This window comes from Paraburkholderia polaris (genome assembly GCF_012927345.1).
Taxonomy (GTDB): Bacteria; Pseudomonadota; Gammaproteobacteria; order Burkholderiales; family Burkholderiaceae; genus Paraburkholderia; species Paraburkholderia polaris.
Genome location: NZ_JABBGJ010000013.1, coordinates 57,672 through 173,014, shown reverse-complemented (window position 1 = coordinate 173,014; position 115,343 = coordinate 57,672). Strand labels below are relative to the sequence as shown.

Below are 115,343 nucleotides of genomic sequence, written 5' to 3'. Positions count from 1 at the left end.
GTCGAATCCGGCGGCCTCGCGCAGCGCTTGCAGCATCGCCCGCGCACCCGGTGAGAGCCTGTCGCCGCGCCGTGTGACGATGCCTGCCGGTCCGAGCTTCAGATCGAGTTCGAACGGTAGCGGTTCGAGCGCGCCGGCAATGCAATACGGCCGCACCGGCTCGCGCGCAAGCGGCGCGATCATATCGCTCATCTGCAGCAGACTCGTGATGACAGGCAGCGATGAGCTCTCGACCACATCCGTCGGCAACGCGAGCTGCCGTTCGAGAAAAAGTTGTGTGAACTGATTGCGCATCACGTTGCCTTTCGGCGGCAAGATCCACGTTTGCGGCGCCAGTTCGTTCCAGCTCAGCGTGGTGCGCTTGATGAGCGGGTGGCCAACGCGTGCGAACAGCGCGTGCTGTGCTTCTGCGAGCGGGGCGTAGTGCAGTTCCGCCAGATCGTCCGGATTGCGGATTCGCGCGACGATCATATCCAGCTTGCCTTCCTGCAGACGCTGCACCAGCACCTCGCTGAACTCCATCTCGATGTTGACGCGAATCTGCGGAAAGCGCTTCTTGAGCAGCGCCACGGCTTGCGGCACGAGGTTGGTGGCCGCCGTGACCTCGGTGCCGATCATCGCCTGCCCGGTCAGGCCGGCTTTGAGCGCGGACACTTCGTCGTACGCATGCCGCAATTCTGCCAGCACGCTGCGTGCATGGCGGATCAGCACCTCGCCGTACCAGGTGGGCTCGACACCGCGCGGATGCCGTTCGAACAATTGCACACCCATTGTCTCTTCCAGTTCCCGCAGCAACTTGGTCGCTCCGGGCTGCGTCATGTGCGCGGCGTCCGCCGCGCGCAATACCGAGCGATGGATGTCGAGCTGAACGATCAGGGCCAATTGGCGCGTCTTCAGACGCGTGGGGTCGAAGTGGCCCGTCGCGATGGCCCCCGCGCTGTTGTCAGGATGAATGGCCGAGGTCACGATGTCGTCTCCATGTATTCCGTATCGATATAGATTTTGAGTTATTTTTCATTATAAAAGCATATCGATCGATTCTACTATGCAGAAGACGTCCTGCATTCCACGGCGGGGCGGATTCTCATCATGGGCATCGAGACCGGCTGCATCCGCCATCCGCGCATGCAGCCGCACAGGAGACGAAGAAGCAATGAACACCCGTACCGCAGACATCCCGCCGGAAGGCATCACTACCGACGAGTTCCTCGGCCGCGTCGCCAAGGTCCGCAGCGCACTCGATAACGCGGGCCTGGTCGGCCTGCTTGCCTTCGGCGATTGCTGGCGTGGCGCGAACATCGGCTACTTTACCGACTTCCGTCCGCTCGACGGCGTATCGGACATCGCCAACGCGATCCTGCTGCTGCCCGTGGACGGCGACCCCGTGCTGTTCGTGTCGGATCAATGCTTCGATTACGCGACGAGCGTGACCGCCTTCGAGGTGCGCAGCCTGCGAGAAGTCACGCAACAGGTGCAGGCGTTTTCGGCGCGGCATCGCAGCGGCACGGTCGGTCTTGCCGGCGCCGCCTATATCCCCGCGGACCTGTTGCAGCGCCTGAACGCCGGTCTCGGCGAACTGAAGCTCGAACCCACGATGGTGTTGGCCGAAATCAAGGCGATCAAGAGCGACGCCGAAGTGGCGCTGATGCGCAAAGCGGCCGCCTTGACCGATTCGGCGATGGCCGCGATTCGCGACGCGCTCGCCGACCGCCGTCCCTACACCGAGCGTGAACTCGCTCTAATCGCTGACCGCGCGATGCTCGCGGGAGGAGCGGACCGGACCGCGTTCGATTCGATGGTGCAATCCGGTCCGCGCTCGGCGTATAACCTGGCGCGCCCCACCGACCGCATCCTGCAACCAGGCGACCTGATCATGACCGACATCGGTGCGCGTTATCGTGGGTACGTAGCCGATGGCGGACGCGGTTTCACCTACGGTCCGGCGAATCCCGAGAAGATGGCGATCGTCGCGGCAGCGGCGCGCGCGGTCGAAGCGGGGCTTGCCGCCGCGCGTCCTGGCATGGCGGCCCTGGAACTGAACGCGGTGATCCAGCAGGCGCTGGTGAAATCGAACTACGAGCAATACTCGAGCGAAGCGCGCGGCCATGGCACCGGTCACGGCACCGGTATGGACCCGGAAGAAGAAGCGCCGTGGATCGGGCCGGGCAACAAGACCGTGCTGCAGGAAAACATGGTCTTTACCTTGAAGGCGACGATCACAGTGCCGAACGTCGGCGGTTTGCGCACGGAACGTATCGTGCGGTTGACCTCGGGCGGCGTCGAAACGCTCGATCAGTTCCCGATGGAACTGCACTGGTGAGTGCAGCGAATTTATCGTAACGTGCCGGCGAATCCGCGCCGCCGACACGCAGCAGTTCAAAACATAGATTCCCAGAGAAGGGAGGAGACATGAATACATCGCCCGTTTCATCCGGCAACGCGCCGGTTATCAGCCGTTCGGCCGTCAACCGTGTGCTGGTCGCCTCGGTGGTCGGGACCGCCATCGAGTGGTACGACTTTTTTCTCTATGCCACCGCTTCGGCGCTGGTCTTCGCCAAGCTGTTCTTCCCCTCGTTCGATCCGGTGGTCGGCACCATTGCGGCGTTCGGCAGTTTTGCGGTCGGCTATCTCGCACGGCCTTTCGGCGCCGTGTTTTTCGGGCACTTCGGCGATCGCATCGGACGTAAGGCGACGCTCGTCGCGACGCTGACGATCATGGGCGTCGGCACCTTCGTGATCGGCCTGTTGCCGACTTACGCCTCGATCGGCGTCTGGGCGCCGATCCTGCTGGTCGCGATGCGCTTCCTGCAAGGGCTCGGCGTCGGCGGCGAATGGGGCGGCGCGGTGCTGATGGTGGTCGAAACGGCGCCGGCCAGGAAGCGTGGCTTCTTCGGCGCGTTCCCGCAATTGGGCGTGCCGCTCGGACTGATGCTCTCGACCGCGGTGTTCAAAGCCGTGTCGAGTATGCCGTCAGACGCGTTCTATTCATGGGGATGGCGCCTGCCGTTCCTGCTGAGCGTCGCGCTGATCGCGATCGGCCTGTTCATCCGCCTGCGCGTCATGGAGTCGCCGGTATTCGAACAGATCAAGGCGAGCAAGCAGGTCGTGAAGGCGCCGCTGATCGAATTGCTGCGCCGGCATCCGAAAGACCTCGTGCTGACGATCGGCACGCGCTTCGCGGTCGACATCACCTTCAACGTGATCAACGTGTTCGTGCTGGTTTACGGAACGACGCGGCTCGGCTTGTCGCGTGGGCTACTGCTGAACGCCATCATTGTAGGCTGCGCGTTTGCGCTGATCACGTTGCCGCTGTTCGGCAAACTGTCGGACGTGATCGGACGCCGGACCGTCTTCATGCTCGGCGCGGTGTTCGTGGCGATCTATGGATTCGCGTTCTTTCCGTTGCTTGAGACACGCAATCCGACCTTGATTTTCGTGGCGTACGTCTGCGGTATCGCGTTGAGCCAGGCGTCGGTGTACGGCGTGCAATCGACGTGGTTTGCGGAACTGTTCGGTACGCGGGTGCGCTATACGGGTGCTTCGCTGCCGTATCAGATCGCCGGCATCATCACGTCAGGACCGACGCCATTGATCGCCACCTATCTGTTCGCGACGTATGGCCAGACGCTGCCCATTTCGATCTATATCGCGGCGACAGGGTTGCTGAGCCTGGTGTGCGCGTTTTTCCTCGCTGAGACTTTCAAGCGGGATCTGTCCGCAGAGCCGGAAGATGAAGCGGCCACAGCGCAGGGCGCGCGTGCGTCCGCTCGCTCGCCGCATCCTCTGCCGCGCTGAGCGAAAATCGATCCGGCTGCTATGCCGTCTATGCGGTCTTTCGCAAATGCGCGACGGCCTCGTAAGCGCCGTCACAACGGTGCGTCACGCAAGCGATACCATCGCTACGGCGGCCCAGCAGATCGCCTCAGGCAACCTGAATCTGTCCGCACGTTTGGCGCTCTCACCGGCGCAGCATGAATTCCGCAAAGGCCTCCGAGCCAAGCGGGCGGCTGACTAGATAACCCTGAATGGAATCGCATCCGGCGTCGTTCAGTGCTTCGGCCTGGCTTTGGCACTCGACGCTTTCCGCGATAGTCTTCATGCCGGGCGAACGAGCGAGACCGACAATGCCCCGGATGACCGCCGACGCCTTCTCTGAATCGACCAGCTCTCGAACAAACGACTTATTGATCTTCAGTGTGTCGATGGGCAGTCGGACAAGATAAGGGACTCCGGTCATGCGCGGCCAGAAGCAACCACCGCAATTGCACCGACGCACGTTTCCGGCGGCACGGCTCGCGCTGCATTGGCTACCGTCCCACCGTTTCCATCTGCTCCGGCACGCCCGCATTCAAGCAGATGTGTTTCAGTTCGGTGAAGTCCGCCAGTGCATCGTACCCGTGCAGACGGCCGAGACCACTCTGCCGATACCCACCGGTTTCCGCTTCGGCGAATAGCCGGTTGTGGTCGTTGATCCACACGGTCCCGTTGCGCAGTGCCCGGGCGATCCGATAGGCGCGCGCGACGTCGTGGGTCCACACGCTCGCGGAGAGACCGAACACCGTATCGTTGGCCTTGCTGAGCGCCTCGGCCTCGTCCTCGAAGGTCTCTAGCGTGACGAACGGCCCGAAGATCTCCTCCTGACAGAAAAACGCTTTCGGATCGCCATGCTCGACCAGCGTTGGCGCCAGGAACGCGTTGCCGTGGCTCGCACCGCGTAGCAGCACACGGTCCGCGCTTTCACACGCCCGCTCGATCGTCGCATTGACCGCATCGCGCGTGCGGTGGTCAATCAGCGCGCCGATATCGGTCGCCGCGTCGCTTCCCGGACCGACTTTAAGCGCGGCGAGCGCGGCTGTCAGTTGCTCGCGCATCTGCTGCGCTTTCGAGGCATGCACGAGCACGCGGCGCGCGGCCGTGCATTGCTGGCCGGAGATGATCGTGGCGGCGCGCGCGAGACGCGGTGCGATCGCGGCGACATCGGCATCATTGAACACCACGCAGCATGATTTGCCGCCCAGTTCGAGCGAAAGCTTTTTCATGCTGTCGGCGGCCGCGGCCATGATCCGCTTACCGGTGGCCGTCGACCCCGTGAAGCTCACTACGTCGACATCATGCGATTCGACGAGCCGCTCGCCAGCCGCATGCCCGGTCTCGTTCACCACATTGACCGCGCCCTTCGGCAGCGCGGTGCCGTCGAAGCAGTGCATCATCGCCGCGTTCAGCAGGCTGGTCTGCGCCGCCGGTTTGACGACGCTCGTGCAGCCGGCCGCCAGGGCCGGTGCGAGCGAGCGCACCAGCAGCACAGCGGGCGCATTCCACGGCACGATGATCGCGGCGACGCCGGCAGCTTCGCGCAGCATCGTGGAGATCGTGCCCGGTTCCGGCTCCAGTACGTGGCCGGGCAAATGGCGCGCAAGTCCGGCGTAATAGCGGACCTCCGAGATCGCCGCGGCGACTTCGCCGCGCGCCTGCGCGATCGCTTTGCCGTTCTCGCGCGCCATCAGCGTCGCCAGTTCTTCCCGCTTTGCATCCAGCGCCGTGGCCCAGTCGAGCAGCACGTTCTGCCGCAGCCGCGCGTCCTGTGCCCACGTGGTGCGATCGAACACAGCGCGCGCGGCGGCAATCGCCGCGTCCGCCTCTGCCGCGCCGCCGTCGGCATACAGTCCGATCGGCTCGCCGGTGGCCGGGTCGATCGCGGGCTGCGTCGGCGTGCCGGTCCAGGTGCCGGCGATCCAGTGTTGTGCGTTCATCAAATTTTCCTGATCGGGGTAGGGGTGTCCTTCGTCGCATCCAACGGCGCGGCGTTCAGCACCTTGCGCAGTTCGTCGGCGATGATCGAGATCAGCGCCTCCGCGGCGGCGCTTAGCGGCCGGCGCGGATGCGTGATGCAGATGATGTGGCGCACGATGCGTGGCGCCAGAATCGGATACGCGCGCAACGTGCCCGCTCGGACTGCGCGCTCGACCACGATACGCGGCAGGATGGTCGCGAAGCGCGTATTGCCGACCAGTTGCACGATGGTGCTGAGCACATCGATTTCGAAGCGCGGCGTCAGGAGCACGTCCTCGTGCTGCGCGGCGGTATCGAGCACGCCGCGCAGGCCGTGCCGCTTGGTCGGCAGCACCAGTTCGAGTTCGGGCAGCTTGGCCAGCTCGATCGCGTGCGGCAGCTCTGGGCCGTGTGCCGCACTGGTGGCGAGCACCATTTCTTCGTCAAGGATCGCTTGCGAATCGAGCGAGAGCTTGCCGCGCGGTTTGTTGATGAGCGCCGCATCGAGCTGGCCGCCGGCGACCCAGTCGATGAAGGTCGCGCTGTAGCCGTCGGAGACGGTGACTTCGACGTACGGATATTTCTCGTGATAGCGCGACAGTGAATCGGCCAGCACGCTTTCGCTGATCGACGCGATCAACCCGATCGACACACGCCCGGTGATGATCTCGTCGCGCTGGATCAGCTGCTGCCGCGCGTGCGCGAGGTCGCGCATGATCGGCAGGAAGAGCCGGTACATGAGCCGCCCGGCGGCGGTCGGCGTCATCCCGTGCGAGCCCCGCTCGAACAGTTGCTGATGCAGCTCTTCCTCGAGCTTCGCGATCTGCATGCTGAGCGCCGGTTGCACGATATTCAGACGCTTGGCCGCGCGAGTGACCGAGCCGTCTTCGAACAGCGCGATGAAATATTGAATCTGCTTCAGGTCCATGGGTGTTGATCAGGCTTCCGTATTTTCATTATTTTTGATGGTGACTGTCGCCGTTATCAATTCCCGTGCAGTGATAGTGCACTATTTCGTATGCACCAGCCTTGTCGATCGGTCACCAAAAGGCCCGTCGCAGCAGGGATAAAGGCGGTCGCTGTTATTAATACTCAGGACGCTGCTCCACGTCATCAGGGGTAACACTGATATCAGAATAAGTGATGTTGTAGATCAAAAAACACTATTAGAAGTTATACGCCATTCTCGCTACGCTCCATCCAAATCCACTGTGCGCTCGCTACACAAAACAACGGGCGGACATTGACACGACACATGGAGACCCAGATGAGCTCTCGCTGCACCGCTTCCCTCGATACGACGGTTTCTCCGAGTGCCGGAGGGCGTCCCGCCCGCTCGCTGCGAAGCTGGCTCGAGCACCTGTCGGCGAGCGGGCGGGTGGCCACCATCGAAAAGCCCGTCGCGCTCGAGCACGAACTCGCAGCGATCGCGAAGAAGCTCGACGGTTCGCGCGCCGTAGTTTTCGTGCAGCCTGGCGGCCATGCGATTCCGGTGGTCAGCGGTTTCATGTCGAGGCGCGCGTGGATTGCCGAAGCGATGGGCGTGAGCGAGGACCAGCTGCTGCAACGCTTTCGCGAAGCCGCCGAGCATCCGCTCGCGTGGCAGGAGGTCCCGGCGGATACCGCGCTGTGCCAGCAGGTCGTCCATGCGCAAGGGATCGATCTACACAAGCTGCTGCCCATTCCGACACATAGCGAACACGATAGTGGCCCGTACATCACCGCCGGTCTCGTGATCGCGCGCAATCCACGCACCGGCATTCAGAACGTATCGATCAACCGGATCCAGGTGCATGGACCGGACCGCATGGCGATCCTCCTGCTGCCGCGCCATCTGTACGCATTTCACCGAACCGCGGAAGCCGCGGGAGAGCCGCTCGAGCTCGCTGTGGTGATTGGCGTGGACCCGCTGACGATGCTCGCTTCACAGGCGATTACGCCGATCGATCACGACGAGCTGGAGATCGCAGGCGCGCTGCATGGCGAGCCGCTGCCGGTCGTGAAGTGCGTGAGCAATGGTGTGAAGGTGCCGGCCTTCGCGGAGATCGTGATCGAAGGGCGCATCCTGCCGAACGTGCGCGAGCAGGAAGGCCCGTTCGGCGAGTTTCCAAAGTATTACAGCGCGCGAGAGGCGCGGGAGGTGATCGAGGTCACGGCGCTCACGCATCGCGCGAAGCCGATTTATCACACGATTGTGCCGGCCGAAATGGAACATCTGCTGCTCGGCGCGATTCCGCGCGAGGCGACGTTGCTCGCGCATCTACAACGCAGCCATCCGGGTGTGAAGGACGTGCATCTTTCGGTGGGCGGCGTTTGCCGTTATCACCTGTGGATCCAGTTCGAGAAGAAGCGCGAAGGCGAAGCAAAAAACGTGATCCTGTGTGCGTTCGGCGCCCACTACGACATCAAACAGGTGGTGGTGGTGGATACCGATGTGGACGTGCACGACCCCGCCGAAATCGAATGGGCCATCGCCACGCGCTTCCAGGCCGATCGTGATCTGGTCGTGATCGAAGGCGCGCAGGGCTCACCGCTCGATCCGTCGACCACCGTGGGCCAGCCGGATGACGCCCCGCCGCATCTGCAGGGCATCAGCGCGAAGATGGGGCTCGACGCCACGCGGCCGGTGGTTTATGCGGCGCATGTGTTCACGCGCGTGCGCATTCCGGGGCAGGACTCGGTGGATCTGGAAGCGCTTGTCGCCGGCGACAACGCCGCGTTCGATACCTACCTGGGTGACGTTCATGCCTGACAACAAGCGTGAGCGGATTGTCGTGGGCATTTCGGGCGCGAGCGGCGCATTGATCGGTGTGCGCCTGCTTGCCGCGCTGCGCCGCCTCGGCACGCATGAGACGCATCTGATCGTGTCGGCCTCCGGCGCGGTGACGGCGGCTCAGGAACTGGGCATGGCGCGCGGCGATCTGGAGAGCCTCGCCGATGTGGTCTACAACGTGCGCGATATCGGCGCGGCAGTAGCGAGCGGTTCGTTCATCACCGCGGGCATGGTTATCGCGCCGTGCTCGATGAAAACGCTCGCGGGCGTGGCCAATGGCTTCGCCGACAACCTGCTCACGCGGGCCGCCGACGTCATGCTCAAGGAGCGTCGCCGACTGGTGCTGGTCGCACGGGAAACACCGCTCAATCTCGCGCACTTGCGCAACATGACGCTCGCCACCGAGATGGGCGCGATCGTGATGCCGCCGGTGCCCGCGTTCTACGCCCATCCGAAGACCATCGAGGACGTGGTCGATCACACGGTCGGCCGGATTCTGGATCTGTTCGGCATCGAGCACCGCGAGATCGCCCAGCGCTGGAGCGGACTCGCCGATGAATTCGCGGGCCGCCGCGAGGGAACTGACGAATGAACCAGCGCGACATGACCCATTCAGCCAATGCTGCGACGCTAGACGTTGAACCAACCCATGACGAAGGCGTAAAGCGTCCACAGCCCTATCTTGGCCGGCCGATGGAGCGTCTCGAAGATCCCGCGATCCTGACCGGCCGTGGCCGTTATGGCGACGATCTCGGTACCAAACCCGGCACCCTGCATGCAGCGATTCTGCGCTCACCGCATGCACATGCAGAACTCGTTGCCATTCATACCGACGCCGCGTCGAAACTGCCCGGCGTGCGCGCGATCCTGACGCGCGACGACCTGCGTGCGTGGTCGCGGCCCTTCGTGGTGGGTGTGAAATCGCCGATGGAGCAGTGGGCGCTCGCGATGGACCGCGTGCGCTATGTCGGCGAACCTGTCGCGGTGGTGCTGGCGGAATCGCGGGCCATCGCCGAAGACGGGCTCGATCTTCTCAAGGTCGAATATTCCACGCTCGATCCGGTCACGACGATCGAACAGGCGGCCAGCGAGGCGTCAACGGTGCTGCATGAAAAGGTCGGCACCAATGTGATCAGCGACCGCCGCTTCCGCTATGGCGATCCCGAAGCCGCGTTCGAGAAAGCGCCACATCGCGTGAAACTGGTCGCGCATTATCCGCGCAATACCTGTGCGCCGATCGAATGCGGCGTGGTGATCGCCGAATATCTGGCGGGCGACGAAGGCTACGACGTTACGTCGAATTTCATGGGGCCGTTCTCGCTGCACGCGGTGATGGCGATGGCGCTGAACGTGCCGGCCAATCGTCTGCGTCACAAGGCGCCGCGCGATTCAGGCGGCAGCTTCGGCGTGAAGCAGGCGGTGTTTCCCTATGTCGTGCTGATGTGCCTCGCCTCCCGCAAGGCCGGCGCCCCGGTGAAGTGGGTCGAGGACCGGCTCGAACATCTGAGCGCGGCGACCTCCGCGACGGCACGCCTGTCGACGCTCGAGGCGGCTGTCGAAAGCGACGGCCGTATTACCGCGCTCTCATACGATCAACTTGAAGATTGCGGGGGCTATCTGCGCGCGCCGGAACCGGCGACGTTCTACCGGATGCATGGCTGCCTGACAGGCGCGTATGCCATCGACAATCTGCTGGTGCGCAATCGCGTCGTGCTGACCAACAAGACGCCCACGGGTCTCGTGCGCGGCTTCGGCGGCCCGCAGGTTTACTTCGCACTCGAACGGTTGATGCAACGCATCGCGCTTGAGTTGAAGCTGGATGTGCTCGACGTGTATCGCCGCAATTTCGTCGCCGCCGATGCCTTCCCGTATCGCGCCGCAGCGGGCGCCTTGCTCGACTCGGGCAACTATCAGGAGGCGCTGCGCCGTGCGCTGGCCGAAGGCGGCTATGACGAATTGCGTGCGCGCCGCGAGGCGGCGCGCAAGGATGGGCGGCTGTACGGCATCGGCTTCGCGGCGATCGTCGAGCCGTCGGTGTCGAACATGGGCTATATCACGACGGTGATGCCTGCCGAAGCGCGCAGGAAGGCCGGCCCGAAGAGCGGAGCGATCGCGAGCGCCACGGTCAGCGTCGATCTGCTAGGCGGCGTGGTGGTGACGATCGCGTCGACGCCCGCGGGCCAGGGGCATATGACGGTGTGCGCGCAGGTGGTCGCGGATGTGCTCGGCGTCTCGCCTCAAGACATCGTCGTCAATGTCGAGTTCGATACGCATAAGGACGCGTGGTCGGTGGCGGCGGGCAATTACTCGAGCCGCTTTGCCGGCGCGGTGGCGGGCACGGTGCATCTGGCGGCCGTGCGCGTACGCGACAAGGTCGCGCGCATCGTGTCGAAGCAGTTGGGTTGCGCGCCGGAAGATGTGCGTTTCGAAGGCGGCCGCATTTATGCCAGGGGAGCAGAGGATCGCGCGCAGCCGTTCGGCCGCGTCGCCGCCAATGCGCCGCATTGGGCGCCCGCGCTCTTGCCCGAAGGCGAGGAGCCCGGCCTGCGTGAGACCGTGTTCTGGAATCCGCCGAACATGGCGGCGCCGGACGAGAACGATCGCATCAACACGTCGGCGGCTTACGGGTTTGCCTTCGACATGTGCGGAGTGGAAGTGGACCGCGCCACGGGTCGCGTGCGGATCGACCGATATGTCACCGCGCACGACGCCGGCACGCTGCTGAACCCCGCGCTCGCCGATGGCCAGATTCGCGGCGCGTTCGCGCAAGGTCTCGGCGCAGCGTTGATGGAGGAATTCCGCTACGGCGCGGATGGCAGCTTCCAGTCGGGCACGCTCGCCGATTATCTGATGCCGACCACCTGCGAAGTGCCCGATCCGGTGATCGTGCATCTGGAAACGCCGAGTCCGTTCACGCCGTTGGGCGCGAAAGGACTCGGCGAGGGCAACAACATGAGCACACCGCCGTGCATCGCGAATGCGGTGGCGGACGCACTCGGCGTCGACGATATCCGTTTGCCGTTGACGCCTTCGAAGGTCATGGCGCTCATCGGTATCGACGACCCCGCGCCGTCGCGTCCCGAGTTGTGTGACAGGCCACCGGCGAAACCGGCGATGCCCGGCGGCGGAAAGGCGCTGACCGCGCAAGGCAGCGTCGATTTGCCGGCGTCGCCGGAAGCCATTTTCGCCGTGCTGCTCGATCCGGACGCGCTCGCCAGAGTGATACCGGGTTGCCACGCGCTCGAAGCCGAAGGCACGAACCAGTATCGCGCCGACGTGACGGTCGGCGTGGGCATGATCAAGGCGCGCTTCGAAGCGAAGATCGGCTTGTCGGAAATCGACGCGCCACATCGGCTGCGTTTGGCCGGCGCGGGCATGTCGTCGCTCGGCAGCGCGCGCGGCAGCGGCCTCGTCGAGTTGACGCCGATCGAAAGCGGCACGCGTCTTTCCTATGACTACGAAGCCCAGGTGTCGGGCAAGGTCGCGGCCGTCGGCGGACGCATGCTCGAAGGGGCGGCCAAGGTCGTGTTGCGGCAACTGTTCGAATCGCTTGGACGCCAGGCCGCAGGCAAACCGGTGAAAACCGGAGGCGGGTGGCTATCGCGCTTGCTCGCACGTTTCAGGAGACAGGTATGAAACCCGCGCCGTTCGATTATCTGCGCGCGATGACCACGCAGGACGCGCTCGACGCACTCGCGCAAAACGGCGAAGACGCCCGCGTGCTGGCCGGGGGGCAGTCGCTGATGGCGGTACTGAACATGCGGCTCGCGCAGCCTCGCATGCTGGTCGACATCTCGCGCACGGACGAACTGAACGCGGTGCGCATCGATAACGAAGCAGGCCGGCTGATTGTGGGCGCGGCTGCCACGCAGGGCAGCGTCGAATGGCGCGCGTCACTGCGCGACGAAGTACCCCTGCTGGCGATGGCGTTCCCGCACATTTCGCACTTTCAGATTCGCAATCGCGGCACCGTGTGCGGCTCGATTGCACACGCCGATCCGAGCGCGGAATTGCCCCTTGTGCTGGCGGCGCTCGGTGGCGACGTGACACTGCGTTCGAAAAAGAAGAAGCGTGTCTTGAAGGCCGAGGAATTTTTCCAGGGGATGTTGATGACCGCGCGTGAACCGGACGAATTGGTCGAAGCGGTGCGCTTCCCGCTGAAGAAGCCCGGCGAACGCTACGGTTTCACCGAATTCTCCGCGCGTCACGGCGATTTCGCGATGGTCGCGTGCGCGGCGGTGGTGACGAGCGACTCGATCCGCCTGGCGGTGGGCGGCGTTGCGGATCGGCCGGTGGTCGAGACATGGCCGCGTTTGCACGGCGAAGAACTACGCAGTGCATTGAACGATTTGAGCTGGAAGCTGGGCGCGCAGGACGACGCGCATATTAGCGCGACCTATCGCCGGCATCTGGTCCGGCAACTCGGATGGCGCGTGATCGAGGAGGCAAAGTAAAGTGAGCAACACGTCTGAAGACAACATCATGCGGCAGGGTGACCGGCAGTGCATCACGCTGACGCTCAATGGCCGCGAACGCAGCGGCTATTGCGAGCCACGCGAACTGCTGTCGGATTTTATCCGTCACGAACTGGGCGCGACCGGCACGCATGTCGGTTGCGAACATGGCGTCTGCGGCGCGTGCACGGTACACATCGACGGCGTGGCAGGGCGTTCTTGCCTGATGCTGGCGGTGCAGGCGCAAGGGCGTCGCATCGATACGGTCGAGGGCCTCGCGCCCGATATGGTGCTCGGCGATCTGCAGCAGGCGTTTCAACGCCACCACGCGTTGCAGTGCGGCTTCTGTACGGCCGGCATTCTGATGTCGTGCGCGGACTATCTGAAGCGCGTGCCCGATCCCACCGAGGCGCAGGTGCGCGACATGCTCTCGGGCCATCTGTGTCGCTGTACGGGTTATACGCCGATCGTCGCAGCGGTGTTGGACGTGGCGGCAGGACGTCAGGCAGGCAAGCAGGCCGGTGAGACTTTGGAGACCGCTCATGCTTGATCTCGGCCGAACCTATCTGCAAAGCGTAGAGCGCAGCCCGAACGCGCTCGCTCTGGTCGATGGCGCCCTGACACTGACCTATGCGCAGTGGCATCGCATCATTGTGAACGTCGCCGAAGGCCTGCGCGAACTGGGTCTCGCGCACGGGGACCGGCTGCTCGTCGTGCTGCAAAACCGCTGGGAAATGGCAACCTTGCACTGGGCCTGCCAGTTCGCCGGCATTGTGATCGTGCCGTTGAACTGGCGCGCCAAGCCTGACGAACTCGACTACTGCGTGACCGACGCCGGCGTGAAGGCGATCGTCTATGAACCGGTCAGTGCCGAAGCGGTCACGCAAAGCACGGCTGCGCAAAATCTGCCGCGCATCGGGCTCGACGACGCGCAAGGCCACACCGCCAGATTCTCAACACTCCTTGTCGAGTGCTCGCATGATGCAAGCATCCAGACCATTCGTGCGAATGCGGACGACTACTCGCTGATTCTCTACACGTCGGGCACGACAGGTAAGGCCAAAGGCGTGCCGCGCCGTCACCGTCATGAGCGGGCTGCCGCGCTCGCCCATGTCGCGCAGAACCTGTACCGGCATGGCGAGCGCACGCTCGGGGTGATGCCGCTGTATCACACGATGGGCGTGCGCTCGCTGCTCTCGATGGCAATGGTTGACGGCGTGTTCGTTTGCGCGCGCCGCTGGAACGCGCGCTTCGCGCTCGATTCAATCGCGCAGTATCAGATCAGCTGCCTCTATCTGGTGCCGACGCTTTATCACGATCTGCTGGCCGATCCGGCTTTCGCCGATATCGACACGACCTCGGTCAAAAAGCTCGGCTTTGCCGGCGCACCGATGAACGACGGTTTGCTCAAGCGGCTCTCGGCTGCTTTCAAACCCGAACTGTTCGTCAATCACTACGGCTCGTCGGAGGTCTACACCTTCAGCATCGACCAGGATGCAACGCAGAAACCGGGCAGCGCAGGGCGTGCTGGCATCAATACGCGCCTGCGTGTCGTGAAGCTCGATGCGCAAACGCCGGAGGACCTGGCGCAGGTTGGCGAAGAAGGCCAGATCATCGCCGACCTGCTCGGCGACGAAGCTTTCGAAGGCTACTGGAACCGCCCCGACGCCAACGCCAGGTCATTGCGCGACGGCTGGTATTTCACCGGCGACACCGGCTTCTTCGACGTCGAAGGCGACCTGTACGTGTCGGGACGCGTCGACGACATGATCATTAGCGGCGGCGAGAACATTTCGCCGGTCGATATCGAATCGGTGCTGTCTCTGCATCCCGCCGTCGACGACGTGGCGGTGGCCGGCGTGAAGGACGAGCGGTGGGGCCAACGGGTCGTCGCCTTCGTCAAACGCCGCGAATACGTCGATGCTGAAACGCTCGATGCGCATTGCCGCACGTCCGATCTCGTCAACTTCAAGCGGCCGCGCGAATACGTCTTCGTTGACGACATTCCGAAATCGCCGGTTGGCAAGATCTTGCGCCGCAAGCTGTCCGCGGGCGAGTACGAACGCGACGAACGTGGTCAGCCTCACGACGGTAACGACGGCAACCACAGCCGCGCCAGCGGCGAATTCATTGCCACACACACGGAAACTACCAAGGAGTAACCCCATGACCGACTTGATCCACCGCGGCCAGAGCCTGCTGCAAGAACTCGACGGCTTTTCGATCGAGATCGACGCCGAGCGCGAGCGGGCCGACATTATCCTGCATCGCCCGCCGTTTAACGTGATTTCGATGCATGCACGCGACCAGTTGCGTGCGGCCTTCGAAGCACTCGACGAAGACGAGCGCGTGCGCGTGATCGTCGTGCGCGCCAAGGGTGAACACTTCTCGAGCGGCGGCGACATCAAGGGCTTTCTCGAGGCGTCGCCGGAACACGTGTCCAAACTCGCCTGGAATATCGCGGCACCCGCGCGCTGCTCGAAGCCGGTGATCGCCGCCAATCGCGGTTTCTGCTTCGGCGTGGGTTTCGAACTGTCGCTCGCGTGCGATTTCCGCATCGCTACCGACACGACCTTCTACGCACTGCCGGAACAGAAGCTCGGCCAGATCCCGGGCTCGGGCGGCTCGGCGCGTTTGCAGCAGATGGTGGGCGTCGGCCGAACCAAGGACGTCGTCATGCGCTCGCGCCGCATTCCGGGCAAGCAGGCCTACGACTGGGGCATCGCGGTGGAGTGCGTGGCCGATGCGCAACTCGAAGCCACGACTGATGCGTTGGTGGATGAACTGCGGGCCTTCTCGCCGCTCGCGCAACGCACCGCCAAGAAGCTGCTGAACGATAGCGAAGATGCGCCGCTCTCGATCGCGATCGAACTGGAAGGGCATTGCTATAGCCGTCTGCGCACGTCCGACGATTTCCGCGAGGGGGTCGAAGCGTTTCATGGCAAACGCAAGCCGGTGTTTCGCGGCAGTTGAACCGAACGCCGCACAACATAGCGGCAACACCCCGTAGCGAATAAAAAACCGCAGGAGACCAGGCATATGGAGCGTTTCGATTACGTGATTGTGGGCGGTGGATCAGCCGGATGCGTGCTTGCGCATCGGTTGTCGGCGGTACCCTCGTTGCGCGTCGCGTTGATCGAGGCGGGCAAGGATACGCCGCCGGGCGCCGTGCCCGCAGAGATTCTCGACAGCTATCCTATGCCGGTTTTCTGTGGCGACACGTACATCTGGCCGGAGCTCAAAGCGAGCGCCACCCGAACGGCCGCACCGCGTGTCTATGAGCAAGGGCGCGTGATGGGTGGCGGATCGAGTATCAACGTGCAATCGGCCAATCGCGGCCTGCCGCGCGACTACGACGGCTGGGCCGCCAATGGCGCAACCGGCTGGGCGTGGCAGGACGTGCTGCCGTATTTCCGCAAGCTCGAACGCGACGTGAATTTCCCGGAAGGCGAATTGCACGGCGGCGATGGGCCGGTGCCTATTCGCCGTGTCCTTCAGGCCGACTGGCCGCCGTTCTGCCATGCGTTTGCCGACGGGATGCGTAAAAACGGCTTCGCCAGCCTGCAGGACCAGAACGGCGAATTCGGTGACGGCTACTTTCCCGGCGCGTTCTCGAATCTCGACGACAAGCGCGTCTCGACCGCCGTCGCCTATCTGGATGCGCAGACGCGCAGGCGCCGCAATCTGCACATTTATCCGGACCTGCGCGTCGAGCGCATTGTGATGGAGGGCATGGTCGCGCGCGGTGTGGTGGCTGTCGCGAGCAACGGTGCCCACGTGCGTTTCGAGGCGAATGATGTAGTGCTCTGTGCAGGCGCCTTGCAATCGCCGGCGCTGCTGATGCGAGCGGGCGTCGGCGCGAGGGAAGATCTGAGCGCGCTCGGCATCGATTGCATGATCGATCTGCCGGGCGTGGGGCGTAATCTTCAGGATCATCCGTCGCTGACCTTCTGCCATTTTCTCGAGCGACGTTATCGCATGCCTTTGTCGCGGCGCCGCGCGAGTATGACAGCCGCGCGTTTCACCTCCGGCGTGGCAGGGTGCGATGCGTCCGATCTGTATCTGTCGAGTGCGACTCGTGCCGCATGGCATGCGCTCGGCAACCGGCTCGGGCTGTTCTTTCTCTGGTGCAATCGCCCGTATTCACGCGGCCGTGTGCGACTCGTTTCACCCGACGCCGCGGTGCCGCCGCGCGTCGATCTGAATCTGCTCGACGATCCACGCGATGTCGCGCGCCTCGCTTTCGGCGTACGAATGCTGGCGAAAATCGTCGAGGCCTCGGGGCTCGGTCACGATCCACGCGACTTTTTCCCCGCGGCGTTTTCACCACGGGTCAAGGCGCTTAGCCGCGTCGGAACCGGCAACGCCGCGCTGACCTCGATGCTTGGGGTGCTGCTCGACACACCTGCGCCGATCCGGCGGGCGTTGATCGAACGGTTTTTCACGCGAGGCCAGAAAATGTCCGCACTGCTTGCCGATGAGCACGCACTTGAGTCGTTCATCCGCGCCAATGTGTTCGGCGTATGGCACGCGAGCGGCACCTGCAAGATGGGCGATGCGAACGACGTCATGGCTGTGACGGACAACGCGGGCCTCGTGCGTGGCGCGCAGGGCTTGCGGGTCGTCGATGCGTCACTGATGCCGCGGCTGCCTTCGGCGAATACGAATATCCCGACCATCATGATGGCCGAAAAGATCGCCGACGCGATGCTCGCGCGAAGGTACACGGGCGCAGCGTCGAACACGACGCCGCCCCCGGTGGTCGATCAATAAGGTTTCTTAACACAACTAAGAGCACGCAATCCAGAACGTGCCTTACAACGGGGGCGATCGAAAGACGGCCCGCTGAAAATCAAGGAGATGACGATGTCCGTAGCAGCGCAGAATGGCGCCGCCTTGCCCGCGGTAGACCAGCGGCAAGTGATGGGTGCAGTAGTGGCCTCGTGCCTCGGTTGGGCACTGGATTTGTTCGATCTGTTCGTCTTGCTGTTCGTCGCACCGGTAGTTGGACGGCTGTTCTTTCCGTCCGAACACGCCATGCTCTCGCTCGCCGCGGTCTATGCATCGTTTGCCGTGACCCTGCTGATGCGCCCGCTCGGCTCGGCATGGTTCGGCTCCTACGCGGACCGGCACGGCCGCAAGGGCGCGATGATCACTGCGGTGGTCGGCGTGGGTCTCTCGACAGCAGCCTTCGGCTTGCTGCCGACGGTCGCGCAAGTCGGCCTGGTCGCGCCGATCCTGTTCCTGATGCTGCGTTTGATACAAGGCGTATTCGTCGGCGGCGTGGTGGCGTCGACGCACACCATCGGCACCGAATCGGTCGCGCCGAAATATCGCGGCGCCGTGTCGGGGCTGATCGGTGGTGGCGGGGCGGGACTCGGCGCATTGCTCGCATCGCTCGCCTATCTGGCGATGTCGGCGATCTTCCCGGGCGACCTGTTCGACGTGTGGGGCTGGCGCTGCATGTTCTTCACCGGCATTGTGAGTTCGATTCTCGGCTTGTTCGTCTTCAGTAGTCTGGAAGAGTCGCCGCTGTGGAAGAAGCTGGCCGCCGAGAAGGCCGCCATGCAGAACACAGCCGCACCGGTCGAGGTCGTCCGCTCGCCGATCCGCACGCTGTTTTCACGTGACTATCGCTCGATTCTGTTCATCAATCTGCTGCTGACGATCGGCGGCGGTAGCGGCTATTACCTCACGTCCGGCTACCTGCCGACCTTCCTCAAGGTGGTGAGTCACGCACCGAACGGCGCCGCGGCCGCGATTCTGATGATCTCCAGCGTCGCGGTGGTCGTCGCGTCCACCGCGGCGGGACATCTGAGCACCTTCATCGGACGCAAAAGCGCGTTCGTCTGGATCGGCCTGATTCGTCTGTTCGCGCTGCCTGCGCTATTCCTGCTGCTGCCCACAGCGCAAAGCATCACGACAATCGGCGTCTACGCGGTGATTCTGAGCGCGCTCGGCAGCGCCGGCTACGCGCCGATTCTGATCTTCCTGAACGAACGCTTTCCGACCGCGATTCGCGCCACGGGCACGGGGCTGTCATGGAACATCGGCTTCGCGATCGGCGGGATGATGCCGACCGCCGTCTCGCTGGTGGCAAAAGACGCCAGCCAGTTGCCGATGACCCTCGCGATCTTTGCCGGGGCGATCAGCGTAATTTTCCTGGTGGGGGCGTTCATCGTGCCGGAGACCCTCGGCAAGCTCGATAACGGCACCGCCCGCGAGGCCGCCTAATGCATTCCAGCGGGCGCAAAAGCGCGCCCGCATTGCTCAGATACAGGAGACATCAATGAAATACGACGAGGACGTTCGCGCACGCTCATACCAGTTTCGCGACGATTATGTTGCGGCCACGCCGCCCTGGTATCGCGGTGAACTGCACCTTGGCTTCACACTGCTCTTCACGGGTGCAGTGATCGGGTACTGTTTCACGCAGCTTCATGCGCCCACGCTTGCCGAATGGATGGCGGTCATTCCGCTCTTTCTGTTCGGCAACTGGGCAGAGTGGGCCGCGCATCGCTACGTGCTGCATCGCCCGACGAAGTACTTCAGCATGATCTACAAGCGGCACTGCGCGGTCCATCACAGGTTCTTCACGCACGTCACGCTCGAATACAAGGGCCAGCGGCACTGGCGCGCCCTGTTGTTTCCGCCGTTTGCGCCGGTCGCGTTTGTGCTGGCCGCAGTGCCGTTCGCGCTCGTCATGGGTTATGTGTTTTCGCGCAATGCGGGGTATATCGCGCTGTTCACGATGGCGGCGTACTACCTGATGTACGAGGGTCTGCACACACTGTCGCACGTCACCGACTGCCCGTTGCTCGACCGCGTTCCGTTCGTCAATACCGTGCGGCGCTTGCACGTCACGCACCACGATCCCGAACTGATGGCGACGCAAAACTTCAACCTGACGTTTCCCATCTGCGACACGCTGTTCGGCACGCGCAGGGATGCGCCGCGCACCGCACGCGAGCCGCTGGCGCGTCGTCCATAAGGAGCTTCAGTGGCCTTTTCGCAATAAGGGACCTGCTATGCTGAAGCCCCGGGAACGAGCGATCTGATCGATGAAGCAGAACCTGAATCCGGCTGTAGCGAAGGTGTTCAATAAGCCTGCGCGAAATCGAAGAGCTGCTGTTTGAACGTCGGCCTGAAAGCGCGGGCCGACGTCTGCTATTTATTCCGCTCCTTCGCGCCCGGCATGGCGGGCTGTCTCTTGCTGAGCCATTGCTCGCCTCGCCAACATGCCCAAAGTGTGCATCTCCTCTTCAACGTCCGGGGTCCACGGACGGCCATAGTTAAGCCGGATGTGACGGCGAAATTCGCAGCTGCATGAAAAGATTGCACCAGGCGCTATCGCGATTTCGTGCGCTTTCGCCATCTCGAACAACTGCACTGCCTCGACTCCTTCTGGAAGTTCCACCCATAGAAAGAATCCGCCCGGCGGCCGGACCACTGATGTCCCCTGAGGGAAGTACCTGACGACGGCGGCCACCATCCGGGTCTGAAGGGACGCCAGGTCGCGACGCAGTTTGCGTAGAAGCCGGTCGTAGTCCCCGTGCTCAAGGTAGTCGGCAATTGCGCATTGCGCGGGCACAGACGCCGGGGCCATCGTCAGCCAACGCGCGTGCTCAATTCTCGCGGCGTATCGCCCCGCCGCTACCCAGCCGAGGCGTAGGCCAGGCGCAAGGCTTTTCGAAAACGAACCGCAGTGCAGCACGAGGCCTTTAGAATCGAAGCGCTTCGCTGGACACGCCGGCGTCAAACCAAAATGCAGTTCGCGGAATACGTCGTCCTCGATTAGCGGTACGCCATGTTTTGCCAGCAGCCTCACGAGCGCCTCCTTCCGTTCATCGGAGAGCGTCGCGCCGGTAGGCTGGTGCAGCGTCGTCATAAACCAGCAAGCCCGCACCGGATGCTGCCGCAACGTCTGCGCTAACGCGCCGAGGTCGAGTCCACGGTGTGGATCGACAGGGATTTCCACGGCCTTCAGATGCAGGCGCTGAACCGCATCTTGCACAGCATGGAAAGCAGGCCGTTCTATTGCGATGGTGTCGCCAGGCCGCGTCAGAACCTGCAGACACAGAATCAGTGCATCGAGCGCGCCGCTCGTCACAACAACCTCATCGATTGGAACGGTAACACCCGTGACAATGTAGCGCAGGGCGATCTGGCGACGCAGATCTGCTTCCGCCTTTCCCGCCGACAAGGCATTCCGGGAACTGGCCATCCGCCGGGTCGCCGCAGTCAACGAGCGCGAGATCCGGCCAAACGGGAACAACTGGGCACTTGGCTCCGAAGAGCCAAGCCCCGGATACGCGCATCGACGCTGAGCCTGCATGAAGCGGATAACCAGGCTGTCGTCATCGTCCTCGTCAATACTGCGCCTGGAAACGATCGTTAGGGATTTCGTTGGCGCAGGGCGACTTGCGACGAAATAACCCGACCGAGGTCTTGCTACGATCAGGCCTCGTCGTTCGAGCGTGTAGTAAGCCTGGAAAACCGTTGAAGGGCTGACGCGGTACGAACCGCTCGCCTGGCGCACCGACGGGAGCCGCACGCCAGGCTCAAGCGTACCGTTCGCAATCAGGTTTTCGAACTCTGCCGCCAGTTGGAGATAGCGCTTCATTATTATGTCATGCTAATTAATGAAAATTGACCCGGGTTGCTCCGGGTGCGGGCGGAATGCCTCCTTTAGAAATTTCGGACCCGCCAGCCGAGCACGGTTGCGGCTCCCGCCGGCTTTGAGGACGGGGCGTTGGTGGTCTGGAGAAATGCCTTCAGCTGGCTGGCGCCGAGTGCACGACTGTAGAAGAAACCTTGACCGAATTCGGCCCGGCTTGCCCGCGCGATGTTGTGATGCGCCGCGTTCTCAATGCCTTCGACCACGACCACGGCGCCCATCTCATGCCCCATGCTCGTCAACGCATTGATCTGTCTGGAGCGCTCATCGGGATCCATTCCCAGCACGTCCCTGTCAATCTTCACCATCTCAAAGGTCATGTCTGCCGGCAGTTCAAGTCCGACGTCAATGGGACGCACGCCCGACAGCGCAAAACGCATTCCTTTATCACGCGCCCGCGCCATCATCGGGATGAGACGTTTTCTGAACTTCCTCGCGCTGCTTGCCCCGATCCTCAGTATTAGCGGTGGAAGACCGAGGGAGCCAACGTCATCCAGGTCCGCGATGAACGCGGAACTTACCAGGTAAGAAGCGGGAGCGGTAACGCCCAGGTAGAGCGATTTCGGAGCGCCCATTTCCCGCAGATCCTGAGCGGCACGCGACAGGACGAATCGCGTCATTGGCCCAATCAGGCTACTGCTCTCAATGAACTCCATGTAGTGGGCCGGCCCCAGCGCGCCATATTTTTCGTTGTCCCACCGCAGGAATGCTTCGACGCCGACACACTTGGCCCGCCGCACGCCCACGACAGGTTGATACTCAACATGGAACCGGCCACGACGCAGCCCTGCACGCGCTGCGCGCAGCAAGGACTTATCGTAGCGAAACCACCTTTTGAGGGCCCAACCGACAACAACGACCGAGACCACCACCAGGATCGGCCACAATACAAAGCCCAATATGGTCCATACTGAAGTACGCTGCGTAGCAGTGCTCGCCGAAGGCTGCACCGAGGCCAGTGTGTCGGCGTCGATCGAAGGTGAGACCGCTTGAGTTTCACAATCGCTACCCAATGAGCAATCCGGGGTCGACATCACTGCTGGTTCCGGCGACTGCTCCGCCCGGTCGACCCGCGACGCGATACCGGCTACTGCGTCAGAGGCCAGAAGGCCGCCTCGTTCTGCCGCCGCGCGGTCGCTGAGTTGCCACCGCAGTTCCCTAAGCAGCGTCGCAACGTTCGACCCCGAACTGGCCATCGCTGCAGCGGTGCCGGCGGCATCGCCACGCGTATCGTCCAGCGAATCGCAAGTATTCGTCAGTATAGGCATCGGGCCCGCAACCGGTCCGGCAAGGGTGGCGGGAATAGCGGGCAACTGCGCAATGGACGCGCAGGCTGAGCCGAAGCGAATCGGGGGCGCTGGTGGACCAGCAAACCAGTCCGTCAGTCGTTGCCAGACGGTGCGTTCAAACGTATGACTGCGACTGGAACCAGGGTCGGCCGGACCTGCAAGGGCGAGTGCGGTGCCTGCGCAGGTGACCAGCACGACTGCCATACCTCGTTTCCAGGCCCGACGGAGCGCGATGAACGCGCTGCATTTGATGGTTGATACCGGGAACCCAAATGCCATTGATTTTTCGTTAAAAGATTCGGCTTAAAAATCGCTATCGATTGGCCGGCTACGCGTAGGCGAAACATCGAAAGAAATGGACACTGTCTGCGCCGCACTTTGCCAGCGTGTGCGCGTCCGCAATAGACGCAGATTGCAAAAGAAAGGCCGTATCAGATTGATAAGTGGCATTCTTCTAACGTTGAGTGTGTGCGCTACCAGGGCTGGTGCGACGCCCACAACGGTGTTATCTGTGAGGAGTACAAGTTGAAACGGTACGAGCAGCTAGCCGACCAACTCAGTGAGCTCATCAAGCGCGGTGATCTGCCACCCGGCGCGCGTATCCCTTCGGTTCGCGCGGCGTGCAAGGCTTGGGGCGTGAGTCCTGCGACAGTATTTCGTGCCTACTATCTGCTCGAAAATCGGGGTATGATCAAGGCGCGCCCGCGTTCAGGCTATTTCGTGTCGCCGAGTTCCGGAGAATTACCGCGGCAAAGGCCCAAGACCTCGCTGAGTACCGACACGAAGACCGTCAATGTCAGCGACCTTGTCTTTGAGGTCCTCAAGACGATCAGGCAGGCCGAGACCGTCCCACTTGGCTCAGCGTTCTTGAGCCCTGCGCTGTTTCCGATGGCGCGTGTCGGAAAGTCGTGCGCGACGGTCAATCGTTCAACGCGCCTGGCCAGCATGGTTGACGGACTGCCGCCAGGGCACGAAGGATTGCGCCGGCAGATTTCGTTGCGTTACCTGATGGCGGGGATGACGGTGCCTGTCGACGAGATAATCATTACGAGCGGGGCACTCGAAGCCCTGACGCTAAGCGCCCAGTTGCTCGCCGCGCCAGGCGATGTGATCGTGATCGAAAAGCCGACGTTCTATGCAGCGCTGCAGGCTATCGAGCGTCTGAGGCTGAACGTAGTGGAGATTCCTGTTGACCCGGTGGAGGGTCATGATCTGGATGCGCTCGCGCGGGCGCTGCAGCAACATCCGGTTCGCGCCTGCTGGTTCATGACCTCGTTTCACAATCCGACCGGGGTGACGCTGAGCGATTCCAGGAAGCAGGCGCTGGTTGATCTGCTCGCCAGACACGACGTGCCGCTCATCGAGGATGACGTCTACAACGAGCTGCATTTTGGCGCGGACCCGGTGCGTCCGGCCAAATTCTTCGACCGGAACGGTCTTGTCATCCATTGTGGGTCGTTCGCGAAGTGCCTCGCGCCCGGATATCGTATCGGCTGGGCGGCAGCCGGAAGGTTCGCGGGCAGGCTGGAACGTGCGAAATGGATGACCACGCTATCGGCCAGCATGCCGGCGCAGCGCGCAATCGCCGACTATCTGGAGCACGGCGGCTATGAACGTTTCCTGCACAAACTACGTCGCGAGTTGGCCCTTCAGCAATCGCAGATGCTCGACGCGATTAGCCGGTACTTCCCGGCCAATACGATGGCGGCGAGGTCTGGCGGCGGTTATTTCACGTGGGTGGTGCTACCGGATCACGTCGACTCGATACACCTCTTCCAGGCTGCGCTCAACAGTGGCATCAGCATCGCGCCCGGACCTATCTTCTCTGCGGACGGCGCCTTTCGACACTGTGTGCGTCTGAACTATGGATACCCGTGGTCGGCGCAGCTCGATAAAGCGATCGCGACACTAGGCGCCCTGTGCGCTGATGAATCGCGTTGCGGCGCAAAGCTGACCGGTCCGGTTCGGCCGGCATGACACGGGCGTCGATCTCAACCGTACACCCCGGCCGGTGAATCGTGAAGCTCGTGCACGACAATACGCGCCTTGCCTGCGACTTTCGCGCGATACATTGCGGCATCCGCCGCGCGTAACAGGGCTTCGCCACTCAATGACGCTGCCTGGTCGCGCGGTAGCATGCCGATACTCGCCGATAACTGGACGACCTTCGCTCCGAACGTTAGGGGCTGGCTCAGTGTCTGCAGAATCGCCCGTGCAATTTTCTCCAGTGCAGCACGATCGATTGCAGGGCCGGCCAGCAGCACCGTGAACTCATCTCCGGCATGCCGCGCAACCAGATCCCCACCACGTACGCAGCGGCTGATCCGGCGCGCGGCTTCAACCAGTACTTCGTCGCCGCACTGATGCCCGTAGGTATCGTTGACAGCCTTAAAGCCGTCCAGGTCGATAAACATGATGGCAGCCACACCGTCGCCGCCTGCTGCGCATGCCTCATCCAGCCTCTCGAGGAACGAGCGTCTGTTCGGCAGGCCGGTCAGCGCGTCGTGAAACGCCTGATGCCGCAGGCGATCGAGCAACGCCGTTCGCTCGGTCACATCGTGCACTAGCAGGTAGTACCCGTCAGCAGACTGATCGTGCACGCGACGCGGCACCAGCACACCACGCAGGACACGGTGGGTCCCATTTAGCGTCGCTCCGACCTCGTACTCGACCCTTTCGCCGTTAAGCACGCGTTGGACGTACGGCTCGATGGCAGCAAAATAGTCGGCGTCGAGAACCTCATGGGTGAGCTGTCCCACAATCTCCTCCGGGTCCAACCCCATCCACTCGCGATAGGTTGAGTTGGCGAACCGAAAACGTCGCTCACCGTCGACGTAAGCGACCAGCACCGGCAGATTGTCAGCGATGGCGCGCAAATCTACGCGCGTGGCTCCCAATTGTCGCTCGGCGTTCGTCAGTTGCTCATGCGCCCTGCGCAGAACTTCCGACGCCTCATGGGCTCCCCGATGCAACGCAGCCTCGCGCACATCGCGCGCGGTTTTTTCCCGTTGCTCCGCTTGGGTATCGTGAATGACAAACAGCCAGCCTCCGTCGCGGGTCGACGTCGTCTGCTTCAGTGCCACCTGCACTCGCGCGGGCTTACTTTGCTTGTTGCGCAACCGGAACGTCACATCGAGCGTCAACACCTCGACCCCGCGGCCACGATTGAGTGCCTGCACGGCCTGTTCAAGCTTGGTCCGGTCGCTCGCATCCAGCAGATCGAGTATGTTCGTTTTCGTCAACGGAGCGCGCGAGTGCGCGAAGAATTTCACGCAGGCATCATTCATGTGCCGCCACTCCCAGTCCCTGCCGATATGCGCGATAGCGACCGGAGTCCGATGGAACGTCTCGACGTAAAGCGCATGCTGGGCCTGAAGCCGGTCGATCGCCTGAAGCACCTGCAAACGATCAGAGCTGTCCAGCTTGCGCAGGCCAACTTCGTGCTCGATCATTTGACCCAGGTCTACCAGCATCTGACGCTGTTGGCGCGTGAAGCGCCGCGGCATCGAGTGCATCACGCATAGCATACCGATGGGTTTGCCGCACGGTAGACGCAGCGCAATGCCTGCGAAAAAGCGGATCCCCAATTCGCTGGTTGCCAGTGGCCCCTGCGCAAGCTCCGCATCGGACAACGCATCCCTGACGACGAACGGTTCCTCGCATTGGAGCGTCCGGCGATAGTACGTCCCCACATGGAATACGACGTCCCGTTCGCACCCGGTTGCGCCTATGACTTCTGGCTGGCCCGGTCTGTCGAGACATACGACGGATATTGGTAAATTCAGCGCGCGCGCGGCGACCCGGGTCACGCGCTCAAAGTACTGATCGTAGTCGCTTTCTGGGGGCAGGGGGGCGCTGGCTGATTGTCGTTGCTGTTGTTGTTCTTGCTGCGCATCCATGATGCATTCGTCTTTCACGCTTCATGCTCCGTTCCGGTCACATCATGTAATGTATTTATCGACGCCGACGCCGACGCCGACGCGAACGCACGGAGCTGATCGACCGCCATCGGCTTCCCATACCAGTATCCCTGCGCGAGGTCGATTCCCGAGCGCTGTACCACATCGTGTTCCGCAGCGCATTCGACGCCTTCCACGACAACTTTCGCACCAAGTGCATGCACTAACGCGGCTACCGACTTCAGAAACTGGATGCGCGCTTCGCCGCGCAGGGCTAGAAATCGCCGGTCTACCTTCACGTAATCAAACCGGAAGTCCGCGAGTAAGTCCAGATTGCTGAAGCCGGTGCCGAAATCGTCGAGTGACAGGCGTACGCCGCGTTGCTTCATGTGGCTAAGCGCCGTGACAACCCGCGGCGTACGCTCGACGCAGCTGCGCTCGGTGAGTTCCAGAACAAGGCGCTCCAGCATCGGACCGGCGGACTCGCAGATATCCTCGACAAAGCGGTCCTCCAGCAGATGCCGCGCGCAGATATTTATCGATATGTGCCAGTGCTGAGGGAACGGCAGTTGGGTCAGTGCGTTATTCGCCTCGCGCAGCACGAAACAGGTCAACGCGCTGAGCAAACGCGTGCCTTCGAGCTCTCCAATGAACAGCCCCGGGCCCCCGGCTCCGAACTTTGGATGGCCCCACCGGAGCAGGGCTTCGACGCCCACGCAGTGTCGCGTGCGCGTGTCCACAATGGGCTGATAGACGACATGGAACTCCCCGCGGCGAAGACCGATACGCGCCGCGCGCCGCAATTTTACTTTTGGGCGGAGCCGATACCCAACGTACACAAGCGCGCTGCAGGCCGATAGCGCGATAGCCAGCACAACGGCGTCGCGAGATGCGATCAGGCTGGCCGCGAGCAAACCAGCCAGGCTCGACGCAACGGCGACAGTCACCACCGCGTCAAGATGCCCGTCGAATACAGGTCGCAGCCGGCGTATTCGTGCTGTGTAGCGTTGGAAAAACCGCATGAAGTTGCTTTCGCACCGTTATCTGGGTTGCGTACTATGACCTGACTGCGTTTCGAAAACGAGTAGCAGTTAGTGTCAAAACATGCGTATCAGATCCGCCGTCATACGCAGGGTAAGTCGGCGCGGCAATGCGCTGAGGCAGGCTTGAGAAAGCTTTCCAGTTTGCTTGCCCAGAAGCCGTCAATTCAGCATGAGTTGGTGGTTTAGATACCCGGCGGCCAGCGCAGTTCGAGCTCACCGATGCAACTTTTCGCTAGTCTCTACAGCGTTGGCCTGGTAGTACCCGGGGAACCGTTCGAACTGGCGTTCCGCGTCAGCCGGGTCAACCCCTTCTTTCAGCACCGCGCTAGAAAATCCCGTCCTCGCTATCTGTACAAGCTGGTCTATCAGGACGTCGCCAGTAGCGCGTAAATCCCCCTTGAATCCAAGCCTGCGGCGCAGCAGATAGGCTTGGCTGTATGCCCGTCCATCTGTGAAGTGCGGGAAGTGCAGGTCGACGCGTGCGATCTTTCCAATCCGGTCGGCAAGTGTCGTCGGGTCAGCGTCGTTGGCGAGCTGAACCGCGCTCGTGACGTCGTCGGCGAGATGTTCTGACGTCGTCAAGATTCTCAGGTGGATGCCCTTTGTCACAGCGAAACCTCCTTCCATCGGGCGCTCTCGGCGGCAGCTTTGAACGGTTCGAGTCCGACGCGCTTTACGGTTTGAATGAATGTCTCCCGCGTTCCGTCCGTGTTTCGGACATTACGGTATGTGGAGAGAATCGCCTCGACAACGTCGGGTATTTCCAACGCGGAGAAGGACGGCCCGATTACCTTTCCAGGTTGTGCAGCGCCGCTCAAGGTCCTGCCGTCCGCTCCGCCGAGTGTGACCTGATACCACTCCTGACCGTCCTTGTCGACGCCGAGAATGCCGATGTGACCGCTGTGGTGATGCCCGCATGAGTTGATGCAGCCGCTGATGTGCAGATCGATCTCACCAATATCATCGAGTTCGTCCAGGTCCTGATACCGTTCGGCGACCGCCTGCGCAATCGGAATCGAACGTGCGTTGGCGAGCGCGCAAAAGTCTCCGCCCGGGCAAGCAATCATGTCGGTGAGCAGATGCACGTTTGCGCTTGCCAGGTCCGCATCGCAAGCCGCTTTCCATAGCGGGAACAAGTCGTCGGCATGGACCCACGGCAGCACGACGTTTTGCTCGTGTGTCACCCGCGCCTCTCCCGCAGAAAAGCGGTCAGCCAGGTCGGCGACAATATCGAGTTGGTCGGCCGACGCGTCACCCGGTGCCTGAAGCAGGCGCTTGAACGACAGTGTCACAACGCGCATGCCAGGGTCCTTGTGGCGTGCCACGTTGCGCTGCAGCCATCGGCCATAGCGAGGATGGCCCTCCCGCTGCGCGCTCAGGCCCGAACCGGCGCTGTCGTCGCTCGGGCGTATCCGGTTGTTCGGCACAGGTCGCACGAACGACGCGCTGACACGGTCTAGTTCGGACTCAGGGATCGTGTGCGGCCCGCCATCGAGTTCGACTATCTGACGAAATTCCTCGTTCACCTCGTCGATATAGTGCTGCCCCTCAGCCTTGACCAGAATCTTGATGCGCGCCTTGTACTTGTTGTCGCGACGGCCGTAGCGGTTATAAACGCGCACCACCGCCTCGATGTAGTTCATGATCTGTTGCCACGGCAAAAAGTCGCGCAACACCACGCCGATCATGGGCGTGCGGCCCATCCCTCCGCCGACTGTCACCCGAAAGCCAAGTTCGCCTGCGTCATTTTTCAAGAGCCGCAGACCGACATCATGCCAATCCGTCGCGGCCCGGTCTTCGGTCGCGCCGGTGATTGCAATCTTGAACTTGCGCGGAAGAAACGCAAACTCGGGATGCAGCGTCGTCCATTGACGCATGATCTCAGCGAATGGTCGCGGATCGGCGATCTCGTCCGGGGCAACGCCTGCACGTTCGTCGCAGGAAATGTTTCGAATGCAGTTGCCGCTGGTCTGAATACCGTGCATATCGACGCTGGCGAGCAGGTCCATCACGTCCGCCGCTTTCGAGAGTGGAATCCAGTTGAACTGGACATTGGTACGCGTTGTGAAATGCGCGTAGTGCGTAGGCAAGCGGGTGGTGCCGAGCTTTCGCTGTGCCTCGCAGGCAAGTCGATAGACTTCGGCCTCGGGCTCGTCGTACTCGCGAACGATAAAGGCAACGGCGGTCGCTGAAAAGTAGCAGATGCCGCAGAAAACGTGCTAGCAGATGGCAAGCCGGGCCGAAGTTGTGTGGTCCGGCAGTCTCAGGGGCGAAGTCTGCTACGCCAGAATTATTCGCAACTGCTACTTTTTTGCGCGGCTGGTACAGCTCAAACTGTCGCATGAGATGAACAATCCTGCTTTGAGAGGGTGATGCCATGAACCTGTTGAAGATGACGCGAATCGTGCTGTGGAGCTTCCTCGGCGTCCGCCGCGCCGCCTCGCATCAAGCCGATATAGCAGACGTCAAGCTGCCGATATTGCCGCTGGTCGCGGTAGCGCTTGCCGCCGGATTTGGCGCAACGCTGTTCGCCATGGCGAAGCTTGCGATCCATGTGGCGCATTGACGGGTGCTGCGCATTCGCCGGGTAACGCGTGGACAGGTCAATGTTGTGACGTGCTGCTCATTCGCTTGCTCGCGCGAGCAGCGTGGATAGCGTTCTAATAGCGCTCTCCATCCTGTCACTCCACGGATGCCCGAAATTCAACCGGATGTGGTCCCGGAACTCGTGCCGCGCGGAGAAGACAGGTCCCGGCGCGATGCTGATACCGTTCTCTATTGCGAGGCGGTGTAATTTCATCGCATCGACACGGGGTGGAAGTCGGACCCACAGAAAGTAGCCTCCTGAGGGACGCGTCCAGTGCGAATCGTCAGGCATCCAGCGGTGCAGCGCCGCATCCATTTCGGCGAGCTGACCGTGCAGCGAGCCGCGCAGTTTCCGGAGATGTTTGTCGTACCCGCCATGCTGAAGATAGTCCGCTATGCCCGCCTGGGCGGGAATGCTGGCCGACAAAGTGGTCATCAACTTCAGGCGCTGCACTTTGTCGGCGAAACGACCCGCAGCGACCCACCCAATACGGTATCCCGGTGCGAGCGTCTTTGAAAACGAACTGCAGTGCATAACCAGTCCCGTCTTGTCAAAGGCCATCGCAGGCAGAGGGTACGTTGGGCCATAATGCAGCTCACCGTACACATCGTCCTCAATGAGCGGCACGTCATGCTGGGCAAGAAGTTCGACCAGCGCTTTCTTCCTTTCCTGCGACAGCGCGGCGCCAGTCGGATTCTGATAATTGGTCATGAACCAGCATGCTCGAATAGGGTGCTTGTCCAAGGCATCCGAAAGCGCTTGCAAATCGATGCCTGAAACAGGGTCGACTGGAATCTCCACCGCCCGCAGGTCGAGGCGCTCAATGGCCTGCAGGGCGGCATAGAATCCCGGCGACTCAATCGCCACGAGGTCTCCTGGTCGCGTAACCGCCATCAAACAAAGGTTGAGTGCCTCCAGCGCACCATTTGTGACGACGAGTTCCTCCATCGACTGGGCAATGCCCATCCCCATGTACCGCAACGCAATCTGGCGACGCAATTGCTCATTGCCCGGCGGAAGGTCGACGACGGTACTCCAGGGACTGATCAAACGGCTTGAATGCCCGAGCGATTTGGCGAGGCGCTGAAGTGGGAAAAGTTGCGGAGACGGAAACGCTGAGCCGAGGGGAACGATGTCGGGGTGCTTCGCGGCGTCAAGTACCGAAAAAACAAGGTCACTGATTTCAACCTTGGCCGACTCCAGAGTGAGAGGACGGCGCGGCGCCTGCTGGTTTTTAAGCGTGGCACCCGGCGCAACATAGTATCCGGAGCGTTCACGTGCTCGAATCAATCCCCAATCTTCAAGAAGATAGTAAGCGCGAAACACAGTCGACTGGCTGATACCGTGCTGCGTTGTGAGTTGTCGCACAGATGGCATGCGAGATCCGACCGGGCGAGTACCAGAACGGATGTCGTCGGCCATTGTGTTGGCCAGTAATTCGAAGCGTTTCATTGAACGGTCGTGGTTCGTCTGCGTTTACCCAGTGGGTGTCTGCGGCTGGTCTTTATTCGATTGCCGAACCGCCGCACGACGAATGTTCTCATGAACGGACGGCCCCGACGTTCGTTTCGCAAGCGCAAATGGACTGGGGCAAGTTCGAGTGTGACAGTTTTCTACGGCCGAAAAGAGACTTTGATACCTGCCCCATTCAGACTTGAAAACGCCACAGTCGCGTGCCCGCGCCTTGCAGTCCGCATGGTGAGAAGTCGTAGCCATCCTTCTCATATCACCTATGCTTGACCCCCTTTCTTTACCGCGACAGATCCTTACTCTCCCCCGCGTACTGCGGAGCATCATGCGGGAGTGATCAAGGGCGAGAAAACCGTACGCATTAAGCGCGGATCTCCGTTCACAGAAATTTAATAGCAAGAAACGGAGTGTTTGTATCGAGCTACTGCCATAAATTGGTCATTCGATCCCGCAGTAGCCGAGGTTGGCGGACGACGCACGGTGCGCTCGAACCTCGCTTATCTCGCAGACGCCCGCTACGTCAATTCTTTCATCGACATCGCGTTCGCCTGTCTTTCCCTGACTGGAGTTCAACCATGTTGCCATTTCTCTCGCTTCACGCTCTCGCTGCCCAACGCGGTGACGGACTGCACCCTGAACTTCTAGCCTTATTTCAACGCCATGTCGGATCACTGACCGGTCTCGCTGCCATCATCGATCCAGACGAAATAGAGCCCCTTAGCCGCGTGGTGGACGCCGTGCCCAAGGAGCCAGTGAAGTAGTGCGGGGCTGATGTCGGCGCGGTGGGGCTAGCGTTTGCGCTCGTCTGGTGGATGTGTTACCACGAGCCGCATGAGTCGCGCACGATGAACGACGCCGAACGCGACCATGTCGGCGCAGGCGGTGGCCTGTCCACGGCAGCCGACGCGCAGCGGCCGTTCTCGTGGCACGACGTGCGCAGCCTGCTGCGCCGCCGCGAGATCTGGGGCGCAGCGATCGGTCAGTTCGCGGGCAACTCGACCGTCGTGTTTTTTCTCACGTGGTTTCCGACGTACCTGGTGACAGAGCGTCATATGGCGTGGTTGAAGATCGGCTTCTTTGCGATCCTGCCGTTTCTCGGTGCGTCGGTTGGTGTGCTGTTTGGGGGATGGCTGTCGGATTTTCTGCTGCGGCGCACGGGGCGCATCAACCTGGCGCGCAAGCTGCCTATCATCACTGGGTTGCTGCTTTCATCGAGTATCGTCGCGGCGATCTACGTGAAGAGCGATGCCGCCGTGATCGCCGTACTGTCGCTGGCGTTCTTTGGGCAGGGCATGGGCGGTCTGGGCTGGTCGATCATTTCCGACATCGCGCCCAAGCGGCTGATGGGTCTGCCTGGTGGTATCTTCAACTTCACGGCCAACATAGCCGGGATCGTCACGCCGATCGTGATCGGCACGATCGTTGCGATCACGGGTTCGTTTTATTGGGGGCTCATGTTCATCGGCGCGGTGGCTGTGCTGGGCGCGGCGTCGTACATCTTCATTCTCGGCGATATCAAGCGCATCGAATTGTCCGAAGCAGGCGCCGCGGGAAGGATCTCGTGAGGGCCGCGCGAGTGGTGTATGTTTGATCTACCGGGTCAATCCTTCGAGGGCAAACAGATGGGGCTTTCCAACTACGCACGTGAAGACATCGGCAATCTTGTGCTGCTCGAACACGTCAATCTCACGATCCCAGACCAGCGTCTCGCGACCGCGTTCTATGTCAGTGCCCTCGGTCTGACGCGCGATCCGTTTCTCATGACGGGCGTGACCAACATGTGGATCAACGTCGGCCGCTCGCAGATTCACTTGCCGCACGGCGACGCACAGCGTCTTCGCGGGCATGTTGGGTTGATCGTGGGCGGGCGGGCGCCGCTGATCGAGCGGCTGCGCGCCGTCGAGCCCGTGCTGGAGCAGACCCGATTCGGATGGACCGAGCGGCACGACCGCGTGGAAGTGATCTGTCCATGGGGGAATCGTTACGACTGCCTCGATCCCGATGCGTGCACGGCGAGCGACCCGTGGGCGGGCATTGATCTTGGCATCTTGTATGTGCAACTCGATGTGCCCGTCGGCTGCGCGATGTCGATTGCTGGGTTCTATCGGGAGATATTCGATGCGTCTGTCGACGTACGTGAGTGCAACGGCTCGCTACAAGCCGTGATCGCGGTTGGTGGGCATCAACAACTCGTCTACGCGGAAACCCTCTCGGCAAGCCAGGAATACGACGGGCATCACATTCAGCTCTATGTGTCCGATTTTTCCGGACCTTATGAGCGGCTCGCCGAGCGCGGGTTGAGTTATGGGGAGGAGCCGCACCAATATCGCTTCGCCGAACTCGTCGATCCTGTGAGTGGAACGCATTGCTTCACGCTTGAGCACGAAGTACGCAGTTTGCGGCATCCGCTGTACGCGAGACCCTTGGTGAACCGCAACCCGGATCTGACTAACCGTAATTACAGAATGGGCGGCGAGGGTTTTGGCGGGGTGTTCTGATGCTGATCGCCGAATTCACCCGGAACGGAAGTTGTCTGGTTAATTTTCCGGAAAGCCAATCGAGTTCCTCTTCACTTCCGCAGACTTACTGTAGAACGCTGATTTAAAAGCGGTTTATGGGTAACGACGTGCTTGCTGCTTCCACTACGGTCCCGCACAATTTCCCCATGAAGTGTGGGTAGGAGCGTGAGCCTCCGACTGCTCACCTCAACATGAACGACATCGCCGACAGGCAGTTCAACATACGCACACCATGTTCGACGGACGCTGCGCTGAAGCGCAGCGTCACGCCATCCACGCGTGTCAGCGAAGGCCACTGACAAAACAGATCAGCAAGTGCGGTAGTCTGCACACGCAATTCGCATTCAACCGGCGTTGGTAACATAAGCGCGGAATCCCGGATCGTACCCTCCGCCAGATGACGCTCAACCACCGCGCGCGCCGCTCGCTCGATCGCCACGCACGCGCTTTCCGGCGTCTTTGTCACGCCGCTCGCATGACCCGTCGCGCTCTTGGTAACGACGAAGCTCGCATCGGGAAATTGCGCTCGCGTTTCCTCGGCGAAAACATCGTCGCCTGAAAGCAGCGCGACCCTCGCGCCGTATTCCGCTGCCAGCGCACCGTACAACCCGGCTTCACCGGTCTCCACGCCGTTCAACAACACCCGCGCAAACGCGAAGCCGTTGATGGTGTGCGCAAGAATGCCGCGGCTCTGCGACATCGCGTGGTATCCGATCATGAATACGAGGTCGGCTCCGTACTCCAGGCCTGCCATCATGCCAAGCGTCCGGGGCTTACCGAGTACGACCTGTGCGCGGGCGTCGAGCAGATCCGGCAGCAAGTTGCAGAATCCGCCGTGCGAATCGTTGACCCAGACCTGGGTTGCGCCGCCGGCAAATGCTCCTTGTATCGCGGCGTTTGCTTCAAGCGTCATCCAGCGGCGAGCGCGTTCATATTCGCCGTTACCCGCACGCGTCTGCTCGGGATGGAACACACCGGCCATGCCTTCTATATCGACTGAAATCAGGACGTTCATGGGGAAAATTAAAGTCAGGTTAACTCAGCAGCCGCACGAGAGCCGGCGCAGCGTCGAGTAATGAAAGACGTCGACGGCCATCGCGGCCCGACAGCGAGGTAGCGCTCCAAAGCACCGTCTTGGTCTCGACAAATTGATAAAACCGTCGCCACTACTGCCGACCTCATTCACTGAACCGGCCGGCGCGAAATGGGTGCGGGTCCACCAATAGGGATTCGCCGGTAATCATCTCGGCAACCAGACGTCCGGTGACGGCGCCCAGCGTAAATCCGTGATGGGCGTGGCCGAATGCGAACCAGAGATCTTTGTGTCGTCTTGCGGGGCCGATAATCGGCATCATGTCGGGTGTGCAGGGGCGTGCTCCCATCCAGGCTTCGCCGTCGATACGCGCCCCAAGAGGAAACAGCGTGCGCGCAATCGGTTCAACGGCGTTCAGTTGCGTTGGCGTTCGGGGCGCATCACGACGCGCCAGCTCGACGCCTGTGGTCAGCCTGATTCCGCGGCTCATCGGAGCGATCAGGTAGCCATGCTCGATGTCGAGCACCGGGTGGTTCAGGCGCGCTTCCGGTTGCGCCTCATAGTGCATGTGATAGCCACGTTTGACGGCCAGCGGCAAGCGATAACCCAATCGTGAGGTAACCTGTTCCGACCACGGCCCCATCGCCACGACGACGGATGTGGCCTCAATCTTCCCCTCATGGGTATACACCGCCCACTTGTCATTGAGCGTGGTGCCATCGCCAATGAAAAAGCGGCCGCCTAGTTGCTCAAAATACCTTCCATAGGCGCTCACCAGCGCATTCGGATCGCTCACTGAATCGGATGCGACATATCGGAGCCCGGCCAGCAGCGAGGTATCCAGATCCGGTTCAGTCTGGCGCAAGCGCGTGGCGTCGAGTGAATCGAACTCGACGCCGAATTCCCGATGCCACAGCTCGGCGCGCCTCGTCTCCTCGTCCTGTTTGGCTGCCGTTCTAAAAACCTTCATCCAGCCGATCGGACGCAGTAACGAACTCGCGCCGGCTTCTTGCGCAAGCGCCCGGTGCTCGGTCACGCAGTGTTCGATTAGCGTGGCATAGGAGCGCGCGATGGCCGCGTGGCGGCGCGGGTGCGAATTGCGCCAGTACTGCCACAGGAAAGGCGCGAGCTTGAGCATCGCGTCCGGGTGGTATCGGACATCAGTCGACTGGTTGCGTGCGTAGCGCAGGAGCGTCAGCAATCCGCGCGGAAACGCATGCGGATAGACGCCTTCGCGCTGAATCAGTCCAGCATTGCCAAACGACGTCTCGTTGCCTGGCTGCTTGAGATCCACCAGTGCAACCGAACGACCGCGTTTTTGCAGGTGTACGGCCACCGACACACCCACTATGCCGGCGCCGAGCACGATGGTATCGAACTTCATCGGCCGTTCCTCATGATTCGTTCAACATCAGCGCCCATACGATTCAGTATGTTGGTGATCTGCTCGGTGATCGACGCGCCGGCGGCGTCGGGAACCCGATCTGCGAGATGGACCCAACCGCCGTCGAAGACGACCTGGCTCACTCGCGTTCTGGTTTGACGAAGTTTGTTTTCGCGTGACATGGTGTTCTTTGGTGTCGGAGGTACCCGGACTGTCTTCGGCGACGGCCGCGATCCGCGGCGGCGAGCGCTTTGTGCCATTTGCTTCCCGCACTGCCCGGTGTAGCTCAGAAGGTTTCGGCGCAAGAGTCAGCCGGATTGTTGTCTGTCAAACGCGGCTCGCTATAGACCCCGAACATCCAGATGGCGACACAGGCAATGAGCAGGGGGAGCAGCGGCCCCAGGAGGCCGAGCGCGGCAATGCGGTGATGTAGTTCGACAGTGGCCGGCGAGCCCGCCTGATAGCCGATGAGCGACAGGAGGCCACCCGAGACGACGCCACCGAGTGACATGCCGAGCTTTTGCGCGGACATGAACATGCCCAGGTAAAGCCCGAGAGACGGCCCTCCCTTGGCCGATTTTACGGTGTCGAGTACCGCGGCCGTTAAGGCCACACCAGCTACTGAACAAATGATGCCGTAGATCGCGCCGGCCACCATGACCACCGGTATCAACCCACTGGCAAGGCCGGCCCAGTAACCGATAAATGCGGCGACAGTGACGAGAAACCCTATCCGTAGCGTTCCATTGTCACCGAGGCGGCGCAATACTGGAACGGCAAGCGGCAGGCCAAGCAGGCTGCCAATCAGCACCGGTCCCGCCAGCAGGAACAGGTCCTCGGCGCGGCGTCCAAGCAGATACTGATTTTCATAGGCCATCAGGGAGTTCATACAGCCTCCTGCTGTGCCGAGAGCGATGATCACGATGACGAGCACAACGAACGCACGATGGCGCAGGACGGCGGCGATGCCGTCACGCAGCGACATTTCCGCGGAGGATTGTGACAATGCCGCGGCCTGAACTGGGGTGTTGCGAACTGCGCTGTAAAACCAGGAGTACATGAACGCCATCGCCAGCACCACCACAAGGGTCATGCTTAGGTAGCCCCGCTCGCCACCGCCGCCGAGCCGGACCAGGGACGGTACGCAAACCACCAGAGCAATCGCGGTGAGGGCGGCGCCGAGGTTCCCGGTAGTGAGTAATTTGTTGCGCTGGTTGGAATCCGCTGCCAGGTCACCGGCCAGGGCGAGAAAGGTGACACCGGAGACGGTATAGCAAGTCGCTTGCAGAATCTGGACCAGCACGTAATACGCGACAAGCAGCGGCTTTGAGGTGAGCGGGGGATGAAAGAAGGTGAGGGGCAGAAGCACCATAAGCGCGAGCCCACTCCAGATACAGACGCGTAGACGGCCGCCCGCGCGCAGCGCCAACTGGTCCGAATAACGTCCGATCGGCATGTCGACAAGGACGTCCCAGAATTTTGGGGCTGCGAGAATGATCCCGGCAAGCCACGGTTCGAGATGCACGTATTCCGTGAGGAAGTACAGAAGCAACATGGGAACTAGTGTATGGCCGAGCGCGTTGGCTGATCCGGCCGCGCCGTATCCGCCCAGACGCATCAGACCGATACCGCGGCGGGAATTCGAAGTAGATGACATGCCGATTCCTGTTAGGCATCCTGGGATGCAAGTGTCCCGGCCGGCCGTCGTCGGCACGGTGGTTTTTCGAGATAGTGCCAAATAAGAAAAATATTTACAATATGGAAAATACACCTAGACTTTTCTCCGTTGCTGCCAAGCTGGTGATCGATCCGGGCAGCGACTGCATGGGAGCCCGTCGTTGATGAGGTCTTGTGCCTACTGGGGCGGGGCTTGTGGCGCAATGCGATGGCCCTGCGAGGGTCGCAAGCTGTGTTGGGGGCGCCTTGAACGAGACCAAGATTATCTTTTTTGGAAAAAATTGACTTAGTGGAAAATTGGTCAATATACTGCGTGCCATTGCGCCGATGCGGGTGCGATGACCTGGAGGGAGACCGATGGCTGACGTAGATCCAGATTCACGAGTGAGCGCCCTCGACGACATTTTTGCGCGACTCAATCGCAGTGACGCGCCAGGCTTGGTAGTTGGCATTGCACAACATGGCCGGCTGCTCTACCGGCGGGGTTTCGGGCTCGCGAGCGTGGAGCTGGCCGTGGCGAATACGCCGGATACGCGTATGCCCATCGGCTCGACCAGCAAGCACTTCGCCTGTCTCGCAGCGTTGTTGCTCGCCGAAGACGGAAAGCTTGATGTCGATGCGAGCATTCGCGCCTATATCCCCGAGTTGCCGGTACTGGCTGGCGAACCGACGCTGCGCCAGCTCATGACACATACCGGCGGATACCGGTGCTACCTGGATCTGAGCGTGCTGGGTAACGCCGGTGCGATGATGGAAAAGGGCGAAGCGTTCAGGTATCAACTGCTGCAACACGACGTGAACTTTGCGCCTGGCGAGCGCATGGCGTATTGCAACGGCGGCTACCATCTTCTGTCGATCGCTATCGCGCGCGCCAGCGGCATGGCGTTTGAAACATTCCTGAAGCAGCGTATCTTCGAACCGCTCGGCATGGTGAATACCGATTCTGTGCCGAGCGATCTCACCGTGGTGCCGGGCAGGGCCACGCCGCATGTGCCGCAGCCGGACGGCAGCTATCGTCGCGGTGTTCTGCCGCTCGAAGATCTACTGGGCGAAGGCTCGATCGTCTCGACCGCGGCCGACATGCTCATATGGCTCGCGCACTTGCGCGGCACGAAGCGGATCGGCAGCGAGGCCACCTGGGCGCAGATGCTGTCGCCTGCCCGTTATTCAAGCGGTGTGGTGGGCACGTATTGCCTTGGGCTGGAGCGGGAGAAATATCGGGGTGTGGAGGTGATCCACCATGCCGGGGCGGTGGCTGGCGGAGCTTCGCAGATGATTACTGTGCCGGCGCACGCACTCGACATCATCGTGATTACGAACGGCGCCCCGGCCAGTCCGACAGAGCTTGCGTGGCAGGTGATCGACCAGCTGCTTGGCGATGGCGTGCTGGAGGCCGCACCGCCGCGTGTCAAAACGGCGGAGCTGGCCGGGCTCCTCGGGAGCTACTGGTCGCAGGACACGCGAACGCTCGTCGAAATACTCGACGATAAAGGCGATCTTGGCTTCAATCTGCTCAACTCGATAGCGTTGCCGGTGGTCGCCGACCAAAGCCGGTATTGCGTGACGTTTCCCGGGATGGGGCCGCTCTCGTTTCGCCATGTGCCGACGTCGCTGTTGAGCGATGCGCCGGTTATCGAGTTATCCAATTGCGGGCACGTCGATCGACTGGTGCGCCTGCCGGATGTTCCGCCGCCTGTCACGGAATTCGCCAGCGGGCTTATTGGGCATTACGTGTCGAACGATCTTGCCGCGAGCGGAACGATCAGCTTCGACGGCAGCAGGGCGACATTCGCCGTCAAGGGCACGCGCGGCGGCTGGAGCAGCGAACTGGAGGTGATATCGCGCGACGTTGCGGCAACCTCCCTGAAGCCTGGGGAGTTGAGCGTGCCAGCGGTGCTGGTCGTCGAGCGGGAAGACGCGGGGCGGGTCCGCTGCTTCCGGTTGAGTACCACCCGCTCGATGAATCTGCATTTCGTACGGACTGACGACAACGCGACTCAGGAGCGCGAATAATGAAAATTTTTACTGCAACGCTAATCACCGAAACGAATACCTTCGCGCCGAGTCCGACCGGACTCGGCGGCTACGAGGCATTCGGGATTTATCACGGCGATGCCAGCAAGGTGGCGCCGGACGGGCTCGGGATGGGAGTAGCCGAATTGCGCAGCCTTGCGGCCGCGCAGGGTCACGAAATCGTCGAGAGCCTGTCGACGATGGCGCAACCGGCAGGGCGTACCGTGCAGCGAGTGTACGAGAGTTTTCGCGAGGAAATTCTCGCGGATCTGCGAGCGGCGCTTCCCGTTGATGCCGTGCTGCTGATATTGCATGGCGCAATGATCGCGGAACACTATGACGATTGCGAAGGAGACCTGCTCCAGGCTGTTCGCGCACTGGTTGGCGACGAGGTGCCGATCGGCGTGGAGCTCGATTTGCATTGTCACTTTACCGAGCAGATGCAGCGCAACGCAAACATCATCATCTGCTACAAGGAATATCCGCATACGGACATTATCGAACGCCTGCGAGAGGTGTTCGCGCTGACCGTGGCGACTGCCGAAGGGCGCGTGCGTCCCGTGACCGCGGTCCACGATTGCCGCATGGTAGGTAAATGGCATACCACCTGCGAACCGATGATCGGCTTCGTTAAGCGCATGCAGTCACTGGAGGGACGCGACGGCATATTGTCCGTGTCGTTCGGCCATGGGTTTCCATGGGGAGATGTGGCGGAGACGGGCGCCAGGATCTGGGTGGTCACCGACAACGACGAAGCCACGGCTCAGCGCATCGCGGCGCAGCTAGGCCAGGAGTTATGGGACATGCGTGAAGCGGCACGCCCGGCGCACCTGTCGATCGACGACGCGCTGGATCGCGCGCTGGCTGGCGACGGCGGTCCGGTGGTGCTTGCCGATCTCGCTGACAATCCGGGCGGCGGCGCGCCATGCGACAGCACGTTCATTCTGCGGCGGCTCATCGAGCGCGGTATCGCAGACGTAGCGCTTGGCTGCATGTACGACATCGGCGCAGTCCAGGTCTGCAGGGAAGCGGGCGTCGGCACGCGGCTTACGCTTCGGATCGGCGGCAAGTTGGGAGTGAGTTCCGGTGCGCCGCTGGATTTGACGGTCACGGTGCGCGCGCTTAAGGACGAGCATCATCAAAGCATGGGCGCTACGGCACGCCCACTGCGTTCGGCGGCATGGGTGTCTACGGATGACAACATTGACATCGTATTGATGACGGTGCGCGAACAGACGTTTGCGCCCACTGCGTTCACCGAGCTCGGAATTGATCTCGCGAGCAAGCGCATTGTCGTAGTCAAATCCTCGCAGCACTTCCATGCAAAATTTGCGCCGATCGCACGAGAAGTGCTCTACGTATCGACGCCGGGGGCACTAACACCTGACTTCGTCAATATCCCGTACCGGGTTCGCAGTCTCAACTACTGGCCGCGTGTTGAGAACCCATTTGGGGACCCACTTCTCCGTGGACAGACACAAGGTCACGCTTAAGTTTGCGAATGTGCCTGACAAGATACGCGGCTTAGGCCGCGTGAAGGTGGGGAACATCATCACAGGCCGGCCGCGTGCCCGGCTGAGTCAGGTTGTTAATCCGGCGTCGAGAATTGCCGCATCAGGCCGGACCTTTTGCGAGCGCTTTGGAGACCGGTTTATTCCTGTTTCTGAAGTTGCTCGATGATGCGCTCTTCGGGGCTCGTGCACACAGAGAGAAGGCGGCACGGACCGTCGGACGCGGCAAGGAACGCGTGTCCCATGCTGCTATCGAAATAGACCGACTCGCCTTGCTTGAGCCTCACAGGCGCATAGAACTCGGTGTGAAACTCGATTTCGCCTTCCAGTATGTAGGTAAATTCTTCGCCCGAATGCCTGATCAGGCTGCCGAATTCGGCGATGAACTCCTGAATGGTGCGGGAACGCACATCGGCAATCAGCGGTACTAACTGCTTGTTAAGCAACTCCACGGCAAGAAAGGTTTCCGTGTAGGGGCCGGTCCGCACCGCCACGCCCTCACCTTGCCGCTGGATGATACGTCTGCCCGGGACCGACGGGGCACCCTCGCTGGCCGAGCTATCGCCGAGAAGTCCCAGCAACTCCGACATGTTGACGCCCAAACCGGCGCTCACAACCGAAAGCTTTTCATAGGACAGAGAAGCCCGTCCCATCTCGAGCTTCGAGATGGTCGAGATGGCGAGTCCGGTGCGCTGGCTGACTTCCTGCAATGTCAGCCCGAGCCTGTTACGCAGCGCGCGAATGGCCTGGCCGGGCTTGCTCGGACTGGTCGGATCGTGGGTGGCAGCTTTTTTCCGCATAAATTTTTTCCGTATAGACGATCAGTATGCCAAAAATTGCATTACATGTGCATTACGGTCTAAATTATTCATTGTGGAAAAAAATGTTCTATTTGGAAAATTGTTGGTGTAAGGTGTGGTTCACGCCGCCATATGAGACATAACACCCGGGGAGCGTCGAGCGGCGCGGGTGCTTGCAGGAGACACGAATGAAATTTGCTGCTCAGCGCCACTATTCCGCAAGCCGCTTTAGCGGCATTGGATTCGTGGCACTCCTACACGTGGTGCTCATCTACGTTCTGGTGAACGGTCTTGCCTCCAAGGTGTATGAGGTGATCCGCAAGCCTATCGAAACAAGAATCGTCGAAGAGGTGAAGCCGCCTCAGCCCACGCCCGCAATCATATTGCCGCCCCCGCCGAAATTCGCGCCACCGCCGCCGTTCATTCCGCCGCCTGAAGTGGCCGTTCCCGTGCAATCGCCGCAGCCGGTCCTTGCACAGCGCTCAGCGACGCCGCAACCGCAGGCCGCGCCTATGCCCGCGCCGGCCGTTGCCGCCGCGCCCGCGCATACGGTGCGCACGGAAGTGGGTGTGGTGTGTCCGAATTCGCAGCAGGTCAGGCAGTCGATGCAGTATCCGCGCGAAGCTCAGCGCAACAACATTACAGGGGACGTATTGGTGGAGTTCGTGGTGGATGCCCACGGAAACATGCAGGACGTACAGGTGGTGAAGTCCGCGGATCCGGTTCTCGATCGGGCCGCGGTGAATGCAGTCAAACAGTTCAACTGTGTTTCGCAAGGCGAGGACGTCCGTGTCAAGGTGCCGTTCGCGTTCAACCTGAACTGAAGGCGATATCAAGCAATGCTGGCGGGCGCCACCCGCCAGGTCTATGAAGAACGATCCTGGAGTGATGACATGAAGAACCCGAGTTTGGCCGCCATTGCGGCGAGCGGCATGTTTGCCCTGACCTCTGTTGCACTGCTGACCGGAACGGGGACAGCCTATGCGCAGTCCGCCAGCAGCACGGCAACCTCGCTGAGCGCAGCGACGACCGCGACACCGGCTGCGCAAGCGCCCGCAGCGCAGGTCGACCAGCCCACTCCGCCGCCGCCGGTGGCGATGACCGAAGCGGTGTCGAATCCGTATGGGCTTGATGCATTGTGGAAGGGGGGCGACATCGTTTCGCGGGGCACGCTCGTCATCCTGGTGATCATGTCGATGGGTAGCTGGTACATCATGGTGACAAAATTTTTCGAGCAATTCCGCGCGAACCGTCGTGCCCGCTCGGCGGACGAGACGGTATGGGATGCGCCGTCCCTCGAAGCCGGCATGCAACAGTTGGACGAAGGCAGTCCATTTCGCTTCATAGCAGGCAGCGGGATCGAAGCGAGTCGCCATCATGAAGGGGCACTCCTCGAAAAGGTCGATCTCAACACCTGGATCAGCGTGTCGATCGAACGGGCAACCACGGTTGTTTCCAACCGTTTGCAGGATGGTCTCGCGTTTCTCGCCACGGTCGGCTCGACAGCGCCTTTTGTGGGTCTGTTCGGTACGGTCTGGGGTATCTACCATGCGCTGACAGCAATCGGTATTGCTGGACAGGCGTCGATTGACAAGGTGGCGGGCCCAGTGGGCGAAGCGCTCATCATGACGGCGATCGGCCTCGCGGTCGCCGTGCCGGCGGTGCTCGGCTATAACTTCCTCGTACGTCGCAACAAGGCCGTCATGGAGCGGGTGCGCGGCTTCGGCGCACAACTGCATACCGTACTCCTGAGCGGTGCGGGTACGGTCACGAAGAAGGGTTCTTCGTATTCTGTTCCTGACGACGCGTCCTCGCGCCGATCCATGAAGGCAGCAACGTCGTAAGCGGAGCAAATCATGGCCATGAGTACAGGACAAGGCAGCGACGAGCACGATGAGGTGATGTCGTCGATCAACACCACGCCGCTGGTAGACGTGATGCTGGTTTTGCTCATCATCTTCCTGCTCACGATTCCGGTCGCAACGCATAGCGTGAATGTCCAGTTGCCGACGCAGACGATCCAGCCTTTGCAGACCACGCCAAAGAACATCGTGCTTGCGGTCAATCGGGATGGCGACGTGTTCTGGTCGGAACAGCACATCGATATGCCGACGCTGGTGGCGCGCCTGAAGCAGGTCGCCGTACAGCAGCCGCAGCCCGAGGTTCAGATCCGGGGTGACGAGAATGCGCGTTACGAATACGTCGGCAAAGTCGTGGTGGCGTGTGAGCGAGCGGGCATCGCGAAGGTAGATTTCATTACGAATCCGGTTGCGCACGGCGGATGAGGAGGCAGAAATGGGAATGAACATTCCGGCGGGTGGTAATCATGAACCCGAAGTATTGGTCGAAATCAACACGACGCCGTTAATCGACGTCATGCTGGTGCTGCTCATCATGCTGATCATCACGATTCCGATCCAGTCGCACGCGGTGAAGATGAATCTGCCCGTGGGTACGCCGCCTCCCGTCGTGAAGGCTCCGCCGCCGGTAGTGGAGCTCGACGTGGACTTCGACGGCACCATTAGCTGGAACGGCGCACCTCTCGCAGACCTCGCGGATCTCGATCAGCACCTGAAGACGGTGGCGGCGCAGGCGGATCAGCCGGAGCTGCATCTCAGACCCAACCGGTTGGTGCCGTACCGTCGCGTGGCTGCTGTGATGGCGGCGGCGCAACGTCAGGGCGTCACGAAAATCGCGCTCGTCGGCAATGAGCAATTCATGCAGTAGGAACGTCTTGGGTAGGTGGAAAATGAGTCTTGGACTTATATCTGGACGCATGTCGTCCGCTCTGCTGCGCGCGCTGTTTCTAACGATCGGGGTGAGCGCCGTGCTCGTCAGCAAGTCGGCGTTTCCGGCAGAGACCCTCAGGCCGGAGGTAGCCAGGCCATTGCAGACCGCGCGTGCGTTGTACCAGGCGCAACGCTACAAGGATGCGCTGGCGAGCGTGGCGCAGGCGGAGGCCGTGCCGGGCAAATCGCAATACGAGAGCGATGTCGTTGCACAGATGGGCGGTGCGGCCGCCGTTGCCGCCGGCGATCTCGCCGTGGCCGCGCGCGACTACGCGTTTCTGATCCAGAGCGGCCGCCAGCCGGTTGCGGAACAGCAAAAGATGCTGGCGGCTCTCGCGAGTCTCGCCTATCAGCAGGGCAATTATGCGCAGGCCGTGCAATGGGGTCAGCGTTATCAGAGCGCGGGGTCGGGCGATCCGCACATGAGAACGCTGCTCGCGCAGTCTTACTACATGGCGGGCAACCCCGGTGCGGCAGAAAAACTTCTCCGGCCTGCGGTGGATGCGCAGATGCGCGCGGGGCGAGCGCCTGACGCTGACGATCTGAAGCTGCTGGGGAGTTGTTATCAGAAGCAGGACGACAACGCCGGCTACACCGCGGTGCTGGAACAACTCGTCAAATACTATCCGACGCCGGCTTATTGGGGCGAACTACTCGGCCGCCTGCAGGCAGATCCGAAATTCTCGGGACGATTCGAACTCGATGTCTATCGTCTCAAGCGAGTCACAAGCAATCTACGTAGCCCAAGCGACTACATCCAGATGACGCAGCTTGCGATTGTGGCCGGGCATGGTGCGGAGGCATTGAGCGTGGTGACCCAGGGGTTCGAATCCGGCGTACTGGGCAAAGGCGCGGATGCCGGGCGCGGGGAGCGGCTCAAGAATCTTGCAAGCAAAGCTGCAGCTCAGCCGCTGTCCGCCGCCACTGCGGGTAACGGCGCCGCGCTTGTCGAAACAGGTTTCAACGAGGCTCTCTCGGGACGAAATCAGCAAGGCATAGGCTTGATGGAGACAGGCCTCGCAAAAGGCGGTCTTGCGGATCCGAATGAGGCGCGCTTGCATCTGGGCATTGCCTACTACCTCGCCGGCCAAAAGGGAAAGGCGCTGAACACATTTGACGCCGTGGCGGGCAATGGCGAAGCGGCAACACTGGCGCGACTGTGGAAGCTCGCAACGCGTAGCACGTGACAACGCTTGTTCGTTGCCCCGCGGTCCGAGCGAGTGCCAATGCTGAAAAAATGGTAAGCAATGCACGCAATCGTCGTCTGTATTGCGTGCCAGATAAAAAGGTTTTGAGGCGCTAAATCTGAGCCCCTATTACAAAAAGGCCCCTATGCATAATGCAACCGCACCCCTGAGATTTGTCGTCGGCGGAATTTGCCACGAGACCAATACCTATGCGACGGAGTTCACGGGTTACACCCCGTTATCCAACTTCAAGTGCCTGATTGGCGATGAAGTTGAAGCGGAGTACGCAGGAGCCAATCATACGGTAGGCGGATACATCGAAGGCGCCGCCGCGGCGGGGGTTGAACTGGTTTACTCGACCGTGGCTATGGCGTGGCCGTCCGGAACCATTCGCGCGAGTGCCTACGAGCACCTGAAGCAATCCGTGCTCGACGGCATCAGGAACGCACTTCCGGTTGATGGCGTCTTGATGACGCCCCACGGAGCGGGCGTGGTAGAGGGGATCGACGATCTGGAGGGCGACCTGCTTGCGGCGGTGCGCGAGCTGGTTGGCGCTGACGTGCCCATCGCATCGGTCTACGATCTGCATGGGCAGATGACCGAGCAGATGCGCGACCATAGCGATCTGACGCTGCCGTGCCGGCTCTATCCGCATACGGACCTCGGTCAGCGCGGGGTCGAAGCGGTCGAATTGCTCGCCCAGACAGTTCGCGGCGCGATCAGGCCGGTCACTGCAATGCATCAGCTGCCCATGCTGGGCATGGTCATGAGCACGGAACCTGGCTTGCCCACTGCACACGTCAACGATTTGTGCATGCGTATGAGTGAACGCCCGGGGGTGATCGATTGCTCGTGGTTTCATGGCTTTCCGTACGCGGATATTCCCGCACCGTGCCCCGCGGTGGTGTGTACGACCGATGGTGACCTTGACCTCGCGCAGCGCTGCGCCGATGAAGTTGCCGACTGGATCTGGGCGAACCGCGAGGCGTTCCGGCCCAGGATTGTTGCTCCGGACGAGGGCGTCACGCAGGCTCTTGCCGTCGAGTCAGGTCTGGTTGTGATCAACGAGAACTCGGACAACCCGGGCGGCGGCGCGCCAGGAGACGCGACGCATTTGCTGCGGGCCCTTCTGGACGCGCACCTTCCGCCTGAAACCGCGTGCTTTGTGGCGATGCACGACCCAGACGTGGCGCAAAAAGCTCAGCGTGCCGGCGTCGGCGCGACGATAGAAGTCAAACTCGGCGGAAAGCTCGGAAAAATGCAAGGCGCTCCCATCGTTGCGGAGGCGTATGTCAAAGCCGTTACCGACGGCCGCTTCACGAATCTCCCAGGTTCGATGCTGGAGGGCGTTCAATTCGATCTCGGGACATCATGCAGGCTCATCATCGAAGGCGTCGACGTCATTGTTATCTCGCGTCCGACGCAAACCTTCGATCACGCCATGCTGCTGCTTCATGGCATCGACGTGCACACCCGCAAGATCGTTGCGCTCAAAAGCTCAAACCATTTCCGGGCGGGATTCCAGTCCATCGCCTCGGCAATCATTACGGTCGACAGCCCGGGTTTGAGTTCTGCCGATGTCGCCTCGTTTCCTCGTTCGCGCCTCGCGCAGCACATTTGGCCACTCCACGATGATGTTGTGCGAGTCAGATGCGAGCAGGTTGCTCACGCAACCCAGGACGTTTGAGTTTTATTTATCCGGACCGCTCGCGCTGCGTCGGTTGCATCGGTTGCGTCGCTACGCGCCGGCAGTCTGCGCTATCACGAGCGCGTCCGTCCACGGTCGACCACCAGATCCATCCGGATCTACATTGAACTATGAGCAGCATTCACACTATCCAGGTGCCACCGGCGGCCAGTCCGGGGAATCCGATAACAACCATTGATACACCTGCGCTACTGCTGGACGCCGACGCGTTCGAGCGCAATCTGGATGTCATGCAGGCGCGGGCCGATGCGGCTGGCGTGGCGTTGCGTCCGCATGCCAAAGCGCACAAATGCCCGGCGATCGCGCTTGCGCAGATCCAGCGCGGGGCGGTCGGCATTTGCTGCCAGAAGGTCAGTGAGGCGCTCCCCTTCCTTCAGGCCGGCGTCACGGATATTCACATCAGCAACGAAGTCATTGGTTCGGCGAAGCTGGACTTGCTGGCGCGGATGGCGCGGCATGCGCGTTTCAGCGTTTGCGTCGACCACCCCGATCAGGTGGTGGCGTTAGCGGCGGCGACCACCGCACACGGCAGCCGTATCGATGTCTTCGTCGAAATCAACGTCGGCCAGAACCGCTGCGGTGTCGCCGATGCGAGGCAGGTGTTGCAATTGCTGGAGGTGATGTCCGCACATGCTCAACTGACGTTCAAAGGCTTGCAGGCGTATCAGGGCGGTATTCAGCACATCCGTGATCATGCCGGGCGGCGTGACGCCTCAGGGCTTGCCGCGGCCCGTACAGCCGAGGTTGTCGACGCACTCGACCGTGCCGGGGTGGTCTGCGCCGTTGTCACCGGCGGCGGCAGCGGCAGCGTCGAGTTCGATCTCGCCAGTGGGGTCTATACCGAAGTGCAGCCCGGTTCTTACGTCTTCATGGATGGGGACTACGCTCGCAACGTTTATACCAATGCACTGCGCTTCGAACACAGCCTGTTTCTCGCCACGTCGGTGATCAGCGTTGGCAATAGTGACGCTGGACAGGTCGTGGTGGTCGACGCGGGACTCAAGTCGCTGGCCGTCGATTCTGGTTTGCCGACGGTCTGGGGCGATGGCGGCGCAAGCACTACCTTGCACTACACGGTCGTCAACGACGAACACGGAAGTGTGCAGATGCTCAATCACGACGTCGCCAAACCTGCGCTCGGCAGTCAGCTTCTACTGGTGCCCGGCCATTGCGACCCGACGCTCAATCTGCATGACGAGATCATTGTCGTTCGCGGGGGGCGCGTTGAGGTGATATGGCCAGTGAGTGCCCGTGGCCATAGCCGGTAGTCTGGTGCGTGCATGGAAATTTTCGTATTTGTGGTTGGTCCTGTTTGCAAAGGATCCCCTGTTTGAAGGTTGTCCAACGTATTGCTAACTATTGCGCCTCTATGGCGCTATGTCATGTGGAGAAGCGTCATGGTGGTTCAAGAGTTGAATGTGGATGTCAGCAGTGCCCTTGACGGTATGTTTGCCCCTTTCAATCGCAGCGATGTGCCGGGCCTGGTGGTGGGCATTGCGCAGCACGGCAAGCGGTTGTACCGGCGCGGCTTCGGGCTCGCCAGCCTGGAGCATGCAGTGGCCAATACACCGGGCACGCGCATGCGGATCGGCTCGGTCAGCAAGCACTTCACTGCTCTCTTGACCCTGCTGCTGGTCGAGGAAGGCAAATTCGATCTCGACGCGCCGATCCGAAGCTACATTCCCGAACTCACCGGCCCGGGTGGCGACCCCACGGTCAGGCAACTCCTTCTGCATCGCGGCGGCTCGCGCTGCTATCTCGACATTGGCGTCCTGTGCCGCGGTTTGGCGCCGGCGCCGTTGGGCAGCGCGTTGGCCAAGCAGGTTCGCCAGACGGGTCGCAACTTCGCGCCCGGCGACTCGATGATTTACAACAACGGCGGCTATCAGCTGGTGTCGATCGCGATCGAAAGGGTGGGCGGCGCGTCGTTCGAGGCGCAACTCAAGCAGCGCCTGTTCGATCCCCTGGGAATGCTCGATACCGAGTCGATCCCAAGCGATTACAGCATCACGCCGGGCGTTGCGACGATGCATGTGCCGGCGCCGGGCGGCGGCTGGCGGCGCGGCCTGTTTCCTTCGGAGGAGAACCGGGGCGAGGGCGCCATCGTCTCAACGGTCGACGACATGCTGCGCTGGACCGAACATCTTCGTACGCAAGACCGGTTCGGCTCGCCCGCAACCTGGGCTGCGCTGACCGAGCTTGCGCCCTTTCCAGACGGAACCGCCGCAAGCTATGGATTGGGTGTGATGGTCCAGACGTATCGGGGTGTACGGATCGTGCATCACGCTGGCGGTGTGACCGGTGGATCGAGCCAGATGCTCACGGCGCCGGACCATGGACTCGACATCGTGATCATCGCCAATGGCGCGCCCGCGTGCAGCCCGGTGAAGCTGGCCGAGCAGGCGCTCGATCTCATCCTTGCCGACCATCTGGGGGAGCGCGCGCCGACGATCGCAGCGGCTGACTACAAGGATCTGCTCGGCGACTGGTGGTCTGCGGACACCGGCATGATCTATGGCCTGGTCGACGACGCGGGCGTGCTGGGGCTGTCAGTGTGCAGCAGTTCGATTGGATTTCCGTTGGAGAAAGGACCTGACGGCCGGGTGCTTGCGCGGGGCGTTGGCGCGGGCATGGGCGATTTCGAAATCGGGCTGGAGGAGGCCGTGCGCGGCGATGGGCTGATGGTCAGGTTCGGCGGCCAATCCGCGGTTTATCAAAGGGTTTCCAGGGACACCGCCAACGCAGAAGCGTTCGTCGAAGCGGTCACGGGCCAGTACTACAGCGCCGACGCCGACTGCACAGCCGTTATCGCCCGGGACGGTGAACGCATCGTGCTGCGCTGCGGCGATGCGTACGGGCAACGCGAGAGCGAGCTGGTTTGTCTGGGTGAGACGCTTGCATGCATCTCGCCGCCCTTGATGGGTTGGTCCGCCGCGTTGAGTTTTTCGAAGCAGGGCGGGCGAATGAGCGGATTCCAGTTCAACTCGGGGCGGACGCGGAATCTCTCGTTCGAACGGAAACAGACAGGCTGAGCGGCTGTCCCTAATCGGACATCCAGGTGCAATGAATATCTGCATTGGAAAACTTTGCCAATATAAAAATGCAGCAATGTACTGCTTACTATCGCACCGCTATGGCGCGAAATTTGTGGAGAGGCGTAATGGTAGTTCCGGAGTTGAATGTGGATGTCAGCAGTGCCCTTGAAGGTCTTTTTGCCCCCTTCAATCGTATCGATGTACCGGGCCTGGTGGTGGGCATTGCGCAGCACGGCAAGCTGCTATACCGGCGCGGCTTCGGGCTCGCCAGCCTGGAGCACGCAGTGGCCAATACACCGGACACGCGCATGCGGATCGGCTCGATCAGCAAGCACTTCACCGCTCTCCTGGTGCTGCTGCTGGTCGAGGACGGCAAACTCGATCTCGACGCGCCGATCCGAAGCTACATTCCCGAACTCACCGGCCCGGGCGGCGACCCCACGGTCCGGCAACTCCTCATGCATCGCGGCGGCTCGCGCTGCTTTGTAGACATCAGCATCCTATGCCGTGGATTGGCGGTGCCGCCGGCAGGGACCGCGCTGGCCACGCAGGTTCGCCAGACGGGGCGCAACTTCGCGCCCGGCGACACGATGCTTTACAACAACGGCGGCTATCACCTGGTGTCGATCGCGATCGAACGGGTGGGCGGTGCGTCGTTCGAGGCGCAACTCAAGCAGCGCCTGTTCGATCCCCTGGGGATGCGCGATACCGAGTCGATCCCAAGCGATTACAGCATCACGCCGGGCATTGCGACGATGCATGTGCCGGCGCCGGGCGGCGGCTGGCGGCGCGGCCTGTTTCCTTCGGAGGAGAACCGGGGCGAGGGCGGCATCGTCTCGACGGTCGACGACATGCTGCGCTGGACCGACCATCTTCGCACGCGAGACCGGTTCGGCTCGCCCGCCACCTGGACTGCGCTGACCGGGCTTGTGCCTTTTCCGGACGGAACCATCGGAGGCTATGCGTTGGGTCTGGCGGTCGAGTCCTATCGGGGGGTGCGTCTCGTGCATCACTCCGGAGGCGTGATCGGCGGGTCGAGCCAGATGCTCACGGCGCCCGACCATGGGCTCGATATCGTGATTATGGCCAACGGCGCGCCCGCGTGCAGCCCGGTGAAGCTGGCCGAGCAGGCGCTCCAACTCATTCTTGCCGACCATCTGGGGGAGCGCGCGCCGACGATCGCAGCGGCTGACTACAAGGATCTGCTCGGCGACTGGTGGTCTGCGGATACCGGCATGCTCTATGGCCTGCTTGACGAGGAGGGCGAGCTGAAGTTGTCGCTGTGCGGGGCACCGCAAGGCGTGCCGTTGAAAAAAGCACCTGACGGACGGATTCTGCCGGCCATGAACATGGGTGGGGTCGAGTTCGGGCGGGACGATGCGTCCAGTAGCGACGAGTTGACGATCAGGTTCGGCGGACAATCCGCGGTCTATCGAAAGGTCTCCAGGGACACCGCCGATACGGAAGCTTTCGTCGAGGCGGCCACGGGCCAGTACTACAGCGCCGACGCCGACTGCACAGCCGTTATCGCCCGGGAGGGTGAACGCATCATGCTTCGTTGCGGCGATGCGTATGGGCAGGCCGAGTGCGAGCTGGTTTGTCTGGGCGAGAAGATCGCATGCCTCGCGCCCGCCGCGACAGGTTGGGCCGCCGCGTTGAGTTTTTCGACGCAAGGCGGGCGAATGACAGGATTCCAGATCAACCTGCCGCGCACCAGGTATCTCTCGTTCGAGCGGAAACAGACACGTTGAGTGGCTGTCCCGGACCGGACACGCAAATGCAGTGAATATCCACATTGGAAAAATTTGCCAATGTGGAAAAAACGACCCTATACTACTTACTATCGCGCCGCTATGGCGCCAATCTGTGGAGAAAGCGTCATGGTGGTTCCGGAGTTGAATGTGGATGTCAGCAGTGCCCTTGACGGTATATTTGCCCCTTTCAATCGCAGCGATGTGCCGGGCCTCGTGGTGGGCATTGCGCAGCACGGCAAGCTGCTATACCGGCGCGGCTTCGGGCTCGCCAGCCTGGAGCACGGCGTGGCCAATACGCCGGGCACGCGCATGCGGATCGCCTCAATCAGCAAGCACTTCACCGCTCTCCTGGCTCTGCTGCTGGTCGAGGATGGCAAACTCGATCTCGACGCGCCGATCCGAAGCTACATTCCCGAACTCACCGGCCCGGGCGGCGACCCCACGGTCAGGCAACTCCTTCTGCATCGCGGCGGCTCGCGTTGCTTTATAGACATCGGCATCCTGTCTCGTGGATTGGCAGTGCCGCCGGCGGGGACCGGCCTGGCCACGCAGGTTCGCCAGACGGGTCGCAACTTCGCGCCTGGCGACTCGATGCTGTACAACAACGGCGGCTATCACCTGGTGTCGATCGCGATCGAAAGGGTGGGCGGCGCGTCGTTCGAGGCGCAGCTCAAGCAGCGCCTGTTCGATCCGTTGGAGATGCGCGATACCGATTCGATCCCAAGCGATTACAGCATCACGCCGGGCATTGCGACCATGCATACGCCGGTGCCGGGCGGCGGCTGGCGGCGCGGCCTGTTTCCTTCTGAGGAGAATCGCGGCGCGGGCGGCATCGTCTCGACGATCGACGACATGCTGCGCTGGACCGACCATCTTCGAACGCAAGACCGGTTCGGCTCGCCCGCAACCTGGGCTGCGCTGACCGGGCTTGTGCCTTTTCCGGACGGAACCATCGGAGGCTATGCGTTGGGTCTGGCGGTCGAGTCCTATCGGGGAGTGCGTCTCGTGCATCACTCCGGAGGCGTGATCGGCGGGACGAGCCAGATGCTCACGGCGCCCGACCATGGGCTCGACATCGTGATCATGGCCAACGGCGCGCCCGCGTGCAGCCCGGTGAAGCTGGCCGAGCAGGCGCTCGAGCTCATTCTTGCCGACCATCTGGGTGAGCGCACGCCGACGATCGCGGCGGCTGACTACAAGGATCTGCTCGGCGACTGGTGGTCTGCGGATACCGGCATGGTCTATAGCCTGATTGGTGAGGAGGACGTGCTGAAGCTGTCGCTGTGCGGGGCATCGCAAGGGGCGCCGTTGAAAAAAGCACCCGATGGACGGGTCATCCTGTCAGCCGCGAGCATGGGTACGATCGAACTCGGGCTGGACGATGCGGCCAGGAGCCACGAGTTGACGATCAGGTTCGCCGGACAATCCGCGGTCTATCGAAAGGTCTCCAGGGAGACCGCCGATGTTGAAGCTTTCGTCGAGGCGGCCACGGGCCAGTATTACAGCGCCGACGCCGACTGCACAGCCGTTATCGCCCGGGAGGGTGAACGCATCGTGCTTCGTTGCGGCGATGCGTATGGGCAAGCCGAGTGCGAGCTGGTTTGTCTGGGCGAGAAGGTTACATGCCTCGCGCCCGCCGTGACGGGTTGGACCGCCGCGTTGAGTTTTTCGAAGCAGGGCGGGCGAATGACAGGATTCCAGATTAACCTGCCGCGCACCAGGTATCTGTCGTTCGAGCGGAAACAGATACGCTGAGCGCTGGCCCGGGAGTACACACAAAATCCTGAATGCCATTGACGGGACCGGAGCCCGTCACTTCCGTTTTGCAGCACGGTGGAGTCTGCGTTGTGCAGACCCTAACCCCATCATTGAGGTAGATGAAGCGTATGACGCAAGCTCAGCCTGTTTCGATTCCCAACACCCGGACAATCGATTTTGTTTCCGGGGTCAATGACCAACAATACTCGATCAGCGTGGCGTTGCCGTGGCTGCCTGCGCCCGAACGCGGCTATCGGGTGCTCTACGTGCTCGATGGGTATTCCTATTTCGCGAGTGCGACGGAAGCCGTTCGCGCCAACGTGCATGATGTGGTTGTGGTGGGTATCGGGTATCCCACCGATCCTGCTTTTATAAAGAAAGCCATCGAGCCGTTTGGGCCCAAGCCGGGATTGAGCGAACTGGAGTCGATCGCCTACGCGTTCGGGATGAGGCGGTCGTATGACCTCAGCTTGCCGATTAGTGCCGAGGTCCTTGCTGCGCAGAACATACCGGTCTTCAATCGGACAACGGAACAGGTTGGCGGTCTCGATGACTTCCTTGCGACGATCGAAACGGAGGTCAAGCCGCGCGTTGCGGAGCTGGTTTCCATCGACTCATCGAACCAGGCCATCTTTGGGCACTCGCTCGCCGGTCTGGCTGTTCTGCACGCGTTATTCGTCGAACCGAACGCGTTTCGAACCTTCATCGCGGCCAGTCCGGCGATCTGGTGGGGCGAGAAAGTGGTGCTGGCGAATGAGGAAAAATTTTCAGCCGCTGTGGTCGCCGGCGCTGTCAGTCCACGGGTGCTCGTGACCATCGGGAGCGAAGAGGAAACGGCGAAACCTGTCCCGGCCGGATTCGGTATGGATCAGGCCGAACTCGATGCGCGGGTTCGAAGCGCGCGAGCGATCGGGAACGCGCGTGATCTCACCGCGAGATTGCAAGCCTTGCGCGGATCGAATGGCTATCAGGTTGAGGACTTCGCGATCTTCGCCAAACAGGGGCACGGGCTTGCACCGTGGCCGGCGCTCGGTCGCGCGATCGACTTCGCTTTTAATTGAAGCGTCTCCAGGAACACCGCCAACGCTGAAGCCTTCATCGTCGCAGCACGATGGAGCCGGTGTTGTGCAGACCATAACCAATCATTGAGGTAGATGAAGCGTATGACGCAAGCTCAGCCTGTTTCGATCCCCAACACCCGGAAAATCGATTTTGTTTCCGGGATCAATGGCCAGCAATACTCGATCAGCGTGGCGTTGCCGTGGCTGCCCGCGCCGGAACGCGGCTACCGGGTGCTCTACGTGCTCGATGCGCATGCCTATTTCGCGAGCGCCATGGAAGCCGTTCGCGCCAACGTGCGTGATGTGGTTGTCGTGGGTATCGGGTATCCCAGCGACCCTGCCTTTATCCAGAAAGCCATTGAGCCGCTTGGGCCGTTGCCGGGATTGAACGAACTGACGTCGATGGCCTACGCTTTCGGGCTGAAGCGGATGTACGACCTCAGCTTGCCGGTCAGTGCCGACGTCCTTGCCAAGGAAAACATACCGGGCTTCAATCTGACAACGGAACAGGTTGGCGGTCTCGATGACTTCCTTGCGACGATCGAAACGGAGGTCAAGCCGCGCGTCGCGGAGATGGTGTCCATCGACCCAGCGAACCAGGCAATCTTTGGGCATTCGCTCGGCGGTCTGGCTGTTCTCCACGCGTTATTCGTCGAACCGAACGCCTTTCGGACCTTTATCGCGGCAAGTCCGTCGATCTGGTGGAGCGAGAAAGCGGTGCTGGCGAACGAGGAAAAATTTTCGGCCGCTGTGGGCGCTGGCGCTGCCAGTCCACGGGTGCTCGTGACCATGGGGAGCGAAGAGGAGACGGCAAAACCTGTCCCGGCCGGGCTCAAGATGGAGCAGGCCGAATTCGACGCGCGAATTCGAAGCGGGCGAATGGTCGAGAACGCGCGTGAGCTCGCCGCGAGATTGCAAGCCTTGAGCGGATCGAACGGTTATCAGGTTGAGGACTACGCGGTCTTCCCCAAACAGGGGCACGGACTTGCACCCTGGCCGGCGCTAGGTCGTGCGATCGACTTCGCTTTTAATTGAGCGGAACAGGCTCTCGCCCAGTGGGGCGTCGGAGCGCGGACGCTCGCGATTGAACGAGCCCGTGTCCTACCGAACGCGTCACTGGGCATCGCCTGAAGAAGGAGACCGGCGCGAAAGTGGCCCGACCTCTTACCCGAGAGTGGCGCCCGGCGCTTTCGCGCGAGCCTGGAAGCGCCGATGCTCCTCGGGTGGCACCAACGAACCGCCCGTCGCCCAGACCACGTGCGTCGCGGCGCTCAAGTCGAGATTGCGGGCACGCAGGTACTCACGACCGGCGGCCGACTCGCTCAGCCACGCCGGACCGCCGACGCCCGCCACGGCCGATGGTTCAAGCTCGATCTCCATGGTCCGCTTGACCACGTGCAACTGCGTGTAGAGCTCATCGTCGCTGACTGTGAATACGCCGGCGAGCTGCGCGGCCATGAGAGGGCTGACAAGATACGACGCCTGCCCGACCGCGAGCCCGTCGGCGTCCGTGCGATTGTCGAGGCCGATGTCATAGACGGACACCGCTTCATCGCAACCGGCCGCCAGTTGGACCAGCATGCACGGTGAAGCGACGGGCTCCGCGAAGAAACCATGCACATGCGGGCCGAACAAGGCCTTCAGGCCGTAAGTGATGCCGCCCGGCGCGCCGCCGACGCCACACGGGATATACACGAAGAGCGGATGCTCTGCGTCGACGATGCGGCCCGCCTCGGCAAGCTGCGCGGCCAGATGGCGGGCCGCCGCTGCGTAGCCGAGAAACAGCATCAACGAACCTTCATCGTCGACGAAATGACAGCGCGGCATTTCCAGCGCCTGCGCGCGTCCGCCCGCAACGGCTTGGGCATAGTCGCCCTCGTGCTCGACGACACGAACGCCACGCTGCCTCAGGCGCTCTTTCTTCCAGAGTTTCGCGTCGGTGGACATGTGCACGACCGCCTCGAACCCCAGCGCTGCCGCCATGACACCGATACTCAGACCGAGATTGCCGGTGCTGCCTACCGTGACCGTGTGTTGCGCAAACAGCGCCCGCGCCGCCGGCGAGGCGAGGAGGCGGCGATCATCGGTGGCGTCTATGAGGCCATGTTCGATGGCAATCGATTCGGCCAGCGCCAGCACCTCGTGGAAACCGCCGCGAGCCTTGATGGAACCTGCAACCGGCAGCGCATCGTCGCGCTTGATGAACCACGCGCCCTGAGGGTTGCCCGGACCCGTCAAGGCGGCTTGCAGGCGGTCGGCGCGTACCAGCGGGGACTCCACCCTCCCCGCGCTCACGCGGAGTTCGGGAAACAGTTGCGCCATCAACGGCTCGCAGCGCGCCAGCCGCTTCTCGGCTTCTGTGATCAGGTCTGTCGACGGAGCGGCCGCCGGCAAGGGGCGACCGACATGGGGGTTGAGCCACAGCAACGGTTGCAGTGATCTTAGTTCGGATAACAAATCGTTGGATTCAAGCATTGACTATCTCGGTGACGCCGGCTCGAATGAGCAACGCGTGCGGGTGGGAGCGGAGCGTTCCACCCCCACCCTGGTATGACGGCGCGGCCCAGCGATGCAGGCCGCGCCGTAACGGAGACGCCGGCAATCCCCGCGCCCATGGTCCGCTTTAGAACGGGACGTCAACCTGCATGCCGACGGTCAGAGGCTGGATAAACGCCACAGAGGCAGGGCCTCCGCTCGGAACGAAGGAGGTCCCGGCAGTCAACATGCCGCGTCGGTTGAAAAGGTTATGAACAAAGAAGGAGACGTTCGCCTTGCGCAGATCGATACCGGCACGCAGGTCCGTTGTGAAATAGCTCGGCATACTGAAGTTCGGCAAGCTCTTGCTCCCGGGGAAGTTCGAGTTGCGTTGCCCGATAAACGTCTCGGTCGCACCCGCGTAGGCGCGATACGAGGCGACATTGAAGAGATAATCGACATTGAGCGTGGCAGAAAAATCGGGCGTGTTCGGCAGGCGATCGCCCGACGCGGCCCCGATGCCGGACACATCCTGGGTGAGCCGGGAGTCCAGATAGGTGAGGCCCGCTCCCAGGCGCCACTGCGGAGTCGGATTCAGGGTGCCGAAGAACTCCAGTCCCCTCGAACGGGCCTTGCCGCCATTGGTGACCACACCGAGGGTATTGACGATGGTGTTGAGCTGAATGTTCTTCCATTCGATATCGAATGCTGAAACGGATATCGACGCGCGCTTATCCAGGAAATCGGCCTTGTAGCCCACTTCGTAACTGGTCAGCGTGTCAGGGTTGAACGTTCCCGGCGTCATTTGCCCGGTGACGGGATCGTGTAAGCTCGGCTGCGGACCGCCGGGACGGTAGCCGGTTGCGACGCGTCCGTACAGGCTGCTGTTCTGTGTCAGCAAATAGCCGAGCGTGAAGAGATAGGTCTTGCTCGTATCAGCGGACTGGCCGGGGTTATTCCCGTTTCCGGCAAGCGGGCCCGATGAGATGGCACTGAATGTCTGATCGTTGTGGGCAATCCGCAACCCGGCGGTTGCTGACAATCGGGTGGTGAAGTGATAGGTCAGATCGCCGTAGGCTGCATATTCCTTGTAGGTCGACGGAAAATTATTCGTGAGCAGCGTGAGCGATGTCCCCGGCCCCGTGGCGGTGAGAGCCTGATCCTGGTTGCTGCTTTCGTGTGTGTAAAAAAGCCCCGCAATCCACTCGAGCTTGCGATTGGCCGGCGAGGTGAGGCGTAATTCCTGAGTAAACTTGTCCGTTGAGGCCGACAGACTCGCGGCAGCCGTACGGAACAGCGGTGCACCATACAGGGCGTTCAGGAGGCCCGGATAAACGGGCGAATCGTCGCTGATGTTGCTGCTGCGTATGGTCTGATAGGCCGAGATAGCGTTCAGGCGTGCCCACCCAAAATCGTACTCAATGTTCGCGGAATACAGTTCGATTATCTGGTCGAACGGTTCATCGACCAGCCGGCTCTGGGTGAGGTCGCCGTAGAGGGGTTGCCGCGTGTAGAAATTGTAGTCGACGGCCGCGTTGCCATCGCGCTTGATCTGCTGCGTGGTCGCGGTCAGGCGCACCGTCAGGGCATTGGTTGGCGTCACTGTCAGGGATGCCCGGCCGCCGCGCGTACTGGAGCCATTCACCCCTTTCTCCGGATCGCTACCGATACGGTTCACATACCCGCCATCCTGCTCGTTGAACGCGCTGACTCGCAGGGCAGCGACATCCTGCTTGATCGGCACATTCACCACCGCGCTTTCGGTGTGGTTGAGGCCACCATGTTCGGTGCCCGAAAGCATGACGCCCGCATGACCGGTGATGCCGCCTTCGCTGTCCGGCTCGTTTGTCACATATTTCAGCAGGCCGCCCATTGCACCTGCGCCGTACAGGGTGCCTTGCGGACCTCGCAGCAACTCGATGTGGTTGAGGTCGAGCAGGCCCATGTCCAGTGCAAGTTGTGCACCTAGCCCATAGATCGTACTGGAGCCAAACGGCACCTCGTCGACGTAGACACCGACCGTCGGCGAGATGTCAGCGCCGGTCGTGATCCCGCGCATGCTGATCTGAGCGTTACCCGCTCCCGACGAGGTGAGGGCTACGCCCGGCTCCTTCGTCAGGTAATCGCTCATCGACGCGTCGCCCTTGCGTTGAAGTTCTTGCGCACCCAGAGCATTCACCTGCATCGGCACTTCACGCGCCGGTTCCCGGCGCCGGTTCGCCGTAATTTCGACCGTGTTCAGGGTGGTGACATCGCCGGTCGCAGTGGTCTTGGCGGGCGCTTTAGGCGTGGCCGGCGCCGCTGCGTTCGTGGCGCTTGCGGCGACGGGTGCGGAACCCGGCGCTGTATTGGAGGGAGCCGTTTGGGCATGCGCACACAGTACCGTCAGGCCGACAGCGGGCCCGAAAAACAGCGATGCATAGCGGCCGCCCACCGGCCGCCCGCTCGCGCGACCGTTGTTACGCTTGCCCCGCGGGGGCCTGTTCTGATTGATTCTTATACCCACGATGGGTCTCCTCCTTGAATTCCATGATTAGGGTTCAACTGGTTGGAGTGGCCCGGCGGGATCTCTGCCGCTCCTTGTACCGAGGCCACAGACACAAGGTAGCAAAAATTATCCAGAAAAGAAAATATTTTCGCAAATGAGATATTCCGGCCACTTTGAGCAAGTTGGGAAGTTGGGCGGCCCGATTCTGCAAAGGCCGAGGCCGTGAGGCCCGTGGCGGCTGCGCCCAGCGTTGTGGGATGGCCGACCGCAGCATTTTTTGCCGCTTCTGTCATTCAACCGCGCGTTCGACGGCGATGGCTTTGCAGCAGGCCACACGCTCGCAAGGGACCAGGAAGTGTTGAAATTTTCCTAAATGGAAATATTTTTGTCATTCGGTACAATGGCAAACATTGGCAGCGACATCGGGCGGCTCGACACCTGAATCCCGGAGAGCGGCTGTTTGCTGGAAGAAGACTGGGTGGGAATCCATGGAGGTGCCCGCCGGTTTGGCTCGCAATCACACGCAGCCCCACGACGCGCTGCATGTGATTGCGATACGGCAGGCCGCCGCCCGGCCTGATGACAATTCGACATCGAAAGAGAAAAAATGAAATTCTTCATGGCCGGCCTCGACACCGAAACCAATACCTTTTCGCCTATCCCTACAGGGCGGCAAAGCTTCGAGCAGCTATTGATCGCATACGGGGACGCCACGCAGCGTCAACTGAACTGCTGCTCCGCTCAGCTCGCGACCTGGAAGCAAATGGCCGATGCGCGAGGCTGGACGGCGGTCGAAAGTCTCTGCGCGGTGGCGGAGCCGGGGGGCATTACCAGCCGCGCCGTGTACGAGGAGTTTCGGGAAAGGATCATTGCTGATCTGAAGGCGGCAGATACAGTCGACTTCGTTATCCTCGCGCTGCACGGAGCCATGGTGGCTGACGGCTATGACGACGTCGAAGGCGATCTGCTCAGCCATATCCGGCGGGTTGTCGGGCCGGACCTGCCGATTGGAGTGGAACTGGATCTGCACGCCCATCTCACCCCGCTTATGCTCGACAAGGCAACGGCAATCGTGACGTACAAGGAGTACCCGCATGTCGATATCGAAATTTGTGCGGCCCAACTCTTCGAACTCGTTGCCGACACGGTAGCCGGTAAAGTCAGGCCCAAAATGGCGATGTTCGATTGCCGGATGCTAGGCACCTTCAGAACGCAGGATCAGCCTCTGCGCGAGTTCGTCGAAAGAATGAAAGCGATGGAGGGCGCCGATGGCATCCTCTCCGTGTCTTTCGTGCATGGCTTCCCATGGGGCGATGTCGCGGACGTCGGCGCCAAGATGCTCGTGATCGCCGACGGTGACCAACGGAAGGCCGCTACCGTGGCCGCGGCACTGGGCGAGGAGATCTGGAGCAAACGCGCAGCCCTGACGCCGGTTTTCAAATCGATAGACGAAGCGTTGGATCGCGCATGCGCCGCTGCCGAGGGCCCGATTGTTCTAGCCGATGTGTCCGATAACGCCGGCGGCGGTGCGCCAGGCGATTCGACTTTCATTCTGCAGAGAATCCTCGAGCGGGGCATCGACAATGTCATTAGCGCGCTGTACTGGGATCCGGTTGCCGTCCGTTTCTGTCAGGAGGCCGGCGAAGGGGCGAGACTGAAACTTCGTGTTGGGGGAAAAGTCGGTGCCACCTCGGGCCAGCCGCTGGATCTGGACGTTACCGTGCGCCGGATAGCGTCCGGCATCACGCAAAGATTCGGCTTCGTCCCCATCAGTATCGGCGACGCAGTTTGGGTTAGCACCGGTAACGTCAATCTGATTCTTAACACGCATCGAACGCAGGTCTTCCACCCTGAATTCATGGTCGCATTGGGACTCGATCCGAGTCAGTTCAAAATCATTGTCGTGAAGTCCCTCAATCACTTCCACGCGGCCTTTGCCCCGCTCGCCAAAGACATCATTCATGTCGACGCGCCGGGCGCGCTCAAAAGAGACTTTGGCACCCGGCCTTATGCAAAGGCGGCCAGATCATTGTGGCCTGCTGTAGACGATCCATTTGCGGATACGCAGTTGCACGACTGACGGGTTAGGGGCGGCGCGTTCCGCATACGCCGTCGGGATTCGGCATATGCCGGCAGCACTTTCAGACAATGGTTAGGGGTTCAGAAATGGCGGTACAAGATTATTTTTCAGCCACCTACGTCGAAGCGCGGGAAAAATTTCTCAAGGCGGCTCAAGCCTCGGGCATGACCGTTGGGCGCGTCTTTCATCCGCACAAGATTGGACCTGACGGCGCGGCGCTTTCGATCGACTCAGCCCTGTTTTCGCCTGACAACGCCAGGTCATTGCTCGTCATAACGTCGGGAACGCACGGCGTGGAGGGCTTTTGCGGATCGGGATGCCAGGTCGGTTTGCTGAACGACGCCGATTTTCTGGACGAACTGCGGGACAAGGCGGTCGCGCTGCTCCTCATTCACGCTGTCAATCCTTATGGGTTTGCGCATCTGCGCAGAGTGAACGAAGACAACGTCGACCTGAATCGCAACTGTGTTGATTTCAGCAAAGCTGTCGGCGCCAACCCGGATTACAAGGAACTGGATGCATTGCTCCTGCCCGCTACGTGGCCGCCAACGGATGCCGACAATGACGCGTTTGCCAACTACATCCGGCAGCATGGCGAGCGCAAGTTGCGCGAGACCGTGACGAAGGGGCAATACGAGGTGCCTGACGGCATGTACTACGGCGGCAGTTCGCGCTGCTGGAGCACACAGGAGGTCAAGGCGATTCTCGGCGCGCACCTGCCCAACTTCGATCGTTTGGCGTGGGTGGATATCCATACCGGTCTCGGCGCCCAGGGTCACGGCGAGAAGATATTTATGAGCGAGGACATACCCGCACTGCGGCGAGCGCGCAACTGGTGGGGCGCCGATGTCAAACCGATCTTTGACCCGCGCTCGGTTTCAGCCGTTTTCGATGGGCCGTTGATGAGTACCGTCTACGACGGATTCCCGACAGTCGAGAAGACCACGCTCGGCCTCGAATTTGGGACCTACGAGACGTCGCGGGTCTTGCAGGCGTTACGCGCGGACCATTGGCTGCATCGGCATCCTGACGTATCCGCTGAACAGTCGGAGCAGATCGGCCGGAACCTCAAAGACGTCTTCTATTGCGATGACGACGCTTGGAAAGGCATGGTGTTCGCGCAGACGCGCGTCATCGCACTGCAGGCGATTTTTGGTCTTGCCGGGAAGGGCGACTGGGACTAAATCCTGGCTGACTGATCAAGCGTCACTGGAAATATTACTGAGGTTCAAATGTCCCATTCCATGCTGAACGCTGAACTTGAAAGATTCATTGACATCGGGATTCCTGGCAGGTCCGCCGCGATTGCAAATCGAACGGGCGTGATCTGGTCACATACTTCAGCACGAGGATGCGATGGTGAATGCGCCGTTCTTCGCTCGCGCCTGTAATTTGCACCACAGCCGCGCTCGCCAGGTGAGGTCAGTTTGTGCCGCTAATGGGTGAAGATGGGTGGGCAGGTTATTAAGTGGGTGGGTGACTGGTTTCGAGCTGGTCTCTAGAGACGTGGATGGTCGCCGGAATGCGGAGGCCTGACTCAACCGTTGAGCATGTACGTCACCCTGTCGGTCGGCGTCGTCAGGATCGAAAATGAAATTGCGTTCCTGTGCCGCCCAAACACGGTTTTCTCGATGCGGTAGACCGTTTGCGAAACAGGACACGCAAGCAAGGTCGCTTCGTCTTGCGACGGAAAGCCCACGTTGATGCTGCGCTCCGCCTCCGCGGGATGTTCTTTGTAAAGATTTTTGAGCGCGTCGTAGAACGATCCCCCGTTTTTGACGAGCGTGACAGTGTCTCCGTATCGGTCCTCCAGGAAAAAAAGCTGTTCGATCGTAAGAGGATGATCGTCGACGAGAAGTAATCGTCGAATGCTTACGATCTGCGCGTCGACTGCAGCGTCAAGCTTGGACCTGACGGTGTCAAGACCAAGGTTTGGAACCGGATCGAGAATCCGAAAATGCACGCTGTGCCCGAGACTCTGCATCGCCTCGGTGAACCCTGTAAGAGAGACAAGTGTCTGCTTCACCTTCGGAACCGTGGCCATGGTTCCCTTGCCATGCACCTTCTGCAGAAGTCCCTCGTCGCAAAGTTCCGAGACCGCACGCCGCAACGTAATCCGGCTTACCGAATACAGCTCGCAAAGTTTGCTCTCGGATGGCAGATAACGGTCGTCGGCGTAGGAGCGGCTTTTCAGATCGGCCATGATTAGCCGCTTAACCTGCTCGTATAGCGGCGTGGAAGTCGACTTGTCGATCATGTTGGACGGGCCCTTGAAGCAGCTAATTTGCTGGCTCGCAATCCTGCCACGCAGGGCCCGGCTAGGCAAGTTCGATCGGCCGCCACCTTCGGCGCGGTCGATCGGGCAGGAGTTGCGTGAATCAATCTTCGGAAGTAATCAGTAGCTGATTTTTTTCATATAGCGACGGCCCTCGAGCATGACGTGATTGCGCAGGTTCGCCATCTTGTATGCGAACTTCCACAGCGTGTCGAAAAAGATCAAGGGCACGAGGTTGCCCTTGAACTCGTCGTCAATGCCGTCAAGGTCAAGCTTGGCGGCGTCAAGCACCATGATTTTTTCAGGTGAGCCGAACCGTTCGAGAAATACTTTGGCGCGTTCTTGCTGCGGCCTGGTTCTGTCCAGTCCCATTAAAAGGACGAAGGCACGGTCCCGATCGAGCACTTCGAATGGACCATGGAAGAATTCACCCGCGTGAACCGCCTGTGAGTTTATCCACAGCATCTCCATCAGCACGCATATCGAAAACGAGTAGGCCGCGCCATAGCTCGCGCCGCTAGCAAGCGTATAGATCACTGACTCGCCATGCAATTGGCCTGCGTATTGGGTAAATAGCGGCTCGAACGTGGCGTGTGCGCGATCGATCGCCGGTTGAAGATTGTTAAGACTGGCGACCAGGGGTGCCAGCTTGTCGATCCCGTCATGTGCTTTTACCAGTCCCATGACTAGCTGGTAGAGCCGGGCGTAATTGCTGTCGCGTGCATCAATCGGTACCCCGGTTGTGTAGGGTGCCTCGAATCCGATCGGGAAGTCCACCTCCTGCGCCAGTGGCGACAACGTATCCACCGATAGTCCGACCGTTACAGCGCCCTTGGCTTTCGCGTGCTGCGCGGCACGCAAGGTCTCCTTAGTTGTACCTGTCATCGAACATAGGATCACCAGCGACGTGCTTCCCAGGATCACCGGATCACGCTGTACGAACTCGTCAGCGTTAAGGCAATCCGACGCGAGCTTGCGCGAATAACTGTCGAGAAGGAACTTGCCCGGGTACATGACTGATAGCGAGCCCCCGCAAGCCACGAAGAAAACGTGATCGATTTTTTTATCAGTCAGGCCATTCAGAGCTCGTTCCACGTCGGCATGGAGAAGGGATGTTGCGTCGTTCATTGAAGACCTCTTGGTTGTAAGCGTCGGATACCGCGAAAAACGAACGATATCGCTTTGCGGAATAGGATGTCATAGGACGTCATGATAATATTGGTTGCCGATATTCTCGTCAACACCGCCGTGTCGCTCGTTAGGGCGGATTTAGGAGCCGACGGTTTGTATTTGACTGTGAGAAAATCGTGTGAGAACATTCTCATTAACTGATATTTCGGGGGACAAGATGAGCCGTATCGTCGCGGTGGGGGACAACGTGGTGGATTGCTATCCGGCTTTGGAGCAGATGTTCCCTGGCGGAAATTGTCTGAACGTCGCGGTGCTGGCCTGTCGCGCTGGGGCGCAGACCGGCTACGTGGGTGCGATCGGACGAGACGACGCGGGCCGGGCGATCGAAGCGGCGCTAGCAGCAGAGGGCGTGGATGTCACGCACTTGAGGACGCCGGGTGGGCAGACCGCTTATTGTGTTATCGGCCATCAGGGAGCGGATCGAATCTTCCTGCGCGCCGATCTGGGCGTGTCCCGGTTCGAGCCGTCCGAATCGGACTTTGCCTTCGTCGATGATTTTGATGCCGTGCATGTGGGTCAATCGAGCGGCCTCGACGCCCATCTGGAGCGATTCGCGCGTAAGTCGCGCCTCTCCTATGACTTTTCAACACGACGCGATACCGCACATCGCGCCACCGTGGCGCCGCACTGCTTCCTCGCGTCGATTTCGGGAGGGGACCTATCCCGTGAAGAGGGTTTGCAAATGGTCAAGCAGGTCATCGCCGGCGGCGCCTCATGGTGCCTTCTCACCCGGGGCGAAAAGGGGGCGATGCTTGCAAGCAAATCAGCGGTCTTCGAGATACCGGCCGCGCCAACAATCGTGGTGGATACGCTCGGCGCTGGGGACACCTTCATAGCCTGGACTTTGACTGGGCTGCTTCACGGAAATGCGCCGCAGGACATATTGAGTGCCGCGGCACTTGCTGCCGCGAACACGTGCACCCGAATGGGCGCGTTGGGCCATGGAGCACCCATGTCCATCGGTTAATACACCTTCGCTCAAGGCGGCGCACGCTGCGTTGAGCGTGCACGGAAGAGCAGATACGAGCTCAGGTGGCGGACTGAGATAACAGCGAAGTCACGGAATCGCGCATGCGAATGCGCGGAGCCAGCACTAACTGTTCGATGGGTGTGTCGTCGCCTCCAATGCGGGCAAGGATAAGCCGCGCAGCCGCGCGTCCCATTTCATTGAGCGGCTGTGCGATAGCCGTGATGCTGGGGCGAAGAAAGCTCATCCAGTCGAGATCGTCAAAGCAGATTAGCGAAAGTTCGCGAGGTAGCTCGATCCCGAGCGTGCTGATCGCCCCCATGACGCCCGCAGACATTAAGCCGTCCGCCGTGAAAAGGGCTGTGGGGGCATCTCCGCCTCGCAAAAGGTCAAGCGTCTCCTCCCTGGCGGCTGCGCTGGAGTACGCGCCTACGCGACGCACCAGGCGCTCATCAACTGGCACGCCGCTCTCGGCATGCGCTTCCAGATACCCCAGCAGGCGCTGCCAGCTCGGATACAGCGTGCCCGGTTCGACCGAAGAAAACGAATTCATCCCGATAAACGTCCGGAGGTCTCCGAAAGTCGACTGCTCCAGCTCAGCGACGATCCCAATCCGTCTATGCCCGGCACGCAGCAAGATTTGAACGGCTTCTTTGGCCGCGCCGCGGTTGTCCAGGGTGACAGAGTCGGCCTTCAGCCCTTTGACGAAACGGTCGATCTGGACCACGGGGCAATGGGCTGCGAGGGCATCCTGCAAATGCCTGGAGCTTTCCAGATCGCATGGCGCGACGATGATGCCGTCCACCTGCTTCTCCATAAGTAGTTGGACCGCGTCGCGTTCGCGCTGGAATACCTCGTCACTGTCCGTCACGATGACGCCAAATCCTTTGCTGCGGGCAACGTCGGCGATGCCACGCAGAATGCTGGCATAGAAGGGACTTTCGATGTCGCCGGCCACCACGCCGATCGTCTGCGTCTTCCCGGTGATCAAGCCTCGGGCCAGCAAATTTGGCCGGTAGCCCAGCTCCTCTGCGACCGCGCGGACCTTCTCCTTGTTCTCGTCGCTCGCATAGCCATATCCACCCAGCACACGGCCTGCGGTAGCCGTGCTTACGCCCGCGCGACGGGCGACTTCGATGATCGTTATTTTGTCTGAACGCTTCTCTGCCATCGTGTCTTGCCCTGTTGTCGAGGAGTGAATCTCGCTGATCCGACCTAAGCCATTCGCACGGCTCGCGACGGTGATTGTATTCGTGCGTTCAAAGCTTTGGCTGCCCAGATTGCGTCTTGCACGTCCATCTACCGTTGGTCGCTTCCAGCGGGCACAGCGCGAACGTGTTGTGGAAAACAGTCAAAACTACCTCATGGCAAACCCTAAATTCGTTTTGCTCACTTGACGCATCCCCACGTCCATGATCATATATGAGAACGTTCACACAACGCGCAACATGATTGAAAAAGGCGTCTTTCCCGAATCGGGCCAGCAGCCGTGAAAGGTCCGACGCAACGAAAGTCTACAGCGCTCGCCCATTACTCGTACTAAACGGAAGGAGTCTGAAAAGTGATTTCGAAATTTACTGGGTATCGGCATGTATCCACGCTGATCGCCGGCACCCTGATTTCCCTCGGCTCGGGTTTTGCCCACGCGCAGGCCGTCGATGCGCAACTGCGTGCTTTGGTTCCGGCACAGTATCAACAGTCCGGCGTAAAAGTTGCAGCATTCAACGACTGGCCGCCGGACGAATTTGCCCAGGAAGGGGTGCTGAAAGGCTGGAGCATCGATATGGCAACCGCTATGTCGGCCCGGCTCGGGATCAAGTTTGAAATAACCGGCACCAGCTTCGACGCTATTTTGCCCGGACTGGTCAGCAAGCGATTTGACGCAGGCTTCGCGTCGTTCGGCGTAACGCCGGAGCGCCTCAAAGTTTTGGATTTTGTACCGCAGCGCAAAGAGGGCACGGCATACGCGTTCCCGTCCAGCAAGTCCTATTCGATCGTCACCGAGGCCGATTTGTGCGGTCACAGCATCGCCGTTCTCACGGGCGCGTGGGACCTGCAGTACCTTAAGAACGTTAGCGAAAATACCTGCGTAGCAAAGAAGCTCCCGCCGATCGACCTTAAGCAGTTCACAACCGAAAACGCCGCTGAGCTCGCGGCGTCGTCTGGACGCGTCGAGCTGGTCGCGGCGGGCTCCGCCAAACTGCTCTACCTTGCAAAGCAGACCGGTGAATTCTCAGTTTCGAAACTGACAAGCAATCCGGTCTATAACGGCATCGGCATTCGTACAGGTGACAAGTTGGGCGTCGCGCTTGCTGCGACGCTGCAGGCAATGATCGACGACGGTAGCTACGCAAAAATCATGACCAAGTGGGGCGTCAACAAAAACGGGATGATTGACAAGGCGGTGCTGGTCACCGAGGCGGACCCGAATCCCACCCGTGGGCCCCTAACCAAGGGCCAGCCATGAGCAAGAAGGTTTTAACGACGTCCGACGAGAAGGCAAACGTCTTCCCACGGCCCATTCCGCGCTCTCATCCTTCCTGGTGGATTGGCGGGTCGATCTTGCTACTGTTGATCGGGCTGTTTGTACGCGTATTGGTTACCAACAAGAATCTTCACTGGGACGTTGTCGGCGCCTATCTGTTCAGCCATGAGATTCTGGATGGGCTGCGCCGCACGTTGAGCTTGACCGCTCTTGCTATGTTGATTGGTCTCTCTTTGGGCGTGCTGCTTGCGATCATGCGGTTATCGCGCAATCCCATTTTCCAGGCTTTTAGCTGGGCCTGGATATGGTTCTTCCGCGGCGTGCCGCCTCTGGTCCAACTGGTTTTCTGGTACAACATGGCGCTGCTTTTTCCGACCGTGAGTGTTGGGATTCCTTTCGGCCCCCAGTATTTCTCCTGGGACACCAACGAGCTGATCACCCCGCTGAGCGCCGCGATCTTGGGACTGGCTTTGACGGAAAGCGCGTATGCAGCCGAGATGATTCGAGCAGGCATCCAGGCGGTCAGCGCAGGACAGTCCGAAGCGGCAGCTTCCCTAGGTATGACGCGGAGCCAGTGCTTGAGGCGAATCGTCTTGCCTCAGGCACTGCGCATCCTGATTCCGCCCATCGGCAATGACACTATTTCCATGCTCAAGTTCACATCGTTGGTCAGTGTGCTCGCGCTACCGGACCTCTTATATTCGGCGCAGATGATCTATTCGAGAACGTATCAGACGATCCCGCTGCTTATCGTCGCGACGATCTGGTATCTCGTGCTTGCGACGGTTCTTACGGCGATCGAGCACTATATCGAGCACCATCTCGCCAGTGATTTCAAGGCGGGTCCGGCAAAAACGCAATTCGGGTGGCTGAAGACAACTTTGCTGCAGTCGGTAGGCGTGAGGAGGTCTGTATGAGCCACGACGAGCCTCTTCTGCACGTTGATCGCATCAGCAAGAGCTACGGTGACGTGAAGGTGCTGAAAGGTATCAGCTTGACGGTTAACGCGGGCGACGTCACGTGCATCGTCGGGCCCTCCGGTTCTGGCAAGAGCACGCTTTTGCGATGCCTGAATCGCCTGGAGATCCCGAACGATGGGGTGGTGTACCTGGAAGGGCAACCAGTCGGATTGAGATGGAAAGAAGAGAAGCTCTATGAGATGAAACCAGGCGAGCTGGCGGCTCAGCGCCAAAGCATGGGTATGGTGTTCCAGGGGTTTCACCTTTTTCCGCACAAGACAGCGCTGGAGAACATCATTGAAGCGCCGATGATCGTGAAGAAAACCAATAAGCGAGACGCGGTTCAAAGTGCGCTTGCACTACTCGATAAAGTGGGTTTGCGGGACCGCGCGAACTATTACCCACGCCAGCTTTCGGGTGGACAACAGCAGCGCGTCGCGATAGCCCGGTCGCTCGCGATGGAGCCGAAGCTCATGTTGTTCGACGAGCCCACCTCGGCTCTGGATCCTGAGTTGGTCGGCGAGGTGTTGGCCGTCATGCGGCGACTAGCAGAAGAAGGTATGACGATGGTTGTCGTTACGCATGAAATGGCATTCGCGCGTGACGTCGCGGATCACCTCGTATTCATGGACGGTGGCGTAATCGTTGAGCAAGGCCCCCCCGCGGAGTTGATGACCAACCCGCAGCACGCGCGGACGAAGACATTTCTGGCGCGCGTGTTGTAACCGCGGACCTCGTGACGTACCTCTAGGCAGAGACAACAAAGCAATGAATTACCTGGATGAAAACTCAGTCGATCGCTTGCTCGATTATCCCGGGCTCGTGGATGCACTACAAACCGCACATGCCGGACAGGGTATGCCGGAGACTGGCGCATTGGTGATGGACTCGCCGGCAAGCGGGGATGACAAGTTCGTCTCGCTGATGGCATGGGCCGCCGACGACATGATTGCAGCGAAGCTGGTTGGAGTATTTCCGGACAATATGCAACTTTGTCCGCCGCAGCCAACGGTGCAGGGGATCGTAGCGCTTTTTGACGGCAAGACCGGCGCACCGCTGCTGATTTGCGACGGCGGTTCGCTGACTCGTCGCAAGACCGCCGCGGACTCTGCGCTTGGCGCGAGGTTGCTGTCGCGAGCCGATTCGCAGGTGCTGCTGGTTGTCGGAGCAGGCGCGCTTGCTCCGCACATTGTCGAGGCGTATGTTGCTGTGCGCCCATCGCTCAAGCGAATCATCATCTGGAACCGCACGCACTCACGCGCAGTGAGGCTGGCATCGACATTAGAGCATGTCGGCGTGAGCGTTCAGGCGGAGCCAGACCTGAAGCTGGCCCTCGCTGCGGCGGATATCGTATCGTGCGTCACGATGTCCTCGGCGCCATTGGTTCGTGGCGCGCTCCTTCGGCCAGGCACTCACGTCGACCTGATCGGGGCTTACGCGCCCGACATGCGCGAAGCGGATGACGAGGTAGTAAAGCGAGCGCACATATTTGTTGATACAAGAACCGGTTGCGAGCGCTCCGGTGAAATCGCACAACCCATAGCGGCTGGACTGATAACGAGTTCGTCCATTCTCGCCGATCTGTTTGACCTGTGCTCCGGCAGACACCCTGGACGTACGCATCCCGATGAAATCACGATGTTCAAGAACGTTGGTGGCGCGCATCTGGATATGTACACGGCTCGCCATTTGATGAAGCGGGCAAAAGACGCGCTTGAGTGTTGACCTGTCCGGGTGGCGACGGTCCTCGAATGCGCAAGCATGAAAAAACATGTGGAATTCGAGGGCTAGCCGCTTGAGAGGACCGGAGCGCCGCAGGGTTCCCTGTGCCACGTGATTAATTATTCGCCATAAAAAATATATATCCCGGTTTACGATCAGTAATCCTAATAGTAAAAAGAAGTATTCCATAACCTCCTACTACGGATTTCCGCCATGAAACGCGTTTCCTTCATTGCTGCCTCTCTGGCCGCCGCTTTCTCCAGCATGTCTGCTCAAGCTCAAAATTCCGTCACCTTATACGGAATCATCGACACGGGTATGACCTACCTTCATAACTCAGGGGGCGATAGCACGCAGATCAAGATGTCCAACGGGAACGAATCAGGCACGCGTTGGGGCTTGACGGGAAAAGAAGACCTGGGAGGCGGACTTAAGACAATCTTCACGCTGGAGGCCGGCTTTAGTCCGACGACAGGAGAGATACAACAAGGCGGGCGATTTTTCGGCCGGCAAGTTTTTGTGGGGTTGACAGCGGACCGGTGGGGCACGTTGACCGTTGGTCGCCAATACGATGCGACGACGGACCTGGTGCTACCCGTACAGGGCGACAACTTTCTTGGTGGCGTCTTCACGTCTCCCGGAGACGTTGACAATGCCGATGCGAGTGCACGATTCAATAACTCGATTAAATATGCCAGTCCTGTCTGGGCGGGCCTGCAGGCTGAGGCAATGTATGCAGTCGGGGGCGTCGCCGGGGCGAGCGGGTCGGGGCAGTCGTACATTGGCGCGCTGGCGTACACGATCCATCATTTGAGCCTCGCGCTCGGCTATACGCATATAGATAACGGTAACGCGATACTTTCGACCCGCGGTACAACAACCTCAGACACGTTGTTTAATAGTGCGGTCAACAGCGCCTATGCGTCAGCTAGCGCGATAGATATTGCTCGCGCAGGCGCGGCGTACACCGCAGGGCCGGTCACATTCGGCGGCTATTACAGTTTTTCGAAGTATCAGTCAGATGCCAGCTCCACTTTCGTTACCCCCGAGAAATATAACAATGGATCCATTTACGCTAATTGGCAGATTTCGGCATTTCTAAATGCCGAAATAGGCTATACGTATATGAAGTCTAGTGGAGATTCATCTGCGAAATATAATCAATTCGCAGTAGCTGCGGACTATTTTATCAGTAAACGCACTGATTTCTACGCATGGGCTGCCTACACCCACGCGACCGGTCAAAACGGAATGGGCAGCGCGCAAGCGGTGATTGGATCGACCGACATCAATGCGGGGGCGAGTTCGCAGGCGAACCTGACCGTTGGCATTCGACATCGTTTCTGACGGTGGGCCTGACGTTCTGTCGCCGTGGATGGTTTGTCGCCGAACGCGGCGTTTTTCAGTCGGCAAGCAACAATCAGAATAGTTCATGAAATACCTTAATTTCAGGCTTTTGCAGTGAATGATGGGAAAATTTGGCGTTCATTTTTATCAATGAGGAGTGCGACGTGGCTTCAAAAGTTGTTATTGTGGGCGGTGGCGTGATCGGTAGTTCCGTAGCGTATTTCTTACGCGCAGCGGATCCTACCGTTGAGGTCACCGTGATCGAACGCGATCCGAGTTACGCCCGATCGTCGTCAGCGCTGTCCGCTGCTTCGATCCGACAACAATTCTCGACGCCGCTCTCTATCCAGATGTCGCTATATGGCATCGAATTTCTCCGCTCGATTGGAGCGCGGCTTGAGATCTCTGGTGAGCAACCTTCGATCGATCTCCACGAAGGTGGGTATCTTTTCCTCGCCACTCCGGCGGGCGAACATACTCTTCGGGAAAACCATGCGCTGCAAACGAGCCTTGGTGCAGACATCAGCCTCCTGGACAAAGAAGGTCTGCAACAACAGTTTCCGTGGCTCAATGTTGAAGACCTTGCCGCGGGCGCGTATGGCGTATCCGGGGAGGGGTGGTTTGACGGGTACGGACTGGTCCAGGCGCTGCGCAGGAAGGCTCAAGCGCTCGGAGTTTGGTACGTTCCTGCAGACGTAGTGGGCGTGAAGCGGGATCGGAAAAAAATTACGCACGTTCTCGCGTCAAACGGCCAGGAATATCCTTGCGATACGGTGGTCAACGCTGCGGGTGCCTGGGCGCGGAGGGTCGCCGAAATGGTCGGTATCGACATCCCTGTTTTTGCAAGACGTCGCAGCATTTTCAACGTATCGTCGCCTGCGAAACTGATGGGGTGTCCGCTACTGATTGACCCGACAGGCGTTTATTTCCGGCCGGAAGGCAAGACGTATATCTGCGGAACATCTCCTGCCGCCGATAACGATCCGGACGACCTTCCGCTAGATCAGGTAGATCACAATCTGTTCGACGAGGTGATCTGGCCGACACTGGCTAATCGCATACCCCAGTTCGAGGCGCTGCGCGTCGAGAATTGCTGGTCCGGTTATTACGAATACAACGTGTTTGATCATAATGCCATTATCGGACATCACCCCGACGTGGAAAATTGCATCTTTGCCAACGGCTTCAGCGGCCATGGTCTGCAACAAGGGCCGGCAACGGGGCGCGGTATCAGTGAATTGATTTTGAACGGCAAGTATTCAACCTTGGACCTGTCGTCGCTAAGCTGGACACGAGTACTGGAAAATCGGGCGATTGTCGAAAGGAACGTCGTTTAGTCTTGCGTAAGGAACAGACACAGCCAGCGGCGATCGGTTGTGCCCGCTCAAACCATTTGCGCAAAGTCATGGAGCGGACACGGAGAGATTTCGTTGCAAGGCTCGGGCGACGGCACCGTCACGTTGCTCGGGCCGTCGCTTATGATGATGCGATGAAGAAAGATTTTGCGCGGGTCGTATGGGGCGGTTGGAGGGGGTGCCGTTTTGATGCCACTGGCCGGCGTTTTACGTCCACGCTAGTTTTCAGCGGCTCGTGGCCAACCCCTGGCCGCGCATCGAGTTCGGTTTGAAGCGCGAGCCGAGCCGATACCGGTTGCCGGGGTGAACGAAGCGGGCGAATGTCACCGGCGTGCCGTTGGTCCAGGTGCGGCGCGTCAGCATCAGGCAAGGTTCGTCGGTTCGCATTCCGAGCAGCGCTGCCTGTTCAGGCGTCGGCAGGCAGGCGTCCACGATATGCTCGATTTCAAGTTCGTAGTGCGACACATTGTTGTAGAGATACTGCGATGGCGGCTCGGCCGTGAAGTCCTGCGTGAGAAAATCCGGTGCAGCAGCGGGGTTCACATATCGGTCTTCGAACTGAATGGGCCGTCCGTTTTCCATGTGTACGCACGTCAGATGAAACACGGACGTATTCCTGGGCAGCCCGAACGCCGCAGCGACCTCGGCCGATGCGGCTTCGCGCGCCAGCGTATTGACCTTGCAGGCGTAGTCGTGCCCTCGCGAGCGAATCTCATCGCGAATATGGGCGATCATCAGCAGGTTCGACTGCGGTTTGCTTTCGGCGACAAACGTGCCGACCCCGGCGACGCGTTCGAGTTCGCCCTCGGCAGTCAGTTCGCGTAATGCGCGATTGACCGTCATGCGCGCTACCCCGAACGCCGTCGCCAGATCGATCTCCGACGGGATGCGCTCACCAACACCCCATTCGCCTGCACGAACCTTGTCGCGCACAACGGCCTTGATCTGCTGAAACGGCGCACCCGGTTTTTGAGCCATATGTACTACCTTTCGATTCCGATTGAGCGACACCGATTCTATTACGCTTTTAGTCGTGCTCAAGCGACGCGAGCAAGGTGCGCAGAAACATGTCATTTTCTTCTTCTGTACCGACGGTCACGCGGACAAAATCGTCCAGTTCGTATGCGCCGAGCGGCCGGACCACGATGCCGGCCCGCAGCAGCCGTTGTGCCACCGTCTTTGCGTCGTTCAAGCCAATCGTAATGAAATTCGCATGCGTCGGGATGAATGGAATGCCCCGATGCGCCAGCGCTTGCGTGATTTGCGTAATGCCCGCACGGTTCAGGCTCTGTGTGCGTTGCAGGAATGCGCGATCGGCGAGCGCCGTCAAGGCCGCGCGCTGCGCGAGTGCATTGACGCTGAACGTCGGGCGGATTCGGGCAACGGCGTCGACAAGATCGGGATGCATGATGCCGTAACCGACTCGCAGCGAGGCCAACCCGTACGCCTTCGAAAACGTTCGCGCGACGACCAGTTGCGGATAACGCGCAACCAGTGAAATCGAATCGGGTCGCAGCGCGGGATCGACGTAATCGATATACGCTTCATCGAGCACCACGAGTGTATCCGGACCCACTGAATCCAGAATGACTTCGATCTCCGCCGGAGACAACAGCGTACCCGTTGGATTGTTGGGGTTGCAGATGTAGACGAGGCGCGTCGTGTCGGTCAACGCCGCGCGCATCGCGGCAGGATCGTGACGGTAATTGGACGCCGGCACTTCGATTGCGCTAGCGCCGCGCGCCTTGATGCTGATCGGATAGGCCTGAAATGCGTACTGTGAATAGAGGCCCGCGGTACCGGCGCGCAAACTCAACGCGGCGCACAGATCGATCAGTTCGTGGGAGCCGTTCGTCACCGCGATATGATTGGCCGGTACACCATGATAGCGGCTAAGCGCGTTGCGCAGATCGAATGCATCGCTGTCCGGATAGCGCGCGAGCGCGGTATCCGCGCCGCTGAACTGCTCAACCAAGGCTTGCGCGACATGTGGGCTGCAGCCGAGCGGGTTTTCATTCGATGCGAGCTTGATGATGCGCGCCAGACCATATTCGCGCGCAACTGATTGCTCGGAGCGGCCCGGGACATAGAGCGGCAACGCACGGATATGCGCGGGCACCGGTGCGTCTTTCACGGCATCGTCCAGCTCGCTTTTCGCTTCGCTCATGCGCCCACCTGTCCTTGATCCGCGCGCCACACTATCGGAAATAGCGGGTGCGCCATCGGCGCGCCCTCGGCGAGCGTCTCGCGCAGGCCTGGAAACTCAGGCGATGTGCGCCACGGGCGTGGCTTGTGACGGATATCGTCGCCGATAAACCGCAGCGAAAACGCGCGGCGCCGACGGTTGCCGCCAACGCCCCCCGACGCATGCAACGTCAGCATATGAAAGCACACCATATCGCCTGGTTCGAGTTCCCAGCCGATGATCGGATACGCGTCACGATTGCTTTCGATATCGGGCAAATCAGTCAGACTGCCTTCGGGAAACCACTTCGCCTCGTTGGCAATGAACGTGCGAGGCATGAGCCACGGCCCGCGATGCGAACCCGCGACAAATTCGAGTGTCGACGCTCGCGTGACCGGATCGACGGGAATCCACATGCTGACGTTCTGGTCGCCGGTGATGTTGTAGTACGGCTGGTCCTGGTGCCATGGCGTGCGTTGGCGCGTGTTTGGCTCTTTCACCAGTAGATGATCGTGATAGAAGCGGACCGCTTCGCCGCCCATCAACGCACCCGCTACGCTCGGCGCAGGCGATTCCATGACGAATCGACGGTAACCGTCGTTATCCTGCCAGTTACAGAAGTCCTCGAAAAACCAGCCTGGATCGTCCGGCCGGCTCGCCACTTTTGCACGCGGACTCGGCTGGGCGATGTTGCGGTCGATAGCCTCGCGCAACATCGCCAGTTCATCCGTGGAGAAAATATTGCGAATACGCACCGCGCCATCGACGCGAAACGCCCGCACCAGATCGTCGGTCACCGCGCGCGCGACGCGCTGTTGAATGGTTTCAGACATCTCCGTTTCCTTTGTGTGGGGTTGACATGTCACGCGGCTCAGCTCATCGCTCGACGGCTCGAATGAAATCGGCGATGCGGCTATTTCCTGTCGCACCGAGAATCGAGTCAGGGGTGCCCGACTCCAGAATGACGCCGTCCGCGACAAAATGAATCGTGTCGGCCAGCTTCCGCGCGAACGCCATCTCATGCGTCACGATGGCAAGCGTCAAACCTGCATCGGCAAGGGTGCGAATCGTGTCGAGCACGCCCGCGACCAGCTCCGGATCGAGTGCCGAGGTCGGCTCGTCGAACAGGACGACTTTGGGTTTCATCGCCAGTGCCCGCGCAATCGCAACGCGCTGGCGCTGGCCGCCCGACAACTGGTCGGGGTAATAGCCAAGCCGATTGCCCAGGCCGACCTGCTGCAGGATCGCCGAGGCCTCGCTAATGACTTCGTCGCGTTGCCGGCGCTGCACGTGGATCGGCCCTTCGATCACGTTTTCGAGCACGGTGCGATGAGCGAAAAGATTGAATTGCTGAAACACCATTGGCATCTTGCGCCGTGCGATGCGTAGCTGCGCTTCCGGCTTCGTGCGAAACGTGGCGCCTTCCTGATGACAAAGCCGTTCGCCGTCGAAATGAATTTCACCGCCGGTCGGCATGTCCAGAAAATTGATGCAACGGAGCAAGGTGGACTTGCCCCCACCACTCGGACCGATGAAGAAACTGACCTCGCCGGGCCGGATACGCAGGTCGATGCCTTTGAGCACCTTTACCGCGCCGAATGATTTTTCGAGCGCGCGTACCTCGAGAATGGACGCTGGGGGATTCGCTCCGCCGTTTCGATCAGGTTTCAAGATTGGGCTCCGTGCTAGCCGCGCCGGCCTTGCCTGCGGGAATCTGTGTTGACACCCGTTTTCCGCCGCGGTGTACCGGCGTGAACTGCTGCTCGATCCATCGCACGCCACGTGCAGCCACAAAGCTCATCGCGAAGTAGATGATCGCCACCATCAGATAGACCTGCATGCTCATGAAGGTATCGGCGATCACAATCGTGCCGTGCCGTAGCAATTCATTGACCGCAATGAACGACACCAGCGACGAATCCTTCAGCAACGAAATGAAATAGCCGCCGATCGTGGGAAGCGCGACCTTCAGCGCTTGAGGAAGAATCACCCGCCGGTAGATCATCGTGTGCGACATGCCGATGGTCAGTCCCGCTTCACGCTGACCGTTGTCCACCGCCTGGATCGCCGCGCGGAATACCTCGGAAAGATACGCGCCGAGGTTCAACGCGAGGCCGAGCACGCCCGCCCAGAATCCCGACAAGGTCAAACCGACCTGCGGCAACGTGAAGTAGATCACGAGCAACTGGACCACCAACGGTACGTCGCGCCAGATCTCGACATAGGCGCGCAGCAGCCAGTCGAGCCAGCGCCGTGACGACAGCCGGCCAATTGCGACCGCGAGGCCAAGCGCAATCGCACACGTCATGCTGATGACCGACAGTTCGATCGTCACCCACGCGCCCTTTAGCAAGAACGGAAAGTAGCGCGGAATCAGCGTAAAGAAGAACTCGCTCATGATCGGTGCGATTACTTCGTCAGCACCGCTTGTTCCGGCGACCATGCACCGTACTTCGTCAGGATCTTCTGCCGCGTGCCGTCCTGATCCATCGATTGCAGCGCGCCATTGATCGCTGTGAGAAGGTCGCCGCATTCTGCGCGAACCGCTACGGCACTCGTGCCGAATCTATAGCTCGCCTTGTTCTCGGCGTCGGCCCATTCGGGCTTCGGATGATAGTAGATTGGCTGACCGACAACGCGCAGATTGGTCATCTTCTCGCGTTGGCCGAGCAAGGTGCCCTGATCGAGCAGTACCGCGTCGACCTGGCCGTTCTGCAGCGCCATGAACGGCTCGCCGAATGAATTGAAGTCCATGACTTCACCGATCTGGCCTTCGGCCGCGAGCCGGTGCGCGTTCACCGAATCGTTGGTGCCGAGCGTTGTGGCAACTTTCCGGTTCTTCAGATCGGCGAACGACTGGATTGGCGAATCGGTTTTGACAATTATTTCGTCGTACAGCAGGAAGTAGGGCCGCGAGAAACGTACGTTGGCGTTCTGGATGCGCTCCTGCGTGGCCGACATCGACGAGAAGATGATGTCCCAGCGCTTCGATTTCAGACCGGGAATCAACGTACTCCATTCGGTGACGACGAAGTCTGTCTTCGGCACGCCGATGCGCTTACCCACTTCCTTCAGCATAGCGGCCTCGAATCCGCCGTAGCTGCCGTCTTCGTTTTGCCAGACGAAAGGACGGGTACCCATCAGGCCATTGCCAGCCGTCAGTACACCACTCGCCTTCACGTCGTCCAGACAGCCCGCGGCGACTGGAAATGCAGAGCTGGACAGAACGGCGACGACACATAACGCGATCAGACGATTCATGGCGAACACTCCGGGCAGAAGGGGAACGGCTGGTGGAAACGTTGTGCGCGTCTGCGATACCTCGGTGAAGTCGATCCGCACAGCGGTCTAGACCGGACTATACTGCAACAAAAAAAATGTCCAAGTCTTTTTTTGGCGGCGATATCGGATTGACCGTGGGCTATCGCACCCACAGGTTTGCGCGTCTGGGTGCCGTGCGAAGAACTATTGAGTCGGCGGTGTCACGCGGTATGCTCGGCGATCAATTACTTCGAGCGAGCCTTCGCAGTCGAAACTTCCGCTTCCTCCAACGTCATCCGTTTAGCAAACTTATGCATTTGCCTTCAATTACCGCGTTGAGAGCGCTTGACGCAATCGCGAGGCATGGTTCCGTGTCGCGCGCAGCCACTGAACTGTTTTTGACGCGCAGTGCGATCAGCCACCAGATCAATGCACTGGAGCAGAGCCTGGGCTTTGCGGTACTCGAGCGGGCTGGGCGAGGCGTCGCGCTGACCTGGCGCGGCGAACGCTATATCCACGAGGCGCGGCGCGCGCTTGGCATCCTCGAGGAAGCCGCGCACCGCAGCGCCGGTGGCGAAGTCGCCGGGCGTCTGCGCGTAAGCTGCACGCCGGGCTTTGCGGTCTACTGGCTGTGTCATCACCTGGGCGCGTTCCATCGCGCGTATCCGCATGTTGAACTCAGCATTACCGCGCCGCGTGCAGCCGACGAAGTGAATGCACGCGAAGCCGATCTGTTCATCGCGTACGGCAGCGGCGACTGGACCGACTTTACGATCGAGCCCATCACGTCGCTCAGCTATTTCCCTGTGTGCAGCCCGACGCTCGTCAATGCGCGCGGCCGGCCGCTGACGACCGACGACCTCGCTGACGTCCTGTTGCTACATATGGGCAGTCATGCGGACTGGAGCCAGTGGCTTGCCGCGGCTGGCGCGCATGAGATCGACGGCAGGCGCGGCATGGTGTTTTCTGAGGCGCCGTTCGCGCAGGAGGCCGCGATCTCGGGCCAGGGGATCGCGATCGGCGACACGTTTCTGAGCGGCGACGCGCTGGCGCGCGGGCTGCTCGTGCGACCGTTCGACGTGACGATCGAATCGCCGCGCGGCTATTACCTGCTGGCACGGCCGGAGCGCTCGCAACGGCCCGAAGTGTGCGCCTTCAGCAACTGGCTGCTCGACGAGCTTCGCGAGTCGGTACGCTCGTGGGGCGCTCGTCTGGGGCGCGGCGTGAGTTGAGAAAAAGCCGCCAGATCGCCGGATGGGCAGCCCGACGTAGCCCATCCCGACCAACCCGATCCATACGAGAAAACACCTATAAGTAGCGCCTTCGTCAGATTTTTAGGCCCTTGCGGACGGTGCTTGTCGTTGCCAATTGGTGAAAAATTCTGACGTTTCACGTTTAATTTCCGCGATTGTTATTCACCTGTTTGCCATGTAAATTCGTCTCGCATTGGCGCCTGGGGTACCTCGGGCACGACGACGGATCAACCATAGAGACAGCACGTGGACACGCTTACCCAGAACCAGTTGTGCGCTGACGGCATTACGAGGCGCTATGGCTCATTTGTCGCGCTCGACAACGTATCGATCGATGTACGCAAAGGCGAATTCCTGACCTTGCTCGGGCCCTCCGGTTCCGGCAAGACGACGCTGCTGATGATCCTCGCGGGCTTCACCGAGCCGAGCACGGGGCGGCTCTTCAAAGAGGGCGTCGACATCACGCGCCGCCCCCCCGAGAAGCGCAACTTCGGCATGGTGTTCCAGGGCTACGCGCTGTTTCCGCACATGTCGGTGTTCGACAACGTCGCCTTTGGGCTGCGCATCCGCAAGGTCGATGCGGCGGCGCGCCGTCAACGTGTGATGCGCATGCTGGAGACGGTGGGTCTCACCGCGCATGCGCACAAACGGCCGCACGAACTGTCGGGCGGCCAGCAGCAGCGTGTGGCAATTGCCCGCGCGCTGGTGTTCGAACCCGACCTGCTGCTGCTCGACGAGCCGCTTTCTGCCCTCGATAAAAATATGCGCGAGCAGCTGCAGGCAGAACTCAGGCGTATTCATCAACAGGTGGGCACGACCTTCGTCTTCGTCACGCACGATCAGGAAGAAGCGCTCGCGCTGTCGACCCGCATCGCGATCTTCAACAAGGGGCAGCTTATGCAGATCGACACGCCGGAGCAGATCTACATGCGACCCGCGAGCCGCTTCGTCGGCGAGTTCCTCGGCAAGATGAACGTATTCGGCTTCGATGCGCAGCGCGAGGACGGCGCGCATACGGTGGGCCGGCATGGTGACATCGTGTTGCGCGCGCTGTCCTGTGCGGGTGCAGCGCTAGGCGCGAAGGTCCTTGCCGTGCGGCCCGAGCATATGACGCTGCATGTCGAGCCGCCGCGCGAGTCCGGCCACAACGTGGTCGCCGGTACGATCGTCGAGCGGACCTTCCAGGGTTCACGCACCGCGCTTGCGGTGCGCACCGGCAGCGACGCCGCGCCGGCCCACACGCTGATCGATGTGCCGCTCGGGCATCCAGTACAGGCGCTCGGCCGCGAGGCACGCGTATGGCTCAGCTGGTGTCCGTCGAACAGCATGTTGCTCGACGCGTGAAGAGACCTCACCGCGCGTCGATGCCACCCTGATCGAGTCGCGCGGCACATAACCATTTCCACAACGGAGCGCCACATGGACAAGCACCATCAGAGTGACTGCATCGAGATCCTCATGGACCGCGCACGCGCGGGCAAGATCAGCCGCCGCAATTTCGTCAAGGCGATGAGCCTGATGGCGGCATTGCCGGCGTCGCTGCGCGCGGGCGTCAGCTTTGCGCAGGGCAAGCAGCTCGTGGTTGTGAACTGGGGCGGCGATGCGATCGACGCATACCGCAAGGCATGGACCGATGCGTTCAGTCATCAGACTGGCGTGCCCGTCAAGATCGACGGCAGCGGCCCCACCGACGGCGCGATCCGCACTCAGGCCGCGAGCGGCCACCCGAGCTGGGACGTGGTCGATGCCGAACCGTTCACCGCGCTGACGCTCGGGCGTGCCGGCATCTGCCAGCCGCTCGACTACAAGATCATCGATCGCAACAAGGTTGCACCGGGTTTTGCGCACGACTACGGGATCGCGAGCTATCTGTTCAGCTATGTGATCGCGTGGGACAGCAAGAAATTCGGCACCAAAGGACCGCGCACGTGGGCCGATTTCTTCAACGTGCAGGCGTTTCCGGGCAAACGCACGCTCTACAAGTGGATGAACGGGATGCTCGAAGCGGCACTGCTGGCCGATGGCGTGGCGCCGTCCGCGCTGTATCCGCTCGACGTGCCGCGCGCGCTGCGCAAGCTCGATGAACTGAAGCCGCACGTGCTCGCTTACTGGGGCTCGGGTGCCGAGAGCCAGCAGTTGATGGTGAATGGCGACGTGTCAGTGGGCGCGATCTGGAATACGCGTGCGACGCTGCTCGAAGACGACACCGACGGCCGCATCAAATGGGGCTACGAGAACGCGTTCGTCAATCCGAGCGACTGGGCGGTGCTGAAGAACAATCCGGGCGGCACTCAGGCTGCGATGCAGTTCATCGCCTACGCGCAAGACCCGAAAACCCAGGTCGAGCTGTTCAAGCTGACCAACAACAGCCCGGCCAATCCGGCGGCGCGCGCGATGATCCCGGCCAATCTGCGCGCGCGCGACGCAGGCTCACCCGAAAACCTCGCGAAGCAGATCCGCCTGAATAGCGAATGGTATGCGGACAACTACGCGAGTTCGCTCGAGCAATACCTGAAGCTTTCGGCGCGGTGAGCGAACGATGAACGCCGTGAATTTCGCTACCGTCAAGCGCGCCGCGCTGATCGCGCCGCTGCCGCTGTTGCTGCTGCTGCTCTATGGCCTGCCGCTCGCTGGCGTGATGGGCTGGAGCGTGACCTTGCCGACGCCGGGGCTCGAGCAGTATCGGCAAGTCGTCACCGACTCGTCGATTCGCGACGTGCTGCTGCGCACGTTCAGGCTTTGCCTGACCACCACCGTGCTGGCGGTGGCGATCGGCTACCTGCTGTCGTATTGCTGGGTGTTCGCGTCGCGGCCGTGGCAGCGGGTGGTGGAGCTCGCGGTGTTCGTGCCGATGTGGATTTCAGTGCTGGTGCGCGCGTTCGGCTGGCTGATCGCGCTCGGCAACGACGGCATTCTCAATGCGTGGCTGATGGGACTCGGCTTGATCCATGAACCGCTGCAAATGACGCGCAACGAATTCGGTGTGGTGATCGGCATGGTGCATTTCATGGTGCCGTACGCGATCTTTCCGCTCGCGTCGAGCATGCGCCAACTCGATCGCCGTACGTTGCTGGCCGCGCGGGGTCTCGGCGCCGGTGGACTGCGCACCTTTTGGTCGGTGCTCGTGCCACAGACGCTGCCGGGCCTGCTCGGCGCCTTTCTGATCGTGTTCGTGTTCTGCCTCGGTTTTTTCATCACGCCGGCCATTCTCGGCGGCGGGCAGACCGCGATGATCGCCGAATACGTGTATCTGCAGATGTTCCAGACCAACAACTGGGGGCTCGGTGCGGCGTTGAGCGTGACCTTGCTGGCCTTTATCGGACTGATGGCGGCGCTGCTGATGCGGGCGAGCCGTGTCAACAAGCTGGTGAACTGAGATGAGCGCACAACAAACCGGCGGCGTGAGCCGCATCATGGCCGTGTTCGCGATCAGCTTCCTGGTGTTCCCGCTGCTGGCCGTGGTACCCGTATCGTTCACGGCGAAGCGATATCTGTCGATGCCGGAAGGGCACTGGTCGCTGCGCCACTACGACGCGTTGTTCAGCAGCAGCGACTGGCTGTCGAGCATCGTCCAGAGCGCGCTGGTCGCGGCATGCGCGAGCGTGATCGCAACCGTGCTGGCAGTCGCGTTCAGCGTCGGCGTCTGGTATGTGCGCTCGCGCATCGTCAAGGCGACGGTCGCGCTGGTGCTGGTGCCGATGGTGATTCCACCCGTGATCTCCGCGATGGTGCTGTACTTCATGGAAACGAAGCTCGGCGCGTGGTTGCCGTCGATCGGCTATGACACGCTGCCCGGCGTCGTGATCGCACATATCGTGATGATCGCGCCGTACTGCGTCGTAACGATGATGGTCGCGCTTGCGCAGCTCGACCGGCGCATCGAACTGGCGGCACGCAATCTGGGCGCGGGCCTGATGCAGACCACCTTCCTCGTGGTGTTGCCGAATCTCAAGCTGGCGATTGCTTCGACGCTGTTTCTCGGACTGGCGCTCTCATGGGAGGAGATCTCGGTGACGCTGTTCGTCACGAGCGTTAACGTCAATACGGTGCCGCGTCATATCTGGACCGACTTGCGCGACAACATCAGCCCGAGCGTCGCAGCGATTTCCGTCCTGCTGCTCGCGATCACGACGACCGTGCTGGTCGGACGGATGGTGCTTCAGCATCTGGCGGCGCGCAGGCAGCTCACTCACTGAGGATATCTGGCATGACAACGATGAACGGCGCATTGCGCGTCGATGGTGCGCGGCTGTGGTCGCGTCTGATGGACATGGCGCAGATCGGCGCGCTGCCCAACGGCGGCGTCGATCGGCAGGCGCTGACGGATACCGACCGGCGCGGCCGCGATCTGTTTCGCAACTGGTGTGAAGCGGCGGGCCTGATGGTCAGCGTCGATCGGATCGGTAATCTGTTTGCCCGCCGCGCGGGTGCCGATGCGACGTTGCCGCCGGTGCTGGTGGGCTCGCATCTGGATTCGCAGCCGACCGGCGGCAAGTTCGACGGGGTGCTCGGCGTGCTGGCAGGGCTCGAAGTCGCGCAGACGCTGAACGATAACGGCGTGCAAACCGTGCATCCACTGGAGATCGCCAGCTGGACTAATGAAGAGGGCGCGCGCTTCGCGCCTGCGATGGTGGGTTCCGGCGTATTCGCCGGCGCGTTTACGCTCGACTACGGCCTGTCGCGTACCGACAAGGCGGGGCAGACGCTCGGCGACGAACTGGCGCGCATCGGCTACGCGGGCGAGCGCCCGGTGCACGGGCAGACCTATGCGGCCGCGCTCGAACTGCATATCGAGCAGGGTCCGATTCTCGAGCAGCGCGGCCTGACCATCGGTGTGGTGTCAGGTGTGCAAGGGATGCGCTGGTATGACCTCGTGATCGATGGCCGCGAAGTGCACGCGGGTCCGACGCCGATGGCCGACCGGCGCGATCCGTTCCGCGCGTTGTGCGAGATCCAGCAGCAGCTTTACGCGCTGGTCGATGCACATGCGCCCGCGAGCCGCGTGACCTTCGGCGATCTGTCGGTGGCCCCAGGTTCGCGCAATACGGTGCCGGGCCGGATCGTGTTGTCGGTGGATCTGCGTCATCCGGACGAGGCGATTCTGCGACAGATGGAAGAAGCATTCTTCGTGCTGGCCGCGCAGGCGTGCGAACGGCACCGCGTCACTCACCGGATCGACGCAGTCTGGCGTTCCCCGGCGATCCGCTTCGCGAAGTCGTGTGTCGACGCGGTTGCGCGGGCGGCCGATGCGCTCGGGCTGCCCGCCTGTGAGATGGTGAGCGGCGCGGGCCACGACTCGGTCTATGTATCGCGTGTCGCGCCGACCGGGATGATCTTCATTCCATGCCGCGAAGGCGTGAGCCATAACGAAGCGGAAGATGCCGAACCCGCGCATATCACCGCCGGCGCGAACGTGCTGTTGGGCGCCGTGCTCGAGTTGGCCGGCATGCGCTAGAACATTTTGGGCAGTGCACCGCAATTTTATGCGGAATATCGTCAATCAGTGAATAAGGACTACGAATCATGACGTTCAATCTTCGAAATCGACGTGAAGACGGCAATACGCCGATGCTCGACAACTGGGGCGCCAATAGCGACTACGGGCTGCTGCGCGACGTGCTGCTCGGGCCGGCCGAAAACTATCGATGGCTCGAGACCAGCTCGCTGTCCAAGAAGAGCCTGCGCAACGGTCTGCGGTTCGATGCAACGGTCGCACGGCGCCAGCACGCGGAGATGGTCGACGCGTATCGCTCGGCGGGCGTGCAGGTACATTTCCATGCACCGGATCCGGAACTGCCCTACCAGATCTTCGCGCGCGATTCGTCGGTGATGACACCCTACGGCGCGGTGATCACGAACATGGCGCAGTGGTGGCGGCGGGGCGAGAACTTCCGCGCGATCGAAACGTATCAGCGACTCGGCATTCCAATCTACGACTATGTGACCGCGGGCACGTTCGAAGGCGGCGATTTCGACATCATTGAGCCGGGTTGTGTGCTGATCGGCTGGGAAGGCGTCGAAGGCCGTTCGCAGGAACAAGGGGCGCTGCAACTCAAGGGCTGGTTCGAAAAGGAAGGCTGGGAGGTGCGCCTGTGCGACATCGATCCTTACTATGTGCACATCGATCTGATGGTGGTGATGCTGGCGCCGAAGCTCGCGGCCGTGTGTATCGAAACGACCGATCCCGGCGTGGTCAGCTGGCTGCGCGGCAAGGGGATCGAGATCATCGAGGTGCCGTTCAAGGATACGATGACACTCGGCTGCAACGTGGTCGCGCTCGGCAACGATCGCGTATTGCTGCCGGCCAGCAGTCATTTCCTGAAGGACCGCCTGAGGGCGCTGGGCTTCCAGGTCTACGACCCGGAGATCGACATGATCGCCAACGGCGGCGGCGGCGTGCACTGCATGTGCCAGCCGCTGCGGCGCGACCCGGTCTGACGCGACCCGGTCTAACGCGACCCGGTCTGACGCGACCCGGTCTGACGGCAACAGGTACTACGCGACATTATCGAAGGGAGTTCGTCTTGATCACTTGCGCTAAGGCACTCGTACGCCTGCTTGAAGCTTATGGCGTCGACACGGTATTCGGCATTCCAGGTGTGCATACGATCGAGTTGTATCGTGCGCTCACCGGCAGCGGTTTGCGCCATGTGACGCCGCGCCATGAACAGGGCGCGGGGTTCATGGCCGACGGCTACGCGCGCGCGTCACGCCGGCCCGGCGTGTGTTTCATCATCACCGGCCCCGGCATGACCAATATCGCCACGGCGATGGGACAGGCGTATGGCGATTCGGTGCCGATGCTGGTGATCTCAAGCGTGAACCGGCGCGAGCATCTGCGCCTTGGTCACGGGCGGTTGCACGAGTTGCCGGACCAGCGGGCGCTGGTCGCCGGGGTCAGCGCGTTCAGTCATACGTTGACCCGGCCCGACGAACTCCCCGAGGTGCTCGCACGCGCGTTCACGGTGTTTGCGTGTGCGAGACCACGACCGGTGCACATCGAAATCCCGCTCGACGTGCTCGATGCCGATGCTTCGCACGTCGATCTGACGCCTCGGTCGCTGCCACGTGCGCCGGGCGCGTCTGCGGCGACGATCGGCGCGCTGCGCGAACTCCTTGCCAGGTCGCCGCGCCGCGTGCTGCTCGCGGGCGGCGGCGCGATCGATGCAGCTGTTCAGGTGCGCGCGCTGGCGGAGCGCCTTGGCGCGGCCGTGGCGCTGACGGTCAATGCGCGCGGCCTGTTGCCGCCGGACCATCCACTGCTGCTCGACGGCGTGCAGTCGTTCAAGGAAGGGAGGCAATTGCTGGATGCAGCCGATGTGGTGCTGGCGATCGGCACCGAGCTCGGCGAGACGGATTACGATTTTTTCGGCGTCGGGCCACTCAAGCTGCGCGCGCCGCTCGTACGCATCGACATTGACCCGATCCAGGCGCTCGGCGCCCATGCGGCTGCATTGCCAGTGGTGGGCAACGCGGCGGCGGTGCTCGACGATCTGCTGGCCGATCCGCGCGAACTGGGCGGCGACATGGACTGGGCGCACACGAGCGTCGCCGAGGTGAATGCCGCGGTGTGGGCGCACGCGGATGCGACCGGCCGGCGCTTCGATGCATTGCTCGAAACCTTGCGCGACGCGGCGCCTGACACCATCGTGGTGGGCGATTCCACTCAGCCGGTTTACCGCGGTGCAGTCAGCTATCGCGCGCCCACGCCGGCCTCATGGTTCAACTCGGCCACCGGGTACGGCACGCTGGGTTACGGGTTGCCCGCCGCGGTCGGCGCGAAGCTAGGGTGTCCGGCACGGCCCGTGATCGCGCTGGTCGGCGACGGCGGGGTGCAGTTCACGCTGGGCGAACTGGCCGCGGCGCGCGAGGCGGCAGCGGGGATAACGGTAGTGATCTGGAACAGTCACGGCTACCGCGAAATCCGCGACGCAATGGTGCGCAATGAAGTCGAGCCGCTCGGTGTGGATATCGAAACGCCGGACTTCGCGGCGCTCGCGGCCGGCTATCGCGTGGCCTATCGGGCGCCGTCTGGACTGGCCGATCTGCGCGCCGCGCTGATCGCGCAGGCGCAGCGTAATGAACCACTGGTGCTCGAAATCGACGCCGGCCGTTTCGAATGGGAGCCGCGATGAATTCCGTGAATCATGCGGCTCGGGCTTTGGTGGCTGCGCTGCGCGCCATCGTCGGTGACGACGGGTTGCGGACCGACGAGCAGATCGCGTTACTCGATCGAGGCTATGGTGCGGACAATCTGGCCGCCCGCATCATGGTGTCGCCGGGCGATACCGATCAGCTCGCGCGTGTGGTTGCGTGCTGCGCGGCACATGGCCGGGCGATGGTGCCGCACGGTGGGCTGACAGGGCTGGTGGGCGGTGCATCGTCGCGCGAAGACGACGTGATTGTCTCGATGCGGCGGATGAACCGCATCGTCGCGATCGACACGGCCAGCTCGACGGTGACCGTCGAAGCGGGCGTGACGCTCGCCCAATTGAGCGATGCGCTGCATGCGGCAGGACTCGACCTTGGGATCGATCTCGCGTCGCGCGACTCGGCAACCATCGGCGGGTTGATCGCCCATAACGCAGGCGGCATCCGCGCGTTTCGTCATGGAATGATGCGCGAGCGTGTGCTCGGCATCGAGGTAGTACTCGCCGATGGGCGGGTTTATCGCGATCTCAACGCGCTGACCAAGAACAATACCGGTTACGACCTGAAGCAGCTGTTCATCGGCTCGGACGGTACACTGGGCATCGTGACGCGCGCGGTGCTCAAGCTCACGCCGTTGCAGACGCCGGCCGCCACCGCGCTGCTTGGTATCGAGAATCTCGATGCCGCGATCGAGTTGGCGCACCGCTTGCGAACCGTCCACCACGGCAGGCTGCTGGCGCTGGAAATCATGTGGCACGGCTACGCTGCCTGCGTGCGGCAAGCACACCCGGAGCTCGCCGCGCTCGGGCTGACCGATTGTCCGCTATACCTGATCGTCGAAGTGGCACACGACGTTGCGCTCGACATGAACGCGCAACTGGAGGACCTGCTCGGCAGCGCGCTCGAAGACGGCGTGCTGACCGATTGCGTTCTCGCGCATACGAGGGCGCAGCGCGAGAAGATCTGGCTGTTGCGCGAGGACTCGGACGCCGTCGCGCATCAGGGTGCCTTTCAACTGTCGTTCGACGTCGCGCTGCCCGTGCCTGAGCTCGACTGCTACGTGCGCGCGCTCAGCGACGCGCTGGCGCGCTTCGACCCGGCTATCAAGGTGTTCGTCTTCGGGCATTTTCTCGACGGCAATCTGCACATCATGCTGGCCGCGGACCGGGAGCTTGCGACGCGCCACGAAGCGATCGAACACCTGATTTACGAAAGACTGCCCGCACTGGGCGGTTCCTTGTCGGCCGAACACGGTATCGGTGTCGAAAAGAAGGCTGCTTTGCGCCGCTATGGCGACCCGCAGCGGCTCGCGCTGATGGCGGACTTGCGGCGGCTGTTCGATGCGCGCGGCACGCTCAATCCGGGAAAGATGATCGACGTCTAGGCGCCTTATCGATGCGCATTATGGGGTATTCAATTTTCGTCCTTTAGGACAACAAACGGCATTCAATCAGGGAGACCATAAATGAAAAAAACCTTCGCTTACGCCGCCTGCGGCCTTTGCTTTGGCACGCTCGTCGCGCAACCTGTGGCGTTCGCGCAGAGTTCGGTCACGTTGTACGGCAAGATCGACACGGGTCTGACCTATGTGTCGAACGAAGGTGGCGCGCACAACTATCGTGCTGATGATAGCAAGATGTACGGCAATCGCTGGGGCCTGCTGGGCACCGAAGATCTGGGCAATGGTCTGAAGGCGGTATTCAGGTTGGAGAACGGCTTCGCGCTGAATACAGGCAAGCTCAAGCAGGGTGGTGCCGAGTTCGGCCGCCAGGCGTATGTCGGGTTGTCGAACGATTGGGGCACACTGACCTTCGGCAATCAGTACGATTTCACCAACGACTATCTGCTTCAGTACAACATTAGCGCATTCGCGACCGGCTATTCGATCCACCAGGGCGACTTCGACCGGGTGGGCGGAGACCGCCTGCAGAACGCCGTCAAATTCTCCAGCGCGGATTTCAAGGGCTTTTCGTTCGGCGGGATGTACTCGTTCAGCAATCGCGCGGGCGACTTTCATAATGGCAGCGCGTGGAGCGCTGGCGCTAACTATGCGAACGGTCCGGTTGGCGTGTCGGTGGCCTATACACGTTTGAACCAGCCCAACGGGCTCGCTGCACTCGATCCGTATGCGGCGATCGGTGTCACGCAGTTCCTCGGACAGACCGTCGCGACGCGTGACCCGGTGACCGGCGCGGTGACTGACCTGTTCGCCGATACCCCGTTCAACGTCGACAGCCAGGGCACGTTCGGCGTCGGCGCAAGCTACACGATCAGCAAGCTGACCGTGATGGGCAACTTCACCGACACGACGTTCAAGGGATACGGCGAAAGTTCTTCGATGAAAGTCTATGAACTCGGCGGCATGTACAACTTTACGCCGGCGTTATTCGGCGTGCTCGGTGTGCAGCACACGGACTTCGAACGGCAACACTGGAATTCGTTGTCGGTCGGCGCGACCTACGCACTGTCCAAGCGCACGTCGGTCTATGCGGGCGCAGACTTCCTGCGCGCGTCGTCCGGGGTCGATGCGAACATCGGCTACAACTTCACGCCGTCGAGCACCAATCACCAGAACATGGCGCGTATCGGCATGTTCCATTCTTTCTGAGGTAATCGATGATCGACACGATTCGACGCGACTGGCACGCGCTGGCGCAGACGCTGCCGCTCGACGGCCGGGCCTTTATCGACGGCAGACGCGTGTCGGCCCGCGACGGAGCCGTGTTTGCCGATCTCTCTCCCGGCGACGGCCGTATGCTCGCCGAGATCGGCGCGTGCGGCGAGCGTGAGGTGCGCGCCGCGATTGACGCGGCACGCCGTAGTTTTGATGCGGGGGTGTGGGCTTCACGCGGCGCACGAGAGCGCAAGGCAGTCCTGCAACGCTGGGCGGCGCTGTTGCGCGAGCATGCGGACGAACTGGCGCTGATGGAAACCCTCGACGTCGGCAAGCCGATCGCGGACACCACATCGATCGACGTGCCCGGCGCGATCTATTGCCTCGAATGGTTCGCGGAAGCCGCGGATAAATGCATCGACGAACTGGTGCCCACCGAGCCGCACCAGTTCGGCTATGTGTCCCGCGAGCCGGTCGGGGTGGTGGCCGCGATCGTCCCTTGGAATTTTCCGCTGCAAATGGCGATGTGGAAGATCGCGCCAGCACTCGCGGCGGGCAATAGCGTGCTGCTCAAGCCGTCGGAGAAGTCGCCGCTGAGCGCGCTGCGGATCGCCGAATTGGCAAGCGAGGCGGGTCTGCCCGACGGCGTGCTCAACGTCCTGACCGGGGACGGCACGGTAGGCAGCCTGCTCGCGTCGGATATGCAGGTCGACTGTGTAGCGTTCACCGGATCGACCGCGGTCGGCAAACGCGTGATGGAAAGCGCCGCGCGCTCGAACCTGAAGCGGGTGTGGCTCGAACTTGGCGGCAAATCGCCGAACATCGTGATGCCCGACTGTGCGGATCTCGCCCGCGCCGCGCGCACCGCTGCGGCCGGCATCTTCTACAACGCGGGCCAGATGTGCACCGCGGCATCGCGCCTGCTAGTGCATGCGGACATCTACGATATCTTCATGCAAGCCGTCGTCGATGCCGCCGCGTACTATGTGCCGGGCGACCCGCTTGATCCAGCCACGACGATGGGCGCGATCGTCGACGAGCCACAACTGCACAAGGTGCTTGGCTATGTCGCGTGCGGGCGTGATGAAGCGTCGCTGCGCATCGGTGGGCGCCGCGTGCGCGAAGCGAGCGGCGGTCTGTACATCGAGCCGACAGTCTTCGAGCGGGCTCGCGTCGATGCGCGCATTGCGCGCGAGGAGATTTTCGGGCCGGTGCTGACGACTTTTTCGTTCGACCATCTCGACGAAGCGCTCGCGATGGCTAACGATAGCGACTATGGACTGGGCGCTTCGATCTGGACGAGCGACCTGCGCACCGCGCATGAAGCGTCACGCCGACTGCGTACGGGGATGGTCTGGGTCAATTGCCATGACGAAGGAGGGGATATGAACTTTCCGTTCGGCGGTGTGGGCCAGTCCGGTAATGGCCGCGACAACTCGTTGCATGCGCTTGAGAATATACGGAGCAGAAGTCGACGTTGATCCGTCTCGGCTAATCTTCGGTTGTGAGCGCCACTCTCGGCCGCGTTTCCACAGCGACCGATGACGCGTGAGGTGTAATGTGCGGCGTGCCAGCTGGCACGTCTTAAAGCCCCAATCAGGAGATCCCTACGAGATGCCGAATGCACGAACCGGGCAAGCCCCCGAACTGAAGATCGTCCCGCACCGACTTAACGCGTTGACGACTGAGATCTTCCTCGCCGTCGGAAGCGAGCCGCTCGAAGCGCAGCGGGTCGCCGATCATCTAGTGGCGGCGAACCTGGCGGGTCACGACTCGCACGGGGTGGGGATGATCCCTCGCTACGTCGAGGCGATTCATGAGGGGGTGCTCAAACTTAACCAGCACGCCAGCATCGCGCGCGACGCGGGCGCCGTGCTATCCGTCGACGGTGCCTATGGGTTTGGTCAGGTCGTCGCCTGCGAGGCAATGGCATTCGGGATCGAACGCGCGCAGCGGCTGGGCATCTGCGCAGTCGGACTGCGGCGGGCGCATCATATTGGGCGGATCGGCCACTGGGCCGAGCAATGCGCGCGCGCAGGCCTCGTGTCGTTTCATTTCGTGAACGTGTCCGGTGATCCGCTGGTGGCGCCGTTTGGGGGGATCGACGGGCGCTTTGGGACGAATCCGTTCTGCGCGGCGTTCCCGCGCGCAGGCAGGGACCCGCTGGTGCTCGACTTCGCGACCAGTGCGATCGCTTATGGCAAGACGCGTGTCGCCTTCAACAAGGGCGTGGAGGTGCCTGCGGGCACGCTGATCGACCACGCCGGGCAGCCGACGTCGGACCCCGCGGTCATGCACCGGCAGCCGTTTGGCGCACTGCTGGCGTTCGGCGGCGCGGTCGCCGGGCATAAGGGCTATGGGCTAGCGGCGATGTGCGAGGTCTTCGCGGGTGCGCTGACCGGCGGCTTCACGACTCGCGCGGATACGTTGGTCACGAGCAATGCGATCGTGAACTGCATGCTGTCGGTGATCATCGATCCGAACGCGTTCGATGCGCCGGATTCCGACACCGAAGCGGAACAATTTATCGACTGGGTCAAGTCCGCGCGCGCATCCGTAGACGGTGGCGAGGTACTAATTCCCGGCGAGCCGGAGCAGCGTACGCGCCGCGAACGGATGGCGGCCGGCATTCCGGTCGATCGGACCACGTGGCAGCAGATCGTCGAAGTGGGCCGTGCTGTGGGCTTACCCGCAGTGCAATTCGAAGGTATCGAATCGAAGTAAACAGGGTTTCATCGTTCGCATAGCCGAATATGCGTTCGATGATTTCGCGGGCAGCGGCGTGGATGTCGCGCAAATCAAACGCCTGCTTGGCATTTGATGGCCTAGCCTTCACCGCCCCAGACGATCGAGGAGTTTTCGCCCGTCATATATTCGCGAACTTCCAGCGGAAGCGTCGTGTCGCTCGGTAACAGAACGGTTGCATTGCGCAGATGCTTCTTGCGGATCATGCCTTTGTCGCAGAAGCCGAGCGTCAGACGCGTAGAGAATGGTTGACGAAAAGATGAGGACGCAACGCCCGAGACGAGTCCATACAGGAACCGCACAGGGCGGCGATGCTGCGGAGTCAAAATCGAGAAAGTCAGCTCGTTACGCTGTTGTCCCTCGAAATCGACCATGAAAATACGGTCGCCCAGCAGGAAACAGAAACCGTAATACACGAACGAATAGCCCATCTTTCCGCTGCCATCCAGCAGCGGAAAGCGTTCGATCGTGACGTGCTGAATGGTCGAATCCGCCTCATACAGGCACGTGACCGAGCGCAGAATGCGGCCTTTGTAAATCGACGAATTGTGATAGCGATAATAGACGCCAAGATAGTCACGCAACGGTTCGACAGATGCCTTGGCAAAAGGCAGAAAGTTGGCGAACTGCGGAGAGGAGCGCAGTCCCATCGGCAATTCGCTCTCGAAGCCTTCGTAAAACTGCTTGAAGTCAGCGGGCGCCCGGAACAGGTCCTCCATCTCCATGATGAAGTGCCGCGCTATCTTCTGCAGAACCTTTTGTGAAGGAACGTGCTGCCCAGCAAGATACTTGTTGAACTGCTGGCGGTTGACGTCGAGGCTCCTACAGAGACTCGCGACGGAACTGCATGACTCAACGAGCAGCACGAGATTTTTTTGCAGATTGTCGCGGTCTTGCGGTCGATCCATATACGGAAATATCAGAGGTTCGCGCCGATCGACCTCCGCGCGTCGGGCGCGAAGTCTCGCTCCGAACTCGTCGGATGGCTCGATTGATCGTAACAGTCTCACGCGCCTTTGTCACTGCGGGAAAACTGTCGTGAGAACTGACGACATCGGTATTCGCTCGGCGCTACCGGTTGCGATTCACGCAATGGGCACGCGTGCACCTGCTTGCGCTGAACTGCGAAGCGCAGCTTCGATAAAGCGCATGCCTTGCACGCCGTCTTCCACGGTGGTCAATAGCGCGCTGGATGCGGGAATTGGGCGCCTTTCGAGCATCGCTGCGATCTGTAAAGCCGCGTCGCGATACAGTTGCGCGAAAGCTTCGAAATAGCCTTCAGGATGCCCTGCCGGGATACGTGTGGCGTGATCGCTCGCGGGACTATGCGCTCTCCCTTTCGTCAACCACACCGGGTTGCCGTTCAGTGGCGTGTACCAGAGAAAGTCGGGATGTTCCTGATCGAACGAAATCGAAGCTTTGGTGCCATATACCCGCAGACGAAGCGCATTGCCCTCGCCGGTTGCGATCTGACTGGCGAACAGGCTGCCGCGTGCGCCCGAGGGATAGCGCAAGATCGCTTGCACGTGGTCGTCTACTCTCCGCCCTGGCACCATCGCCACGACGTCCGCCGAGATATCCGAGGGGAGCATGCCGGTGACGAACGAAGCCAGCTGATAGGCATGAGTGCCGATATCGCCGAGGCAGCCGCCGGGGCCGGTGCGTGCGGGATCGGTGCGCCATTCGGCCTGCTTGTTGCCCTGCTGTTCGACCGGTTCGGCAAGCCAGTCCTGCACATACTCGACGTGAACGAAGCGCACTTCTCCGAGTTCTCCGGCCGCCACCATTTCTTTCGCGTGGCGCACCATCGCGTAGCCGGAGTAGGTGTACGTCACGGCAAGGAGCTTGCCGGTGGACTGTGCGAGCGCCTGCATCTGCAGCGCTTCTTCCAGCGACATGGCGAGCGGCTTGTCGCAGATCACGTGAATGCCGGCTTCGAGAAAGGCCGTCGTCACCGGCGCATGAAGATGATTGGGCGTGACGACGACAACGGCGTCGATACCGTCTTCCCGTTGCGCTTCGACACGTGCCATCTCGCGGTAATCCGCGTAGCTACGTGCGGGATCGAGACGCAGCACGCGGCCACTCTCGGCGGCACGCTGCGGATCGGACGATAACGCGCCGGCTACGAAGTCATAGCAGTCGTCCAGTCGGGCGGCGAGGCGATGTGCTGCGCCAATATAGCCGCCTTGTCCACCGCCTACCATGCCAAGTCTCAATCGACGATCCATTTGAACCTCTCTGTGCCGGTTGAACCCGCTGAACTGCCGGGCGTCCTTCCTGATACTCCAATACTTGAACCGCTGGTGCGTGCGCCTCAGACAAGCGCCGTTTCGCCCAGCGGATGAAATTCAATCGCAAGCCAGACGCAATCTGAGTCGGAGAAATAGCGATGCCACGGATACTCGGGTACACCCGCTTCATTTAAATGTACGAACGGATCGTGCGTGTAGCCGGGCGCCATTGTGATCTCCTCGTAAAGCGTTGTTTCATTACGGTCGTGGAATTTCTGGATTCGTCCGCATCCGTGAATTTGCGTGTGAATCTCGAGAAACGGGTGTTCGTTGTGCATCGAACAATCGGTTCCCGTTGGTGCCCACCATAGGTTGAGCCGAATATCGTACTCGGCGCGCCCCGCTGCGGTCTCCTGTTGATTGGTAAAGCTCAACGGATTGAGGCTGACGGTGCCGACCCGATCATATCGGGAAATATAGAGCGGTGAGGTGCGCGGGAATTTTTCCAGCCTGTTGCCGAACCACTCCCAGTTGTTTTGAAGAGAGAGTCCGCCAAGATTGGTCGCATTGCGCACGCGAATAACCGCGATCCGGTTCGCCGAGGCGATCTTCGCTTCATGCAGTCGCGTCGATTTCCAGGGCGGCACCACACTGGCGACGCGCCCACCGACGGTCATCGGCGTCGGGTCCAGATTGATGACGATACCGTCTTCGACGACGAAGTCGCGAACGTTCTCAACCAGGTAGGCCTCGATGAAGTCATCGGAAAAGTGCAAATCGCGCTGCTGGTTGGGTTTCGACATGATCTATCCAGAATGAAGCGGACTGGCTTTGGCCAGTCCGTACCGCTTTCAATGTGATTCAGTAGCGTTCAGGCCGTCAGAAGCCGCGGCCCTGCACGTACTTGTCGCGCAAGTCGCCGAGATAGGCTGGCACCGTGATGTCCCACCAGCCGGTCGGGTGCATGTTGCTCCACGGGCGCTCGATCGAACAGATCGCTTCGACCACATAGGGACGGCCCGATTCGAGTGCGCGTTGCAGCGCTGCGCCGATCTGGCGCGGATCCTCGACGCGTTCCGCGCCGGCGCCGAGCGACTTGGCGAAGTCCGCGATTTTGGCCGAGTAGGGCGCACCGTCGGGCGTCTTGAATCCTGTGATGATTTCCCGGTCTTCGCCGAACATGTTGAGCTGAAGATTGCGAATCGCGCCCCATCCACCGTTGTTGATGATAAGGAAGATCGCGGGAATGCCCATCATCACCGCCGTGGCGAGTTCCTGACCCGTCTGCAGGAATGCGCCGTCGCCACATACGGCCACCACCGGCTGGTTCGGCGCGCCGAGTTTTGCGCCGATTGCGGCCGGCAACGCGAAGCCGATGCCGGAGAAGCCGCCCGGTGTGATGTGCTGCTTGGGTCCATAGATCGGAAATTCGTTGAACACCTGATTCTGCGGATTGCTCGAGTCGGTCACCACAATCGTATTGCGCGGCAGCACTTTGCGCGCCTCGAACAGGACTTGCGAAACGGTCATCGGCGAATGGTTCGCTTCGCGCAGCGGACGGAGATGTTCGAGCCATTCCCCTTTCAACGACTGAAGACGCTTGAAAGCCGGCGAGTTCTGGTAGTCGCGCGGCTTGGCGAGATCGCGCATTTCGTCGAGCAGGCTCGACAGAATCGCCTTCGCATCGCCGACGATACCGACCTCGGCCGGATAGTTCTTGCCGATTTCAAAACCGTCGATATCCACTTGAATCAGCTTGGTCTTGGGAATGTCGAACGTGACGCCCGGACGATACGACGACGTAATGCGATCGCTGAAGCGGCAACCGATCGACAGAATCACGTCCGCTTCGCGGGTCATGGCGTTGCCCGGAATCGACCCGAGATCGCCGCATGGCCACGCATAGAGCGGATGATCTTCAGAAATCGCGCCCTTGCCCATGAACGAGGTCGTCACGGCCGCACCGATGTGTTCAGCGATGGCAACGAGCAGTTCGCTTGCTTCAGCGGCGATCACGCCGCCGCCGGCGAGAATCACCGGGCGTTCCGAGGCGAGCAGCAGCTTGGCAGCCTTGGCGATATCGACGGGGTCGCCATGAACACGTCCATGCGCGCGCCGTACCTGCGACGACGGCAGTTCCACTACAGCCGATTCCGCCTGCAAATCCTGCGGGAGATTGATGAGCGCGGGACCACGGCGGCCTTCCAGCATCGTGTTGAACGCCTGCGTCATGACACCTGGAATCTGCGCGACGTGACTCGGTTGCCACCAGCGCTTCACGACCGGTTCGGCCATGCGCGGGAAATTATCGCCGTGCGGACGGTCGAGCTCCTGGAGCACGCCCTTGCCGGTCATATAGGTATGCACGCCGCCGGTAATCAGCAATTGCGGCATCGAGTCCGCGAATGCGGTCGCTACACCGGTCAGCGTATTCGTGGCGCCAGGTCCGATCGAAGAACAGACTGCGGCGATCTGGCCGGTCGCGCGGTAATAGCCGTCGGCCATATGCGATGCGCCTTGCTCGTGCATCGCGGGAACGAGCGTGATCTCCTTCTGGCGATCGACGAATGCGTCGAGCAGCGCGGTATTGCCGTGACCGGGAATACCGAAGGTATAAGGCACCTTCTCCCGAACCAGGTACTCGACGACAATCTGTCCGCCGGTCATTTCTTTCTTTGTGTCAGTCATTTTCGTGCTCCTTTGCTTGGCAACCTGATACAGACGCGCAGCGCCAACCACGCCGCGCGAACGATGATGTTTTCCGGCACACGAACTGTGTGCCGGCGATGTGCTGAACTTTCACGCTCTAAATTCCTTGACGCTCGAGATCCCGAGATCTTGGGCAAGCATGTGATCCGTCGCGCGCAACGCCTGGGCAGCGATCGTCAACGCGGGATTGACCGCAGCCGATGAAGGCATGAACGACGCGTCCACGACATAAAGATTTTCATGCTCATGACTGCGGCAATACGGATCGAGTACGCTGTCGCGCGGGTCGTGGCCGAATTTCGCGGTGCCGCATTGATGCGATGTGGAATGTTTCAGTAACGGCTTGGTGAGTACGATCGGATAGCCGCAGTTGCGCAGTAGCGATTCGACCTTGCCGACCAGCCGCCGATGCGAACGCAGATTGTTGCGCCTGACGGAGAGCTGGATCTGACCGTCGCGCAGCGTGACGCGGTTGTCGGGATCGGGCAGGTCTTCGGAGAAAGCGATCCAGTCCATGCTGTGACGCGCCATGGTCGAGCCGACTGCTTTCGGCAGGTACGGCACGTTCGCTGACAGCATGCCGCCTTGCAGCTTGCCGAGCATCTGTGCATGGCCCATCGGAAACGCGTAGTCCGCGTCGCCAAAGTAGTACTCGTTCAGGGCAATCGTTTTCTGAAAGACGGTATTGTTCTGCTCCATCGAGAGTCCCATCAACGCGGTCTGGTTGTGCGACATGTAATTGCGTCCAACGAGGCCGGAGCGGTTGGCTATGCCGTCCGGTGCCTTGTCGTTCGCGGATCTCAGAAGGAGGGCGGCCGTATTGATCGCGCCGCATGCCACGACGATGAGCTTGGCGCGCAACGTTTCCGTCTTGCCGTCCTGTTCGACTTCAACACCTTCGATACGCTTGCCGTCCGGCGCGAGCAGGAGGCGTTTAGCGTAGGTGTTGGTACGAATCGAGACGCGCCCGGTTGCGATGGCCGGCCTGAGAAGACTCGTCTCCGCTTCGTTCTTGGCGCCGAGCTTGCATGGAAATCCATCACAGGTCTTGCAGCGAATGCAGGTACCCGATTCGCGGTAATCGACTGCGAGCGGAAGCGCCGACGTGCGCGCGCCCAGACGGCGCATCGTTTCAGCCATGCGGGCCACACGCGGTTCCGATTGCAGTTTTTCGAACGGATACGGCGTGCTGCGCCACGGCGCGCTGGGGTCGCCCGCGTCGTCGCCATGCACGCCGAAGATGGCTTCCGCCTGACCGTAGTACGGCTCGATGTCCGCATACGAGATGGGCCACGCGGGAGACGTACCTTCTTCGTGCACGAGTTCGCCGAAGTCGCGTTCGCGGAAGCGGATCATGCTGCCGCCGTAAAACTTGGTGCAGCCCCCCACGTTGTAATAGATGCTCGGCCGGAATGCGACACCGTCGGCGTCGAGCCACGAGTCGTGAGCGGTGTACTTCTTTTGATGGAAGACCGACGCAACGCTCCAGTTGTCGCTCTCGCGCGGTACCCAGTCGCCACGTTCAAGAATAAGTACTTCGACACCGTTTTCGGCCAGGCGCCGGGCTACCGCGCCGCCTCCCACGCCACTGCCGATTACGATTACGTCCGGTTTCGCTTGCATATTGACGGTGCCTGTCCAGTCAGATTCAGTCGATCGTTCGATTCGATCGCCGGGGCTTTCACCATTCACCGGCAACCCGTTAGCACTTTCAGTATTTGTGGCCAATAAAGGTCGCTCAATTTCGCAACCGCAACGAAAAGTGACGCAGACTGACGCGCTTGACCCACTTCGGTAGCGAATGGGGGTTTACCGCAGGTGATGGCGGGTGGCTCACACGGCCTACAAGTCCACCGCACGCGAAACCAGTGGGCGCGTGCGGAGACGAGTGCGTCAGAACTTGTGACGTATCCCCGCAATCGCGAGCACTTGCGAACTCGCACCGGCATCGACGTCATACGATCCGATCACCGCCTGCGCGGCGCCCCGGCCATTGGTGCCGCTCGCATGGGTGTAGCCCACGGTGGCGTAAACATCGGTCCGCTTGCTGAGCGCATAGTCGACGCCGAGATTGAACTGATGGTATTTGGCCGCTGAATCGCCGCTCGATTTCGTGTAGTTGTAGCCCGCGATAGTCTGGAGCACGGGCGACACCTGCCAGCTCGCGAACACTGAGCCGTTCTGATACTTCTCCGAACGGGAGAAAGTCGACGATGCGTCGGGCGTGTACTCGGAGAAGCTATAGGCGGCGCCCATGGTCACGGTTCCGATCACGTATTGACCACCGGCCCGCGCGATATTGACGGAGCGCGCGCTTGCATAGGCGGCGTTCACCGAACTGTTGAACAGCGAGTCCGCCGAGGACGTACCGCGCGTCGAGAGGACCGTATTGCCGTTGTCGATGTGCAAATAGCCGGCCGCGAGTCCCAGCGGCCCGTGTGCATACGAAATCGCTGCCGAATAGGTTTGACCGGAGCCTACTGAGCCTGCCACGCCGCCGAGCGCATACATGGCTTCAAGCGTGACGCCGCCCCAAACGGGACTGGCCCATTTGACTGAGTTATCAAAGCGCGCGCTGCTGTCGTAATTATCGACGTCGCCCGGCGTTGCGAACACGCCGCTAAAGGAGTCGGCCGTGATCGGCTGCAGCAGGTCGGAGATCGGATCGTACTGGCGTCCCAGCGTAATCGTGCCCCACGTGGCGCCGGAAAGCCCGACAAAAGCCTGACGCCCGAATTCACGGCCGTTTTGATGCAGTTGGCCGGAACCGATATCGAAGCCGTTCTCGATCGTAAAGTTGGCGCTCAGTCCGCCACCCAGATCTTCGCTGCCTTTAAGACCCCATTCGTTTTCAGAGAGATTGCCGGTCGACATCTTCCACTGCGAACTATGGCCGCCGCTGTTGTGAATATAGGCAAGGCCGGCGTCGACGATGCCGTACAGCGTCACGCTGCTTTGCGCGTGAGCGGTGGTGCTGAAGAAGAGTGCGGTCAATACGGTCGGGATAGCTAGTCTTTTCATTTTGCTCAATGCCATGTGGGTGAAATCGGATCGATTCGCAGCGCAATGGGGTCTCCTTACGCTTCCAGACAACGCTCGATCGAAGCTGAGGCAGCGTTATTTGCGTCACAGTATTTGCACCCAATATTCACGCCTCAATTTCGCGGATATCGAAATTGATGACGCACCGCGAAGCAGTGTTTGCGTCAGGTCGCGTGATCAATCGCGAAGATTTGCGAATCCATTCTTTTCCCAGGTTCTCGCGGGCTTGTTGCGGGTTTGTCCCTATTCGCATGCGCCAGCGCGAGCCTCCAACCCATTCACCCGGTGTCCGCATGGCTGTGCGTCAAAGTGCGTCAGCTTTACGGCAGTTGCGAAATTGAGGGGCGCTTTTTGGATGCTGACACTCGCTTCACGCTGATTCGGCGCAGGGTGCTTTTTCTCACAGGGCGGCGGTCTCGCATCGCGAGCCGCCACGTGAAGGTTGAAGGCGCACCCGGCACTACCACTCATTAGTTAAGCGGGGCAAAAAGCGATGGCATCTATCAAGTTCGACCATGTCTGCAAGACGTTCGGCGAGTTCCAGGCGGTTTCCGATCTCAATCTGGATGTCGAGGACGGTGAGTTTCTGGTTTTCGTCGGTCCGTCCGGCTGCGGCAAGTCCACGACCTTGCGCATGCTCGCGGGTCTCGAGAGCCCTTCGGACGGACGCATCTGGATCGGCGATAAGGACGTGACGGCGCTGCCGCCCGGCCGTCGCGACATTGCGATGGTGTTTCAGAGCTACGCGCTGTATCCCCATATGTCGATCTACAAGAACTTGTCCTTCGGATTGGAAGTTCGAAAGAACAATTCAAAAGAGATCGAAAGGAAGATCCGCGAAGTCGCGTCGGTACTGCGTCTCGACAATCTGCTGTCGCGCAGCCCGGGCGAACTCTCCGGTGGCCAGCGGCAACGTGTGGCATTGGGCCGCGCGATGATTCGCGAGCCGCGGCTGTTCCTGCTCGATGAGCCGCTGTCGAATCTCGACGCGGCACTGCGCACGCATATGCGCACTGAGATCGCCGAGCTGCAGCGCCGGCTCGGCACGACGATGGTGTATGTCACGCACGACCAGGTCGAGGCAATGTCGATGGGGCACCGGATCGCGGTGTTCTCCGGCGGCAAGCTGCTGCAGATCGATACGCCTGAGAGGCTTTACCGGCGGCCCATCGACCGGTATGTGGCGACCTTCATCGGTTCGCCGCGCATGAACATCGTCGATAGCGTCATCAAGCTTTCGGATAGCAACGCCGATTGCAATGCGCTGGGAGCCAGCTTTCGCTTGCCGCCGGCGCAACGCGCCGAATTCAACGGCAGCCTGCCCCAACGCATCGAGGTTGGCATCCGGCCGGGCGATCTCCATTGGGTGAAAGATGCGCCGGGCCGTTGCGCCGTGCGCACGGCGGGAATGGTGCAATCGATCGAGACGACCGGCTCCGAAAACTTCGTGCGGGTAGCGATCGGCAATTCCACTGTTGATACACGTTTTCCTGGCTTTGCCGAAGTCGGGATCGGCGACCGTGTCGAGTTGGTATTCGACCCGGAAGATTTGCATTACTTCGACGCGGACACCGGGCGCAGCCTGCGTCACTAACTGGCCCAACGATTAAAGCATGGCTTTTTCCAAATAGACCTGAGGAGTTAGGAAATGCAACGTTCTACCGGCTGTAAACGAATATTGGCTGCTGTCGCGACAGCAGTGTTGGCGGCGACTGCCATGCAATCGACCATCGCCCGCGCGGACACGATTCTGAAGCTGGCGTATGGCTCCGAGTATGTGATGGTCACGCCCGAGCTCACGAAGCAATTCTGGGGCGGTATTCAATCGGAGTTCGAGAAGACTCACCCGGGTGTGAAGGTTCAACTCATGCCGATCCCCGGTGGTTTCGACGACATCATCACGAAGGTGAGCATGTCGTACGGAAATTCGAGCTCCGCACCGGACGTCGCTCAGTTGCCCGCACAGGAAATGGCGCAATGGGCCGGGAGCGGCTACCTGCTGCCTTTGAATGCGTATGTCGCCAAAGAAGCATGGTGGAAGGAGGTCCCGGACGCGGTCAAGCAGGAGTCTACCGCCGGCAAGGATGTGATCGGGATCAGTCAGGGCGTGAATACGTCCGGGCTTCTCTACGATCGCCTCGTGTTCCAGAAAGCGGGCTTGCCTGACGACTGGCAGCCGAAGAACTGGCAGGACATTCTCGACGCGGCGCGCAAGATCAAGAAAGCCGAGCTTGGCGTGTGGCCGATCTGGGCGATCACGGGTCCGGCAGGCGGCACGTCGGCACTGGTGCTGGGCGCGGCGAATCTGTTGATGGCCTCCAGCGATTCGACCATTAAGGACAGCGCCGGCAAGTGGGCTGCGGACACCAAAGGCATCCGCGACGTGATGAACTTCTATCGGCAGGCCTCCGCCGAGGGATTGCTGGCGCCCGCGTCACTGATCCTGAATGCGAATTCTCCCGCGCTGGCCACGCCTGAAATGCCGAAGCATCACATCGGCATTGCCCTGGTAGGCAATTACGTACCGGCTGCGTGGACCAAGGCGATCTGTCAGCCGTGCTGGCCGGATGCGCCCAAATACATCGGCTTCACACCGCTGCCGACAGTCGCGGGCGGCGGCACGGCCGGTGCGTTCGGTGGTTGGGACATGTCGATCTACAAGAGCACCGCGCATCCCGATCTTGCATGGCAACTGGTCAATCTGATCGTCAGCAAGCAGAACCTGATCAATGGCGCGAACTGGACGGGTCTGGTGCCACCGATGAAATCCTACTGGACCGACAAGACCTACACCGAACTCGCGCCGCCCTATCAGGAGCAATTCGCGAAGCTGCTGGCCGTATCGAAGAGCGTGCCGGCCGATTCGGATTACCCGGTGTGGGCGCATGCCTTCGAAGCGGCGACCGAGACGCTGGTTCTGAAGCCCAAGACGAGCGTGGATGACGCGGTGCGCATGATGAAGAACGAGTTGTCGAATCAACTCGGGGCCGACAAGGTGATGGCCGCGCGGTAGTGAAACGGCGCGCCGGGCGCGGCATTGCGGCACCCGGCGTGCGCTTCTGGAGAAGAGCTTCATGATGAATCAGTCGACATTCAAGCCCGTCAGCCTCGTTTTCCTTGCCCCGGCTGCGGCGCTGCTGGCCGTGCTGTTCGCGGTCCCGGTGTGCTATGCGATCTACCTTGGCTTCACCAATCTTCAACTGATCGGTCCGCGCGCGGTGAACTACAGCTTTACCGGCCTGCAGAACGTGCGCACGCTGCTCGCCGACGATGTCTTTGTCGGCTCGCTCGTGCAGACGATCGTCTTCGTGGTCGCTTCTGGCGCAATCGGCTCGACGGTTTTGGGTCTCGCGATGGCGCTGCTGATGCAGAAGGCCAGTCCGCGACTGGGAAAAAGCATCTCCGCGCTCGCGATTCTGGCGTGGAATCTGCCGCCGATCACCATTGCGGTGATCTGGTACGCCGCCACCACAAGCGGCGGCACGTTCCCACGCCTGCTCGGCGACGCGGGTCAGGACGTGCTGTACACGTACCCGATGCTGGTCGTGTCGCTCGCGAATGTCTGGTCGCTCGCGGGCCTCTCGATGCTGATGTTCGCCGCGGCGTTGCGCAGCATTCCGACCGACATGATCGAAGCCGCGCTTCTCGAGAATGCCAACGCGTGGCAGCGGCTCACGCGACTGACGCTGCCGATGCTCAAGCCGACCATCCTGATGTCCTCGCTGCTCATGACGCTGCTGACGTTCGGCAACTTCACCCTGGTCTATCTGATGACTGGCGGCGGACCTGACAATCAGACCAACATTCTGCCGATCTATTCGTATTTGCAGGGCTTCAAATTCCATCGCCTCGGCTACAGCGCACTGCTCGGCGACGTGATCGTCGTGCTGTCTTCCGCACTCGGATTGGCATTCGTTCTGCTCGCCCGGCAATACCGGCCTGGACAGCTTCGAAAAGGGAAGATCAAGGCGATCGCAGTCTGAGCGTCTCACTGATTACCATGAAGGAATAAAGATGGAACTCTCCGCCTCCAAAATCTCCGAGCAGTCGCATCAATCGACGCGCTCCGGCTTCCGGAATTTCACGCCGTCATTCGGCAAGCTCGCGGCGAATGTCACGCTTCTCGTGATCGGCGCATATTTTGTGATTCCGATTCTGTGGCTGCTGGTCGGCTCCGTCGATCAGCACGCCGGCTGGCAGATCCAGATGCCCACGCTCACGTTGGACAACTTCATCGCTGCGATGGGGCACGGCAACGTCCAGGCCTTGTTGAACAGCGTCATCGTTTCGACGATCGCCGCAGCGGTGTCGACCTTTGCCGGTGTGCTTGCCGCCTATTCATTCTCGCGCCATCACATTCCGTGGAAAGGACCGATCCTGCTGGCTATCCTGTTTCTCTCGGGGGTGCCGATTACGATTCTTATCGTGCCGATCTATAAGATGTTTTCCGCGTTCGGCATGCTCTCGATGATTCCGACGGCCGTGCTGCTCGGCGTGACGTCGCTGCCTTTCGCGATCTATCTGATCAAGAACACGATTGACGCTATCCCTAAGGATCTCGAAGAAGCGGCCAGTATGGAACAGGCGAGTACCTTCCGGATTGTCCGCTCGGTCGTGATTCCGCTTGCGATGCCCGGCATCGCGTCCGCGGCTATTTTCAGTTTCGTCAATGCGTGGGGCAATTTCCTGATCCCGATCGTGCTGATCGCGGATCAGGCGAGTCAGCCGGCGCCCATTGCGATTTACGGCTTCATTGGCGCAGCGACGATTCGCTATGGGCAGATCGCGGCGTTCTCCGTCATCTACTCACTGCCGGTCGTGATTCTGTATTTCATCATGTCCCGGTTCTTCAGCGGCGGATTTTCGCTGAGCGGTGCGGTACGGGGATAGAACAATGCGCGCGCAATAGCGGGAGTCGGACGTGACAATCAATGGTGGCGAGATCATCGCGAAAGGGCTGCGTGCCCACGGCGTGCAATATGTGGCAGGTGTGCCGGGCGCCGGTATTCGACCGCTCATGGGTGAACTGCTTAAGCCCGGAGTGGGTATTCCTTTCATCAGGGTTGTGCGGGAGCCCAGCGCGGTGCATATGGCGGACGGGTACTTCCGGGCCTGTGGACGCGTCATGGCGGCGGTTCTTCCCGCACACTCGGGCATCGCCAAGGCGGTCGCCGCACTGGCGACCTGCGTGTCGGATTCGATCGGCGCGGTGGTGATCACGGGTGGCGAATCGGCTGACGGGTCTTATACCGTTCCCGGGCTGGTGGCATCACGTGCCGCCAGCCCGGTGTCGGAGAACGGCGCGGCGTGGAGCAAGCAACGCCTGAGTGCGAGTGAGTGTGCTGAATTGCCGGGGCTTCTTCGCCTCGCATTCGAAGCGGCAAGCGGCGGACGTCCTGGCCCGGTTCATCTCGAGGTACCGCTCAATGTGCAACGGGAATCGACCGAAGCGGCTTCAGAGTCGCAGTCTTTCCGCTCAACGGTCGAGCGCCTGAAGGGCGATGGGGAAAGCATTGCGCAAGCATTACGGATGCTCTCCAACGCTGAGCGGCCGTTGATCGTCGCCGGGGGCGGTGTGATCAGCGCCGATGCCACGCTCGACCTCCTATCGCTAGCGGAGAAGTTGTCCGCACCGATCGTCACCGCGGGGAACGGCTATGGCGTGATTCCGGCTGAGCATCCGCTCGACGGCGGCGTAGTCGGACAGACTGGCAGCACTTGCGCCAATGCGTTGCTCGAGAGAGCGGATGTCGTGCTGGTGATTGGTTGCCGGCTGTCGGACCTGCCCGACGTTCACAAACGGTCCGGTCATGCCGCAAAGTCACCGTTTGCGCGGATGATTCAGATCGATATCGAGCAGAGCGAGATCGGAATGCGGCATGCCGTCGAAGTGGGGATTGTCGCGGACGCGAAGAGCGCGTTAGTGGATCTTAAAGAGGCGATGCCACTAAAGGTGCGTCGCGCGGTACAAGTGCGGCGTCTGGACTTCCTCGAGCAGATGCGAGACATGCGGCGTAATTGGATAGCAGTATTGGCTGAGCGCGACGGCACGCGTGACAACCTGATCCGCTCGCAGCGTCCCATGATCGAACTGCGTAAAGTCCTGCAGCGGGATGCGCTCGTGGTGGTGGGCGCCGGCGGCGTGCAAGCTGTCGCGAAGCAGAGTTTTGCGGTGCATATGCCACGGACTTATCTTTCCTCCGGAAACCGGGCCGAAACGGGCTGGGCCGTGCCTGCCTCCATTGGCGCCAAGCTCGCGATGCCGGCGAGGCAGGTGGCGTGCATCGTCGAAGACATCGACTTTCTGCAATCAATGCAGGAAATCGCCGTCTGCGTGATGCACAGCATTCCAGTGGTGTACGTCGTCTACAACTACAGCGGACCCGCATTCGTTCAGAGCGGCGCGGATGCAACGGGCAGTAGATCCGTTGAACGGGATTTTTCGTTGCCCGACGGCAAGCCGTACTCGCCGGCGTATGCGGAGATCGCGAAAAGCTTTGGTCTTGAGGCGTGGCGAGTGGAGCACGCTTCACAACTTGCAGGTGCTTTCCGCAAGGCACTCGACTGCTCAGGAGCAGCCTTGGTTGAAATCATGATCGCGCGTGACGATACCGGACCCATCTCCGATTCCGCAACACAGACGGCGAACGCCGAATTGCTCCGATGCAATGAGGACGCGATATGAGCCAGATGCCGGGTCAGGACGCAAGCCAGCCATTGAATGGGAGTCGACCGCGCCGCGAACTGGCTGTGTGCGAGATCACCACGCGCAATTGGACATTCGAGCAGGACGTGCCGGCCTACGTCGCGGCGGGCATCGACGCCCTTGGCATATATCGTCCCAAGCTCGATGGGATTGGCGTGGCGAATGCGGCGCGTACCTTGCGTGAGGCAGGGCTGCCGGCGAGAAGCATGATCAGCATGAGCCACCTCGCCGGCGCCGGCGATTCGTTGCCTGCCGCGGTGATCGACGATCACATGCGCTTGCTGGACGAGTGTGCGCTGTTGGGCGTCGAGACGCTCGTTGTCGTGCCCGGCATGCGGCATGGCCGCAGCGTGGAACGCGTCGAGGCGCTCGCAATCGACGCGCTGGGCAGGTTGGCTTCCGCTGCTGCGGAAAGAGACGTCGTACTCGCGCTCGAGCCGATACGGGCGCCATATTTCGATTGTCTCAACACGCTGTCCGACGCCGAAAAGATGGTGCGCACCGTCGCGCTACCGGGCATCGGCATCGTGTTCGATACCTGGCATCTATGGAATGAGGCCGGCCTGAAGGAGACCCTGAAATCGGCGGCCGACCTCATCCGCCTTGTGCATATCTCGGACTGGCACGATCCCCCCCGAGAACACGACGACCGCCTCGTGCCGGGCGAAGGCGTCATGCCGCTCGCCGGGATCGTCAGGTATCTGGACGAACTCGGTTACGCCGGAGCATATGAAGTGGAGATATTTTCGAAGGACGTCTGGGCGTCGGATTATCACGACGTTTTGCGGCGCTGTCGGAGATGGTTCGACGGCGTTTGGGGTGATGAGCGGCAAGCCGTGCAACTGGGTGCAGAAAATTGAAAAGCCATAAGATCAAGAGCGTGAACTATATCGTAGTGGGCGGCGGAACGACAGGATGCATCATCGCCGCGCGGCTTTCGGAAGATCCCTCGGTCACGGTCGTTCTGGTCGAGGAGGGGCCGCCGGACTCGAGTCCGTACATCAAATTTCCCGGCACCTACTACAAGACTTCTCAGGGGCCTCTGCTTAAACGCTATCCGTGGGAGGCGGCTGCCGGATATCCACGCGGGCAGAACGACACCATGATTCAGGCGAGCGTGCTGGGAGGCGGCAGCTCGGTCAACGGCATGGTTTACATCCGCGGCAATCCCGCTGACTACGACGGCTGGGAACAGGCCGGCGCGGCAGGCTGGTCGTATCGCGACGTGCTGCCGTACTTTCGGCGCGCGGAAAGCAACGCGGATTTTTGCGGCGAGCAACACGGTATCGACGGTCCAGTGGGTATCAGTTTTCCTGGCTATATTCATCCGTTGACTCGCAAATGGCTGCAGGCCTGCCAACAATATGGCATGTCCTACACGGCCGATTTCAACGGAGGCGATCAGGAGGGCTGCGGGATCTATCAGATCGCCGTGAAAGACGGCTTGCGTTCCAGTTCCGCCAGTGCTTATCTTCGCCCGGCGATGCGCCGGAATAATCTGCACGTCTGGACAGGCGTCAAAGTCACGCGGGTACTGATCGAACAAGGACGCGCGGTCGGGATCCGTTATGAAAGGGGCGGCATTCGTGCGGAATTGCGCACGGACGGCGAGGTGATCGTGTCGTCGGGAACGATCAATACGCCGAAGCTTCTGATGCTTTCCGGTATCGGCGGCGCGGCGCAGTTGCGTGAACACGGCATACCGGTGCAGGCCGACTTGCCTGCGGTAGGACGGAACATGCAGGATCACCTGGAGATGTCGCTGGTTTATCAGCTTAAAGGTGTCGACAGCTACGACCGGTACAAAAAGCCCGCGTGGAAGGCGTGGGCGGCATTGCAATACCTGGTCGCGAGAAGCGGCCCCATCGCCTCCAATCTGATCGAGGCCGGTGCGTTCTCGCGCGGGTCCCGGTCGGATGCACTGCCCGATCTCCAGTACTTTTTCATCGTCGGCGCGGGCATTGAAGAAGGCACGGACAGCGTTCCTGGTGGCACTGGCTGCACACTGAATTTCGAACACGTCAGACCGCGTTCGCGAGGAACCGTCTCGCTCAGAAGCGGCGATCCGTATGCGCTGCCGCGCATCGCGCCGAACTATATGGCCGAACAGTACGACCTCGATCGATTGATCGAGGGATTCACGATCGGCACGGAGATCATGACGCAGCCCGCGTTCAGTGCGGTGGTCGAACGGCGCCATTACCCCGGGTGCCATTTCAAGGATCGCGAGGCACTGGGCGCATATCTCCGCCAAAACGCCCGAGCGGCGCTGCATCCGGTCGGCACGTGCCGGATGGGCAGTGGAGACGACAGCGTGGTGGCGCCCGATTTGCGCGTTCGCGGCATCGAGGGCTTGCGGGTCGCGGATGCGTCGATCATGCCGAACATTCCGTCGGGAAACACGAATGCCGCTTGCACGATGATCGGCGAAAAGGCGTCGGACATCATTCGGGGTTTTCCGGCGTTGGCATCAGCGCCATCCGGCATGGTTGAGGACACGAAGGCCCGGACGGTATCCGCATAGCCGTAAAGGAACCTGAGAGAACTCAATAGCGCGTCACATTGCGTCGGTTTCGCGGTGGTCGCGAAATTGAATCGCCGATTTTGAAAACACATACTCGGTTACACCGACGCAACGAGTCAAAGACTTCGCACTGCGTGAGCCAAGGCCGTCGCAGATCGATCGGCCCCGGGGCGGGATACGTATCCCGTGATTGGCAGCAGATTGGCAGAAACGGAAATTGAACCAGCGGATAGAGATTAAGGGGCAATAAATATGTCGTACTACTTGAAGTCGTCCACCACGCAGCCGTCCGGCGAAGCCGATGTTAAGCAGGTGAGGCGTGTCGTAGAAGAAATGATCGCCGATATTTCAGAGCGCAAGGATGCTGCATTGCATGCGTACTCGGCGAAATTCGATAAGTGGGACCCCGAGCAGTTCCGCCTGACTCAGGAGCAGATCGATGCGTGTCTGGCAGAGCTGACTCCGCAACAGATTGCCGACATCAAGTTCGCCCAGGAACAAGTGAGGAACTTTGCGCGCCATCAATTGGCATCAGTGCGCGATATCGAAGTGGAGACGCTGCCGGGCGTCATTCTCGGTCATAAGAATGTGCCGGTCGAAACTGTGGGCTGTTATGTGCCGAGCGGCAAATATCCGCTGGTGGCGTCGGCACATATGGGGATCGTCACGGCGAAGGTAGCCGGCGTGAGCCGTGTGATTGCCACATCGCCCCCGTTCGAAGGCCGTCCGAGCGCGCCTGTGATCGCTGCCATTCACCTCGCCGGCGCGGATGAAATTTACTGCATCGGTGGCGTCCAGGCAGTTACAGCGATGGCGTTGGGTATCGGCGAATTTCCGCAGGTCGACATCATTGTCGGTCCGGGCAATGCGTACGTTGCAGAGGCGAAGCGTCAGCTATTCGGGCAAGTTGGTATCGATCTGATCGCGGGACCGACGGAGACCCTCGTCATCGCGGACGATACGGTGGACGGCGAGCTTGTCGCGACCGATCTGCTCGGTCAGGCGGAGCATGGGCCGACGTCGCCCGCCGTGCTGATCACCACGTCGCGTGAGCTCGGCGAGCAGACGCTCGTGGAAGTCGAGCGTCTGCTTGGCCTGCTCGATACGTCCGAGATCGCGCGTAAGGCGTGGGAAGGCTACGGTGAAGTGATCGTCTGTGAGAACGACGAAGAAATGATCCGCGAAGCCGACCGCATCGCGTCGGAACACGTTCAGGTCATGACTCGGGAGCCGGACTATTTCCTTCAGCGTCTGCGCAACTACGGCGCGCTATTCCTCGGTGCGCGCACGAACGTCGCGTATGGCGATAAGGTGATCGGCACGAACCATACGCTGCCGACCTCGAGAGCCGCGCGCTTCACGGGCGGTCTGTGGGTCGGCAAGTTCCTCAAGACGTGTACCTACCAACGCGTGTTGACGGATGAAGCGTCGGTGCTGGTCGGCGAATACTGCTCGCGTCTGTGCATTCTGGAAGGTTTCTCAGGTCACGCAGAACAGGCGAATATCCGTCTGCGGCGGCTTGGAAACCGCGAAGTGGCCTTCGGCAAGGCGGCAGCCGAACCTGTGGTGCCGGTCGCTGAATAGTAAGTGTGACTCGGCGAGTGCCTCCGGGCTCGACCTCCGGAGGACTCGCCGGGAGGCGCTTTGCGAGAAACGACACTGTAATGCCACTCAAAGCCCCAGAACCCTTGCAGGACGGACAAAAGGACCGGGCTTCAAACCCAGTTGAGGGCGTCAGACGCGCTCAGGTCGGTTCGACTCCGGCTGCCTTCCGCGATGCGCGCCTTGCTGACATGATCCAAATACGCGGCGCGGCTTGGCGTCCAGTATCGGGTCATGTCGAGGTTCAGGGCACTCGCGAGCGCATTGATCGAACGCGGCTTTTCCTCGCTCGCGATGCCGTCGAGCAGGGTACCGGGCAGCAAAAACCGAGATTCCGGAGCTTGCGAACGTGAAGCACTTGTTCGTCAAAGCGCTCGCACGGGTGAACAACCGCGCCGAGAATAGTCATCAACCAACTCGCGAACGTGAGCATCGCATGCGCGGCTTTCGCGACCCGAAGCGGACACAGAAATTTCTCTCGTGCTTCGGGCTGATCCGGCAACATTTCGCGCTCAAGCGGCATTTGTTGCGCGCTTCGCTTTACCGCAAACAACTCGCTGCCCGCTTCGTCGCCTGGTGCGAATTTGCCGAAGCCTGCCTAAATCCGTCGTTTTTTTTCTGATCGCTCGTCCAACTGGACCTTGAATCGCGCACTCACGCTAAGTTGACAGAGCCGTCCTGAATGTTGCTTAGGGATTGTTCAGGATTGGGTACGGTTTGAGGTGGAACGGATTTGGCGCGATTTTGCACAAAGCGGTTCAGCACGAACACTCCAATTGTGAC

Annotated in this window: 91 protein-coding genes, 1 tRNA gene and 4 pseudogenes (2 of these 96 cut by a window edge); 61 read left to right on the top strand and 35 right to left on the bottom strand. The window is 61.0% G+C overall.

The features are described 5' to 3' along the window. Positions 1-966, bottom strand: partial view of a LysR substrate-binding domain-containing protein gene (locus HHL24_RS14350; RefSeq protein WP_169486108.1) — the 5' portion only. It extends 30 nt beyond the left edge of the window; the window shows 966 of its 996 coding nt (coding positions 1-966); the start codon lies at positions 964-966; the stop codon falls past the left edge of the window. 187 nt (positions 967-1,153) lie between these two features. Here HHL24_RS14350 and HHL24_RS14345 point away from each other — a divergent pair, with 187 nt between their 5' ends. Beyond that, positions 1,154-2,320 carry a M24 family metallopeptidase gene (locus tag HHL24_RS14345; protein WP_169486107.1) on the top strand — a complete coding sequence of 389 codons (1,167 nt, stop codon included), beginning with the start codon at positions 1,154-1,156 and terminating at the stop codon, positions 2,318-2,320. An 89-nt stretch (positions 2,321-2,409) separates the two neighbouring features. After that, positions 2,410-3,795 carry an MFS transporter gene (locus tag HHL24_RS14340; RefSeq protein ID WP_169486106.1) on the top strand — a complete coding sequence of 462 codons (1,386 nt, stop codon included), beginning with the start codon at positions 2,410-2,412 and terminating at the stop codon, positions 3,793-3,795. A gap of 163 nt (positions 3,796-3,958) precedes the next feature. On the opposite strand, the gene HHL24_RS14335 is transcribed toward HHL24_RS14340, so the two are convergent. From HHL24_RS14335 to HHL24_RS14325, 3 genes are all read right to left on the bottom strand, one after another. Further along, entirely contained in the window at positions 3,959-4,237 is a 279-nt protein-coding gene (locus HHL24_RS14335) for an EAL domain-containing protein (protein ID WP_230417458.1), read from the bottom strand. A 70-nt stretch (positions 4,238-4,307) separates the two neighbouring features. Further along, the gene (locus HHL24_RS14330) at positions 4,308-5,750 is read right to left on the bottom strand and encodes an aldehyde dehydrogenase family protein (protein WP_169486105.1); all 1,443 of its coding nucleotides are present in this window, start codon (positions 5,748-5,750) and stop codon (positions 4,308-4,310) included. Then, the gene (locus tag HHL24_RS14325; protein WP_169486104.1) at positions 5,750-6,697 is read right to left on the bottom strand and encodes a LysR family transcriptional regulator; all 948 of its coding nucleotides are present in this window, start codon (positions 6,695-6,697) and stop codon (positions 5,750-5,752) included. The genes HHL24_RS14330 and HHL24_RS14325 overlap by 1 nt, the downstream gene beginning before the upstream one ends. Positions 6,698-7,036: 339 nt before the next feature. Here HHL24_RS14325 and HHL24_RS14320 point away from each other — a divergent pair, with 339 nt between their 5' ends. The 10 genes from HHL24_RS14320 (at position 7,037) to HHL24_RS14275 (ending at position 19,987) form a co-directional block, all read left to right on the top strand. After that, complete coding sequence (locus HHL24_RS14320) at positions 7,037-8,521, top strand: UbiD family decarboxylase (protein ID WP_169486103.1); 1,485 nt, start codon at positions 7,037-7,039, stop codon at positions 8,519-8,521. Beyond that, positions 8,514-9,134: a UbiX family flavin prenyltransferase gene (locus HHL24_RS14315; protein ID WP_169486102.1), complete on the top strand. Its 621-nt coding sequence runs from the start codon at positions 8,514-8,516 to the stop codon at positions 9,132-9,134. The genes HHL24_RS14320 and HHL24_RS14315 overlap by 8 nt, the downstream gene beginning before the upstream one ends. Next, a complete protein-coding gene (locus HHL24_RS14310) occupies positions 9,131-12,178 on the top strand; it encodes a xanthine dehydrogenase family protein molybdopterin-binding subunit (RefSeq protein WP_169486101.1) in 3,048 nt (1,015 codons plus the stop codon). Before HHL24_RS14315 ends, HHL24_RS14310 begins: the two co-directional genes overlap by 4 nt. After that, on the top strand, positions 12,175-12,996 hold the full coding sequence (locus HHL24_RS14305) for an FAD binding domain-containing protein (protein WP_169486100.1): 822 nt from the start codon (positions 12,175-12,177) through the stop codon (positions 12,994-12,996). The genes HHL24_RS14310 and HHL24_RS14305 overlap by 4 nt, the downstream gene beginning before the upstream one ends. 28 nt (positions 12,997-13,024) lie before the next feature. Next, positions 13,025-13,546: a (2Fe-2S)-binding protein gene (locus tag HHL24_RS14300; RefSeq protein ID WP_169486134.1), complete on the top strand. Its 522-nt coding sequence runs from the start codon at positions 13,025-13,027 to the stop codon at positions 13,544-13,546. Next, the gene (locus tag HHL24_RS14295; protein ID WP_169486099.1) at positions 13,539-15,158 is read left to right on the top strand and encodes an AMP-binding protein; all 1,620 of its coding nucleotides are present in this window, start codon (positions 13,539-13,541) and stop codon (positions 15,156-15,158) included. The genes HHL24_RS14300 and HHL24_RS14295 overlap by 8 nt, the downstream gene beginning before the upstream one ends. Positions 15,159-15,162: 4 nt before the next feature. Continuing rightward, complete coding sequence (locus HHL24_RS14290; protein WP_169486098.1) at positions 15,163-15,969, top strand: enoyl-CoA hydratase/isomerase family protein; 807 nt, start codon at positions 15,163-15,165, stop codon at positions 15,967-15,969. Between the two features lie 66 nt (positions 15,970-16,035). After that, positions 16,036-17,769 (top strand): GMC family oxidoreductase, encoded by a 1,734-nt coding sequence (locus HHL24_RS14285; protein ID WP_169486097.1) that lies wholly within the window; start codon positions 16,036-16,038, stop codon positions 17,767-17,769. A 93-nt stretch (positions 17,770-17,862) separates the two neighbouring features. Further along, positions 17,863-19,230 (top strand): MFS transporter, encoded by a 1,368-nt coding sequence (locus HHL24_RS14280; RefSeq protein WP_169486096.1) that lies wholly within the window; start codon positions 17,863-17,865, stop codon positions 19,228-19,230. A 55-nt stretch (positions 19,231-19,285) separates the two neighbouring features. Next, positions 19,286-19,987, top strand: coding sequence for a sterol desaturase family protein (locus HHL24_RS14275; protein WP_169486095.1), 702 nt, complete (start codon positions 19,286-19,288; stop codon positions 19,985-19,987). Positions 19,988-20,167: 180 nt separating this feature from the next. Here HHL24_RS14275 and HHL24_RS14270 read toward each other — a convergent pair whose 3' ends face one another. Next, positions 20,168-21,619, bottom strand: coding sequence for an aminotransferase-like domain-containing protein (locus tag HHL24_RS14270; protein ID WP_169486094.1), 1,452 nt, complete (start codon positions 21,617-21,619; stop codon positions 20,168-20,170). A gap of 65 nt (positions 21,620-21,684) precedes the next feature. Beyond that, a complete protein-coding gene (locus tag HHL24_RS14265) occupies positions 21,685-23,166 on the bottom strand; it encodes an EAL domain-containing protein (protein ID WP_230417457.1) in 1,482 nt (493 codons plus the stop codon). A 321-nt stretch (positions 23,167-23,487) separates the two neighbouring features. Here HHL24_RS14265 and HHL24_RS14260 point away from each other — a divergent pair, with 321 nt between their 5' ends. Continuing rightward, entirely contained in the window at positions 23,488-24,939 is a 1,452-nt protein-coding gene (locus HHL24_RS14260; protein WP_169486092.1) for an aminotransferase-like domain-containing protein, read from the top strand. A gap of 14 nt (positions 24,940-24,953) precedes the next feature. Here the strand turns inward: HHL24_RS14260 and HHL24_RS14255 are convergent, their stop codons facing one another. From HHL24_RS14255 to HHL24_RS14240, 4 genes are all read right to left on the bottom strand, one after another. Beyond that, entirely contained in the window at positions 24,954-26,879 is a 1,926-nt protein-coding gene (locus HHL24_RS14255; RefSeq protein ID WP_169486091.1) for a diguanylate cyclase domain-containing protein, read from the bottom strand. Beyond that, a complete protein-coding gene (locus HHL24_RS14250; RefSeq protein ID WP_230417456.1) occupies positions 26,876-27,664 on the bottom strand; it encodes an EAL domain-containing protein in 789 nt (262 codons plus the stop codon). Before HHL24_RS14250 ends, HHL24_RS14255 begins: the two co-directional genes overlap by 4 nt. A 453-nt stretch (positions 27,665-28,117) precedes the next feature. Next, on the bottom strand, positions 28,118-28,513 hold the full coding sequence (locus HHL24_RS14245) for a DUF934 domain-containing protein (protein WP_329606647.1): 396 nt from the start codon (positions 28,511-28,513) through the stop codon (positions 28,118-28,120). Then, positions 28,510-29,994 carry a nitrite/sulfite reductase gene (locus tag HHL24_RS14240; RefSeq protein WP_407947502.1) on the bottom strand — a complete coding sequence of 495 codons (1,485 nt, stop codon included), beginning with the start codon at positions 29,992-29,994 and terminating at the stop codon, positions 28,510-28,512. The genes HHL24_RS14245 and HHL24_RS14240 overlap by 4 nt, the downstream gene beginning before the upstream one ends. 287 nt (positions 29,995-30,281) lie before the next feature. Here HHL24_RS14240 and HHL24_RS14235 point away from each other — a divergent pair, with 287 nt between their 5' ends. After that, positions 30,282-30,470: a DUF2970 domain-containing protein gene (locus HHL24_RS14235; protein WP_169486089.1), complete on the top strand. Its 189-nt coding sequence runs from the start codon at positions 30,282-30,284 to the stop codon at positions 30,468-30,470. 57 nt (positions 30,471-30,527) lie between these two features. On the opposite strand, the gene HHL24_RS14230 is transcribed toward HHL24_RS14235, so the two are convergent. Then, a complete protein-coding gene (locus tag HHL24_RS14230; protein WP_169486088.1) occupies positions 30,528-31,943 on the bottom strand; it encodes an aminotransferase-like domain-containing protein in 1,416 nt (471 codons plus the stop codon). Positions 31,944-32,734: 791 nt separating this feature from the next. Between HHL24_RS14230 and HHL24_RS14220 the strand changes: the two are divergent. Both HHL24_RS14220 and HHL24_RS14215 read left to right on the top strand, forming a co-directional pair. After that, a pseudogene (locus HHL24_RS14220) lies at positions 32,735-33,526 on the top strand (MFS transporter); the annotation flags it as partial. 18 nt (positions 33,527-33,544) lie between these two features. Beyond that, positions 33,545-34,459, top strand: coding sequence for a VOC family protein (locus tag HHL24_RS14215; protein WP_230417455.1), 915 nt, complete (start codon positions 33,545-33,547; stop codon positions 34,457-34,459). Positions 34,460-34,661: 202 nt separating this feature from the next. Here the strand turns inward: HHL24_RS14215 and HHL24_RS14210 are convergent, their stop codons facing one another. The 3 genes from HHL24_RS14210 to HHL24_RS14200 form a co-directional block, all read right to left on the bottom strand. Further along, on the bottom strand, positions 34,662-35,495 hold the full coding sequence (locus HHL24_RS14210; RefSeq protein WP_169486086.1) for a M55 family metallopeptidase: 834 nt from the start codon (positions 35,493-35,495) through the stop codon (positions 34,662-34,664). A 163-nt stretch (positions 35,496-35,658) separates the two neighbouring features. Beyond that, positions 35,659-36,897 carry an NAD(P)/FAD-dependent oxidoreductase gene (locus HHL24_RS14205; protein ID WP_169486085.1) on the bottom strand — a complete coding sequence of 413 codons (1,239 nt, stop codon included), beginning with the start codon at positions 36,895-36,897 and terminating at the stop codon, positions 35,659-35,661. Positions 36,898-37,183: 286 nt separating this feature from the next. Beyond that, complete coding sequence (locus HHL24_RS14200; protein WP_169486084.1) at positions 37,184-38,554, bottom strand: MFS transporter; 1,371 nt, start codon at positions 38,552-38,554, stop codon at positions 37,184-37,186. Between the two features lie 377 nt (positions 38,555-38,931). On the opposite strand from HHL24_RS14200, the gene HHL24_RS14195 reads away from it, so the two are divergent. Beyond that, positions 38,932-40,587, top strand: a complete 1,656-nt coding sequence (locus HHL24_RS14195; RefSeq protein ID WP_169486083.1) for a serine hydrolase domain-containing protein — start codon at positions 38,932-38,934, stop codon at positions 40,585-40,587. Next, complete coding sequence (locus HHL24_RS14190; RefSeq protein ID WP_169486082.1) at positions 40,587-42,080, top strand: M81 family metallopeptidase; 1,494 nt, start codon at positions 40,587-40,589, stop codon at positions 42,078-42,080. Before HHL24_RS14195 ends, HHL24_RS14190 begins: the two co-directional genes overlap by 1 nt. Positions 42,081-42,238: 158 nt before the next feature. On the opposite strand, the gene HHL24_RS14185 is transcribed toward HHL24_RS14190, so the two are convergent. Then, the gene (locus tag HHL24_RS14185; protein ID WP_169486081.1) at positions 42,239-42,898 is read right to left on the bottom strand and encodes a helix-turn-helix domain-containing protein; all 660 of its coding nucleotides are present in this window, start codon (positions 42,896-42,898) and stop codon (positions 42,239-42,241) included. Between the two features lie 188 nt (positions 42,899-43,086). On the opposite strand from HHL24_RS14185, the gene HHL24_RS14180 reads away from it, so the two are divergent. From HHL24_RS14180 to HHL24_RS14125, 12 genes and pseudogenes are all read left to right on the top strand, one after another. After that, entirely contained in the window at positions 43,087-43,722 is a 636-nt protein-coding gene (locus HHL24_RS14180; RefSeq protein ID WP_169486080.1) for an energy transducer TonB, read from the top strand. Between the two features lie 69 nt (positions 43,723-43,791). Then, positions 43,792-44,742, top strand: a complete 951-nt coding sequence (locus HHL24_RS14175; RefSeq protein ID WP_169486079.1) for a MotA/TolQ/ExbB proton channel family protein — start codon at positions 43,792-43,794, stop codon at positions 44,740-44,742. Positions 44,743-44,754: 12 nt separating this feature from the next. Then, positions 44,755-45,183 (top strand): ExbD/TolR family protein, encoded by a 429-nt coding sequence (locus tag HHL24_RS14170; protein WP_169486078.1) that lies wholly within the window; start codon positions 44,755-44,757, stop codon positions 45,181-45,183. Positions 45,184-45,193: 10 nt separating this feature from the next. Then, entirely contained in the window at positions 45,194-45,625 is a 432-nt protein-coding gene (locus HHL24_RS14165) for an ExbD/TolR family protein (protein ID WP_169486077.1), read from the top strand. A gap of 49 nt (positions 45,626-45,674) precedes the next feature. Further along, positions 45,675-46,874, top strand: coding sequence for a tetratricopeptide repeat protein (locus HHL24_RS14160; RefSeq protein ID WP_169486076.1), 1,200 nt, complete (start codon positions 45,675-45,677; stop codon positions 46,872-46,874). 145 nt (positions 46,875-47,019) lie between these two features. Next, complete coding sequence (locus HHL24_RS14155; RefSeq protein ID WP_169486075.1) at positions 47,020-48,561, top strand: M81 family metallopeptidase; 1,542 nt, start codon at positions 47,020-47,022, stop codon at positions 48,559-48,561. 131 nt (positions 48,562-48,692) lie between these two features. Next, the gene (locus HHL24_RS14150) at positions 48,693-49,850 is read left to right on the top strand and encodes a DSD1 family PLP-dependent enzyme (RefSeq protein ID WP_169486074.1); all 1,158 of its coding nucleotides are present in this window, start codon (positions 48,693-48,695) and stop codon (positions 49,848-49,850) included. A gap of 114 nt (positions 49,851-49,964) precedes the next feature. Next, positions 49,965-50,951 (top strand): annotated as a pseudogene (locus tag HHL24_RS45060) (serine hydrolase domain-containing protein); the annotation flags it as partial. Positions 50,952-51,742: 791 nt separating this feature from the next. Continuing rightward, positions 51,743-53,368 carry a serine hydrolase domain-containing protein gene (locus tag HHL24_RS14140; protein ID WP_169486072.1) on the top strand — a complete coding sequence of 542 codons (1,626 nt, stop codon included), beginning with the start codon at positions 51,743-51,745 and terminating at the stop codon, positions 53,366-53,368. A gap of 129 nt (positions 53,369-53,497) precedes the next feature. Next, positions 53,498-55,126, top strand: a complete 1,629-nt coding sequence (locus HHL24_RS14135; protein WP_169486071.1) for a serine hydrolase domain-containing protein — start codon at positions 53,498-53,500, stop codon at positions 55,124-55,126. Positions 55,127-55,257: 131 nt separating this feature from the next. Then, positions 55,258-56,190, top strand: a complete 933-nt coding sequence (locus HHL24_RS14130) for an alpha/beta hydrolase (RefSeq protein WP_169486070.1) — start codon at positions 55,258-55,260, stop codon at positions 56,188-56,190. A gap of 102 nt (positions 56,191-56,292) precedes the next feature. Next, the gene (locus HHL24_RS14125) at positions 56,293-57,225 is read left to right on the top strand and encodes an alpha/beta hydrolase (RefSeq protein ID WP_169486069.1); all 933 of its coding nucleotides are present in this window, start codon (positions 56,293-56,295) and stop codon (positions 57,223-57,225) included. A gap of 129 nt (positions 57,226-57,354) precedes the next feature. Here the strand turns inward: HHL24_RS14125 and HHL24_RS14120 are convergent, their stop codons facing one another. The 4 genes from HHL24_RS14120 to HHL24_RS14105 form a co-directional block, all read right to left on the bottom strand. Beyond that, positions 57,355-58,665 carry a D-serine ammonia-lyase gene (locus HHL24_RS14120; protein WP_169486068.1) on the bottom strand — a complete coding sequence of 437 codons (1,311 nt, stop codon included), beginning with the start codon at positions 58,663-58,665 and terminating at the stop codon, positions 57,355-57,357. 148 nt (positions 58,666-58,813) lie between these two features. Then, entirely contained in the window at positions 58,814-61,099 is a 2,286-nt protein-coding gene (locus HHL24_RS14115; RefSeq protein WP_329606644.1) for a TonB-dependent receptor, read from the bottom strand. A gap of 62 nt (positions 61,100-61,161) precedes the next feature. Further along, a complete protein-coding gene (locus tag HHL24_RS14110) occupies positions 61,162-61,446 on the bottom strand; it encodes a hypothetical protein (protein ID WP_169486067.1) in 285 nt (94 codons plus the stop codon). 76 nt (positions 61,447-61,522) lie between these two features. Further along, complete coding sequence (locus HHL24_RS14105; protein WP_169486066.1) at positions 61,523-61,774, bottom strand: hypothetical protein; 252 nt, start codon at positions 61,772-61,774, stop codon at positions 61,523-61,525. Here HHL24_RS14105 and HHL24_RS14100 point away from each other — a divergent pair. Continuing rightward, the gene (locus HHL24_RS14100; protein ID WP_169486065.1) at positions 61,761-63,233 is read left to right on the top strand and encodes a M81 family metallopeptidase; all 1,473 of its coding nucleotides are present in this window, start codon (positions 61,761-61,763) and stop codon (positions 63,231-63,233) included. The genes HHL24_RS14105 and HHL24_RS14100 overlap by 14 nt on opposite strands. Before the next feature lie 86 nt (positions 63,234-63,319). Next, positions 63,320-64,417 carry a M14 family metallopeptidase gene (locus HHL24_RS14095; protein ID WP_169486064.1) on the top strand — a complete coding sequence of 366 codons (1,098 nt, stop codon included), beginning with the start codon at positions 63,320-63,322 and terminating at the stop codon, positions 64,415-64,417. Positions 64,418-64,770: 353 nt separating this feature from the next. Here the strand turns inward: HHL24_RS14095 and HHL24_RS14090 are convergent, their stop codons facing one another. Next, entirely contained in the window at positions 64,771-65,490 is a 720-nt protein-coding gene (locus HHL24_RS14090; protein ID WP_169486063.1) for a UTRA domain-containing protein, read from the bottom strand. Positions 65,491-65,628: 138 nt separating this feature from the next. Next, positions 65,629-66,636 carry an SIS domain-containing protein gene (locus tag HHL24_RS14085; protein WP_169486062.1) on the bottom strand — a complete coding sequence of 336 codons (1,008 nt, stop codon included), beginning with the start codon at positions 66,634-66,636 and terminating at the stop codon, positions 65,629-65,631. A 220-nt stretch (positions 66,637-66,856) separates the two neighbouring features. On the opposite strand from HHL24_RS14085, the gene HHL24_RS14080 reads away from it, so the two are divergent. Then, entirely contained in the window at positions 66,857-67,666 is an 810-nt protein-coding gene (locus HHL24_RS14080; protein ID WP_169486061.1) for a PfkB family carbohydrate kinase, read from the top strand. A 61-nt stretch (positions 67,667-67,727) separates the two neighbouring features. Here HHL24_RS14080 and HHL24_RS14075 read toward each other — a convergent pair whose 3' ends face one another. Beyond that, positions 67,728-68,837, bottom strand: coding sequence for a LacI family DNA-binding transcriptional regulator (locus HHL24_RS14075; RefSeq protein ID WP_169486060.1), 1,110 nt, complete (start codon positions 68,835-68,837; stop codon positions 67,728-67,730). Between the two features lie 390 nt (positions 68,838-69,227). On the opposite strand from HHL24_RS14075, the gene HHL24_RS14070 reads away from it, so the two are divergent. The 6 genes from HHL24_RS14070 (at position 69,228) to HHL24_RS14045 (ending at position 75,516) form a co-directional block, all read left to right on the top strand. Further along, a complete protein-coding gene (locus HHL24_RS14070) occupies positions 69,228-70,133 on the top strand; it encodes a transporter substrate-binding domain-containing protein (protein ID WP_206002860.1) in 906 nt (301 codons plus the stop codon). Then, a complete protein-coding gene (locus tag HHL24_RS14065) occupies positions 70,130-71,068 on the top strand; it encodes an amino acid ABC transporter permease (RefSeq protein WP_169486059.1) in 939 nt (312 codons plus the stop codon). The genes HHL24_RS14070 and HHL24_RS14065 overlap by 4 nt, the downstream gene beginning before the upstream one ends. Continuing rightward, positions 71,065-71,835, top strand: a complete 771-nt coding sequence (locus HHL24_RS14060; protein ID WP_169486058.1) for an amino acid ABC transporter ATP-binding protein — start codon at positions 71,065-71,067, stop codon at positions 71,833-71,835. Before HHL24_RS14065 ends, HHL24_RS14060 begins: the two co-directional genes overlap by 4 nt. Positions 71,836-71,878: 43 nt before the next feature. Next, positions 71,879-72,835: an ornithine cyclodeaminase family protein gene (locus tag HHL24_RS14055; RefSeq protein WP_169486057.1), complete on the top strand. Its 957-nt coding sequence runs from the start codon at positions 71,879-71,881 to the stop codon at positions 72,833-72,835. A 210-nt stretch (positions 72,836-73,045) separates the two neighbouring features. Continuing rightward, the gene (locus tag HHL24_RS14050; RefSeq protein WP_169486056.1) at positions 73,046-74,179 is read left to right on the top strand and encodes a porin; all 1,134 of its coding nucleotides are present in this window, start codon (positions 73,046-73,048) and stop codon (positions 74,177-74,179) included. Between the two features lie 164 nt (positions 74,180-74,343). Next, positions 74,344-75,516, top strand: a complete 1,173-nt coding sequence (locus HHL24_RS14045; RefSeq protein WP_169486055.1) for an NAD(P)/FAD-dependent oxidoreductase — start codon at positions 74,344-74,346, stop codon at positions 75,514-75,516. 243 nt (positions 75,517-75,759) lie between these two features. Here HHL24_RS14045 and hutC read toward each other — a convergent pair whose 3' ends face one another. From hutC to HHL24_RS14015, 6 genes are read right to left on the bottom strand one after another with little or no spacing between them, the layout of a single operon-like run. Then, positions 75,760-76,512, bottom strand: a complete 753-nt coding sequence (gene hutC, locus HHL24_RS14040; RefSeq protein WP_169486054.1) for a histidine utilization repressor — start codon at positions 76,510-76,512, stop codon at positions 75,760-75,762. Positions 76,513-76,561: 49 nt separating this feature from the next. Beyond that, entirely contained in the window at positions 76,562-77,701 is a 1,140-nt protein-coding gene (hisC, locus tag HHL24_RS14035; protein ID WP_169486053.1) for a histidinol-phosphate transaminase, read from the bottom strand. Next, positions 77,698-78,552 carry a phytanoyl-CoA dioxygenase family protein gene (locus HHL24_RS14030; protein ID WP_169486052.1) on the bottom strand — a complete coding sequence of 285 codons (855 nt, stop codon included), beginning with the start codon at positions 78,550-78,552 and terminating at the stop codon, positions 77,698-77,700. The genes hisC and HHL24_RS14030 overlap by 4 nt, the downstream gene beginning before the upstream one ends. 43 nt (positions 78,553-78,595) lie before the next feature. Further along, positions 78,596-79,390 carry an amino acid ABC transporter ATP-binding protein gene (locus HHL24_RS14025; protein WP_206002858.1) on the bottom strand — a complete coding sequence of 265 codons (795 nt, stop codon included), beginning with the start codon at positions 79,388-79,390 and terminating at the stop codon, positions 78,596-78,598. Beyond that, the gene (locus tag HHL24_RS14020) at positions 79,380-80,162 is read right to left on the bottom strand and encodes an amino acid ABC transporter permease (RefSeq protein WP_206002857.1); all 783 of its coding nucleotides are present in this window, start codon (positions 80,160-80,162) and stop codon (positions 79,380-79,382) included. The genes HHL24_RS14025 and HHL24_RS14020 overlap by 11 nt, the downstream gene beginning before the upstream one ends. Further along, a complete protein-coding gene (locus HHL24_RS14015) occupies positions 80,129-80,980 on the bottom strand; it encodes a substrate-binding periplasmic protein (RefSeq protein ID WP_169486051.1) in 852 nt (283 codons plus the stop codon). Before HHL24_RS14015 ends, HHL24_RS14020 begins: the two co-directional genes overlap by 34 nt. A 311-nt stretch (positions 80,981-81,291) precedes the next feature. Here HHL24_RS14015 and HHL24_RS14010 point away from each other — a divergent pair, with 311 nt between their 5' ends. The 12 genes and pseudogenes from HHL24_RS14010 to HHL24_RS13955 all read left to right on the top strand — a co-directional run bounded on the left by HHL24_RS14010 (position 81,292) and on the right by HHL24_RS13955 (position 95,722). Continuing rightward, entirely contained in the window at positions 81,292-82,212 is a 921-nt protein-coding gene (locus HHL24_RS14010) for a LysR substrate-binding domain-containing protein (RefSeq protein WP_169486050.1), read from the top strand. A gap of 267 nt (positions 82,213-82,479) precedes the next feature. Next, positions 82,480-83,577: an ABC transporter ATP-binding protein gene (locus HHL24_RS14005; RefSeq protein WP_169486049.1), complete on the top strand. Its 1,098-nt coding sequence runs from the start codon at positions 82,480-82,482 to the stop codon at positions 83,575-83,577. A 75-nt stretch (positions 83,578-83,652) separates the two neighbouring features. Then, positions 83,653-84,765: an ABC transporter substrate-binding protein gene (locus tag HHL24_RS14000; protein ID WP_169486048.1), complete on the top strand. Its 1,113-nt coding sequence runs from the start codon at positions 83,653-83,655 to the stop codon at positions 84,763-84,765. Positions 84,766-84,772: 7 nt separating this feature from the next. Next, entirely contained in the window at positions 84,773-85,609 is an 837-nt protein-coding gene (locus tag HHL24_RS13995) for an ABC transporter permease (protein WP_169486047.1), read from the top strand. Position 85,610: 1 nt separating this feature from the next. Then, positions 85,611-86,429, top strand: a complete 819-nt coding sequence (locus tag HHL24_RS13990) for an ABC transporter permease (RefSeq protein ID WP_169486046.1) — start codon at positions 85,611-85,613, stop codon at positions 86,427-86,429. Positions 86,430-86,440: 11 nt separating this feature from the next. Beyond that, positions 86,441-87,688: a Zn-dependent hydrolase gene (locus HHL24_RS13985; protein ID WP_206002856.1), complete on the top strand. Its 1,248-nt coding sequence runs from the start codon at positions 86,441-86,443 to the stop codon at positions 87,686-87,688. Positions 87,689-87,756: 68 nt separating this feature from the next. After that, complete coding sequence (locus HHL24_RS13980; RefSeq protein ID WP_169486045.1) at positions 87,757-88,671, top strand: dimethylarginine dimethylaminohydrolase family protein; 915 nt, start codon at positions 87,757-87,759, stop codon at positions 88,669-88,671. An 86-nt stretch (positions 88,672-88,757) separates the two neighbouring features. Continuing rightward, positions 88,758-90,368, top strand: a complete 1,611-nt coding sequence (locus HHL24_RS13975; RefSeq protein WP_169486044.1) for a 5-guanidino-2-oxopentanoate decarboxylase — start codon at positions 88,758-88,760, stop codon at positions 90,366-90,368. After that, positions 90,365-91,768, top strand: a complete 1,404-nt coding sequence (locus HHL24_RS13970) for an FAD-binding oxidoreductase (RefSeq protein ID WP_169486043.1) — start codon at positions 90,365-90,367, stop codon at positions 91,766-91,768. The genes HHL24_RS13975 and HHL24_RS13970 overlap by 4 nt, the downstream gene beginning before the upstream one ends. An 81-nt stretch (positions 91,769-91,849) precedes the next feature. Continuing rightward, positions 91,850-92,992: a porin gene (locus HHL24_RS13965; RefSeq protein WP_169486042.1), complete on the top strand. Its 1,143-nt coding sequence runs from the start codon at positions 91,850-91,852 to the stop codon at positions 92,990-92,992. 8 nt (positions 92,993-93,000) lie between these two features. After that, positions 93,001-94,493 (top strand): annotated as a pseudogene (locus HHL24_RS13960) (aldehyde dehydrogenase). Positions 94,494-94,612: 119 nt separating this feature from the next. Continuing rightward, entirely contained in the window at positions 94,613-95,722 is a 1,110-nt protein-coding gene (locus HHL24_RS13955; protein WP_169486041.1) for a malate/lactate/ureidoglycolate dehydrogenase, read from the top strand. A 101-nt stretch (positions 95,723-95,823) separates the two neighbouring features. Here the strand turns inward: HHL24_RS13955 and HHL24_RS13950 are convergent, their stop codons facing one another. From HHL24_RS13950 to HHL24_RS13925, 6 genes are all read right to left on the bottom strand, one after another. After that, positions 95,824-96,651 carry a helix-turn-helix domain-containing protein gene (locus HHL24_RS13950; RefSeq protein WP_169486040.1) on the bottom strand — a complete coding sequence of 276 codons (828 nt, stop codon included), beginning with the start codon at positions 96,649-96,651 and terminating at the stop codon, positions 95,824-95,826. Positions 96,652-96,828: 177 nt separating this feature from the next. Continuing rightward, on the bottom strand, positions 96,829-97,974 hold the full coding sequence (locus HHL24_RS13945; protein WP_230417454.1) for a Gfo/Idh/MocA family protein: 1,146 nt from the start codon (positions 97,972-97,974) through the stop codon (positions 96,829-96,831). 86 nt (positions 97,975-98,060) lie between these two features. Continuing rightward, positions 98,061-98,780 (bottom strand): hypothetical protein, encoded by a 720-nt coding sequence (locus tag HHL24_RS13940; RefSeq protein WP_169486039.1) that lies wholly within the window; start codon positions 98,778-98,780, stop codon positions 98,061-98,063. A 76-nt stretch (positions 98,781-98,856) separates the two neighbouring features. Further along, positions 98,857-100,665 (bottom strand): thiamine pyrophosphate-binding protein, encoded by a 1,809-nt coding sequence (locus tag HHL24_RS13935; RefSeq protein ID WP_169486038.1) that lies wholly within the window; start codon positions 100,663-100,665, stop codon positions 98,857-98,859. 111 nt (positions 100,666-100,776) lie between these two features. Continuing rightward, positions 100,777-102,309: a GMC family oxidoreductase gene (locus HHL24_RS13930; protein WP_169486037.1), complete on the bottom strand. Its 1,533-nt coding sequence runs from the start codon at positions 102,307-102,309 to the stop codon at positions 100,777-100,779. Between the two features lie 270 nt (positions 102,310-102,579). Continuing rightward, positions 102,580-103,707 (bottom strand): porin, encoded by a 1,128-nt coding sequence (locus HHL24_RS13925; protein ID WP_169486036.1) that lies wholly within the window; start codon positions 103,705-103,707, stop codon positions 102,580-102,582. A 514-nt stretch (positions 103,708-104,221) separates the two neighbouring features. Between HHL24_RS13925 and HHL24_RS13920 the strand changes: the two genes are divergently transcribed. From HHL24_RS13920 to HHL24_RS13875, 10 genes and pseudogenes are all read left to right on the top strand, one after another. Continuing rightward, a complete protein-coding gene (locus HHL24_RS13920) occupies positions 104,222-105,322 on the top strand; it encodes an ABC transporter ATP-binding protein (RefSeq protein ID WP_169486035.1) in 1,101 nt (366 codons plus the stop codon). A gap of 123 nt (positions 105,323-105,445) precedes the next feature. Beyond that, positions 105,446-106,741, top strand: coding sequence for an ABC transporter substrate-binding protein (locus tag HHL24_RS13915; RefSeq protein WP_169486034.1), 1,296 nt, complete (start codon positions 105,446-105,448; stop codon positions 106,739-106,741). A gap of 61 nt (positions 106,742-106,802) precedes the next feature. Continuing rightward, positions 106,803-107,711, top strand: a complete 909-nt coding sequence (locus HHL24_RS13910; RefSeq protein ID WP_169486033.1) for a carbohydrate ABC transporter permease — start codon at positions 106,803-106,805, stop codon at positions 107,709-107,711. A 31-nt stretch (positions 107,712-107,742) separates the two neighbouring features. Then, positions 107,743-108,618: a carbohydrate ABC transporter permease gene (locus tag HHL24_RS13905; protein ID WP_169486032.1), complete on the top strand. Its 876-nt coding sequence runs from the start codon at positions 107,743-107,745 to the stop codon at positions 108,616-108,618. A gap of 31 nt (positions 108,619-108,649) precedes the next feature. Then, positions 108,650-110,413 carry a thiamine pyrophosphate-binding protein gene (locus tag HHL24_RS44775; protein ID WP_169486031.1) on the top strand — a complete coding sequence of 588 codons (1,764 nt, stop codon included), beginning with the start codon at positions 108,650-108,652 and terminating at the stop codon, positions 110,411-110,413. After that, entirely contained in the window at positions 110,410-111,294 is an 885-nt protein-coding gene (locus HHL24_RS13895) for a sugar phosphate isomerase/epimerase family protein (RefSeq protein WP_169486030.1), read from the top strand. The genes HHL24_RS44775 and HHL24_RS13895 overlap by 4 nt, the downstream gene beginning before the upstream one ends. Positions 111,295-111,314: 20 nt before the next feature. Continuing rightward, the gene (locus HHL24_RS13890; protein ID WP_206002855.1) at positions 111,315-112,958 is read left to right on the top strand and encodes a GMC family oxidoreductase; all 1,644 of its coding nucleotides are present in this window, start codon (positions 111,315-111,317) and stop codon (positions 112,956-112,958) included. Positions 112,959-113,210: 252 nt separating this feature from the next. After that, a complete protein-coding gene (hisD, locus tag HHL24_RS13885; RefSeq protein WP_169486029.1) occupies positions 113,211-114,542 on the top strand; it encodes a histidinol dehydrogenase in 1,332 nt (443 codons plus the stop codon). A gap of 109 nt (positions 114,543-114,651) precedes the next feature. After that, a tRNA-OTHER gene (locus HHL24_RS13880) sits at positions 114,652-114,732 on the top strand. Positions 114,733-114,870: 138 nt separating this feature from the next. Next, positions 114,871-115,182 (top strand): annotated as a pseudogene (locus HHL24_RS13875) (IS6 family transposase); the annotation flags it as partial. A gap of 32 nt (positions 115,183-115,214) precedes the next feature. Here the strand turns inward: HHL24_RS13875 and HHL24_RS13870 are convergent. Continuing rightward, positions 115,215-115,343, bottom strand: the 3' portion of a protein-coding gene (locus HHL24_RS13870) for an ABC transporter permease subunit (RefSeq protein ID WP_169486028.1). 747 nt of this gene lie beyond the right edge of the window; only the last 129 of its 876 coding nucleotides appear in the window; its start codon lies beyond the right edge, outside the window — the gene reads right to left on this strand; the stop codon is at positions 115,215-115,217.

Bases quoted from the DNA above. Each gene is read 5' to 3' on its own strand.
- HHL24_RS14345 (WP_169486107.1), top strand. From the start codon at position 1,154: ATGAACACCCGTACCGCAGACATCCCGCCGGAAGGCATCACTACCGAC.
- HHL24_RS14340 (WP_169486106.1), top strand. From the start codon at position 2,410: ATGAATACATCGCCCGTTTCATCCGGCAACGCGCCGGTTATCAGCCGT.
- HHL24_RS14335 (WP_230417458.1), bottom strand. From the start codon at position 4,237: ATGACCGGAGTCCCTTATCTTGTCCGACTGCCCATCGACACACTGAAG.
- HHL24_RS14330 (WP_169486105.1), bottom strand. From the start codon at position 5,750: ATGAACGCACAACACTGGATCGCCGGCACCTGGACCGGCACGCCGACG.
- HHL24_RS14325 (WP_169486104.1), bottom strand. From the start codon at position 6,697: ATGGACCTGAAGCAGATTCAATATTTCATCGCGCTGTTCGAAGACGGC.
- HHL24_RS14320 (WP_169486103.1), top strand. From the start codon at position 7,037: ATGAGCTCTCGCTGCACCGCTTCCCTCGATACGACGGTTTCTCCGAGT.
- HHL24_RS14315 (WP_169486102.1), top strand. From the start codon at position 8,514: ATGCCTGACAACAAGCGTGAGCGGATTGTCGTGGGCATTTCGGGCGCG.
- HHL24_RS14310 (WP_169486101.1), top strand. From the start codon at position 9,131: ATGAACCAGCGCGACATGACCCATTCAGCCAATGCTGCGACGCTAGAC.
- HHL24_RS14305 (WP_169486100.1), top strand. From the start codon at position 12,175: ATGAAACCCGCGCCGTTCGATTATCTGCGCGCGATGACCACGCAGGAC.
- HHL24_RS14300 (WP_169486134.1), top strand. From the start codon at position 13,025: ATGCGGCAGGGTGACCGGCAGTGCATCACGCTGACGCTCAATGGCCGC.
- HHL24_RS14295 (WP_169486099.1), top strand. From the start codon at position 13,539: ATGCTTGATCTCGGCCGAACCTATCTGCAAAGCGTAGAGCGCAGCCCG.
- HHL24_RS14290 (WP_169486098.1), top strand. From the start codon at position 15,163: ATGACCGACTTGATCCACCGCGGCCAGAGCCTGCTGCAAGAACTCGAC.
- HHL24_RS14285 (WP_169486097.1), top strand. From the start codon at position 16,036: ATGGAGCGTTTCGATTACGTGATTGTGGGCGGTGGATCAGCCGGATGC.
- HHL24_RS14280 (WP_169486096.1), top strand. From the start codon at position 17,863: ATGTCCGTAGCAGCGCAGAATGGCGCCGCCTTGCCCGCGGTAGACCAG.
- HHL24_RS14275 (WP_169486095.1), top strand. From the start codon at position 19,286: ATGAAATACGACGAGGACGTTCGCGCACGCTCATACCAGTTTCGCGAC.
- HHL24_RS14270 (WP_169486094.1), bottom strand. From the start codon at position 21,619: ATGAAGCGCTATCTCCAACTGGCGGCAGAGTTCGAAAACCTGATTGCG.
- HHL24_RS14265 (WP_230417457.1), bottom strand. From the start codon at position 23,166: ATGGCAGTCGTGCTGGTCACCTGCGCAGGCACCGCACTCGCCCTTGCA.
- HHL24_RS14235 (WP_169486089.1), top strand. From the start codon at position 30,282: ATGAACCTGTTGAAGATGACGCGAATCGTGCTGTGGAGCTTCCTCGGC.
- HHL24_RS14230 (WP_169486088.1), bottom strand. From the start codon at position 31,943: ATGAAACGCTTCGAATTACTGGCCAACACAATGGCCGACGACATCCGT.
- HHL24_RS14215 (WP_230417455.1), top strand. From the start codon at position 33,545: ATGTTTGATCTACCGGGTCAATCCTTCGAGGGCAAACAGATGGGGCTT.
- HHL24_RS14210 (WP_169486086.1), bottom strand. From the start codon at position 35,495: ATGAACGTCCTGATTTCAGTCGATATAGAAGGCATGGCCGGTGTGTTC.
- HHL24_RS14205 (WP_169486085.1), bottom strand. From the start codon at position 36,897: ATGAAGTTCGATACCATCGTGCTCGGCGCCGGCATAGTGGGTGTGTCG.
- HHL24_RS14200 (WP_169486084.1), bottom strand. From the start codon at position 38,554: ATGTCATCTACTTCGAATTCCCGCCGCGGTATCGGTCTGATGCGTCTG.
- HHL24_RS14195 (WP_169486083.1), top strand. From the start codon at position 38,932: ATGGCTGACGTAGATCCAGATTCACGAGTGAGCGCCCTCGACGACATT.
- HHL24_RS14190 (WP_169486082.1), top strand. From the start codon at position 40,587: ATGAAAATTTTTACTGCAACGCTAATCACCGAAACGAATACCTTCGCG.
- HHL24_RS14185 (WP_169486081.1), bottom strand. From the start codon at position 42,898: ATGCGGAAAAAAGCTGCCACCCACGATCCGACCAGTCCGAGCAAGCCC.
- HHL24_RS14180 (WP_169486080.1), top strand. From the start codon at position 43,087: ATGAAATTTGCTGCTCAGCGCCACTATTCCGCAAGCCGCTTTAGCGGC.
- HHL24_RS14175 (WP_169486079.1), top strand. From the start codon at position 43,792: ATGAAGAACCCGAGTTTGGCCGCCATTGCGGCGAGCGGCATGTTTGCC.
- HHL24_RS14170 (WP_169486078.1), top strand. From the start codon at position 44,755: ATGGCCATGAGTACAGGACAAGGCAGCGACGAGCACGATGAGGTGATG.
- HHL24_RS14165 (WP_169486077.1), top strand. From the start codon at position 45,194: ATGGGAATGAACATTCCGGCGGGTGGTAATCATGAACCCGAAGTATTG.
- HHL24_RS14160 (WP_169486076.1), top strand. From the start codon at position 45,675: ATGTCGTCCGCTCTGCTGCGCGCGCTGTTTCTAACGATCGGGGTGAGC.
- HHL24_RS14155 (WP_169486075.1), top strand. From the start codon at position 47,020: ATGCATAATGCAACCGCACCCCTGAGATTTGTCGTCGGCGGAATTTGC.
- HHL24_RS14150 (WP_169486074.1), top strand. From the start codon at position 48,693: ATGAGCAGCATTCACACTATCCAGGTGCCACCGGCGGCCAGTCCGGGG.
- HHL24_RS14140 (WP_169486072.1), top strand. From the start codon at position 51,743: ATGGTAGTTCCGGAGTTGAATGTGGATGTCAGCAGTGCCCTTGAAGGT.
- HHL24_RS14135 (WP_169486071.1), top strand. From the start codon at position 53,498: ATGGTGGTTCCGGAGTTGAATGTGGATGTCAGCAGTGCCCTTGACGGT.
- HHL24_RS14130 (WP_169486070.1), top strand. From the start codon at position 55,258: ATGACGCAAGCTCAGCCTGTTTCGATTCCCAACACCCGGACAATCGAT.
- HHL24_RS14125 (WP_169486069.1), top strand. From the start codon at position 56,293: ATGACGCAAGCTCAGCCTGTTTCGATCCCCAACACCCGGAAAATCGAT.
- HHL24_RS14120 (WP_169486068.1), bottom strand. From the start codon at position 58,665: ATGCTTGAATCCAACGATTTGTTATCCGAACTAAGATCACTGCAACCG.
- HHL24_RS14110 (WP_169486067.1), bottom strand. From the start codon at position 61,446: ATGACAGAAGCGGCAAAAAATGCTGCGGTCGGCCATCCCACAACGCTG.
- HHL24_RS14100 (WP_169486065.1), top strand. From the start codon at position 61,761: ATGAAATTCTTCATGGCCGGCCTCGACACCGAAACCAATACCTTTTCG.
- HHL24_RS14105 (WP_169486066.1), bottom strand. From the start codon at position 61,774: ATGAAGAATTTCATTTTTTCTCTTTCGATGTCGAATTGTCATCAGGCC.
- HHL24_RS14095 (WP_169486064.1), top strand. From the start codon at position 63,320: ATGGCGGTACAAGATTATTTTTCAGCCACCTACGTCGAAGCGCGGGAA.
- HHL24_RS14090 (WP_169486063.1), bottom strand. From the start codon at position 65,490: ATGATCGACAAGTCGACTTCCACGCCGCTATACGAGCAGGTTAAGCGG.
- HHL24_RS14085 (WP_169486062.1), bottom strand. From the start codon at position 66,636: ATGAACGACGCAACATCCCTTCTCCATGCCGACGTGGAACGAGCTCTG.
- HHL24_RS14080 (WP_169486061.1), top strand. From the start codon at position 66,857: ATGAGCCGTATCGTCGCGGTGGGGGACAACGTGGTGGATTGCTATCCG.
- HHL24_RS14075 (WP_169486060.1), bottom strand. From the start codon at position 68,837: ATGGCAGAGAAGCGTTCAGACAAAATAACGATCATCGAAGTCGCCCGT.
- HHL24_RS14065 (WP_169486059.1), top strand. From the start codon at position 70,130: ATGAGCAAGAAGGTTTTAACGACGTCCGACGAGAAGGCAAACGTCTTC.
- HHL24_RS14060 (WP_169486058.1), top strand. From the start codon at position 71,065: ATGAGCCACGACGAGCCTCTTCTGCACGTTGATCGCATCAGCAAGAGC.
- HHL24_RS14055 (WP_169486057.1), top strand. From the start codon at position 71,879: ATGAATTACCTGGATGAAAACTCAGTCGATCGCTTGCTCGATTATCCC.
- HHL24_RS14050 (WP_169486056.1), top strand. From the start codon at position 73,046: ATGAAACGCGTTTCCTTCATTGCTGCCTCTCTGGCCGCCGCTTTCTCC.
- hutC (WP_169486054.1), bottom strand. From the start codon at position 76,512: ATGGCTCAAAAACCGGGTGCGCCGTTTCAGCAGATCAAGGCCGTTGTG.
- hisC (WP_169486053.1), bottom strand. From the start codon at position 77,701: ATGAGCGAAGCGAAAAGCGAGCTGGACGATGCCGTGAAAGACGCACCG.
- HHL24_RS14030 (WP_169486052.1), bottom strand. From the start codon at position 78,552: ATGTCTGAAACCATTCAACAGCGCGTCGCGCGCGCGGTGACCGACGAT.
- HHL24_RS14020 (WP_206002857.1), bottom strand. From the start codon at position 80,162: ATGGTCGCCGGAACAAGCGGTGCTGACGAAGTAATCGCACCGATCATG.
- HHL24_RS14015 (WP_169486051.1), bottom strand. From the start codon at position 80,980: ATGAATCGTCTGATCGCGTTATGTGTCGTCGCCGTTCTGTCCAGCTCT.
- HHL24_RS14010 (WP_169486050.1), top strand. From the start codon at position 81,292: ATGCATTTGCCTTCAATTACCGCGTTGAGAGCGCTTGACGCAATCGCG.
- HHL24_RS14000 (WP_169486048.1), top strand. From the start codon at position 83,653: ATGGACAAGCACCATCAGAGTGACTGCATCGAGATCCTCATGGACCGC.
- HHL24_RS13995 (WP_169486047.1), top strand. From the start codon at position 84,773: ATGAACGCCGTGAATTTCGCTACCGTCAAGCGCGCCGCGCTGATCGCG.
- HHL24_RS13990 (WP_169486046.1), top strand. From the start codon at position 85,611: ATGAGCGCACAACAAACCGGCGGCGTGAGCCGCATCATGGCCGTGTTC.
- HHL24_RS13985 (WP_206002856.1), top strand. From the start codon at position 86,441: ATGACAACGATGAACGGCGCATTGCGCGTCGATGGTGCGCGGCTGTGG.
- HHL24_RS13980 (WP_169486045.1), top strand. From the start codon at position 87,757: ATGACGTTCAATCTTCGAAATCGACGTGAAGACGGCAATACGCCGATG.
- HHL24_RS13970 (WP_169486043.1), top strand. From the start codon at position 90,365: ATGAATTCCGTGAATCATGCGGCTCGGGCTTTGGTGGCTGCGCTGCGC.
- HHL24_RS13965 (WP_169486042.1), top strand. From the start codon at position 91,850: ATGAAAAAAACCTTCGCTTACGCCGCCTGCGGCCTTTGCTTTGGCACG.
- HHL24_RS13955 (WP_169486041.1), top strand. From the start codon at position 94,613: ATGCCGAATGCACGAACCGGGCAAGCCCCCGAACTGAAGATCGTCCCG.
- HHL24_RS13950 (WP_169486040.1), bottom strand. From the start codon at position 96,651: ATGGATCGACCGCAAGACCGCGACAATCTGCAAAAAAATCTCGTGCTG.
- HHL24_RS13945 (WP_230417454.1), bottom strand. From the start codon at position 97,974: ATGGATCGTCGATTGAGACTTGGCATGGTAGGCGGTGGACAAGGCGGC.
- HHL24_RS13940 (WP_169486039.1), bottom strand. From the start codon at position 98,780: ATGTCGAAACCCAACCAGCAGCGCGATTTGCACTTTTCCGATGACTTC.
- HHL24_RS13935 (WP_169486038.1), bottom strand. From the start codon at position 100,665: ATGACTGACACAAAGAAAGAAATGACCGGCGGACAGATTGTCGTCGAG.
- HHL24_RS13930 (WP_169486037.1), bottom strand. From the start codon at position 102,309: ATGCAAGCGAAACCGGACGTAATCGTAATCGGCAGTGGCGTGGGAGGC.
- HHL24_RS13925 (WP_169486036.1), bottom strand. From the start codon at position 103,707: ATGAAAAGACTAGCTATCCCGACCGTATTGACCGCACTCTTCTTCAGC.
- HHL24_RS13920 (WP_169486035.1), top strand. From the start codon at position 104,222: ATGGCATCTATCAAGTTCGACCATGTCTGCAAGACGTTCGGCGAGTTC.
- HHL24_RS13915 (WP_169486034.1), top strand. From the start codon at position 105,446: ATGCAATCGACCATCGCCCGCGCGGACACGATTCTGAAGCTGGCGTAT.
- HHL24_RS13910 (WP_169486033.1), top strand. From the start codon at position 106,803: ATGATGAATCAGTCGACATTCAAGCCCGTCAGCCTCGTTTTCCTTGCC.
- HHL24_RS13905 (WP_169486032.1), top strand. From the start codon at position 107,743: ATGGAACTCTCCGCCTCCAAAATCTCCGAGCAGTCGCATCAATCGACG.
- HHL24_RS13895 (WP_169486030.1), top strand. From the start codon at position 110,410: ATGAGCCAGATGCCGGGTCAGGACGCAAGCCAGCCATTGAATGGGAGT.
- hisD (WP_169486029.1), top strand. From the start codon at position 113,211: ATGTCGTACTACTTGAAGTCGTCCACCACGCAGCCGTCCGGCGAAGCC.